This window comes from Maritimibacter alexandrii (assembly GCF_005871115.1).
Lineage (GTDB): Bacteria > Pseudomonadota > Alphaproteobacteria > Rhodobacterales > Rhodobacteraceae > Maritimibacter > Maritimibacter alkaliphilus.
The window spans coordinates 56,435-169,730 of the sequence record NZ_SWKQ01000015.1; the positions used below are offsets into that span (position 1 = coordinate 56,435).

General features: G+C 59.8%; 107 protein-coding genes, 4 pseudogenes and 2 other annotated features (2 of these 113 cut by a window edge). Of the genes and pseudogenes, 61 read left to right on the top strand and 50 right to left on the bottom strand.

Translation table 11 applies throughout. The features are described from left to right. From FCT00_RS18940 to FCT00_RS18975, 8 genes are all read right to left on the bottom strand, one after another. Nucleotides 1-370 carry the 5' portion of a biotin transporter BioY gene (locus FCT00_RS18940; RefSeq protein ID WP_043753595.1) on the bottom strand. It extends 197 nt beyond the left edge of the window, so only the first 370 of its 567 coding nucleotides appear in the window; its start codon is at nt 368-370; its stop codon lies off the left edge, out of view. A 48-nt stretch (nt 371-418) separates the two neighbouring features. Beyond that, complete coding sequence (locus tag FCT00_RS18945) at nt 419-1,585, bottom strand: acyl-CoA dehydrogenase family protein (protein ID WP_138424253.1); 1,167 nt, start codon at nt 1,583-1,585, stop codon at nt 419-421. Further along, nucleotides 1,582-3,597 (bottom strand): acetyl/propionyl/methylcrotonyl-CoA carboxylase subunit alpha, encoded by a 2,016-nt coding sequence (locus FCT00_RS18950; protein ID WP_138424254.1) that lies wholly within the window; start codon nt 3,595-3,597, stop codon nt 1,582-1,584. The genes FCT00_RS18945 and FCT00_RS18950 overlap by 4 nt, the downstream gene beginning before the upstream one ends. After that, complete coding sequence (locus FCT00_RS18955) at nt 3,582-4,376, bottom strand: crotonase/enoyl-CoA hydratase family protein (protein WP_138424255.1); 795 nt, start codon at nt 4,374-4,376, stop codon at nt 3,582-3,584. The genes FCT00_RS18950 and FCT00_RS18955 overlap by 16 nt, the downstream gene beginning before the upstream one ends. A 9-nt stretch (nt 4,377-4,385) precedes the next feature. Continuing rightward, nucleotides 4,386-5,984, bottom strand: a complete 1,599-nt coding sequence (locus FCT00_RS18960) for an acyl-CoA carboxylase subunit beta (protein ID WP_138424256.1) — start codon at nt 5,982-5,984, stop codon at nt 4,386-4,388. Nucleotides 5,985-5,988: 4 nt separating this feature from the next. Further along, nucleotides 5,989-6,618, bottom strand: coding sequence for a TetR/AcrR family transcriptional regulator (locus FCT00_RS18965; protein ID WP_057817049.1), 630 nt, complete (start codon nt 6,616-6,618; stop codon nt 5,989-5,991). A gap of 179 nt (nt 6,619-6,797) precedes the next feature. Further along, nucleotides 6,798-7,628 (bottom strand): SDR family NAD(P)-dependent oxidoreductase, encoded by an 831-nt coding sequence (locus tag FCT00_RS18970; protein WP_027264429.1) that lies wholly within the window; start codon nt 7,626-7,628, stop codon nt 6,798-6,800. A gap of 24 nt (nt 7,629-7,652) precedes the next feature. Beyond that, the gene (locus FCT00_RS18975; RefSeq protein ID WP_138424257.1) at nt 7,653-8,837 is read right to left on the bottom strand and encodes a lipid-transfer protein; all 1,185 of its coding nucleotides are present in this window, start codon (nt 8,835-8,837) and stop codon (nt 7,653-7,655) included. 253 nt (nt 8,838-9,090) lie between these two features. Here FCT00_RS18975 and FCT00_RS18980 point away from each other — a divergent pair, with 253 nt between their 5' ends. Next, nucleotides 9,091-9,702 (top strand): acyltransferase, encoded by a 612-nt coding sequence (locus tag FCT00_RS18980; RefSeq protein ID WP_138424258.1) that lies wholly within the window; start codon nt 9,091-9,093, stop codon nt 9,700-9,702. Nucleotides 9,703-9,813: 111 nt separating this feature from the next. On the opposite strand, the gene FCT00_RS18985 is transcribed toward FCT00_RS18980, so the two are convergent. The 5 genes from FCT00_RS18985 to FCT00_RS19005 are packed head-to-tail and all read right to left on the bottom strand — an operon-like array spanning nt 9,814 to nt 16,015. Beyond that, nucleotides 9,814-11,421 (bottom strand): acyl-CoA carboxylase subunit beta, encoded by a 1,608-nt coding sequence (locus FCT00_RS18985; RefSeq protein WP_138424259.1) that lies wholly within the window; start codon nt 11,419-11,421, stop codon nt 9,814-9,816. A gap of 2 nt (nt 11,422-11,423) precedes the next feature. Then, the gene (locus tag FCT00_RS18990) at nt 11,424-11,927 is read right to left on the bottom strand and encodes an acetyl-CoA carboxylase biotin carboxyl carrier protein subunit (protein ID WP_235889200.1); all 504 of its coding nucleotides are present in this window, start codon (nt 11,925-11,927) and stop codon (nt 11,424-11,426) included. After that, a complete protein-coding gene (locus FCT00_RS18995; protein WP_138424261.1) occupies nt 11,927-13,396 on the bottom strand; it encodes an acetyl-CoA carboxylase biotin carboxylase subunit in 1,470 nt (489 codons plus the stop codon). The genes FCT00_RS18990 and FCT00_RS18995 overlap by 1 nt, the downstream gene beginning before the upstream one ends. A gap of 12 nt (nt 13,397-13,408) precedes the next feature. Beyond that, nucleotides 13,409-15,208, bottom strand: a complete 1,800-nt coding sequence (locus FCT00_RS19000; RefSeq protein WP_138424262.1) for an acyclic terpene utilization AtuA family protein — start codon at nt 15,206-15,208, stop codon at nt 13,409-13,411. A 21-nt stretch (nt 15,209-15,229) separates the two neighbouring features. Then, on the bottom strand, nt 15,230-16,015 hold the full coding sequence (locus FCT00_RS19005; protein ID WP_100160956.1) for an enoyl-CoA hydratase-related protein: 786 nt from the start codon (nt 16,013-16,015) through the stop codon (nt 15,230-15,232). Nucleotides 16,016-16,046: 31 nt separating this feature from the next. Between FCT00_RS19005 and FCT00_RS19010 the strand changes: the two genes are divergently transcribed. Genes FCT00_RS19010 through FCT00_RS19035 form a run of 6 tightly spaced genes read left to right on the top strand, consistent with a single transcriptional unit; the run spans nt 16,047 to nt 21,132 of the window. Beyond that, nucleotides 16,047-17,363, top strand: a complete 1,317-nt coding sequence (locus tag FCT00_RS19010; RefSeq protein ID WP_235889202.1) for an acyl-CoA dehydrogenase family protein — start codon at nt 16,047-16,049, stop codon at nt 17,361-17,363. Nucleotides 17,364-17,376: 13 nt separating this feature from the next. Then, a complete protein-coding gene (locus FCT00_RS19015) occupies nt 17,377-18,576 on the top strand; it encodes an acyl-CoA dehydrogenase family protein (RefSeq protein ID WP_100160957.1) in 1,200 nt (399 codons plus the stop codon). A 48-nt stretch (nt 18,577-18,624) separates the two neighbouring features. Then, nucleotides 18,625-19,440 carry an SDR family NAD(P)-dependent oxidoreductase gene (locus FCT00_RS19020; RefSeq protein WP_268920936.1) on the top strand — a complete coding sequence of 272 codons (816 nt, stop codon included), beginning with the start codon at nt 18,625-18,627 and terminating at the stop codon, nt 19,438-19,440. Further along, on the top strand, nt 19,433-20,236 hold the full coding sequence (locus FCT00_RS19025; RefSeq protein WP_100160959.1) for an enoyl-CoA hydratase-related protein: 804 nt from the start codon (nt 19,433-19,435) through the stop codon (nt 20,234-20,236). Before FCT00_RS19020 ends, FCT00_RS19025 begins: the two co-directional genes overlap by 8 nt. Nucleotides 20,237-20,248: 12 nt before the next feature. Continuing rightward, nucleotides 20,249-20,731 carry a PaaI family thioesterase gene (locus FCT00_RS19030; protein WP_027264417.1) on the top strand — a complete coding sequence of 161 codons (483 nt, stop codon included), beginning with the start codon at nt 20,249-20,251 and terminating at the stop codon, nt 20,729-20,731. Then, a complete protein-coding gene (locus tag FCT00_RS19035) occupies nt 20,731-21,132 on the top strand; it encodes a PaaI family thioesterase (RefSeq protein WP_028093915.1) in 402 nt (133 codons plus the stop codon). The genes FCT00_RS19030 and FCT00_RS19035 overlap by 1 nt, the downstream gene beginning before the upstream one ends. On the opposite strand, the gene FCT00_RS19040 is transcribed toward FCT00_RS19035, so the two are convergent. Further along, a complete protein-coding gene (locus FCT00_RS19040; RefSeq protein ID WP_268920931.1) occupies nt 21,114-22,514 on the bottom strand; it encodes a TetR/AcrR family transcriptional regulator in 1,401 nt (466 codons plus the stop codon). The genes FCT00_RS19035 and FCT00_RS19040 overlap by 19 nt on opposite strands. A 64-nt stretch (nt 22,515-22,578) precedes the next feature. Here FCT00_RS19040 and FCT00_RS19045 point away from each other — a divergent pair, with 64 nt between their 5' ends. From FCT00_RS19045 to FCT00_RS19070, 6 genes and pseudogenes are all read left to right on the top strand, one after another. Further along, nucleotides 22,579-23,367, top strand: coding sequence for a glucose 1-dehydrogenase (locus FCT00_RS19045; RefSeq protein WP_235889206.1), 789 nt, complete (start codon nt 22,579-22,581; stop codon nt 23,365-23,367). 113 nt (nt 23,368-23,480) lie between these two features. After that, nucleotides 23,481-25,418 carry an AMP-binding protein gene (locus FCT00_RS19050; RefSeq protein WP_138424263.1) on the top strand — a complete coding sequence of 646 codons (1,938 nt, stop codon included), beginning with the start codon at nt 23,481-23,483 and terminating at the stop codon, nt 25,416-25,418. Continuing rightward, a complete protein-coding gene (locus tag FCT00_RS19055) occupies nt 25,415-26,269 on the top strand; it encodes an SDR family oxidoreductase (protein WP_138424264.1) in 855 nt (284 codons plus the stop codon). The genes FCT00_RS19050 and FCT00_RS19055 overlap by 4 nt, the downstream gene beginning before the upstream one ends. 4 nt (nt 26,270-26,273) lie before the next feature. After that, entirely contained in the window at nt 26,274-26,978 is a 705-nt protein-coding gene (locus tag FCT00_RS19060; protein WP_235889208.1) for an AraC family transcriptional regulator, read from the top strand. 21 nt (nt 26,979-26,999) lie between these two features. Continuing rightward, complete coding sequence (locus tag FCT00_RS19065; protein ID WP_138424266.1) at nt 27,000-27,455, top strand: PaaI family thioesterase; 456 nt, start codon at nt 27,000-27,002, stop codon at nt 27,453-27,455. Nucleotides 27,456-27,760: 305 nt separating this feature from the next. After that, nucleotides 27,761-28,030: pseudogene (locus tag FCT00_RS19070) on the top strand (DNA-3-methyladenine glycosylase I); the annotation flags it as partial. A 67-nt stretch (nt 28,031-28,097) separates the two neighbouring features. Here the strand turns inward: FCT00_RS19070 and FCT00_RS19075 are convergent. Then, nucleotides 28,098-29,299: pseudogene (locus FCT00_RS19075) on the bottom strand (IS256 family transposase). Nucleotides 29,300-29,440: 141 nt separating this feature from the next. Between FCT00_RS19075 and FCT00_RS19080 the strand changes: the two are divergent. After that, nucleotides 29,441-29,638 (top strand): DNA-3-methyladenine glycosylase I, encoded by a 198-nt coding sequence (locus FCT00_RS19080; protein ID WP_258095275.1) that lies wholly within the window; start codon nt 29,441-29,443, stop codon nt 29,636-29,638. Between the two features lie 107 nt (nt 29,639-29,745). Then, a protein-coding gene (locus FCT00_RS19085) for an IS3 family transposase (RefSeq protein ID WP_138424267.1) occupies nt 29,746-30,968 on the top strand; the annotation gives its coding sequence in 2 pieces (ribosomal slippage) (nt 29,746-30,034 and nt 30,034-30,968; 1,224 coding nt in all). Continuing rightward, nucleotides 30,027-30,143 (top strand) — a sequence feature (AL1L pseudoknot). Its footprint overlaps the gene before it by 117 nt. A gap of 77 nt (nt 30,969-31,045) precedes the next feature. Here the strand turns inward: FCT00_RS19085 and FCT00_RS19090 are convergent. Further along, nucleotides 31,046-31,474: a MarR family winged helix-turn-helix transcriptional regulator gene (locus FCT00_RS19090; RefSeq protein WP_043753647.1), complete on the bottom strand. Its 429-nt coding sequence runs from the start codon at nt 31,472-31,474 to the stop codon at nt 31,046-31,048. Between the two features lie 157 nt (nt 31,475-31,631). Between FCT00_RS19090 and FCT00_RS19095 the strand changes: the two genes are divergently transcribed. Further along, nucleotides 31,632-32,006, top strand: a complete 375-nt coding sequence (locus tag FCT00_RS19095) for a DoxX family protein (RefSeq protein ID WP_138424268.1) — start codon at nt 31,632-31,634, stop codon at nt 32,004-32,006. Beyond that, nucleotides 32,003-32,596 (top strand): glutathione S-transferase family protein, encoded by a 594-nt coding sequence (locus FCT00_RS19100; RefSeq protein WP_212748027.1) that lies wholly within the window; start codon nt 32,003-32,005, stop codon nt 32,594-32,596. The genes FCT00_RS19095 and FCT00_RS19100 overlap by 4 nt, the downstream gene beginning before the upstream one ends. A 573-nt stretch (nt 32,597-33,169) precedes the next feature. On the opposite strand, the gene FCT00_RS19105 is transcribed toward FCT00_RS19100, so the two are convergent. Both FCT00_RS19105 and FCT00_RS19110 read right to left on the bottom strand, forming a co-directional pair. Then, entirely contained in the window at nt 33,170-34,690 is a 1,521-nt protein-coding gene (locus FCT00_RS19105) for a class I adenylate-forming enzyme family protein (protein WP_138424269.1), read from the bottom strand. A gap of 25 nt (nt 34,691-34,715) precedes the next feature. Beyond that, complete coding sequence (locus tag FCT00_RS19110; protein ID WP_138424334.1) at nt 34,716-36,716, bottom strand: NADPH-dependent 2,4-dienoyl-CoA reductase; 2,001 nt, start codon at nt 36,714-36,716, stop codon at nt 34,716-34,718. A 59-nt stretch (nt 36,717-36,775) separates the two neighbouring features. On the opposite strand from FCT00_RS19110, the gene FCT00_RS19115 reads away from it, so the two are divergent. From FCT00_RS19115 to FCT00_RS19200, 18 genes are all read left to right on the top strand, one after another. After that, on the top strand, nt 36,776-38,026 hold the full coding sequence (locus FCT00_RS19115; RefSeq protein WP_306372742.1) for an acyl-CoA dehydrogenase family protein: 1,251 nt from the start codon (nt 36,776-36,778) through the stop codon (nt 38,024-38,026). Further along, a complete protein-coding gene (locus FCT00_RS19120) occupies nt 38,023-38,802 on the top strand; it encodes an enoyl-CoA hydratase/isomerase family protein (protein ID WP_100160964.1) in 780 nt (259 codons plus the stop codon). The genes FCT00_RS19115 and FCT00_RS19120 overlap by 4 nt, the downstream gene beginning before the upstream one ends. Nucleotides 38,803-38,811: 9 nt before the next feature. Then, nucleotides 38,812-39,972, top strand: coding sequence for an acyl-CoA dehydrogenase family protein (locus FCT00_RS19125; protein ID WP_027264402.1), 1,161 nt, complete (start codon nt 38,812-38,814; stop codon nt 39,970-39,972). Between the two features lie 27 nt (nt 39,973-39,999). Further along, nucleotides 40,000-41,391 (top strand): phenylacetate--CoA ligase family protein, encoded by a 1,392-nt coding sequence (locus tag FCT00_RS19130; RefSeq protein WP_138424270.1) that lies wholly within the window; start codon nt 40,000-40,002, stop codon nt 41,389-41,391. Continuing rightward, nucleotides 41,388-42,995 (top strand): acyl-CoA carboxylase subunit beta, encoded by a 1,608-nt coding sequence (locus tag FCT00_RS19135; RefSeq protein WP_138424271.1) that lies wholly within the window; start codon nt 41,388-41,390, stop codon nt 42,993-42,995. Before FCT00_RS19130 ends, FCT00_RS19135 begins: the two co-directional genes overlap by 4 nt. A gap of 10 nt (nt 42,996-43,005) precedes the next feature. After that, entirely contained in the window at nt 43,006-45,012 is a 2,007-nt protein-coding gene (locus FCT00_RS19140; RefSeq protein ID WP_138424272.1) for an acetyl/propionyl/methylcrotonyl-CoA carboxylase subunit alpha, read from the top strand. Between the two features lie 4 nt (nt 45,013-45,016). After that, the gene (locus FCT00_RS19145) at nt 45,017-45,976 is read left to right on the top strand and encodes a hydroxymethylglutaryl-CoA lyase (RefSeq protein WP_027264398.1); all 960 of its coding nucleotides are present in this window, start codon (nt 45,017-45,019) and stop codon (nt 45,974-45,976) included. A 12-nt stretch (nt 45,977-45,988) separates the two neighbouring features. Continuing rightward, on the top strand, nt 45,989-46,903 hold the full coding sequence (locus tag FCT00_RS19150) for an SDR family NAD(P)-dependent oxidoreductase (RefSeq protein ID WP_028288580.1): 915 nt from the start codon (nt 45,989-45,991) through the stop codon (nt 46,901-46,903). Further along, entirely contained in the window at nt 46,903-47,697 is a 795-nt protein-coding gene (locus FCT00_RS19155) for a citryl-CoA lyase (RefSeq protein ID WP_100160969.1), read from the top strand. Before FCT00_RS19150 ends, FCT00_RS19155 begins: the two co-directional genes overlap by 1 nt. Before the next feature lie 3 nt (nt 47,698-47,700). Beyond that, the gene (locus FCT00_RS19160) at nt 47,701-48,864 is read left to right on the top strand and encodes an acyl-CoA dehydrogenase family protein (RefSeq protein ID WP_138424273.1); all 1,164 of its coding nucleotides are present in this window, start codon (nt 47,701-47,703) and stop codon (nt 48,862-48,864) included. Nucleotides 48,865-48,875: 11 nt separating this feature from the next. Beyond that, complete coding sequence (locus FCT00_RS19165) at nt 48,876-49,715, top strand: FAS1-like dehydratase domain-containing protein (protein WP_100160971.1); 840 nt, start codon at nt 48,876-48,878, stop codon at nt 49,713-49,715. 211 nt (nt 49,716-49,926) lie between these two features. Further along, nucleotides 49,927-50,706, top strand: a complete 780-nt coding sequence (locus FCT00_RS19170) for an ABC transporter ATP-binding protein (protein WP_028288584.1) — start codon at nt 49,927-49,929, stop codon at nt 50,704-50,706. A gap of 4 nt (nt 50,707-50,710) precedes the next feature. After that, nucleotides 50,711-52,708, top strand: a complete 1,998-nt coding sequence (locus FCT00_RS19175) for an AMP-binding protein (RefSeq protein ID WP_235889210.1) — start codon at nt 50,711-50,713, stop codon at nt 52,706-52,708. 15 nt (nt 52,709-52,723) lie between these two features. After that, nucleotides 52,724-53,608: a branched-chain amino acid ABC transporter permease gene (locus tag FCT00_RS19180; RefSeq protein ID WP_028288586.1), complete on the top strand. Its 885-nt coding sequence runs from the start codon at nt 52,724-52,726 to the stop codon at nt 53,606-53,608. 3 nt (nt 53,609-53,611) lie between these two features. Beyond that, complete coding sequence (locus FCT00_RS19185) at nt 53,612-54,664, top strand: branched-chain amino acid ABC transporter permease (RefSeq protein ID WP_138424274.1); 1,053 nt, start codon at nt 53,612-53,614, stop codon at nt 54,662-54,664. A 34-nt stretch (nt 54,665-54,698) separates the two neighbouring features. Continuing rightward, on the top strand, nt 54,699-55,937 hold the full coding sequence (locus tag FCT00_RS19190; protein ID WP_138424275.1) for an ABC transporter substrate-binding protein: 1,239 nt from the start codon (nt 54,699-54,701) through the stop codon (nt 55,935-55,937). Nucleotides 55,938-55,998: 61 nt separating this feature from the next. Further along, nucleotides 55,999-56,790: an ABC transporter ATP-binding protein gene (locus FCT00_RS19195; RefSeq protein WP_138424336.1), complete on the top strand. Its 792-nt coding sequence runs from the start codon at nt 55,999-56,001 to the stop codon at nt 56,788-56,790. Between the two features lie 12 nt (nt 56,791-56,802). Then, nucleotides 56,803-57,591: an SDR family NAD(P)-dependent oxidoreductase gene (locus FCT00_RS19200; protein ID WP_138424276.1), complete on the top strand. Its 789-nt coding sequence runs from the start codon at nt 56,803-56,805 to the stop codon at nt 57,589-57,591. A 25-nt stretch (nt 57,592-57,616) separates the two neighbouring features. Here the strand turns inward: FCT00_RS19200 and FCT00_RS19205 are convergent, their stop codons facing one another. Next, on the bottom strand, nt 57,617-58,720 hold the full coding sequence (locus FCT00_RS19205) for a CaiB/BaiF CoA transferase family protein (protein ID WP_036540260.1): 1,104 nt from the start codon (nt 58,718-58,720) through the stop codon (nt 57,617-57,619). A 111-nt stretch (nt 58,721-58,831) separates the two neighbouring features. Here FCT00_RS19205 and FCT00_RS19210 point away from each other — a divergent pair, with 111 nt between their 5' ends. From FCT00_RS19210 to FCT00_RS19220, 3 genes are read left to right on the top strand one after another with little or no spacing between them, the layout of a single operon-like run. Further along, a complete protein-coding gene (locus tag FCT00_RS19210; RefSeq protein WP_028288592.1) occupies nt 58,832-59,620 on the top strand; it encodes an enoyl-CoA hydratase/isomerase family protein in 789 nt (262 codons plus the stop codon). 16 nt (nt 59,621-59,636) lie between these two features. Further along, a complete protein-coding gene (locus FCT00_RS19215; RefSeq protein ID WP_138424277.1) occupies nt 59,637-60,875 on the top strand; it encodes a thiolase family protein in 1,239 nt (412 codons plus the stop codon). Between the two features lie 16 nt (nt 60,876-60,891). Further along, the gene (locus FCT00_RS19220) at nt 60,892-62,058 is read left to right on the top strand and encodes an acyl-CoA dehydrogenase family protein (protein ID WP_036051588.1); all 1,167 of its coding nucleotides are present in this window, start codon (nt 60,892-60,894) and stop codon (nt 62,056-62,058) included. Nucleotides 62,059-62,068: 10 nt separating this feature from the next. Here the strand turns inward: FCT00_RS19220 and FCT00_RS19225 are convergent, their stop codons facing one another. After that, nucleotides 62,069-62,725 carry an SDR family NAD(P)-dependent oxidoreductase gene (locus tag FCT00_RS19225; protein WP_138424278.1) on the bottom strand — a complete coding sequence of 219 codons (657 nt, stop codon included), beginning with the start codon at nt 62,723-62,725 and terminating at the stop codon, nt 62,069-62,071. Here FCT00_RS19225 and FCT00_RS19230 point away from each other — a divergent pair. Beyond that, nucleotides 62,676-63,653, top strand: coding sequence for an FAD-binding oxidoreductase (locus FCT00_RS19230; RefSeq protein ID WP_171043049.1), 978 nt, complete (start codon nt 62,676-62,678; stop codon nt 63,651-63,653). The genes FCT00_RS19225 and FCT00_RS19230 overlap by 50 nt on opposite strands. A gap of 225 nt (nt 63,654-63,878) precedes the next feature. Here FCT00_RS19230 and FCT00_RS19235 read toward each other — a convergent pair whose 3' ends face one another. From FCT00_RS19235 to FCT00_RS19280, 10 genes are all read right to left on the bottom strand, one after another. Next, nucleotides 63,879-65,075, bottom strand: a complete 1,197-nt coding sequence (locus FCT00_RS19235) for a phenylacetate--CoA ligase family protein (protein ID WP_235889212.1) — start codon at nt 65,073-65,075, stop codon at nt 63,879-63,881. 27 nt (nt 65,076-65,102) lie between these two features. Next, a complete protein-coding gene (locus FCT00_RS19240) occupies nt 65,103-65,912 on the bottom strand; it encodes an enoyl-CoA hydratase/isomerase family protein (protein WP_028095226.1) in 810 nt (269 codons plus the stop codon). A gap of 29 nt (nt 65,913-65,941) precedes the next feature. Further along, on the bottom strand, nt 65,942-67,093 hold the full coding sequence (locus FCT00_RS19245; RefSeq protein WP_138424281.1) for an acyl-CoA dehydrogenase family protein: 1,152 nt from the start codon (nt 67,091-67,093) through the stop codon (nt 65,942-65,944). Next, nucleotides 67,090-68,214: an acyl-CoA dehydrogenase family protein gene (locus FCT00_RS19250; RefSeq protein WP_138424282.1), complete on the bottom strand. Its 1,125-nt coding sequence runs from the start codon at nt 68,212-68,214 to the stop codon at nt 67,090-67,092. The genes FCT00_RS19245 and FCT00_RS19250 overlap by 4 nt, the downstream gene beginning before the upstream one ends. Then, a complete protein-coding gene (locus FCT00_RS19255) occupies nt 68,201-68,650 on the bottom strand; it encodes a MaoC family dehydratase (RefSeq protein ID WP_138424283.1) in 450 nt (149 codons plus the stop codon). Before FCT00_RS19255 ends, FCT00_RS19250 begins: the two co-directional genes overlap by 14 nt. Continuing rightward, nucleotides 68,647-69,366: a transglutaminase-like domain-containing protein gene (locus tag FCT00_RS19260; RefSeq protein ID WP_138424284.1), complete on the bottom strand. Its 720-nt coding sequence runs from the start codon at nt 69,364-69,366 to the stop codon at nt 68,647-68,649. Before FCT00_RS19260 ends, FCT00_RS19255 begins: the two co-directional genes overlap by 4 nt. A 63-nt stretch (nt 69,367-69,429) precedes the next feature. After that, nucleotides 69,430-70,572, bottom strand: coding sequence for a CaiB/BaiF CoA transferase family protein (locus tag FCT00_RS19265; protein WP_235889216.1), 1,143 nt, complete (start codon nt 70,570-70,572; stop codon nt 69,430-69,432). A gap of 4 nt (nt 70,573-70,576) precedes the next feature. Continuing rightward, complete coding sequence (locus tag FCT00_RS19270) at nt 70,577-71,434, bottom strand: MaoC/PaaZ C-terminal domain-containing protein (RefSeq protein WP_171043050.1); 858 nt, start codon at nt 71,432-71,434, stop codon at nt 70,577-70,579. A gap of 23 nt (nt 71,435-71,457) precedes the next feature. Beyond that, nucleotides 71,458-72,609 carry a thiolase gene (locus tag FCT00_RS19275; protein ID WP_043753083.1) on the bottom strand — a complete coding sequence of 384 codons (1,152 nt, stop codon included), beginning with the start codon at nt 72,607-72,609 and terminating at the stop codon, nt 71,458-71,460. A gap of 3 nt (nt 72,610-72,612) precedes the next feature. After that, nucleotides 72,613-72,990 (bottom strand): Zn-ribbon domain-containing OB-fold protein, encoded by a 378-nt coding sequence (locus FCT00_RS19280; RefSeq protein ID WP_100160982.1) that lies wholly within the window; start codon nt 72,988-72,990, stop codon nt 72,613-72,615. A gap of 104 nt (nt 72,991-73,094) precedes the next feature. Here FCT00_RS19280 and FCT00_RS19285 point away from each other — a divergent pair, with 104 nt between their 5' ends. Beyond that, on the top strand, nt 73,095-74,240 hold the full coding sequence (locus FCT00_RS19285; protein ID WP_138424285.1) for a CaiB/BaiF CoA transferase family protein: 1,146 nt from the start codon (nt 73,095-73,097) through the stop codon (nt 74,238-74,240). Between the two features lie 33 nt (nt 74,241-74,273). Next, complete coding sequence (locus tag FCT00_RS19290; RefSeq protein ID WP_138424286.1) at nt 74,274-75,440, top strand: CaiB/BaiF CoA transferase family protein; 1,167 nt, start codon at nt 74,274-74,276, stop codon at nt 75,438-75,440. A 21-nt stretch (nt 75,441-75,461) separates the two neighbouring features. Here FCT00_RS19290 and FCT00_RS19295 read toward each other — a convergent pair whose 3' ends face one another. Continuing rightward, nucleotides 75,462-76,619: an acyl-CoA dehydrogenase family protein gene (locus FCT00_RS19295; RefSeq protein WP_138424287.1), complete on the bottom strand. Its 1,158-nt coding sequence runs from the start codon at nt 76,617-76,619 to the stop codon at nt 75,462-75,464. Nucleotides 76,620-76,727: 108 nt separating this feature from the next. Further along, on the bottom strand, nt 76,728-77,027 hold the full coding sequence (locus FCT00_RS19300) for an IS4 family transposase (RefSeq protein ID WP_268920934.1): 300 nt from the start codon (nt 77,025-77,027) through the stop codon (nt 76,728-76,730). Nucleotides 77,028-77,134: 107 nt separating this feature from the next. Here FCT00_RS19300 and FCT00_RS19305 point away from each other — a divergent pair. Continuing rightward, nucleotides 77,135-78,357 (top strand): IS3 family transposase gene (locus FCT00_RS19305; protein ID WP_138424267.1). Its coding sequence is split into 2 segments (ribosomal slippage): nt 77,135-77,423 and nt 77,423-78,357, totalling 1,224 coding nucleotides; the frame shifts between segments, so codons are not numbered across the junction. Next, nucleotides 77,416-77,532: a sequence feature (AL1L pseudoknot), on the top strand. It overlaps the preceding gene by 117 nt. A 42-nt stretch (nt 78,358-78,399) precedes the next feature. Here FCT00_RS19305 and FCT00_RS19310 read toward each other — a convergent pair. After that, nucleotides 78,400-78,615: pseudogene (locus FCT00_RS19310) on the bottom strand (integrase core domain-containing protein); the annotation flags it as partial. Between the two features lie 137 nt (nt 78,616-78,752). On the opposite strand from FCT00_RS19310, the gene FCT00_RS19315 reads away from it, so the two are divergent. Then, nucleotides 78,753-80,009, top strand: coding sequence for an IS110 family RNA-guided transposase (locus tag FCT00_RS19315; RefSeq protein ID WP_138424288.1), 1,257 nt, complete (start codon nt 78,753-78,755; stop codon nt 80,007-80,009). Nucleotides 80,010-80,245: 236 nt separating this feature from the next. Here FCT00_RS19315 and FCT00_RS21700 read toward each other — a convergent pair. From FCT00_RS21700 to FCT00_RS19335, 3 genes and pseudogenes are all read right to left on the bottom strand, one after another. Further along, nucleotides 80,246-81,057, bottom strand: a pseudogene (locus tag FCT00_RS21700) (IS3 family transposase); the annotation flags it as partial. Nucleotides 81,058-81,301: 244 nt separating this feature from the next. Then, nucleotides 81,302-81,688, bottom strand: coding sequence for a hypothetical protein (locus FCT00_RS21545; protein WP_171043051.1), 387 nt, complete (start codon nt 81,686-81,688; stop codon nt 81,302-81,304). A gap of 455 nt (nt 81,689-82,143) precedes the next feature. Beyond that, nucleotides 82,144-82,662 (bottom strand): hypothetical protein, encoded by a 519-nt coding sequence (locus tag FCT00_RS19335; RefSeq protein WP_133119827.1) that lies wholly within the window; start codon nt 82,660-82,662, stop codon nt 82,144-82,146. 168 nt (nt 82,663-82,830) lie between these two features. On the opposite strand from FCT00_RS19335, the gene FCT00_RS19340 reads away from it, so the two are divergent. From FCT00_RS19340 to FCT00_RS19425, 18 genes are all read left to right on the top strand, one after another. Then, on the top strand, nt 82,831-84,033 hold the full coding sequence (locus FCT00_RS19340; RefSeq protein WP_138424291.1) for an NAD(P)/FAD-dependent oxidoreductase: 1,203 nt from the start codon (nt 82,831-82,833) through the stop codon (nt 84,031-84,033). Nucleotides 84,034-84,063: 30 nt separating this feature from the next. After that, entirely contained in the window at nt 84,064-85,350 is a 1,287-nt protein-coding gene (locus FCT00_RS19345; RefSeq protein ID WP_138424292.1) for an aromatic ring-hydroxylating oxygenase subunit alpha, read from the top strand. Next, nucleotides 85,347-85,862, top strand: a complete 516-nt coding sequence (locus tag FCT00_RS19350) for an aromatic-ring-hydroxylating dioxygenase subunit beta (protein WP_138424293.1) — start codon at nt 85,347-85,349, stop codon at nt 85,860-85,862. The genes FCT00_RS19345 and FCT00_RS19350 overlap by 4 nt, the downstream gene beginning before the upstream one ends. A gap of 62 nt (nt 85,863-85,924) precedes the next feature. After that, on the top strand, nt 85,925-86,692 hold the full coding sequence (locus tag FCT00_RS19355; protein WP_171043052.1) for an SDR family NAD(P)-dependent oxidoreductase: 768 nt from the start codon (nt 85,925-85,927) through the stop codon (nt 86,690-86,692). Next, the gene (locus tag FCT00_RS19360; protein ID WP_138424294.1) at nt 86,689-87,015 is read left to right on the top strand and encodes a non-heme iron oxygenase ferredoxin subunit; all 327 of its coding nucleotides are present in this window, start codon (nt 86,689-86,691) and stop codon (nt 87,013-87,015) included. The genes FCT00_RS19355 and FCT00_RS19360 overlap by 4 nt, the downstream gene beginning before the upstream one ends. Next, nucleotides 86,990-87,712 (top strand): TetR/AcrR family transcriptional regulator, encoded by a 723-nt coding sequence (locus tag FCT00_RS19365; protein WP_171043053.1) that lies wholly within the window; start codon nt 86,990-86,992, stop codon nt 87,710-87,712. Before FCT00_RS19360 ends, FCT00_RS19365 begins: the two co-directional genes overlap by 26 nt. A 33-nt stretch (nt 87,713-87,745) precedes the next feature. Then, the gene (locus tag FCT00_RS19370) at nt 87,746-88,915 is read left to right on the top strand and encodes an ABC transporter substrate-binding protein (RefSeq protein ID WP_138424296.1); all 1,170 of its coding nucleotides are present in this window, start codon (nt 87,746-87,748) and stop codon (nt 88,913-88,915) included. A gap of 25 nt (nt 88,916-88,940) precedes the next feature. Then, a complete protein-coding gene (locus FCT00_RS19375) occupies nt 88,941-89,813 on the top strand; it encodes a branched-chain amino acid ABC transporter permease (protein WP_138424297.1) in 873 nt (290 codons plus the stop codon). After that, nucleotides 89,806-90,861, top strand: coding sequence for a branched-chain amino acid ABC transporter permease (locus FCT00_RS19380; protein WP_171043054.1), 1,056 nt, complete (start codon nt 89,806-89,808; stop codon nt 90,859-90,861). Before FCT00_RS19375 ends, FCT00_RS19380 begins: the two co-directional genes overlap by 8 nt. Then, entirely contained in the window at nt 90,858-91,658 is an 801-nt protein-coding gene (locus FCT00_RS19385) for an ABC transporter ATP-binding protein (RefSeq protein ID WP_171043055.1), read from the top strand. Before FCT00_RS19380 ends, FCT00_RS19385 begins: the two co-directional genes overlap by 4 nt. After that, on the top strand, nt 91,651-92,469 hold the full coding sequence (locus FCT00_RS19390; RefSeq protein WP_171043056.1) for an ABC transporter ATP-binding protein: 819 nt from the start codon (nt 91,651-91,653) through the stop codon (nt 92,467-92,469). Before FCT00_RS19385 ends, FCT00_RS19390 begins: the two co-directional genes overlap by 8 nt. Next, nucleotides 92,466-93,356: a VOC family protein gene (locus FCT00_RS19395; RefSeq protein WP_138424301.1), complete on the top strand. Its 891-nt coding sequence runs from the start codon at nt 92,466-92,468 to the stop codon at nt 93,354-93,356. Before FCT00_RS19390 ends, FCT00_RS19395 begins: the two co-directional genes overlap by 4 nt. After that, complete coding sequence (locus tag FCT00_RS19400) at nt 93,353-94,207, top strand: VOC family protein (RefSeq protein WP_088626321.1); 855 nt, start codon at nt 93,353-93,355, stop codon at nt 94,205-94,207. The genes FCT00_RS19395 and FCT00_RS19400 overlap by 4 nt, the downstream gene beginning before the upstream one ends. Nucleotides 94,208-94,288: 81 nt before the next feature. Further along, the gene (locus tag FCT00_RS19405; RefSeq protein WP_138424302.1) at nt 94,289-95,350 is read left to right on the top strand and encodes an amidohydrolase family protein; all 1,062 of its coding nucleotides are present in this window, start codon (nt 94,289-94,291) and stop codon (nt 95,348-95,350) included. Then, the gene (locus FCT00_RS19410) at nt 95,347-96,135 is read left to right on the top strand and encodes a 2-keto-4-pentenoate hydratase (RefSeq protein ID WP_138424303.1); all 789 of its coding nucleotides are present in this window, start codon (nt 95,347-95,349) and stop codon (nt 96,133-96,135) included. Before FCT00_RS19405 ends, FCT00_RS19410 begins: the two co-directional genes overlap by 4 nt. Nucleotides 96,136-96,139: 4 nt before the next feature. Then, on the top strand, nt 96,140-97,075 hold the full coding sequence (locus FCT00_RS19415; protein ID WP_138424304.1) for an acetaldehyde dehydrogenase (acetylating): 936 nt from the start codon (nt 96,140-96,142) through the stop codon (nt 97,073-97,075). Next, nucleotides 97,072-98,106, top strand: coding sequence for a 4-hydroxy-2-oxovalerate aldolase (gene dmpG, locus FCT00_RS19420; RefSeq protein ID WP_138424305.1), 1,035 nt, complete (start codon nt 97,072-97,074; stop codon nt 98,104-98,106). The genes FCT00_RS19415 and dmpG overlap by 4 nt, the downstream gene beginning before the upstream one ends. Nucleotides 98,107-98,108: 2 nt before the next feature. Further along, entirely contained in the window at nt 98,109-98,930 is an 822-nt protein-coding gene (locus tag FCT00_RS19425; protein ID WP_100162544.1) for an alpha/beta fold hydrolase, read from the top strand. Between the two features lie 200 nt (nt 98,931-99,130). On the opposite strand, the gene FCT00_RS19430 is transcribed toward FCT00_RS19425, so the two are convergent. The 14 genes from FCT00_RS19430 to FCT00_RS19495 all read right to left on the bottom strand — a co-directional run. Beyond that, nucleotides 99,131-100,057, bottom strand: a complete 927-nt coding sequence (locus FCT00_RS19430; RefSeq protein WP_100162543.1) for an electron transfer flavoprotein subunit alpha/FixB family protein — start codon at nt 100,055-100,057, stop codon at nt 99,131-99,133. Beyond that, nucleotides 100,057-100,815: an electron transfer flavoprotein subunit beta/FixA family protein gene (locus FCT00_RS19435; RefSeq protein WP_138424306.1), complete on the bottom strand. Its 759-nt coding sequence runs from the start codon at nt 100,813-100,815 to the stop codon at nt 100,057-100,059. Before FCT00_RS19435 ends, FCT00_RS19430 begins: the two co-directional genes overlap by 1 nt. Before the next feature lie 42 nt (nt 100,816-100,857). Continuing rightward, nucleotides 100,858-101,640, bottom strand: a complete 783-nt coding sequence (locus tag FCT00_RS19440; protein WP_028284926.1) for an enoyl-CoA hydratase/isomerase family protein — start codon at nt 101,638-101,640, stop codon at nt 100,858-100,860. Between the two features lie 11 nt (nt 101,641-101,651). Beyond that, nucleotides 101,652-102,413, bottom strand: a complete 762-nt coding sequence (locus FCT00_RS19445; RefSeq protein ID WP_235889217.1) for an enoyl-CoA hydratase/isomerase family protein — start codon at nt 102,411-102,413, stop codon at nt 101,652-101,654. Between the two features lie 94 nt (nt 102,414-102,507). Further along, entirely contained in the window at nt 102,508-103,758 is a 1,251-nt protein-coding gene (locus FCT00_RS19450; RefSeq protein ID WP_138424307.1) for an ABC transporter substrate-binding protein, read from the bottom strand. A 97-nt stretch (nt 103,759-103,855) separates the two neighbouring features. Next, nucleotides 103,856-105,094, bottom strand: coding sequence for an ABC transporter substrate-binding protein (locus FCT00_RS19455; protein WP_300424033.1), 1,239 nt, complete (start codon nt 105,092-105,094; stop codon nt 103,856-103,858). 33 nt (nt 105,095-105,127) lie between these two features. Continuing rightward, nucleotides 105,128-105,937 (bottom strand): ABC transporter ATP-binding protein, encoded by an 810-nt coding sequence (locus tag FCT00_RS19460; protein WP_088626190.1) that lies wholly within the window; start codon nt 105,935-105,937, stop codon nt 105,128-105,130. 11 nt (nt 105,938-105,948) lie between these two features. Beyond that, nucleotides 105,949-107,022: a branched-chain amino acid ABC transporter permease gene (locus FCT00_RS19465; RefSeq protein WP_138424308.1), complete on the bottom strand. Its 1,074-nt coding sequence runs from the start codon at nt 107,020-107,022 to the stop codon at nt 105,949-105,951. A 3-nt stretch (nt 107,023-107,025) separates the two neighbouring features. Further along, complete coding sequence (locus tag FCT00_RS19470; RefSeq protein ID WP_028284932.1) at nt 107,026-107,913, bottom strand: branched-chain amino acid ABC transporter permease; 888 nt, start codon at nt 107,911-107,913, stop codon at nt 107,026-107,028. Beyond that, nucleotides 107,914-109,833: an AMP-dependent synthetase/ligase gene (locus FCT00_RS19475; RefSeq protein WP_138424309.1), complete on the bottom strand. Its 1,920-nt coding sequence runs from the start codon at nt 109,831-109,833 to the stop codon at nt 107,914-107,916. Beyond that, the gene (locus tag FCT00_RS19480) at nt 109,826-110,632 is read right to left on the bottom strand and encodes an ABC transporter ATP-binding protein (RefSeq protein WP_036538081.1); all 807 of its coding nucleotides are present in this window, start codon (nt 110,630-110,632) and stop codon (nt 109,826-109,828) included. Before FCT00_RS19480 ends, FCT00_RS19475 begins: the two co-directional genes overlap by 8 nt. Nucleotides 110,633-110,669: 37 nt before the next feature. Beyond that, complete coding sequence (locus FCT00_RS19485) at nt 110,670-111,524, bottom strand: SDR family oxidoreductase (protein WP_138424310.1); 855 nt, start codon at nt 111,522-111,524, stop codon at nt 110,670-110,672. Nucleotides 111,525-111,629: 105 nt separating this feature from the next. After that, the gene (locus FCT00_RS19490; protein ID WP_171043057.1) at nt 111,630-112,796 is read right to left on the bottom strand and encodes an acyl-CoA dehydrogenase family protein; all 1,167 of its coding nucleotides are present in this window, start codon (nt 112,794-112,796) and stop codon (nt 111,630-111,632) included. After that, nucleotides 112,793-113,296: the end of a CaiB/BaiF CoA transferase family protein gene (locus tag FCT00_RS19495; protein WP_235889219.1), read on the bottom strand. 729 nt of this gene lie beyond the right edge of the window; only the last 504 of its 1,233 coding nucleotides appear in the window; the start codon falls outside the window, past its right edge — the gene reads right to left on this strand; it ends in the stop codon at nt 112,793-112,795. Before FCT00_RS19495 ends, FCT00_RS19490 begins: the two co-directional genes overlap by 4 nt.

Here is a 113,296-nt window from a genome sequence, read left to right on the forward strand (position 1 = left end):
CAGGCCGAAGTCCTTGCAGTGCTTGAACAATCCACCCGGCGGCGGCCGCCGCAAGTGCGAAGCCTACCAAGTATCCGCCTGTGGGACCCGCAATATACGCCGGTCCGGCCAGAGCCGGAGGCGTGCCTGCGAAGACCGGCAGGCCAAGCAGACCTTCAAAAAGGTATGTCACAACAACAAGACTACTGCGCACCGGCCCCAGGAAAAGGCCCAGACCCAAGACAACCAGGGTTTGTGTAGACATGGGAACCGGGTAGAACGGCACCACGATTTTGGCGGATAGTGTCAGAAGAATTGTGCCGACGAGAATTATCGAGATCTCTTGGGTAAGTTTTGCGAGTGTTTGGCTTTGAGTGGTTTCCAGATTCATCTTTTTCGTCCTTGTTTCTGTAGATTGTTAATTTTTTGGATAGTAAGCTCACATGCGCTTGGCGACTTCTTCCAACATGACTTCGCTCGCCCCGCCGCCGATGGCCTGCACACGGGCATCGCGTGACATGCGTTCCACCGGTGTTTCGCGCATATAACCCATACCGCCGTGAAACTGGACGCAGTCATAAAGCACGCTGTTCACCAGTTCGCCGCAATAGGCTTTGACCATCGAGACCTCTTTCACGCAGTCACCGCCCGCGGCATCCAGACCGGCGGCGTGATAGACCAGCTGACGTCCTGCAGCGATCCGCGTCTGACAGTCGGCCAGCCGTTGGCGCACGGCCTGCTTGTCCCACAGAACGCCGCCAAAGGCCCTGCGCTGCTTGACATAATCCACGGTCATGTCCAGCGCGGTTTGCGCTTCGGCACAGGCCATCGCACCCAGCACAATGCGTTCGTTCTGGAAGTTCTTCATTACCGAATAGAAACCGCGGTTGACCTCGCCCAAGACGTTTTCGGCCGGGATACGGACATCTTCGAAGATCAGTTCGGCAGTGTCCGAGCACAGCCAGCCGGTCTTGTTCAACGCCCGTCCGACCGAAAAGCCCGGCGTGCCTTTTTCGACCGCAAATATGGTGGTCCCGCGCGACCCCTTGGCATCGGGATCGGTCTTGGCACCGACAAAGTAGAGATCGCCATGCACGCCGTTGGTGATGAACATCTTGGTGCCGTTCAGCACCCAATCCGACCCGTCCCGCACCGCGCGGGAGCGCATGCCCGCCACGTCCGAGCCCGCGCCCGGTTCGGTCACAGCAACGGCGGTGATCATTTCGCCCGAGACGATCGACGGCATCCAGCGCGCCTTCTGTTCGGGCGTGCCGGCGTTTTCCAGATGCGGCGAGGCCATGTCGGTGTGGACCAGAACGGTGGCCGAGAACCCGCCGAAAGTGGATCGCCCGACCTCTTCGGCCAAAACCACGCTGGACATCACGTCCAGCCCCGCGCCGCCATACTGTTCGTCATAGCGCATCCCCAGCACGCCGAGATCACCCATTCGGCGCAGCACGTCGCGGGGTACCTTGCCCTCCTCCTCCCAAGGCTCGGCCTTGGCGGTCACCTCGGCTTCAATGAACCGGCGCAACTGGTTGCGGATCATCTCGAGGTCTTCGTTGAACGGGCCGGTGACCTGAGTAATGCTGTCTTGTCTGGTCATGTGTTTTCCTCTGGATCGAGTTTGATAAGTGGGGCGTGCCCGGCGACCGTATCGCCGGGTGCACAATAGATTTCAGTCACCACGCCCGCGACCGGCGCGGGCAGGCTTTGCAACAGCTTCATGGCCTCAAGCACCACCAGCGTGTCACCGGCTTTGACGCGGTCGCCGAGTGCGACGCGCACCTCGGCCACGGCGCCGGGCATGGGTGCGGACAACAGGTCAGCGACGCCAGACCCGCCGGTGGCACGTTGCAGATGCTGGTCTTCCAGCGTACGCAGGTCTGTCGCGGTCATTCCAGCAGGGGTTTGCAGGTGCACTCGCCAGTGACTCGGCGCGCGCACGACGTAAGCGATGCGCGAAAACGGAACCCCGTCGATGCGTCCGCTCAGACGGCATCCTGTTAAAGCGGCACTCTCGACCGTGATGGTCTGGCCGTCCGGTTGAATGGCAGTCAACCCCGACCCGGAGCCGTACATGCGGATCGGTTCGTCTTTGGTTGTGTCCCAATAGAAGGCCGCGCCGGACTGTCCCGCAGGGGCTGTGAGTCGCCATGACCCTAGGCTTTCCCAGGGCGACGCGCCCGCCGGCACGAGACGCAGATGCAGCGCCATCGCGGCAAAGGCCATGTCCCGGGGATCAGCGGACGGTTCAGTCCAGCCGCCTGGAAACATCTCGGGCAGGCCCGAGGTATGGTGACGGAACGCCGCAAAATCCGGGTGTGCCAGTAACGCGCGTTGATAGGCCAGGTTCAGGCCGACGCCGCCGACGGCAAAAGCATCGATCGCGGTGATCGCCCGGCGGATCGCCCCGGTCCGATCCGGCGCGTGGACGATCAGCTTGGCAATCATGGAATCGTAGTGGTGGCCGACGACCGAACCGCACTCTACCCCAGTGTCCAGCCGCACATCCGCAGGCGGCGCCCAAAGGGTGATCTCGCCCGTTTCGGGGTGAAAATTCTCGGCCGGGTTTTCGGCGGCGATGCGGATTTCAATGGCGTGCCCGTCAAACTGCACATCGCCTTGCGTCAGCGCCAGCGGCTCGCCCCGCGCGATGCGCAACTGCCATTCGACCAGATCGATGCCGGTGATCGCCTCGGTCACGGGGTGTTCCACCTGCAACCGGGTATTCATTTCCAGAAAGTAGTATTCACCGCGCCCGGGGTCATAGAGGTATTCCACCGTTCCGGCGGAGCGATAGCCGATCGCCTGCGCCAACCGCACCGCTGCCGCACGCATGCGGTCGCGCACAGCCTCGGGAAGATCGGCGGCGGGGGCTTCTTCGATCAGCTTTTGGTGGTTGCGTTGCAGCGAACAATCGCGGTCGCCCAGATGCAGCACGGTGCCGTGAGTGTCGCCCAGAACCTGCACTTCGACGTGGCGGGCACGGGGCGCATAGCGTTCGAGGAACACCGCCGGATCGCCGAAGGCGCTCTGCGCTTCGGCCCGGGCAGATGCAATCGCTTCGGGTGCGTCGCCCAGATCGGAGACAAGCCGCATCCCGCGTCCGCCGCCGCCGGCGCTGGCCTTGACCAGAAAGGGGGTGCCAAGCGCCTCGGCCTCTTGTAGCAGGCGCGCGTCGGACTGATCCTCGCCGCGATAGCCGGGCAGGACGGGCACGCCTGCGGCTTCGGCGGCAGCCTTGGCCTCGATCTTGGAGCCCATCCGCGCGATAGCGTCGGGTTCCGGCCCGATGAACACAAGGCCCGCCGCCTCGACCGCCGCCGCGAAACCGGCATTCTCAGACAGAAAACCATATCCCGGGTGCACCGCACCCGCGCCCGTCGCCCGCGCGGCCTCAAGGATGGCCTCGACGTTCAAATAACTGTCTGACGGGGCGGCCCCACCGATGCAGACGGCATGATCGGCCTCGGCCACGAAGGGCGCGTCGCGGTCCGCGTCCGAAAACACCGCTACGCTTTCCAGCCCCAGTTTGCGGCACCCCCGCTGGATGCGCCGGGCAATCTCGCCCCGGTTGGCGATCAGAACGCGGGTGAAGCTCATTTCACCCGCCATGACGGAACGCCCTTGTTGATGAAGCTGTTGATGCCTTCGATACCTTCCTCCGTCTCCCACGCATCGGCCAGCCGGTCGGCGGTGTAGATCATGTTGGTCTCCAGATCGTGGGACGCGACATAGGCGATCAGCGCCTTGGTATCGGCCACGGCACCCGGCGCGGCCTGAAGGTGATCATGCACCACCCGGTTCACCGTGGCGTCCAAGTCGCCCGGCGCGACAACCTCGGTCAACAGACCGATCCGCTCGGCGCGGGCCGTGTCGAACAACGCCCCCGACAGCATGGTTTCACGCGAATGCACCTTGCCGATGCGGGCCACCACATAAGGCGATATATTCGCGGGCAGAAGGCCCAGTTTGACCTCGGTCAGACCGAAGCGCGCGCCTTCGGCGCCGATGGTGTAGTCGCAGACGGAGATCATGCCGACACCGCCACCGTAGGCCGGGCCGTTGATCCGCCCGATCAAGGGCTTGGGCAGCGTGTCAAGGCGGCGCAACAGCCGCGCCAGCGTGGCGCTTTGTGCGACCCTTTCACTACGGGTTTTCTCGACATTAGAGGCGAACCAGTTGAAATCGCCGCCCGCGCAGAAGCTCTTGCCCGCGCCGGTCAGGACCACAATACGCACATCGTCATCTGCAGCCAGCTTTTCGGCGGCATCGTATAGCTCTGCGATCAATTCGCCATTCAGCGCATTGTGTTTGTCGGGGCGGTTGAGCGTCAGCCTGGCGACGCCACGCGCATCGGTTTCGATAAGGATCGTGTTGTAGGTATTGGTCAACTTGAAGCCTCACATTCTGAATACAGGCGTATGGCGACCGGCTTCGGGCACCGATGTCACGATGGCCAGACACAGGCCAAGGATATCGCGGGTTTGCGCGGGTTCGATCAGCCCGTCATCCCAAAGCCGCGAGGTGGCATAATAGGGATCGGACTGTTCACCGTACTGGGCCCGAACCTGCTCCTCGATTAGCTTCATGTCGGCCTCCATCTTGCCCGGGTCGCCCCCTTTCTGGCGGCGCAGTTCCAGCATCACATTTGTGGCGATGTCGGCAGACATGGTGGCCAGTTCCGCCGTGGGCCAGGCGAAGAGAAAATTCGGGGCGAAACCACGTCCGCACATGCCGTAGTTGCCTGCCCCGTATGAGCCGCCCAAGAGGACCGACAGGCGCGGCACCTTGGCAACCGACATGGCATAGACCAGCTTGGCGCTGTCTTTGGCAATGCCGCCGCGCTCGGCTTCGGTGCCGACCATGAAGCCCGAGATGTTGTGGAGGAACAAAAGCGGGATGTTGCGTTGATCGCACATCGACACGAATTGCGCGCCCTTGAGCGAACTGTCGGACACAAGCGCCCCATTATTTGCGAGAATGCCCACTCGATAGCCGTGAATCCGCGCGGTGCCGCAGACCAGCGTCTCACCCCATCCGGGCTTGAATTCGCGGAATTCGCCGGCGTCGATCATGCGCAGCAGAACCTCGCGCATGTCATAGGGCTGTTTGCGATCGGCGCTGATGACGCCAAGCAGTTCCTCTGGGTTGCGCGCCGGCGGCGCGCAGGTTGCATCGGGACCCATCGGGCGCGACAGGCCCAGTTCGGATACGATGTCGCGCATCAGAGCAAGCGCATGATACTCGTCCTCGGCCAGATGGTCAGACACACCGGAGACGCGCGAATGCATCTCGGCCCCCCCCAATGTTTCTCCATCAACCTCTTCGTTGATCGCCACCTTGACGATCGAGGGGCCGCCCAGATGGATGCGTGCGTTGCCGCGTACCATGATGACTTCGTCCGACAGGGCCGGGATATAGGCCCCACCGGCCGTGCAGCCTCCAAAGACCGCCGAGATCTGCGGCAGGCCGCTCGCGGACATGTTGGTTTGACGATAAAAGGAATTGCCGAAATGGCGGGCATCGGGGAAAACCCGGTCCTGCTCTGGCAGATAGGCACCGCCGCAATCCACCAGATAGAGGCAGGGCAGCCGGTTCTCGGCTGCGATTTCCTGGGCGCGGATGTGTTTCTGCACGGTTTCGTGATAGAAAGACCCACCCTTCACTGTCGCATCGTTGGCGATCACAACGCAGGGCAGCCCGTGGACGATCCCGATACCGGTCACGATCCCCGCACCGGGCACCTCGCCCCCGTATTGACCGTAGGCGGCAAGCGACGACAGCTCAAGAAACGCAGTGCCCGGATCCACCAGCAGGTCGATCCGTTCGCGGACCAACAGCTTGCTGCGCTTGCGATGCCGCGCGACCATATCGGGGCGGCCGCCAGCCGTTGCTTCGGCGATCCGCGCGCGCAGCGTTTCGACGCGCTCGCTTAGTGCGGCGTGGTTGCGGGTGTAGGTCTCTGATGCGGTCGGCACCGCTGTTTCAAGACGTGCCATGAAGTCAGGTATCCTGTCTTTGGAGTATCCCGTTGAGGAACACATCGGCATAGGTGCGTGACAACGCATCGGCGCTACCGCGGTCCGGGTCGAACCAATCGAGCGTGGCGTTCAATGTACCGATCAGCATCAGGCGCAGGCGACGGATATCGACGTCTTGCTTCAGCGTGCCGTCTTTCTTAAGCTGGGACAGAAGACTGTCCCACTCTGCCTCATAGGCCCTTCGCGTAGGCAAGTTGGCATCCCGGACGGATTGCGGCACCTGCCCGAAAATACGCACATTCGCCGATGTATAATCGCTCACATCAAGAAGTGCGCGCAGATGCGCCCGGATCGCGGCGCGCAGTACCGTTTCGCCGTCGGTATCGGCCCGCAGGTCGGTGATGGCGTCTCTCATGCTCGCGTGAACGACTCGAATCCCTGCATCAAGAACGGCCGCGACGATCTCGTCCTTGGAACCGAAATGATAGTATATGCTACCCGCCTTGATCCCGGCGGCCTCGGCAATTTTTCGGAGCGAAACGGACCCGTAGCCTTGTTCGCGGAAAAGCCGCGCGGCAATGTCCAGCACCCCGTCCCGTCCAACCGCGCTGCGCGATGTCTCGTTGACTTTGATTGCCGTGTTTTGTGCCATAGACTTTCGTATCCCCCAACGCCTAACTAACGCCTGTTAGGTTAATAACTCAAGTGAGTCAATCGTCGTGATCGTGCCAGACTAGAGTTTGCGGAAAATTCCGCATTGGCGACCGCCAAGAGGCCGCCCAGACATTAATGTGCTTGCCCGGACCACGTCATCGGGTCCGAGCAACTGCCTTAGATCACGAAACCGCCACCGCAGATGACGTGCTGGCCTGAAATGAAGTTCGATTCCGGCGCACAGAACAGATAGACGGCACCGGCAGCTTCTTCCGGAGTGCCGACCCGGCCCAGCGGGATCATGCGCTCCATCTGGGACAGGAGATCGGGATTCACGCCGACCTTGATCTCTTTTTCTTCGACCTTGATCGTGCTGTCGCCATCCGCGCTGCCTTCGGTCAAGCGGGTGCGAATCGGGCCGAAGGCGACGGCGTTGACGTTGACCTTATAGCGGCCCCATTCCTTGGCCATCGTCCGGGTGACCCCTAGGATACCGGCCTTAGCGGCGGAATAGTTGATCTGGCCAGCATTGCCGCCGGTCCCTGCGATGGACGAGATGTTGACTACCTTGCGGAACACCTCTTGCCCGGCGGCGGCCTCTTCCTTGGCCTTGGCGCTGATCACCGGCTGGGCAGCGCGCAGGATCTTGAAAGGTGCCGTCAGGTGGACGTCGATGATCGCCTGCCACTGTTCGTCGGACATCTTCTGAACGACGCTATCCCAAGTGTAGCCTGCGTTGTTCACGATGATGTCTAACCCGCCAAAGCTGTCCACGCCGGTCTTGATGAACCGTTCGGCAAAACCGTCTTCGGTAACGCTGCCGGCACAGACCACGGCCTCAGCTCCCATTGCGCGCACCGCCTCGGCGGTTTCATTGGCCGGATCCGCATCCAGATCGTTGATCACCAGCCGGGCCCCTTCCGAGGCCAGTTTGAGAGCGATTTCGCGGCCAATGCCCCGGCCCGAGCCCGAGACCAGCGCCACGCGCCCGTCGAGTTTTCCAGTCATATTGATTCCTCCCGAAAGGCGCTATCAGGCTTTTTCATAAAGCGTGGTGACGCAGGCCCCGCCGAGGCCCAGATTGTGCTGAAGCGCCAGACGTGCGCCATCAACCTGGCGCGCATCTGCCTGGCCGCGAAGCTGCTGAACGAGCTCGGTACATTGCGCTAGGCCGGTCGCCCCAAGCGGATGGCCTTTGGACAAAAGACCGCCCGACGGGTTGGTCACGTATTTTCCGCCGTAGGTGTTGTCGCCATCATCAACGAATTTCGCCGCTTCGCCGCGACCGCAAAGGCCAAGCGCCTCATAGGTGATAAGCTCGTTGTGGGCGAAACAGTCGTGCAGTTCGACCACATCCACGTCCTCGGGCCCGATGCCCGCGTCCTCGTAAACCTGATCGGCGGCGCGCTTGGCCATCGAAAAGCCGACCACTTCGCGCATGTCATGGGCTTCGAAAGTTTCCGGGCCGTCCGTCGTCATGGCCTGCGCCGCGATCCGAACCGAACTGTCCAGTCCGTGCTTGTCGGCGAATTCCTTGGAACAAATGATCGCGGCGGCCGCGCCACAGGTTGGCGGACAGGCCATGAGCTTGGTCATGACGCCGGGCCAGACGACCTGGGCGGCCATGACGTCTTCCGCCGTCACCTCCTGCCGGAACAGGGCAACCGGATTCTTCGCAGCATGTCGGCTGGCCTTGGCGCGGATTTTTGCGAAGGTTTCTAGGGGGGTGCCGAACTCGTCCATATGCGCCTTGCCCGCACCGCCGAAGTACCGCAGCGCCAGCGGGATCTCGGCACTGCCAACCAGTTCGTCGGTTTCATTGTCGAATGCCGCAAACGGGCTGACCCGGTCATGGAACATCGCACCGATTGCGCCAGGCTGCATCTGTTCGAACCCAAGTGCCAGAGCACATTCGACCGCGCCGCTTTCAACTGCCTGCCTGGCCAGGAACAGGGCGGACGATCCGGTCGAGCAGTTGTTGTTCACATTCAGAACCGGGATGCCTGTCATTCCGACATGGTACAAGGCGCGCTGACCGCAGGTGCTGTCGCCATAGACATAGCCCACATAGGCCTGTTGGACTTTATCATAATCCAACCCCGCGTCTGCCAGAGCGGACCGGGTCGCAGCGGTCGCCATCACATCGTAGCTTTCGGATTTTCCCGGCTTCTGGAACGGGACCATCCCAACGCCTGCAACATAGGCTTTGTCTGTCATTTCTCTCTCTCCCTAGTTCGGTCAGGCCACCCTAATCGGTCCGCCAGCCTATTTTCTACCATTTGTTAGATTTTAAATCCCAACCTTGGGAAGTGTCAATATCGCCAAGCTGTGACGTAGGGAGCTTGCGCTATTTTCTAACTTGTGTTTGTTTTCGGGCCACACGCCCTGATCGGCGGCACAATTGAGGGATTCTGGTCCCGGCGCAACCGCTGACAAGCGTTTAGCACTCAGCTTACGAAAGGTGGTCGGAATGGCATACTGTTATGAGTTAAAGGGTTTTATACCCGTCGTGCCCGAGGGTACATATGTCCACCCCCAGGCCGTTCTGATCGGAAATGTCATCTTGGGTCATGGATGCTACATCGGCCCCGGAGCAAGCTTGCGGGGCGATTTCGGCAGGATCGTGATCGGGGATGGAGCCAATGTTCAGGACAATTGCATCATCCATTCCTTTCCCGGCCGCGACGCCGTGGTGGACAGCGACGGCCACATCGGCCATGGCGCGATCCTGCACGGTTGCACAGTGGGCCGGAACGCTCTGGTCGGAATGAATTCCGTCATTATGGATGGTGTAGAGCTTGGGGCGGAATCGATTGTCGGCGCGCAGGCGTTTGTGCGTGGCGAAACCGTGATTCCGCCGCGTTCGATGGTGGTGGGATCGCCGGCAAAGGTGATCCGCGAGGTCAGCGAGAAAGAAATCGCGTGGAAAACGCGCGGCACCGCGGAATACCAGCAACTTGCGCGCGATTGTCTGGCCGGATTGAGGCCGGTCGAGCCGCTGAAGGCGGTCGAGGCAGACCGGCCCGGCATGGCGGCCTCTGACGTCGTCTCCATTCAGGAGGCGCGGCGGACATCGTCCTGACCTGTCCGGGAACCGGACCGGTCAGGACTACTTCAGATTCCGAAAGCGCCAGATGCAAGCGCCTTGACGCGGAACGGCACCCCCCGACCCGGTGTGCCGTCCCTCAAGCCTTTACAGACGGAAGATCCCGTAGTGCGGATCGTCGATCGGTGCATTGAGCGAGGCAGAAATCGACATGCCAAGCGCGTTGCGTGTGTCCGCCGGGTCGAGGATGCCGTCGTCCCACAATTCCGAGGTCGAGGTATAAGCCTCGACATCGCGCTTGTATTTTTCCAGCACCGGTTCGCGGATCGCGGCGATTTCTTCTTCGGTCAGCTCTTTGCCTTCGCGCTGAAGCTGCCGAATCTTGACGTCCGCCATGGTATTTGCGGCCTGATCCGCCCCCATCACGCCGATCTCGGCCTGGGGCCACATGAACAGCGTGCGCGCGTCCCAGGCCCGTCCGCACATCCCGTAGTTGCCGGCCCCGTAAGACGCATTGGCGATTACTGTGAACTTCGGCACGACCGAGCCGCCCTGCGCCATCAGCATCTTGGCGCCATCCTTGGCGATGCCTCGTTCTTCGTATTCGCGGCCCACCATATAGCCGGTGATGTTCTGGAAAAAGACCAGAGGCGTGCGGTTCTGGTTGCACAACTGCATGAAATGCGCTGCCTTGAGCGAACTGTCGTTGAACAGCACCCCGTTGTTGGCAAGGATGCCGACCTTGTAACCCCAGATATGGGCAAAGCCGCACACCATCGTGGTGCCATAGTCTGGCTGGTATTCGTGAAAGCGTGAGCCGTCCACGATCCGGGCCAGAACCTCGCGCATGTCGAACTGGGTTTTCCGGTCTTTTGGAATGATCCCGTAGAGTTCTTTGGGGTCATAGTAAGGCTCTTCATAGGCCGCGGTTTCGATGATCGTTTTCGGCGTGCGCTTCCACTGGCCGACAATCTCGCGGGCCAGTGAAAAGGCGTGTTTTTCGGTCGCGGCGCGATAGTCGCCGGTGCCCGATACCGAGGTGTGCATGACCGCGCCGCCAAGCTCCTGAACACCGACCTCTTCGCCGGTAGCCGCCTTGACCAGCGGGGGACCGCCAAGGAAAATCGCCCCTGTGCCTTCGATGATGATGTTGTAGTCGCTCAGCGTCGGCACATAGGCGCCGCCAGCCGTGCAGTGACCGCCGACCACGGCAATCTGCGGGATATTGGCCTGGCTCAGCTTGACCTGGTTGCGGAACACCCGCCCGCCCAGATACCGGTCGGGAAACACCCCGTGCTGCAGCGGCAGGAAACCGCCCGCGCTGTCACAGATATGGATGACCGGCAGGCGGTTTTCCAGCGCGACATCCAGAAGACGGACGACCTTTTTGACCGTATGTGGATACCAAGCCCCGCCCTTGACGCTAGCGTCGTTGGCGTGGATGGCGACCTCCCGACCCTGCACAATACCGATGCCCGTCACCACAGCGGCGCCAGGCACGGTGCCATCGTATTCGCGACAGGCGGCAAGTGTGGAAAACTCCAAAAACGGAGTGCCGGGGTCCAGCAGCAGTTTCAACCGCTCGCGCACGCCCAGTTTGTTCTGGCGGGCAAGGCGGTCGATATCGCGTTGCGGGCGTTCGAAACGCGCCGCGTGCTGGCGGGCGTGGAATTCCTTCAGCCGTTCAGACATGGCGGCATAGTTTGCCTTGTAGTCGGCGGCATTGGTGTCGATCAGACTTTCAATCCTGCGCATTGTCACTCCTCCTCCGGGGCCAATTGGGCCAGGATGTCTTTCAGACCAAAACTGTCGCCTTCGGCGAATGGCATTTCGGCAACGACCCCGTCGCGCGGGGCCGTCAGTGTGGTTTCCAACTTCATGCTTTCGATCACCAGAAGCTGCTGGCCTTCTTCAACCGCATCGCCGGGTTTAACCGCAACCGACACCACGACACCCGGCATGGGCGCCACCAATCGGTCGTCGCTCGCGCCACCGTCGCTTCCGGCCAGGCGTTCGGCGGGATCAACCCGCCCGACTTCGTAGGTTCGCCCGTCCATGTGCACAAAAGTTGCTTCCGGCCCCACGGCCAGTCGCAATTCGCGCACAACACCCTTGGCCCTCAGCTTGTAACCGCCCGGCAGACCCGTCGGGTCCAATTGGCAGGCAACAGCGCCAGTGGGGGTATTGAGCACGAACCGGCTGCCATCATGACCCAGCCAGCAATCAGTCTCTTCTCCGTCCATCTGAAAAATCCGTTGCATCAGTTTCTCCACCCACCCATCTTGCGGTACATTTCCGGTATCTGCATTACGTCACTCACCAGGCGCTCGTCCGATAGGGCCGCCGCCGCCATCAGCAAGTCAGAGACATCTTCGCCCGGCGCGGTCAGCGTTTCGGATTGTTCAGCCAGGAAGCCAGTTGAAACGTCACCAGAGGCGAAATCCGGATGTGCAAGGATTGCATCCAGGTAACCGGTGTTGGTCGTTAGCCCGAGAATCACATAGTTTTGCACCGCGCTCCGGGCACGGGCGATGGCCTGCGCGCGATTCGGGCCATGCACGATCAGCTTGGACAACATTGGGTCGAAGTCGGTCGTTACCTTGCCGCCATCCAGAATGCCGCTGTCTACGCGGACCCCCTCGCCCTGGGGTTCGTCCAGCAGCAGGATATTGCCGATCGCGGGGCGAAAATCGGCCGTCGCATCCTCGGCACAGATGCGCAGTTCGATCGAGTGTCCGGTTTGGGGAATATCCGCCTGCACGGCGCTCAGCCCGTCGCCCGCCGCGACACGCAGCTGCTCGGCAACCAGATCGAAGCCGGTCACCAGTTCGGTCACCGGATGTTCGACCTGAAGGCGGGTGTTCATTTCCAGGAAATAAAAGGCCCCATCCTGCGCATAGATGAATTCGACCGTCCCCGCCCCGCGGTATTTGACGGCGCGGGCAATTCCGGCAGCGGTCTCGCAGATCTCATCTCGTTGCTCGGGGGTCAGCGCTGGTGAGGGCGTTTCCTCGATAATCTTCTGGAACCGGCGCTGGATCGAACATTCGCGTTCCCAGAAATGGACCACGTTGCCCTGCCCGTCGCCCATCACCTGCACCTCGATATGGCGCGGGCGTTCGATATAGCGTTCGACAAACAGACGACCGTCACCGAAATACCGTTCGCCTTCGCGGCGCGCGGTTTCGATTTCGGTTTCCAGCGTGCTGTCCTCGCGCACAACGCGCATGCCCTTACCGCCACCGCCGGCTGACGGTTTGATCAGCAGCGGATAGCCAACAGCGCGGGCGCGTTCTACAAAGCTCGCCGGATCGTCATCCTCGATCGCCGAGGGGGCGACGGGAAACCCGCGTTCCTCCACAAAGGCGCGGGCTCGGACCTTGTCCCCCATCAGGTCGATGACCTCGGGCGTCGGGCCGACGAAGGTCACACCGGCTTTTTCCAGGGCCGCGACAAAACCGGCATTCTCTGACAGAAAGCCATAGCCGGGATGCACCGCGTCCGCGCTGATCCTTTTGGCGGCTTCGACGATCTGCGAAATATCGAGATAGGCTGCCACCGGTGTCGGGCCGTCGATGGTAACAACCTCATCCGCGATCAGATGGGCAGGCCCCTCTTGTTCCGTGGCGTGGCGCAACACGGCCGTCGCAAGCCCGCGGGCCTTGGCGGTGCGCAACACGCGCGCCGCGATCTCGCCCCTATTTGCGACCAGAAGTTTCGAAATGGTCATGGAGTCGTCCTCTTAGTTCGGGTTCGCGGCATTCAGTCCGTCACGTGCGGCCAGATCGGCGGGAACGGGAATTTCGATATCAAGAAGCATCTGCGCGAACCCTTTGCCCTGCGGGTCTATGCGGACCGAAGCGATGCCCCCCCCGCCCAGCGATTCATGCAGCAGGAAATTCAGCGAATGGCTTCCGGGCAGGTCGAACCGTTCGACCTTGCCTTCGCAGACATGGGCGAAATAGTCCTTCACCACCTCTTCGCTGAGAGCCGAGCGGATATATGGCAGGTAGTCCGGCTTGCGCGCGAGGATGCCGATATTGGCGATGTCCCCCTTGTCGCCCGAGCGGCCCCAGGCCAGATCGACGAGGCGGACCTTGACAACGTCCGGACCGGGCTCGCGGCTATCTGCGGGCGGTGCGGCAGGCGGATCAAGGTGGACTGGCGTGGCGGCCACGCTCACGGGCACATCCTTGCCGTCGACCTCGACCGCGACGGGGGTCTCGGCCTTGCTCTGAAGGAAGGAAAATAGACGGACCACCGGCTGCACCTTGGGCCGTCCGGCGAAGAACCCGGTCAGACCCTGCGCGGTCGAAATCGCCATCGGTGCGATTTCGCCGGCAAAGATGTTCAGCGCAGCGCGATCGTCATGGACCGCGCCGATCTTGAGCACCACCTCGCGGGTCCGGGCGCGCGCATTTGCGCCATAGGCCGCCTCGGCACCCAGCACCTCGACGCTGACCTGCCGAAAATCGCCCATGTTGCGGTCGCGGAAAATCCGGCAACAGCGGGTCAGGATCGCCTCGGCCACACGTTCGGCCTTGGCGGGTGCATCAATCGCGGCCAGTGTCAGGGTAGAGACCGCGCGCCAGCCATCGGCATGGGTCGCCGACACCTTGTAGCTGTCGGTGCGCCCAAGCCCCCTGCCGCCCTTGACCAGCACCTGATCGGGTCCGACCTGCTCCAGGGTGACCCCGGACCAGTCGCAGATCACGTCGGGCAACAGGTAGGCGCGCGGATCCCCGATTTCATAGAGCATCTGCTCTCCGACTGACCCGGGTACGACCAGCCCGCCTGTGTCCGGTGTCTTGGTCATGACGAAACTGCCGTCTTCCGACACTTCGACAATAGGCATTCCCATATCATCCCAGCCCGGCACGTCCCGCCAATCGGTGAAATTACCACCCGTTCCCTGGGGACCGCACTCGATCAGATGGCCGGCCAGCGATCCCTGACTGAGCTTGTCCCAGTCGTCATCGCCCCAGCCGAATTCGTGCATCAAGGGGCCAAGCGCCACCGCGCTGTCGGCGCAGCGCCCCGTGATCACGATGTCGGCCCCGGCATCCAGCGCGGTCGCGATGGGCCGGGCACCCAGATAGGCATTCATGCTCCAGATATCGTCTGGAAATTCGACAGCCGAGAACATTTCCGTCTGACCGTTTTTGCGAATTTCATCGGCCCTGGGCAACAGGTCATCGCCTAGCACGACTCCGATGGACAGATCGATCCCGGCCTGGGCGGCGGCTTTGGCAAGCGCATCGCTGCAGCCACGCGGGTTCACGCCCCCTGCATTGGCAACGACCTTGGTCCCTTTTGCCTTGATATCCGGCAACCAGGGTGCCAGCGCCTTGACGAAGTCCGGCGCATAGCCCGACTCGGGCGCTTTGGCGCGGGCCCGCGCCATCAGCGACATTGTCACCTCTGCCAGATAGTCAAACACCAGATAGTCGATCTCGCCCTTTGAAACCAGTTGACCGATCGCTTCCGGCGTATCGCCCCAGAAGCCCGACGCGCATCCGATGCGCAGCTTTCGTTCCGACATATTCCTCTCCTCCCCGCTTGATCAGCGGCCCGTCCATTCAGGTTTGCGCTTCGCAATGAAGGCATCAAAGCCTTCGCGCGCGTCTTCGGTCTGCGCCACACGCGGTAAAAGTGTTTCTGCAAACCGCATTTGCTGCGGATAGGTCATATCCTCCATCGCGTGACAGGCGTATTTTCCCAGCCGGATCGCGCTCGGCGACTGCGCGGCAATCTGGGCAACCAGTTCTCCAACCTTGTCGTCCAACCCCGCGGCATCGGTCACGTAGTTGACCAGATTGAATTGCAGGGCTTCTTCGGCCGTCAGAGGAACGCCAGTGATGAACATCTCCATCAGCCTCCGCCGAGGCAAAACACGCATCATCGGTGGCACGATCGTCATGGGAAACAGGCCCACTTTTACTTCCGGCGTTCCGATGCGGGCATGATCGGCCATCACCGCAAGGTCGCATGCACAGATGATGCCCGCCCCCGCACCCATCGCGACGCCGTTGATGCGCGCGATCGTTGGCTTTCGACACGCCTGTATCGTTTCGAATAACTTTCCGGCAAAATGATCCGGGTCCGAGGGATCCTGAACAAACGGGCCGCCATCCGCACCCGCCTTGATGTCGCCTCCGGCGCAGAAGGCGCGATCGCCCTCGCCGGTCAGAACGATCACGCGGCAATCGCTGTTCTTCTCGGCAGCATATATGGCGGCCATGATCCCGTCTGCGACTTCACGGTTTAGGGCATTTCGATTCTCAGGTCGTCGAATCGTGATACGCACTTCTTTGCCGAGCGCCTGCGATTGAACAATGCTCTCAGTCATTTCCGAAGTCCCCCCCTGTATTCAGAACACCATGCTTTCTTACGTCAGGTCGTTAAAAGCTTGGCTTGATCTATTTTCTAACATGTGTTTGATTTTGGTCAACAACGCAAACAACATTTTTCGGGAGGACGATATGACCACTCAAAGTGAGGCCATCTCGGCTGATCTGGAAGCCATCAGGGCGAACTATTCTTTGACTGATGAGCAACGCCAGATTGTCGATCACGTGGATCGGGTGTCGCGCGAGGTGCTACACCCGCTGCAAGCGCGTATGAATGACGAGGAATGGTGGCCCGATGATCTGTTCAAGCAGATGGGCGAGCTGGGCCTGCTGGGGATTACCGCACCCGAAGAGCTGGGCGGATCGGGACAGAACGAGTTCACCCAGGCGCTGGTGTCCGAGGTGATTTCGAAGTGGAATCCGGCTGTGGGCCTCTCACACGGGGCGCATGACAACCTGTGCCTGAATAACCTGCTGCGCAATGGATCCGAAGAGCATGTGAAGAAATACGTGCCGGGTCTTTGCTCGGGCGAGCTGGTTGGTGCTTTGGGCCTGACCGAACCGGGCGCGGGGTCCGATGCGCTTGGGTCCATGGCAACCACCGCCCGCCGCGACGGCGATGACTACGTCATCAACGGCTCGAAGATCTACATCACCAACGGGCCGATTGCCGATGTGATCCTGCTTTATGCCAAAACCGACAAATCGAAGGGCGCCAAGGGCATTTCCGCTTTCATAATCGAGACGGACAATCCCGGTTTCAAGGTGGCGCAAAAGCTTGACAAGATGGGCTTTCGCGGCTCGCCAACCGGAGAACTGGTGTTTGAGGATTGCCGCGTACCCGCATCCGCCATGGTTGGACCGGAAAACACCGGCGTTTCGGTGGTAATGAGCGGGCTGGACCTGGAGCGTGCTATGGTTGCCTCAGTCTGCGTTGGCATGGCCGAACGCGCGCTGGAACTAGGGCTGGAATACGCCAAGATTCGCGAACAGTTCGGCAAGCCGATTGCAAGTTTCCAGATGATGCAGTCGAAACTGGCCGAGATCTACACCGAGGTCGAAACCGCGCGTGCCTTCAGTTATCGGGCGCTGGCCGCCTGTACCGGGTTGCCGAAAGGGGCCGGTGGCCGCGGCGAAATCCACAAACTGACAGCGGCGGCCTGCCTGTACGCAGGCGAGGCATTCAACAAGGCGGTAACCGAAGCCTGCCATATCCATGGCGGTTCGGGTTACATGCAGGACACCGAAATCAACCGGCTGTTCCGCGCCAACAAGTTGTTGGAAATCGGCGCGGGCACCAGCGAGGTGCGCAAGATCATCATCGCCGAAGAACTGCTGCGCGCCTGAGGGGGACGAAACCATGAACACGCAACTTCGCAACGACACCGCTCTGCCGACCCATTTCATGACGGACGAACAGCAGGCGCTGGCCGATCAGGCCGGCAAGTTCTTCATGTCCGAGTTCCACCATCTGAACGCGGAAATGGACGATACTGATGACCTGCCGTCTTCGGTTTTCCCCAAGCTGGGCGAAATGGGCTACCTGGGACTGAACGTGCCGACGGAATTCGGCGGTGCCGGGCTCGATTTTACCTCGGCCTGTATCATCACCGAGGAAATGTCGCGCGCCTCGGCGGCCATCGGACTGACCCATGTGGCGCACGACAACCTCTGCGTCAATAATATCTATCGCAACGCCAATGACGAGTTGCGCCGAAAATACCTGCCAGGTCTGTGCGACGGCACGCTGGTGGGTGCCCTGGGTCTGACCGAACCCGGCGCGGGGTCTGATGCGCTTGGCTCGATGCGGACCACGGCCAAAAAGGATGGCGACGACTACATCCTGAACGGCGCCAAGATCTACATCACCAATGGGCCGATTGCCGATCTGGTGCTGGTCTATGCCAAGACATCGCCCGAAAAAGGGGCCAAGGGCATTTCCGCTTTTATCGTGGAAACCGACACGCCCGGTTTCAAGGTGGCGCAGAAGCTGAACAAGATGGGATTCCGGGGCTCGCCGACGGGCGAACTGGTATTCGAGGACTGCCGCGTTCCGGCCAGAAACATGGTCGGCAAGCTGGATGGCGGGGTTGCCGTGACCATGTCCGGACTTGATCTGGAACGTGCCATCGTCTGTTTCAACGCTCTGGGCATTGCGCAGCGGGCGCTGGATATTTCCATCGACTACGCCAAGACACGCCAGCAATTCGGCAAACCGATCGCCAGTTTCCAGATGGTTCAGGCGATGCTGGCCGACATGTATACGCAGATCGAGGCCGCGCGCAGCCTGTCCTTGCGCACCGCTGCCATGTGTGAAGGCCTCGAAGAGGGCGAAGGCGGGCGCGGCGAAATCCACAAGCTCACCGCTGCGGCGATCTACAAGGCCGCTGAGGCGACATCCTTCGTGCTGGACAAAGCTGTCCAGATTCATGGCGGCTCGGGTTACATGCGTGATACAGAAGTGAACCGGCTGTACCGGACCGGTCGCGTGCTTGAGGTCGGCGCAGGCACCCAGGAGGTTCGCAAACTCATCATCTCTGGCGAATTGCTGAAGAACTAGGGGCGGAACATGAGCGAAGCGAAATCAAGGTGTTACGCGTCGGATCTCATGGCGGGCCAGGTTGCCCTGGTCACGGGGTCCGGATCTGGAATGGGCCGGGCGACGGCGATCGAAATGGCCGCTTGCGGGGCCAGGCTTGCGCTGTTCGCGCGCCGCGAAGAGCCGCTGGAAGAGACCGCCGAAATGATCCGGGCGGCGGGGGGCGAGGCCTTTGTCGTGCCCGGAGACACCCGCGACGAAGACAGTATCGAAGCTGCGATGGGGCGGATCAAGGACCACTATGGGCAGTTGGATGTTTTGGTGAACAATGCCGGCGGCCAGTATATCGCGGCCGCCCGCGATATCACCAACAAGGGCTTCGAAGCCGTGATCCGCAACAACCTGATCGGGTCTTGGCAGATGACCCGGGCAGCGGCGGATCACTTCATGTACGACAATGGCGGATCGGTCGTGTTTGTCACCGCCATCTCGGCGCGCACCGCGCTGACCGGTTTCACCCACACTGTCGCCGCCCGCGCCGGTGTGACGGGCATGATGAAAACGCTGGCCGCCGAATGGGGCGAGTACGGCATCCGGCTGAACTGTGTCGCGCCGGGCACGATCAAGACCGATGCGCTTGGCCGCTATCCGATTCCGCCGGAACAGTGGAAAAAGCTGAACCGCTCGGTGCTAAACCGGATGGGGGCGGCCGAGGACATCGCAGGCACGATCATTTTCCTGGCCTCGAAACTTGGCGGTTTCATCACCGGAGAAGACATTTATGTAGACGGCGGTGAGACCTTGCATATGGGTCATGACGCGCGGGACATGATCAACCCCGCGATGTTCGAGAAACGCGAACGGGGAGATGGCAAGAATGAGTAAACACCCAGTCCTTCTGGAGATTTCCGACAGGATCGCCACGGTTACGCTGAACGATCCCCAGCGGCGCAACCCGGTCACCGGAAACGACATGATCGCTGCTCTTCTGGAGACCTTCGCCAAGGTGCAGGCCGATCCTCAGGTCAGCGTGATGATCCTGACCGGCGCCGACCCGGCCTTTTGTGCCGGCGGCGACATCAAGGAAATGAACGATCCCGACAGCGTGTTCCGCAAGGAGCCGCTGGCGGCGGCGCAGAGCTATGTTGATGGGGTGCAGCGGCTGCCGCTTGCGCTCTACAACATGGATATTCCGACCATCGCCGCAGTCAACGGCCCGGCGGTGGGCGCGGGGTGCGACCTGACCATGATGTGCGACATGCGCATCGCGTCGGCAAAAGCAAGGTTCGGCGAGGTGTTTCTGAATCTCGGAATCATTCCGGGCGATGCGGGCAGCTGGTTCCTGTTGCGTCGTCTGGGCCACCAGAAGGCCGCCGATCTGACCTTCTCAGGGCGCATGGTCGAGGCCAAGGAAGCGCTGGAGCTTGGTATGGTGCTTGAACTTGTGCCTCATGAAAAATTGATGGAACGGGCCCGCGAACGGGCCGCTGTCATTGCCGCGAAACCGCCGCGCGCGGTGCGGGTCGCCAAGCGTCTGATGCGCAATGCCGAACGGATGGACCTGCCGGATTTCCTGAATTCCGCGGCGGCCTATCAGGCGCTCATGCATCAGACCGAAGACCACCACGAGGCGGTTGCTGCGTTCGTCGAAAAACGAAAACCCAATTTCACGGGGCGTTAAAGGAAAGATCGCATGTCAGACATCACCCAAAAGAAGATGGAGCAAATCGCGCAGATGTGGAATGCGCGCGGCAAGGGTCTGATAACGCATATGGCGCTTGAGATCGAAGAGGTCTCGACCGAAGGTGTTCGGGTTCGGATGCCGTTCAATCCGGACTTTTGCGTCGATGCGGAACAATCGCTGCTCCACGGTGGTATCCTGACGGCACTTCTGGACAGTGTCTTTGGACTGGCGAACTTTGTTGCCATCGAAGGCGTCAGTACCATGGCCACTCTTGACCTCAGAGTTGATTACCTGCGCCCGGCCCGTTCGCGCGCGGATGTCATCGTTCAAGCGCATTGTTTTCGCAAGACCCGCCACATCGCCTTCAATTCCGGTAGCGTCTGGTTCGCGGGCCATGAGGATGCTGAAATAGCTAGGGGAACCGCCTCGTTTGCATTGACGCGCGGCGAAACCAGCCTGTTTGACGCAATGACAAAAGGAAAAACCTCGTGATGGACGTGCAAACTGTCAATGCCAATGTATCCCGGGTGCCGTTCTTCCGATTTCTCAACTTTGAGGTCAGAAGTCTAGACAGTCTCCATGCTGAGGCGGAAATGACCTTTGATGACCGCCATATCGGTAACCCGATCATGGAGTACTACCATGGCGGCATAATCGCGAGTTTTATGGAGGCCACTGCCGCCATCGCGGTACAGCCCGATTTCGCCGACGTTCCGGCCAAGCCGATCAACCTGACCGTCGATTACCTCAGACCCGGTGTGAAGGGACCGCTTTTTGCGCGCGCTAACGTCACGCGCAAAGGCAAGCGGATGGCAAGCGTCAGCGTGCTCAGCTGGCAGACGGATCGGGAAAAGGCGGTTGCCGAAGGGCTGTATCACTTCCTTCTGGTCTGACCGGGGCAACCGCTTTCAGGCCTACCTTGTCCTGTGGACGGGGTCGCTTCCCGGTTACAAATGCCTTCCAATAGCAGATTGATGAGCATGCTGGAGAATTCAGGCAGTGATAGATATCCTTCCACTCCTGCCTTGTTCGGGTCGAACCATTCCACCGTCCAGTTTAAGGCACCCAACATCACTTGGCGCAAGGGGACGATCTTGATATCCGACCGTATGGCACCGTCGTCCTGAGCTTCACGGAGTATCCGATCCCAGAGTTTTCCATACTCATGGCGAATACCCCTGTGCCTCTCCCTGAAATGATTGGGGAGCATTCCATAGCTTCTGATATTCGCCGAGGTGAATTCGCTTGCCTTGAAGAGGAAATCCAGGTGCGCCCAGATTGCAGTCGCTATCCTGGCGTGATGATCGTACGGGGCATCGAATTTCCGTACGGCGCCTTCGACACCTGCTAGCAAGTCCCTCAGTCCGGCGTTTAGAACTTCGTCAACGATCGCTTCCTTGGAGTTGAAATGGTAATAGACGCTTCCCGCTTTCATGTCCGCTTCTTCCGCGATCTTTCTCAGCGTGGTCGCCTTGTAGCCATTGTCCCTCAGAACGCGCGCTGCGGCCTTTAGAATTTCTGCACGGGTCTTAGCCGCCTTGCCGTCGGGATCCGGGGTTTTGGCGGGACTGGCGGGGCACAGCTTCAAGCCTCCGGTACCCGCCTTGCGATGTGGACACATTCCGTCAAGTATCAGCTTACTCATTCGTTCCGCGAGGATGCGCACCGGATACTTGTCGACATCGTACCATTCTACGGTCCAGTTCATGGCACTTAGGATGAACTGGCGGATCACAGCAGTGGATATGTCGCTTCGAAGGTGGCCGGCGCGTTTGGCGTCATTCAGGAATTTGCCCCAGGCCCCTGCATATGATGCACGCAATTCGCGATGCGGGGCGCGTGTTTCGTCCGACAACATCGGATAGTTCCGAATATTGGCTGACGTGAAGTCGCTGTCGGTCAATAGGTAGGTAAGGTGTGTTTCAATCAGCAGTCTGAAAGTCTTGCGAAAATCCTCCGAACTTGTCGGTGCCGACCGAACGATTTCACTGACCGCCTGATATAGTTGACGGACGCCAAGATCGAGAACATCGCTCAGAATCTGGTCCTTGGATTGAAAATGATAATAAATGCTGCCGGCCTCAATGCCAGCTTCCTGCGCGATGTCGCGCATAGTCGTTGCGTGATAGCCTTCATACCGAAAAAGTCGCGCAGCCGCCGAAAGGATACCCTCACGTGTCCTCTCAGACTTGCTCAAGTCTTCGCTCAGTGTCCTGGGTGGGTCAGTCTTGTGTACCATTCCATTTCGATACTTGCGGGACACGAGACTGTCCATTGCATTAAATCTAACAAATGTTAGAATAACGCAAGGAACGTTCCGAATCAAGTTCTTTGCCAAGATGATAGCGGAAGAGGAGGACCTCCATATGCGAGGGTTGAGTGGAAAACGCGTGATCGTGACCGGCGGCGGCAGCGGCATCGGGCGCGCGGTGTGCGAACGGTTCGGCGAAGAAGGTGCCGAGATTGCGATCTTTGACATGAGCGAAGACGGGGCGAAGGAAACGGTTCGCCTGATCACCGAGGCCGGCGGTAAGGCGCAGGCCTTCAAGGTGGACATCACCGACCGTGCCCAGGTCGACAAGGCTGTAGCCGAGTTCGAGGCCGGGGGTCCGGTCGATGTGCTGGTGAACAATGCCGGCTGGGACGTGATCAAACCGTTCCTCGACACCGATCCCGACCTTTGGAAAAAGGTCATCGACATAAATCTTTACGGTCCGCTGAATATGCATCACGCGGTGCTTCCGGGCATGGTCAAGAACGGCGGCGGCCGTGTGGTCAACATCGCGTCCGACGCCGGACGCGTCGGATCATCCGGCGAAGCCGTGTATTCGGCCTGCAAGGGTGGCATCATCTCGTTCACCAAAACCGTAGCGCGCGAACTGGCGCGTAAAGGTATTCAATTGAATGCGGTCGCCCCCGGCCCGACCGATACGCCGCTGTTCGCTCAGGTTGCCGAGGGCGAGGCCGGTCAAAAGATCGCCGAAGGTCTCAAGCGGGCGATTCCGATGAAGCGTCTTGCGCAGCCGACGGATTACCCTGGCATCATCTGCTTCCTGTCGTCGGACGACGCAGGGTTCATTACCGGCCAGGTGATTTCGGTTTCGGGCGGCCTGTCCATGCACGGTTAAAACGCTGGCAGCAGCGCCGGACTCAAGGCGCTGCTGCCATACCGTGCCAAGAGTTACCTCCCCGACTGGCCGCGCCTTATGTGCGGCCCTTTTTCATTCTAGAAAGGTTGCGAATGTTTCAGCCAGGCTCTGACATCCAGCGGACAAGCACGCTGACCTCATTTCTGAAGGGCTGCGGCATTGACAGTTACGAGGAACTCGTCCGCCGTTCGAATGAAGACCCAGACTGGTTCTGGGGCCAGATCATTGACCATGCCGGGATACGGTTCGCGCGGCCCTACAGCCGGTTGCGAGATATCTCCGAAGGGCCCGAATCGATCCGGTGGGCCGTCGGGAGTACTTTGAATCTGACGGAAACCTGTCTTGACGCCCGAATTGCCGATGGCTTGGGCGACAAGGTCGCAATCGACTGGGTCGGCGAAGACGGAAGCCGCCGCCGCTGGACCTATTCCGACCTTACCGCCGAAGCCTCCCGCGTCGCCTCGGCCCTTGCCACGCGCGGTGTAAGGCCCGGTCAGGCGGTGGGCATCTATATGCCGATGATCCCCGAAATCGAGGCCGCGCTTCTGGGTATTGCCCGGCTGGGCGCGGTTGCGGTGCCGCTGTTTTCCGGTTTTGCGCCCCATGCCATCGTATCGCGCCTGAACGACGCGGATGCCGTGGCGGTGTTGACGGCGGATGCCACACCCCGGCGAGGCAAGCCGGTCTGGATGGAAGCGACCCTTGCCCAGGCTTTGACCGACGTACCATCGGTTCATACCGTGATCAGCCTGCGACGGTTCGGCGATGCGGTGGCCGATCCGGCCCGCGATCTGGACTGGACCGAATCAGTGGGCCGCGCCAGTCCGGAGTTTGCCGCCGTTCCCGTCAGTGCCGATGACACCTTTCTCATCGCCTATACATCGGGCACCACCGGGCGGCCCAAGGGTGTCGTGCATACCCATTTGGGCGTGCAGGCCAAGGCCACGGCCGATTTCCTGCTTTGCCTCGACATGAAACGGGATGACCGGCACCTCTGGATGACCGACATGGGGTGGGTCATGGGACCGCTCACCCTTTTATCGGTGCTCTTGTCCGGTTCGACTCTGGTGCTGGCCGAGGGCGCACCATCAATGCCCGGCGATCCCTTCAGGCTGCTGCGTCTTGCGTCCGAGATGGAGGTCACGCATCTCGGCGTGGCCCCGACCCTGGTACGGCAGTTCATGACGCAGGATACTGAATCTTTGTCGGGCTACGACTTGTCGTCCCTGCGCATCGTCGCCTCGACCGGCGAGCCCTGGACCGAGGATGCCTGGCTCTGGCAGCTCGATCATATCTGTCGCCGCCGCGCCGTGCCGCTGAACATCTCGGGCGGGACCGAGCTTTTTGGCGCGATCCTGACCTCGACCGTGCTGCACGAGCTCAAGCCCGGCGGATTTTCGGCCCAGGCCCTGGGTGTCGGGGCCAAGGTTCTGCGCCAGGACGGCAGCGAAGCCGCACCGGGCGAGGTCGGCGAACTGGTCGTGACCCAGCCGCCTCTGGGTCTGACCCCGGCCATCAGGGGGGACCGCGATCGCTACCTTGACACCTACTGGTCCACCTTCCCCGGCCTCTGGCGGCACGGCGACTGGGTGCGCTGCGATCCGGACGGGACATGGTATATCCTGGGCCGGTCGGACGACACGCTGAACATCGCCGGCAAACGCATCGGCCCGCCCGAGATCGAGGCGGCCCTGACCGAAACCGGAGAGGTGGTGGACGCCGCGGCCATCGCGGCACCTGATGACATCAAGGGCGTGGCTGTCGTCTGCGTCTGCGTGGCGGCACCAAATGTGTCGCCGGACGCGGAGCTCGTGAACCGGCTCAAGGATCGTGTCGGGGAGATCGTCTCGAAACCCTTCCGCCCGCGCGAGATCCACTTTGTCGAAGCGCTGCCCAAGACCCGCAGCATGAAAACCATGCGCCGTGTCGTGCGCGCCGCCTTTCTCGGTGAAGATCCAGGCGATCTGTCGTCGATCAGCAACCCGGAAACCATTCAGCCCATCGCAGACCTGCAAAAGGAAAAGTCATGATCACTGTTTTCGGAGCCACGGGCACGACTGGTGCGCCCCTCGTCGACACGCTTCTGGCAAAAGGCGCGACCGTGCGCGCTGTCACCAGCGACCTCTCAAAGTTAGACGCGCTAAAGGCCAAAGGATGCGAGGCGGTCGTCGCGGATTTCACGGACCCTGCCGCGCTGGCGCGGGCCTGTGACGGGGCAGAAAAGATATACCTGGTCACGCCTGCCCATCTGAACATGCGCCAGTGGAAGGCGAACGTGATCGAGGCGGCCAAGGCCGCGGGCGTGCGCCATATCGTTGTGGCCACGGGGCTTGGCGCGTCGCCCAAGGCGGGGCTGACCTTTGGAAAGTGGCATTCCGAAACCCAGGAGCTGCTGAAGCAAAGCGGCCTTGACTGGACCTTTGTCCAGCCGACCTATTTCATGCAGAACCTGCTGTGGCAGGCCGGTAACATTGCAAAGGGCGCCGTGTACTATGACGATCTGGGCGGCCCCGTGGCCTGGATCGACGCCCGCGACATCGCGGATGTCGCCGCCGAGGCGCTGACCGCTCCGGGTTACGAAGGCAAGGCTCTTGGTCTGACCGGGCCCGAAGCTCTTACCGGAGAAGATATCGCCGCCCTCCTGTCCAGGGTGACCGGGCGCACTGTCACCTGCGCACCCCTGTCGGCCGAAAATGCCAAGGCGGGCATGGTGGCTGGCGGAATGCAGGACGAGGTCGCCAGAGCCATGGTCGAATTGGCTTCCATCGCGCCCAAGGGCTACCTTGCCGGCATCGAGACCACGGTCAGCGATGTGATGGGACGCCCGGCGCGCCGATTTGCCGATTTCGTCGCCGAGAACCGGGATGCTTTCGTCAAGTAACCTGATGGCGGCGCCGCTTTATCTCGAACTGGCGCCGCCTGAGGAAGCGGCCAAACAGATCGACCATTTGTTCGTGTTCCGCGATACCGGTGCGCTGAGCGGTGGTGGACGCGGGCGGTTCGCAACCGACCTCTTTACCCTTTCGGTAACGCGCGACGACAGCGGCGGCGGGCGCGTATCGCTGGCAGAACCGCGCCCCTATTTTTCGCCCCGCCCAAGGCCATTCCAGGGTGTCGTGGCCGGGCTGCGACTGTCGTCACGACCGCAGCGATTTCCCGACTCCAAAGGGCTGGACATGCTGGCCTCAGAACTGGCCCGGGTTCAGACCGGGGACGATGACCTGCCTGCGCTCATCGCGGTGCTTGACGGCCTTGCGAGAGACCTGCGCTTTGCCGCACCACCCGGAGCTTACAGCGACCGGACCAAACGTCGAAAGGTGCGGGCGGAAACCGGCGTGTCGCGGCGGCGGCTTGCGACCTTGCGACGCTTTCGCCGGGCTCTCGGGCAGCTTGCGTCAAAGACCCTGCCGCTGAGAGATCTGGCGCTGGACGCCGGATATTACGATCAATCTCACTTGTCCGCCGCTTGCCGGATCTTCGCCGGCAAACCGCCCGGCGCGTTGCGCGCTCTGTCTATTCCGCGTCGTTTTGACCTTTCGCTACAAGATACGCGCCTCAAAGACCGCCTAAGATTGGTCATTGACGAATGAAATCGAAGAGGAAGACCCGCCATGACACAATTCAAACCGAAAAACCCCGACTATGACGCACGCGTGCGCAACAGTTTCGATCGCCAGAAGGTGATGAACACGTTGGGGATCAGCATTGCCGAGTTGTTACCCGGCCGCATCGTTCTGGAAATGGCACATCAGGTTGCACTGACCCAGCAGCATGGGTTTTTGGCTGCCGGAATCGTGTCGACAGCGCTGGACAGCGCCTGCGGATACGCGGCCTTTTCGCTGATGCCAGCGGACGCGGCAGTGTTGACGGCCGAATTCAAGATCAACCTACTCAACCCGGCGGACGGCGAACGGTTTCGCTTCGTCGCTGACGTGGTGAAACCAGGCAGGACGCTGACCATATGCGAGGCGCGTGCCTATGCCGTGAAGGGCCAGGATGAAAAGCTCGTCGCAACGATGACCGGAACGCTCATGGCGCTGATCGGGCGGGCGGGGGTCGCGGACTGAGCGCAACCCGGCCGCAGCACATCCGATCCGGGCGGCCGGGCCGATTATTCAGACAGCTGGATCAGCTGTTCCAGCGGCTCGCGACCTCGGCCAACCGTTTCCCGTAGGCGCGCGCGGTATCCAGATCGCCGCCAGCAGGTTCAGACCTGTCAAGCGGTAATGTTAGCTTTTAGCAGTGCGGTCGCCGATTGTCCGTCGTCAGGGTTTTTCGGAGAGCTGAGACTGTATCGTAACGGAGGATCTGGTTCGGTTTCTGTTCAAGTTTATGCGGCAGCGGCCTGATGCTGCAACCGTAATTGGAACGGATGGACGCCCACGGTGCCGATGGGCTGCCGTCACGCCGGAGTTTCCAGTCAGGGCTGAGCTGGCGCACCATTCTGGCCAAGCGCGAGGACTTTCGTGCTGCCTTCGCCGGGTTCGACTTTCGGGGAGTTGCGAACTTTGACGACAACGACATTGAGCGCCTACTTGCCGATGAAGGAATTGTTCGCTATCGAGGCAAGATCGAAGCCGTGATCAACAACGCTCGCCGTACTTTCGAGGTCGTCCAAGAGGAAGGCTCCTTCGCCGCATTCATCGATCACGTCCCAATTGGTGGTGTAGCTCAAGGCTGGCCAGCTGGTTTTCGGCGCGCCGAGCTGGTCAGTCCGTCTGCGCGGCAGGCAGGCTGACGATGGGATCATCGCAGACGGGCCCAAGGTTTCCAGTGTCATGTAGCGAGAGCGCTGGACGGCCCATTCCTCAGTCTGCTCCATCAGGATCGCGCCGACGAGACGCCGGATCGAGGCTTCATTGGGAAAGATCCCGACGACATCGGTGCGCCGCTTGATCTCGCCGTTCAGACGTTCGATCGGATTGGTCGAGTGTAACTTCGCCCGGTGTTGCTGGGGGAAGGTCATGTAGGCCAGCACGTCCTCCTCGGCGCCATCCATGAGGGTCGCGAGCTTGGGCAGCTTGCCCCGCATCTGGTCGGCGACGTTTCGCCATTGGGTCTTGGCCGCCGCATGGTCCGGCTGGGCGAAGGCGGTGGCGATGAAGGCTGATATGACGCGACGGCTGCTCTTGCCGGCATGGGCGAGCGCATTTCGCTGGAAATGCACGCGGCAGCGCTGCCAGGTGGTGGACAGGACACGCGCCGTGGCAGCCTTGATCCCCTCGTGTGCGTCGCTGATCACCAGCTTCACCCCGTTCAGTCCGCGGCGCACTAGGTCGCGCAGGAAATCGGTCCAGAACGTCTCGGCCTCGGACGGCCCGATGGACATGCCCAGCACCTCGCGGCGCCCGTCCGTGTTGACGCCGACGGCAATGGTCACGGCGACGGAGACGATACGACCGCCCTGTCGGACCTTGAGATAGGTGGCGTCGATCCAGAGGTAGGGCCATTCGCCCTCGATCGGGCGGGTGAGAAAAGTATCGACGCGTTCGTCGATTTCCTCGCACAGGCGGCTGACCTGGCTCTTCGAGATGCCGGTCCCGCCCATCGCCTGGACCAGATCGTCCATGGATCGGGTCGAGACGCCGTGGACATAGGCCTCCTGAATGACCGCCGTCAGGGCCTTCTCGGTGGCCCGGCGCGGCTCGAGAAAGGACGGGAAATAGCTGCCGCTGCGCAGCTTTGGGATGCGCAACTCCACGTTCCCGGCCCGCGTCTGCCAGTCCCGATCTCGGTAACCGTTCCGCTGCACAAGCCGTGCCGGATTCTTCTCGCCATAGTCGGCGCCTGTCTTCGCGCCAACCTCGAGTTCCATCAGCCGCTCGGCGGCAAAACCGATCATATCTCGAAGAAGATCGGCGTCTGCGCTCTTCTCCACAAGCTCTCGCAGGTCCATCATGGGTTTGGTCATCGGGGTCTTCCTTCGGTTCAGGTTGGTTCAGCAACCCGACCCTACCGAAAATTTTCCGATGACCACCGCGCCCTTGAGTTACACCTCTCCAAGGGACGTGACCCATTCATCTGGCTATATGAACCTGCCAAGGACGACGCACTGCCACAAATGCGGTCCAAATCACCAGCGTCCGAGACCCTTTCCAAAGACCTACGAAAGCTTGGCTTCAAATTCGTGGGACCGACCACCGTATATGCATTCATGCAGGCCATGGGATTTATCAACGATCACGCAGAAGTCTGTTGGATGCGAAAGGACGTCGAAACAGCCCGAAACACCCTTCGCACACCGACATAGGCAACTGTCGGCCAATTAACGTGAAAAAAAATTCAGGGCCACTTAGCGTGGAAATGAACCGCACCGGGTTTGCCGGAGGCTGCAACTCCTGAGTAGGATGGAGCATCATGAGCAAGACGACGAACAAGTTTTCCCCCGAAGTGCGCGAGCGTGCCGTTCGCCTGGTTCTGGACAATCCCGGGCGGCATGAGAGCCGGTGGCAGGCGATCGTGTCGGTGGCCGCGAAGATCGGCTGTTCGGCGAACACGCTGAACGACTGGGTCAAGAAGGCAGAGGTCGACGGCGGCAAGCGGGCCGGCGTCACCACCGAGATGGCGGAGCGGTTGAAGGCGCTGGAGCGCGAGAACCGCGAACTGCGCCAGGCCAACGAGATCCTTCGCAAGGCATCGGCTTATTTTGCTCAGGCGGAGCTCGACCGCCGACCGAAGTCATGATCGCCTTCATTGAAGAGCACCGAACGGAGATTGGGGTCGAGCCGATTTGCAGGGAACTGCCAATTGCCCCGTCGACGTTCTACGATCACCTCGCCAAGCGGGCCGACCCTGAGCGGCTCTCGGACCGGGCCAAGCGGGATGCGGAGCTGTGCCTCGAGATCCAGCGCGTGTTCGAGGCGAACTGGCGGGTCTACGGGGTGCGCAAGGTCTGGCGGCAACTGGGCCGGAAGGGTGTCGACGTCGCCCGCTGCACGGTGGCCCGGCTGATGAAGGACATGGGATTGCAGGGTGCCATTCGCGGCAAGCCGCACAGAACGACGATCCCGGACAGGAAGGCGCCATGCCCGTTGGACAGGGTGAACCGTCAGTTCTGCGTGGCTGCGCCGGACAGGCTGTGGCTCTCGGATTTCACCTATGTCGCCACCTGGCAGGGGTTCGTCTACGTGGCCTTCGTAGTCGACGCCTTCGCCCGCCGCATCGTCGGCTGGCGAGTGAGCCGCACGGCCAACGCCGGCTTCGTTCTCGACGCCCTGGAACAGGCGGTTCATCAGCGCCGACCAGCGGACGGCCTGGTGCACCACTCGGATCGCGGGTCGCAATACCTGTCAATCAGATACACCGAGCGGCTGGCCGAGGCTGGCATCGAGCCCTCGGTCGGCAGCGTCGGTGACAGCTACGACAACGCGCTCGCCGAGACGATCAACGGCCTCTACAAGGCCGAGGTCATCCACCGCCGTGGCCCCTGGCGCAGCTACGACGCCGTGGAATACGCCACCCTCGAATGGGTCGACTGGTTCAACACCCGCCGCCTGCTGGAACCCATCGGAAACGTCCCGCCAGCAGAGGCCGAAGCCAACTTCTACGCAGCTCTGGAAACTGAATCCATGGCCGCGTAGCTTAAACCAAACGGCCTCCGGCAAATCCGGGGCGGTTCAAAAGTCACAGACAGGTTTCGCGTCAGTCGACCGAGACTTCAGAGCCTTGAGAGTAGCGTGGCCAATTGAGCGGCGTCTTTGGGTTTCAGCTTTGCGCCGATCCTTTCCGACAGAACCCGTTCATAGATCGGCCACATCGCCCTCCTGACAGATTTACCCTTTTCAGAGATAGAAATGTTTTGACCTCGCCCATCTTCCGAGCAGTCCCGTCGGTCCACCAGCCCTGCTTTCACCATGCGGTCCAGCAACCGCGATGTACCGTATTGGGGTAACAATATCCGGTCTTTGAGTTCGAATGGACGGAGTCCGTCCGGGCCTGCCTTCTCGAGTTCGAGAAGCGCGTCATACCATGCAAGTGGCGGGTATCCTGCCGATTTCAGAGACGATTCGACAGCCTCAAGCAAAACGCGGCTTTTAGTCATGAGGGCTGTCCAGGCGGCCTCAGTAGCATGGTCAATCTCGTTCATATCCAGCACCTATCATGTGCATGCAAGTGCATCAACCTTGACGCCGCATGTAACGCGCTATATATAGATGCAAATGCATCGACATATGGGATCATATCATGTCAAAATCGCACCTCACAGAATTTGGGATATTCCTGCTCCGTATAGACTCGGTATCATGTTCCTGGCGCACAGCCTGTTTCTCAAGCTCTTCATTTTCACACTTCCCGGAACGGCGCAGTTCTTCATTTCGATCGGGCTGCCCGGCTGGTTTGCTTATATGGTCTTTGCAGTCGAGGCGATTGCCGGTGCCTTTTTGGTCCTCGGCATACAGGCGCGGTGGGTCGCGTCGGCGACCGTGCCCATCCTGGCCGGAGCGACCTGGGCTCACTCCGGAAACGGCTGGATGTTCGGATACGAGAACGGCGGGTGGGAATACCCGGCCTATCTGACGCTGCTTGCCATCGTGCAAGGGCTTCTGGGCGACGGCCGTTTCGCCCTCAGCCCTTCCTTCGGGCCCGGTAACGTGCAGATGGAGGGAGAGACAACATGAGCCTTCACCTCATTAGCCATGCGCTCTGCCCATATGTGCAGCGCGCGGCGATCTCGCTCACTGAGAAAGGTGTCACGTTCGAGAGAACTGACATCGATCTTTCGAACAAGCCCGACTGGTTTCTTGCCATATCTCCGCTGGGCAAGACGCCTGTCCTGGTTGTGGACGGGACGCCGATTTTCGAATCTGCGGTTATCCTCGAATATCTTAAGGATACACAACCCCACGCGCTTCATCCGCACGACGCTCTTGATCGCGCCCGCCACCGTGCCTGGATTGAATTTGGATCTGCTGTCTTGAACGACATTGCGGGGTTCTACTCGGCGCCGAACGAGAAAGCGTTGGAAGAAAAAGTGGCGGCGCTCCGCGCAAAGTTCCTTCGGCTGGACGCGGAGCTTGGGGAGGGACCATGGTTCGATGGCCACCGGTTCAGCCTCGTCGATGTTGTATTCGGCCCGGTCTTCCGCTATTTCGACGTTTTTGACACCATCGGAGAGTTTGGCGTCTTCACAGGGCTTGCCCGTGTAAGGGCCTGGCGACATGAACTGGAGCGTCGGGTTTCTGTGAAGAATGCCGTCAGTGAAGATTAACCGACCCTTCTGCGTGACTTCATCAGACGGCGCAATTCTTACCTGTCCCAGATCATGCAGACAGGAGGGCCGAAGAAGACAGTTACACAGGTGCGATCGGCTGACCGCTGATCACTTGATATCGTTTTGTCGGGCCGCAGTACAGAACCGGACGTTTGAGGTCGCTTGGCGAATGTCCGCTTTGTCCCGCACATCGGATAGTCGCCGACTTTCCCTTGAAGGCCCGCAGCAGCCCCAACCGGCAATTGCCGGCAGTCCATGCCCGTCCGTGCGATGCGCAGGGTTACTGCTGCCCCCACAGCGAAACCGGGAACAAACCACCGATCGCATTGATGAATGGCTCAGGGATCTACGAATCCTCCTGAGCTCAATCCCCCGGAATACCCGCAGCCGTGTAGTCCGACAGAGGGCTGCGCTTCAATCGCGGGTCAATCTATCCCAGATAGTGGACCACTTTCAGGGGGTTACTCCAAAGGGCGGGGATAAGAAGCTCGTGGCAACGAGGATAAGAACGCTTTTATCGCTATTGGGGCGAACCGGCGTGGCTGGCTGACGATCGGGTCAGAACGAAAATTAATCTGCGAGCCGGGCTTCGAGGATATGCCGCTGGATCTTGCCGCTGGTCGATCTGGGAAAATCCTCGAACGCGATGAAGTGAATTTCGCGTGGTCGCTTATAGCCAGCCAGGCTTTCGCGGCACAAGTTCAGCAGCGCCTCGGCATCCGGCCCGTCATCGCCACAGGCAACAAAGGCCACCGGGCTTTCCCCCCATTTCGCGTCGCAGGCCCTTACCACGGCGGCATCGATCACATCGGGATGAGAAAGAAGCACACGTTCGATTTCCGCCGGATAGACGTTTTCACCTCCGGTCTTGATCAGGTATTTCGCTCGATCCACAAAGTCGACGGTGCCGTCCGCATTGCGCCGGAGCAGATCGCCCATGTGGAAAAGGCCGTTGCGAAAGTCACGGGCATTGGTGTCGTCGGCGTTCCAGTACCCGGAAAACAGCGTCGGACCCCGAAGCGCCATTTCGCCCGGCGTTCCATCGGGGACTTCGCGGTCGTCGGGATCGACCAGCCGCACCTCGCAAAAGGCGCTGATGCGCTTGGACAGCCGGTCCGGGGTCACACCCGGCGCGATCAGATCGGCGGTTCCCGGCGGCAGGCCGGTTTCGGTCGCCCCGAAGGAATTCAGATAGGGCGTGTCCAGAAGACCGGTCAGTTCCGCGATCTGATGCGGCGGCACCAGATCAGCCATTGCGCCGCAAACCTTGATCCCCTTCAGCGGCAAAGGGTTGGCGTGCCGTTCGTTAATAAAAGCCTCCAGTGCCCCGGGCATCATCACGAACCAGCCGATCCTGTGGCGTGACAGCGCCTCGTTGATGACGGCGGGCAGCAGCCCGTCCACCATCACCACGGTCCCGCCCCGCAGGATCGTTGCCAGCGCATGATCGGTGGAGGCCATGTGGAACATCGGCGCCCAGGCGATGAACCCGTCGCCGGGATCCAGCGCCAGCTGGGCCGCAAAAACCATGGATCGGGCGATATGCGCGCGGTGGCTGATAAGCGCCCCCTTGGGCAGGCCCGTGGTCCCCGAGGTATAGAGGATCGTCAGACCGGCCTCGGGGTCGTCAACCATGGTTCCGGTGCGCGGGTCCGGCTCGACCCCGGCAATGGCCGTTTCCAGGTCTGGCCCGACGGTTAGACAGGGTGTCGACGCGACGGCGCGGTAAGCTTCTGAAAGTTCCGGTTCGACAACCGCGAGAACCGGCTCGACCAGATCGATGCAGTGCCGCAGTTCATCGGGGGCAAGCCGCCAGTTCAGACAGGCGACGATCGCGCCGATTCCCGCTGCTGCAAGTTCGACCTCCAGGTATTCTGAGCGGTTATGCGACAGGATCGCGATCCTGTCTCCGGGCGCCACGCCTCGTGCCAGAAAGACAGCCGCCAGACGATCGACCCGCTCCAGCAGTTCTGCATAGGTCAGTTTCCTGCTGCCGTCCTCGATGGCGAGGGCGCGGGCGCAGTCATGTGCGCGGGTTCGAAAGATCGAATACAGATCAGCGCGCCCCGCGCGGATGACGTCGGTCAGCATAGTTTCCCCTTGCCCGAGCCTCGGTTCAGAGATCCTGCGCCAGACGCACGCCCTCATCAATGGCGCGCAGCGCATCCAGTTCGGCGGCCTCCTTTGCCCCGCCGATCATCGTAACCGGGACGCCGCGCGCTACAACCTCTTTGGCCAGGGCCCGTTCCGGTTCCTGACCGGTGCACAGCACAATTGTATCGGCTGCGATGACCGTCGGGTTTCCGTCCGCGACGATGTGCAGCCCCGCATCGTCGATATGTTCATAAGTCACCCCGCCCATTGCCTCGACCCCATGTTTGCGCAGCGCGTTGCGCAGGATCCACCCTGTCGAAACACCAAGCCCCGCGCCCGGTTTAGCGGTCTTGCGCTGCAGCATGACGACCTTGCGGCGCGACGGCTTCGGTGCCAGAGGGTCGCCCGCCAGGGCACCCGAGGAGACAAATTCGGGGTCCACACCCCAGGTTTCGCAAAAGACGTCGGAATTCGCGGTCTCGGCGGGTTTGGTCACTAGGAACTCGGCCACATCATGACCGATGCCCCCCGCCCCCATCACCACGACACGGTCGCCCGCCTCGCGGTCACCGGACAGAATTTCGGCGTAGGTCGCGACGCTGGGATGGTCGATACCCGGCAGGTCGGGAATGCGCGGCGTGACCCCGGTGGCGATGACCACATGGTCAAATCCCTCAAGATCGCTCGCCTCTGCCCGCTGTCCCAGACGCTGCGTGACCCCGTGTTTCTGCATCTGACCGGCATAATACCGCAGGGTTTCGTCGAATTCGTCCTTGCCTGGTGCGGCGCGGGCCAGATTCAGCTGACCGCCCAGTTTGTCCTGCGCTTCGAACAGGGTGACATCGTGGCCCAGCCGCGCCGCCTCGGCGGCTGTGGCCACGCCCGCGGCACCGCCGCCAACGACGGCCACTTTCTTTGGCGTGTCGGTTGGCGTATCCCGGAATTCCGATTCACGCCCGGCCCTTGGATTGACCAGACATCCGACCGGCCGGTCCGAAAAAATGAAATCCAGGCAGGCCTGGTTGCAGGCAATGCAGGTGTTGATCTCGTCTGCGCGGCCTTCGCGCGTCTTTTTCACGAAATGCGGATCGGCCAGAAACGGGCGCGCCATCGAGATCATGTCCGCATCGCCAGAGTCAAGTATGTCTTCTGCAAGCTGGGGTGTGTTGATCCGGTTCGAGGCGACTACCGGGATCGACACCGCCGCTTTGACGTTGGCTGCCGCCTTGCGCCAGGCACCGCGCGGCACCGGGTAGGCGATCGTCGGCACGCGGGCCTCATGCCAGCCGATGCCGGTGTTCAGGATATCCGCACCCGCAGCCTCGATCTTGCGGGCCAGTGCGGCAATTTCATCGGCGGGCGCGCCGCCCTCGACCAGATCGGCCGCCGAAATCCGGTAGATGACCAGAAAGTCGGGGCCGCAACGTTCGCGCACCGCGCGCACGATCTCGACCGGGAATCGGTGGCGGTTCGCGGCGCTGCCGCCCCAGTCGTCTTGGCGCTTGTTGGTGTGGGTGACGGTGAATTCGTTGATCAGGTATCCTTCGGACCCCATGATCTCGACGCCATCAAAGCCTGCGGCCTGCGCATTGGCGGCCGCCACGGCAAAATCCTCGATGGTACGGAGAATGTCGGCTTCGGTCATTTCACGCGGGATGAAACGGTTGATCGGAGCGCGGATCGGCGACGGGGCCACACACCCTTCGATCTTGGCATAGCGCCCGGCGTGGAGGAGTTGTGCGCAGATCAGGCTGCCTTCGGCCTGCACCGCCTCGCAGATCGGGCGCAGGTAAAGCGCTTCTTCCGGGTCATCGATTCTCGGACCTTCTGGATCGAATATGCCCTCGGCATTGGGCGAAAACCCGCCGGTGACCAGAATCGCCGCCTCCCCCCGCGCACGCTCGGCGTAAAATGCGATCTGTTTGGCTATGCCGTCGGGCTCGGTTTCCAACCGCGTGTGCATCGACCCCATGATGACACGATTTCGCAACGTATGCTGGCCTGCGCGGATGGGCGAGAGCATGGTTTCAAAGCTTCCATCTGGTCTATTTTTCACTTTGGTTCTCCTCCTCAAAACTGCACTTGATCTACATTCTAACATTTGTTAGATTTTTTTGGAAAGAAGATTTTCGCTCATGGGGAGGAGCACCGATGCAATTCCAGCCTACAGACGATCAGAAGGCGTTTCGCGAGACCGCAAAGCGCTTCGCAACTGAAAGGCTTGCGCCCACATATCAAGAACGCGCCAGCGGCCATACATTCGACCGTGCGCTGATCAAGGAGATGGGCGCACTGGGGCTGATCGGGGCCGATCTGCCCGAGGAATTCGGGGGACTCGGCGAAAGCTCTGTCACGTCAGGGCTGATCGTCGAAGAGATCGCCTATGCCGATTTCAACGCAAGTTACGTGCAGCTTCTGGGCTCTCTCATGGGCGGAATGGTTGCCAAACATGCCTCCAAGGACATCGCGTCGGAATGGGTGCCCAAGGTTGTTTCGGGTGATGCGGTCATTGGCTTGGGCCTGACAGAGCCGCGCGGCGGTTCGGATGCGGCGAACCTGATTCTGAGAGCCGAGAAATCCGGCAACGGTTGGCGGCTGAACGGTGAAAAGACATCCATGAGTTTTGCCAGTCAGGCGGATGCGGCGGTCGTCTTTGCCCGTACCGGCGATCCTGACGGCGGCTCACGCGGGGTCAGCGCCTTTTTCGTCGATCTGAACCAGGGCGGCATCAAGCGCACCCATTTTGACGACATCGGCACCAAGCCTGTCGGGCGCGGGTCGGTGTTCTTTGACGATGTTTTCGTGCCGGCCGAAAATATGATGGCGGAACAGGACCGTGCCTTTGGCACGATCATGGCAGGCTTCGACTATTCCCGCGCACTGATCGGGCTGGAGTGCCTGGGGGCCGCGCAAGCGTCGGTGGATGAAACCTGGGCCTACGTTCAGGAGCGCGAGGCATTCGGAGCTCCGATCGTGCAGTATCAGGGTGTCAGCTTTCCCCTGGCCGAGGCCGAGACCCAACTGACCATGATGCGCCAGCTTTGCTATTACACGCTGGACCTGCGCGACCGTGGCCTGCCCCACACCTCTCAGGCCGCCATGTGCAAATGGTACCTGCCCAAAACCGCCTGCGAGATCCTGCACCAGTGCCTGATCCTGCACGGACATTACGGCTACACCACCGACCTGCCCCACCACCAGCGCTACAACGATGTGCTCGGCCTGCAGATCGGTGACGGCACCGCGCAGATCCAGAAGCTGGTGATCGCCCGCGAGAAGGTCGGTCGCATGGCGCTGCAGTATGACAAGAAGGCGAAGGGAGCCTCGAAATGAGCGACGCCATCCTCGTCACTTCCGAGGGCAACACCGGCATCATCGAACTGGCCCGCCCCGAGAAATTCAATTGCCTGTCACTTGACGTGCATGAGCGCATTTCTGCTGCGCGGTCGGAATTCGAGGCGAACCCGGATATTCGGGCGATCCTGATCCGGGCGCAAGGCAAGAACTTTTGCACCGGCGCCGATCTGGTGGAAGTGAAAGGTAAATTGAACGATCCCGCCGCGCTGGACCATTTCATCGCCTTTGGCATGAAAAACCTGCGTGCGCTCGAAACCTCCTCCCTCCCTGTCGTAGTCGCAGTGCAGGGGTTGTGTCTGGCCGGCGGGATCGAACTGATGCTGGCCTGCGACGTGTGCTTTGCGGCCGAAAGCGCCCAGTTTGGCGATCAGCATGCGCAATTCGGGCTGATTCCCGGTTGGGGTGGCTCGCAGCGGCTGACGCGGTTGATGGGGCAGCGCAGGGCGCTCGACCTGATGTTCTCGGCCCGCTGGCTCAAGTCGGACGAGGCCAAAGAGTCCGGCCTGGTCAACTACATCGTGCCGGATGCGGACCTGCACAAGTCTGCGCTGGAATACTGCGAGAAAATCGCCACCCGTTCACGTCCCGGCATCGCCGAGATGAAGCGGTTGGCGCGCGAAGGCGCGGACCTTGGTATCGACCAGCAGATGCGGCTTGAGCGCGATGCCGCCGTGCGCGCACTGCCCAGCGATGACGTGGCGGAGGGCCTCGATGCATTCGAGAACCGGCGCGCCCCCGAATTCAAGGCTTGAGGACGAAACATGGATTTCATTTTGAACGACGAACAACGCCAGATTTACGACTATGGCGGCCAGCTGGCGCAGAAGTTCGACAACGATTACTGGCTGAGACACGCACGCAAGCACGAGTTTCCGCACGAAATGTTCCGCCAGATCGCCGATGACGGCTTCCTCGGCATCATGGTGCCCGAGGAATATGGCGGCGCGGGCCTTGGTATGACCGAAATGGCCCTGTTCATGGAGGGCACCGCCAATCACGGCATTCCGCTTTTGATGATGGTGGTCGGGCCGACCATGTCGCTGGCCCATATCGCCAGCCACGGGAGCGAGTTCCACAAGAAAGAACTGCTGCCGGCTGCCTGCCGCGGTGATATCCAGTTCTGTTTCGCGATCACCGAACCGGGGGCCGGGTCGAACACGATGAAGGCCACTACGCTGGCCAAGCGTCGAGGCAACCGGTTCAGCCTGTCGGGCGAAAAGACCTTCATCACCGGGGCCGAAGTGGCCGACTACTGCCTCGTGGTGGCGCGGACCAAACCGCATACCGAGGTCAGCCGCAAGACCGACGGCTTTACCCTGTTCGCCGTGGATCTGAAGAAAAAAGGCGTCGACAAGCAGCGGGTGAAGATCTCGATCCCCCTGCCCGAGGAGCAGTGGACACTGTTCTTCGACGATGTGGATCTCGGCCCCGAGGATGTGGTCGGCGAGGTGGACGAAGGGTTCTCGATCCTGTTCGACAGCCTCAACCCCGAGCGTATTATCCTGGCCGCCTTGTGCTGCGGCATCGGCCGGTTCGCCCTGAACAAGGGCGTGGCCTATGCCTCCGAGCGCAATGTGTTCGGCCAACCCATCGGTGCGCACCAGGGCGTGCAGCATCCGATGGCCAAGGCGCACACAGCGGTCGAGATGGCCAGTCTGATGACCCGGCGCGCGGCATGGGAGTTCGACAACAAGCTGCCTGCCGGTGCGTCGTCGAACATGGCGAAATATGCCGCCGCCGAAGCCGGGATCGAAGCGGTCGACGCGGCGCTTCAGGCGCATGGTGGATCGGGCTTTACCGAGGATACGGGACTTTACGAAATGTACCCGCTGGTCCGCCTGCTGCGCACAGCGCCGGTGAACCGCGAACTGTGCCTGAGCTTTATCGGCGAAAAGGTCATGGGCCTACCACGATCCTATTGATCGCCACGGCTTGGAACGGAGAACGACATGCAATTTGGAATGCGCTTCCGGCGGGAGGATGCCGCCGACAAGGTAAATGATCGCTTCTGGCACGCGATCGAGGGCACGCCGCTCGACGAGGTGCGCCGTATTCAGGAAGAGCGGCTGCGTGATCAGATGGCCTACCTCAAGGCAAACTCGACCTTTTATCAGGAAAAGTTCGCCGAGGCCGGTATGGAATTCGACGATATACGCACCATCGAAGACCTGCAGAAGCTACCCTACACTTACAAGACCGAGATCCGCGAAAGCCTGTCCGCCGCGCCGCCGTTCGGCAAGCACCGCGCCGCGCCGATGGCCGACATCGTCCAGATGCAGGCCTCGTCGGGCACGACCGGCAGCCCCTCATATGTTGCCCTCACCGAAGCCGACGCCGAGATGTGGCACGAGATGACAGCGCGTTGTTTCTTTGCCAATGGCGTGCGCCCCGGCGACATGGTGCTGCATGCATTTTCGCTGGCCAAGGGCTTTGTCGGCGGCATTCCGGTGATGCAGGGCCTGCAGTACATGGGCACGATCGATGTGCCAGTGGGAGCGGACGGCGGTGTCGAGCGGCTGCTGCGCGCCTGCGCCGATACGCGCCCGCGTTGTATCGTCGGCGCTCCGAATTTCGTTCTGCACCTGGCTGAAAAGGCACCAGAAGTGCTGGGATGCAAGGCCAGTGAATTGGGCATGGAACAAGTGGTCGTCGGCGGAGAGCCCGGCGGTGGCATCCCTGCAATTCGCGCAAAGATCGAAGAGGCATGGGGTGCAAAATGCTCTGAAATGCTGGGCGGCACCGACTTGGGCGTGACCTATTGGGCCGAATGCGACGCCCAGACGGGGATGCATATGGTCAACATGGATTATGTCATCACCGAATTGCTCGACCCCGAAAGCGGCGCAATCATACCTTGGGAAAAAGGTGCCGAAGGCGAGATGATCTATACCGCCATCGGCCGGCAGGCGAGCCCTCTGGTGCGGTTCCGGTCAGGTGATTATATCGAGGTCATCGATACCGAATGCTCCTGCGGCCGCACCGGACCGAAGATCCGCTGCACCGGCCGCACCGACGACATGCTGATCGTGCGCGGGGCCAATGTCTTCCCGTCGGCGATCAACAGCATCATTACCGAAATGGTGCCGGACACCAACGGCGTCATGCGCATCGTGGCCGATTTCGAGGGCCATACCACGCAGGGCGCGCTGACGGTGATTGTCGAACGGGGCCCCGATCGCGATCCGGCCGATGACGTCACCCTCAAAAAGCAAATTGAGCAGCGGCTTCGCGACTCCTTGGTCTTCAAGGCCGACGTTCACCTGGTTGCGGCCGACACTTTCGAAAAACCTGGCGCCGCTAAGGTCGCCTTCGTTCTCAGGAAATATCCAGACCTGCCATGACTAGAATGAAATCCCTTCTCGACAGCGGATCGGACGACTTCCGCGCCAACGACGTGTCTTACCGCGAAAAGGTCGATGAACTACATGCCCTCCGGCTCTCACAGCGCGTCGGCGGCCCCGAAATGGCGCGCAAACGTCATGTGGACAAAGGCAAAATCCTGCCGCGCGAACGGATCGAACGGCTGATCGACCCGGGCACACCATTTCTGGAACTCGGCGAGTTGGCCGGATTGCACATGCACAAGGGAGTTCCACCCGGCGCCGGCATCATTACCGGTATTGGCGTGATCGAAGGCCGTCAGTGCATGATCATCGCCAATGATGCCACCGTAAAGGGCGGCACCTATTTCGGGATCACCTGCCGCAAACACGTCCGGGCACAGAAAATTGCCTGGAAAAACCGCCTGCCCGTCATCACCCTCGTGGACTCCGGCGGTGCCTTCCTGCCCGACCAGGCCAACCTTTTCCCCGACGAAGGCCAGTTCGGCTCCATCTTTCACCAACAGATCGGCATGTCTGGCGATGGTGTGCCGCAAATCGCCGTGGTCATGGGGCCCTGCACCGCGGGTGGTGCCTATATCCCCGCGCTCTGTGACGAAGTGGTGATCGTGCGCGGTCAGGGCTTTATGTATCTGGGCGGACCGGAATTGACCTTTGCCGCAACCGGCGAAAAGGTCGAAGCCGAAGAACTGGGTGGCGGCAAGATGCATTCGTCCGTCTCCGGTGTGACAGACCATTTGGCCGAAGATGACGCCCACGCTCTGGCCATCACGCGCGAAATTGTCAGCCATCTTGGCGAAAAACCCCAACCCCGCAAGACGCCCGAAGCGCCCCGTGCGCCCGCCTACCCGGTCGAAGAGATTTATGGACTCATCAGCCGCGACCCCAAGGTGCCGACCGACAACCGCGAAATCGTGGCTCGGTTGGTCGATGAGAGCGATTTTCACGAATTCAAGCCGCTTTATGGCGACACGATCATGACCGGCTGGGGGCGCATCCACGGCCACGAGGTCGGGATCATCGCCAATACAGGCGTGCTTTTCGTCGAAGCCGCGCTGAAGGCGACGCATTTCATCAATCTCTGCGTCCAGCGTGATATTCCGCTGCTGTTCCTGGCCGATGTGAACGGCTTCATGGTGGGCCGCGAGGTCGAGCAGATGGGCATTGCCAAGGCCGGTGCTAAAATGATCACGGCCATGTCTTCGGCCCGGGTGCCGAAATTCACAATCATCACCGGTGGCTCTTACGGCGCGGGATACCTGGCGATGCTGGGCCGCCCGTTCCAGCCGGACGCAATGTTCGCCTGGCCGACGGGACGGTCGGCAATCATGGGGCCGGAACAGGCCGCCAGCGTGCTGGCTCAGGTCCGCGCGCAGATCAACGAACGCGAAGGCAAAAGCTGGACCCCCGAGGAGGAGGAAGCCTTCAAGGCACCGATCCGCAAGGAATACGAAGATTTTCAGGGGGCCTATAATTTTGCTTCCAACCTTTGGATCGACAGCGTGATCGAGCCCTGTGAGACCCGTGACGTCATGGCGCTGATGCTGGATGTAACATCGCGCAGACCCAAGGTCGAAACCAACTTCGGCGTGTTCAGGATGTGAGGAGCGAACCGTGAAAATCAAGACGCTTCTGATCGCCAACCGCGGCGAAATTGCCTGCCGGATCGCGCGCACTGCGCGGGCAAGCGGTATCATTCCTGTCGGCGTGCATTCGCAGGCCGACGCCAATGCCCTGCATGTCCGCGAGATTGGCAAATCTGTCTGTATCGGCGCCGGACCTGCATCCGAGAGCTATCTGAAAATCGACGCGGTGATTGCCGCTGCGCAATCAGTGGGCGCGGATGCGATCCATCCCGGTTATGGCTTTCTGGCCGAAAACCCCGATTTTGCTCGTTCGGTCGAAGCCGCCGGCATGATCTTCATGGGGCCGACGCCGGAAACGCTTGAACGTTTCGGCGACAAGGCCAGCGCCAAAGAGGCCGCCGTGGCGGCCAGCGTCCCGGTGATTTCGGGCGCCGAAGGTGCGCGGTCCGAACCCGAGCAGATTGCCGAGGAGGTGCGCCAAATGGGCCTGCCGGTGCTGCTCAAGGCGGTCGGCGGCGGTGGTGGGCGCGGACAACGGCTCGTCACTGACGAGACCACGCTGGTCGAGGACATCGAAGGCGCGCTGCGCGAAGCAAAATCCACCTTCGGCTCCGAAGGGCTGCTGTTGGAGCGTTTCCTGCCCGAGGCGCGCCATGTTGAAGTGCAGATCGCAGGTGACGGCAAGGGCCATGTGGTGCATCTGTTCGAACGCGATTGCACGCTTCAGCGCCGCCACCAGAAGGTCATCGAGGAAGCCCCGGCCTGGGGTCTGCCCCGAACGCTTCTGGACGACATCGCACGCGACGCGGTGCGCTTGGGCGAAACGCTGGACTATCGCGGGCTGGGCACGGTCGAATTTCTGGTCGCGGGTGGCGAGTATTTCTTCCTTGAGGTGAACCCGCGCATTCAGGTGGAACATCCCGTCACCGAAGCGATCACCGGGCTGGACCTTGTCGCGCTTCACCTGCGGATTGCCGAAGGCGCGGGCCTTGGACTGGTGCAGGACGATCTGACGATCAACGGCCACGCGGTCGAGGCGCGGCTTTACGCCGAAGATCCGGCGATGCAATTCGCCCCGTCGACGGGCACGCTCTCCACGCTCAGCCTGCCATCGGGCCTGCGCATCGACAGCGGCGTCGAAGAAGGCGATGCCGTCACGCCCTACTACGACCCGATGATCGCCAAGCTGATCGTGCACGCGCCCGACCGGGAAACCGCATTGGCACGTCTGGCCACGGCGCTTGATCATGTCGCGGTCGAAGGTGTCGAGACCAATCGCGCCTTTCTAACGGCGCTGGCGCGAAACCATGAATTCGAACGGATGCAGGTGCATACCCGCTGGATCGACGGCAGGCTGGATGAGCTGACACAGGCACCCGGCCTGACCCGCCCAGATCTGTGGAAGGCGACCGCTGCCATTCTCTTCGTGACCCAGTCGCGCAGCGACACAGACGCCAATCCCTGGACCAACCGTGATGCCTTTACCGGCTGGCGGCTTGGACTGGGCGGCGATGCGATTGAAGCGGGGCAGCGCGTGACGCTTACCGATTCTGACGAGGTATCCGAAGAACTGCGCGTCAGTCCTGCCAAACCGGGTGCCAAGTACACCATCCATTCGGAGAAAGGCGAGGCGCTGATACTGTCGGCACGTGAACTGACCCCGGGCCGTTGGCGTGTCGGCGAAGGCGACACCGTCCATCTGATCGACGCGCGCCTGCACGCGGGCGTGATCGAACTGGATACGCCCGAAGGCCGCCTGGTCTTTCGGCCCGCCGCGCCCCTTGCCTTTGCCGGCGGCGATGCCGCGGCGGATCGCGCCGTGACCTCTCCGCTGACCGGCATGATTGTCGAAATCAAGGTCTCCGATGGTCAGAGCGTGGCCGAAGGCGACGTGGTCGCGGTCATGGAATCCATGAAACTCGAAATCTCGATCCGGGCGGCCGCGGCCGGGATCGCCAGCAATATATCCGTCTCGAATGGGGACATGGTCGATCGCGGCCAGGTCATCGCCGAGATCCTGCCATCCGAGGAGTGATGAAATGAGCGACTTTCCCAAATTCGTAGAATTTCGTGAAGAAGGCCCGCGTGAGGGTTTTCAGATCGAAAAGAAGATTTACCCGATCGAAGAGCGGATCGAACTGATCGACATGCTCAGCGAAACCGGCTTGAAACGCATTCAGGTCGGCAGCTTTGTCAGCCCGAAATACGTTCCTCAGATGGCGGACACCGGCGAGTTGTTCCAGCGTATCAAGCGCAAACCGGGCGTGAACTACACATCGCTGTGGCTGAACGACAAAGGGTTTCGCAAGGCCCTGACCGCGCATGAGGTCGATATCGACCCGCGTCTGCTGTTCTATCCTTCCGAAGCATTCGCCCAATCGAACAACAATTGTTCCTCGGCCGAGATGCGGGAAAAACAACGTGACTGGGTCCGTCTTTACAAGGAAGAGGGATATACCGTCGACGCGGCCTATGTGATGACCGCTTTCGGCTGCAACCTCGAGGGCCCCATCCCCCAAGAACGCATCTTGGACGATTTCCGCTTTATCCTTCAGCTATGCGAAGAAGAGAACATCCCCGTGCCGATCCTCGTGGTCGCCGACACCATGGGTTGGGGAAACCCCGAGGCGGTCAAACGGATGATCGGCGCCCTGCGCGAATTGGCGCCCGAGGCGCGCATCGGTATGCACATCCATGACACACGTGGGCTGGGGATCGCCAACGTTTATGCGGCCCTGTCGATGGGCGTGGACATGTTCGAAAGCTCCGTCGCCGGTCTTGGCGGCTGTCCTTTCGCGGGCCACGGCCACGCGCGCGCCGCAGGAAATGTCTGCACCGAGGATGCAGTGTTCCTGTGTCACGAGCTCGGCATCGAAACCGGCATTGATCTGGACAAGCTGATCGCAGCGGCGGTCAAAGCAGAAGAGATCATCGGTGTGCCGCTCATGGGCCGGGTCATGCACACCGGCGGGTTGGACAAATACCGCAAGTCACGCTGAGGGAGCAAGAAGATGACAAAAGCACTTGACGGAAAGGTCGTTCTGGTCACCGGGGCTGGCGGTGGGATCGGGCGTGATATCGCCTTGATGGCAGCTACCGAAGGCGCCGCCGTGGTGGTCAATGATCTGGGCGCATCCCTGAAAGGCACCGGTCAGACAGAAACTGCGGCGCAGAAAGTCGTCGAAGAGATCAGGGCCGCTGGGGGCGATGCCATTGCCGATGGCGGCTCTGTCACCGATCCCGATGCCGCGCGCGCGATGATCGAAGCCGGGGTCAAGGAATTCGGTCGCATCGACGCGGTGGTAAACAACGCCGGCATTCTGCGCGACGGTTACTTCCACAAGATGACCTATGAGGATTTCGACGCGGTGGTGAAGGTCCATCTTTATGGTGCCTTCAATACCAGCCGCGCGGCCGCCGACTATTTCCGCGAACAGGAAAGCGGCGCGCTCGTGCACATGACCTCGACCTCGGGGCTGATCGGCAATTTTGCCCAGGCGAACTACTCTGCCGCGAAGCTGGGCATCGCGGCCTTCTCAAAATCTGTTGCGCTTGATCTCAAGCGCTGGAACGTGCGGTCAAACTGCATCGCGCCCTTCGCCTGGAGCCGGATGATCTCGTCGATCAAGACAGACACCCCGGAACAGGTGGCACGGGTCGAAAAGATCAAGGAGATGACACCGGCCAAGGTTGCACCGATGGCCTGTTTCCTGATGAGCGACCGCGCGGCTGACGTGTCAGGACAGATCTTTGCGGTTCGCAAGAACGAGATCTTCCTGTTCAACCAGCCCCGCCCGGTGCGGTCGGTTCATTCCGGTGATGGCTGGACCGCCGATGAAATCGCCGATCGCGCCATTCCCGCGCTCAAATCGCAGTTCACGCCGCTCGAAGTTTCGGCGGATGTCTTTTCATGGGATCCGGTCTAATGGGAAAACGCAAAGAAAAAATCAGCTCCAGCATTGCCTGGAGCACCCCTGACAAGATCAGCGTGCGTGGCCTCGACCTGCCCAACGAGATCCTGGGCCACATGAACCTCGGCGATCTGGCGTTCCTGCAACTGACGGGCCGCAAGGCCACACCCGAGGAAAGCCGGGTGTTCAACGCCATCGTCATTACCCTGGTCGAACATGGTATCACGCCCTCGGCCCTGGCGGCGCGGATGACCTATATGGGGGCGCCGGAATCGCTTCAGGCGGCTGTGGCGGCTGGCTTGTGTGGGCTGGGCACCGTCTTTGTCGGTTCTATGGAAGGTGCCTCGAAAATGCTTTACGAGGCACTGCCACAGGACAAGTTGGGCACCGGTGTCGATCTGGATGCGCTGGCCGTCGAGACGGTAGAAAAATTCCGCGCCCGCAAGATGATCGTGCCGGGGCTCGGACATCCGGTGCACAAACCGGTCGATCCGCGCACCCCGCGCCTGTTCCAGATCGCTGCCGAGAACGGCAAGTCCGGTGAATACATCGAGTTGATCCAGAAAATTCAGGCCGTTGCCGAAGAAAAATCGGGTAAGATGCTGCCGATTAACGCCACTGGTGCGATCGGAGCGATCTGCTGTGAATTCGGCTTTCCCTGGAAGATCGTGCGGGGCTTTGGCGTCATGGCGCGCGCCATCGGCCTGGTCGGTCATATCCTCGAAGAGAGCGAAAACCCGATCTCCTATGAATTGTGGCAGCGCGCCGAAGAGGAAATCCTCGAAACCTCCGGCCCGGGAGCGGCTTGAACGATGCAGACGTCAGCCCCAGACACTCACACCGATCTGCGCGATGCCTTGCGCGCAATTTGCGCGCAGTTTCCGCCAGAGTATCATCGCAAGTTCGGCGACGACGAAACCTACCCCGAGGAATTCGTCGATGCGCTGACCCGCGAGGGCTGGCTTGCCGCAATGATCCCCGAGGAATACGGCGGCTCGGGTCTGGGCCTGACGGAAGCCTCGATCATCATGGAGGAGGTGAACCGCTGCGGCGGAAACGCGGGCCATTGCCACGGGCAGATGTATAACATGGGCACGCTTCTGCGACATGGTTCGGATGAGCAAAAGCAGACATACCTGCCCGGCATCGCCAGCGGCGCGTTGCGCCTGCAATCCATGGCCGTGACCGAACCGACAACCGGGACCGACACCACCAAACTGAAGACCACCGCGGTCAAGAAGGGTGACCGGTATGAGATCAATGGCCAGAAGGTCTGGATCAGCCGTATCCAGCATTCTGACCTGATGATCCTGCTGGCGCGCACCACGCCGCTGAAAGAGGTCAAGAAGAAATCCCAGGGACTGTCGATCTTCATGGTCGATCTTAAAGAGGCCATCGGCAATGGCATGGAGGTCCGCCCCATCGCCAACATGCCCGGCCACGAAACCAATGAAGTGTTCTTCGACAACCTCGAAATCCCCGCCGAGAACCTGATTGGCACCGAGGGGCGTGGCTTCTATCATATCCTAGACGGTCTGAACGCGGAGCGGACCCTGATCGCGGCGGAATGCATCGGTGATGGATACTGGTTCGTTGACAAGGCCCGCGCCTATGCCGGCGACCGCGTGGTCTTTGACCGTCCCATCGGCCAGAACCAAGGTGTGCAATTCCCTATCGCCAGGTCCTATGTGAACATCGAGGCCGCCAATCTGATGCGCTTTGAAGCCTGCAGGCGGTTCGATGCCGGACTGGATTGTGGTGCACAGGCGAACATGGCCAAGCTGCTGGCTTCGGAAGCCAGCTGGGAAGCGGCCAATGCCTGCATCCAGACCCACGGCGGCTTCGGTTTCGCACGGGAGTACGATGTTGAGCGCAAGTTTCGCGAGGCGCGCCTCTATCAGGTCGCCCCGATCTCGACCAACCTGATCCTGTCATATGTCGGAGAACATATCCTCGGCATGCCAAGATCGTTCTGAAGGCTAGGACTATGGGTGAGATCGACCTTGACGCGCTGGCGCCCTGGCTGGGACGCACCGAGACCAAGGAAGATGTTCTGACGCACGGGCTGATCGACAAATTCCGCGCCACGCTCGGTCCGCATCTTTGGGACGGAGCGGGCGATGTCCCGCTGGGAATTCATTGGTGCCTTGCCCTTGATACCGTGCCAGCGACCGCCCTGTCAGAAGACGGCCATGCCGCGAGGGGTGGATTTCTGCCCCCTGTTCCGCTGCCCGCCCGGATGTGGGCCGGCGGCGATGTTACGCATATCGCGCCGCTGAAAATCGGCGAAACCATCACCCGACGCTCTTCGATCAGGAATATTGTGGCCAAGCAGGGCCGTAGTGGACCATTGGTCTTTGTGACCGTCGAACATGAGTATCTGAGTGGCAACCGGCTTTGTATCCGGGAGCAGCAAACGATCGTTTATCGTGAGATTTCCACCCCCCGCACGGGCGAGAGCGCAGCTGACGCGGGTGACCCCAACACGCTTAGATCGACGCTGACACCGGATCCTGTTCTTCTGTTTCGCTATTCGGCGCTGACGTTCAATGCCCATCGCATTCACTATGATTACGTCTACGCCACCGAAACCGAAGCCTATTCCGGACTTGTTGTGCATGGCCCATTGCAGGCCACGCTGCTTCTGAATCTGGCGGCGGGTGCGTTGAAAACATCGCCCCACCGGTTTTCGTTCCGTGGCCTCGCGCCACTCACCCTGCCCTGCGAATTGCAACTGCACAATGAAGGGACCGGCACCTCCGGGACAGTCTGGTGTCAGGATCAAAAAGGTCTTCGAAGCTTTTCCGCAGAGTACGCGGCCGTCTGATCGGTCTTCTTCGGTAGCGAATTCAGTTGTTGACCAATTTTTCTAACATCTGTTAGGCTTCGCGGAGAGACTTGGTAAATAAACCAGGCAAACCTCTGAATTTAGAGGTGGGAGGAGGAACAATGCGAGGAAAACTCGTAACCAACGAAAAACCGTGCGGTCAGGCTATGCGCGCCTCCATGAGGTGTGGGGCAAAAGCACGGGCCGCAACATGACCACGAATAACGGGCACGTATCCTCACCGCTTGCGGTGCGTGGTGCAACTTTGAAATTTGGCGGTGTGACGGCGCTCGACGATGTGAGCATTTCTGTGGCCGACGATGAATTGCTTGCAATTATCGGACCGAACGGAGCCGGAAAAACATCACTTCTGAACGTGACTGCGGGCTTCTACCGTCCGCAGAAGGGCCGTGTCGAATTGTCCGGGCAGGACGTGACCGGCCTGCGTGTTGACCAGATCGCCCGGCGCGGTCTGGCGCGGACGTTTCAGGGCACCCATCTTTTTGCCGGGCAGACGGTGGTGGAAAACATTATGATCGGCCGCCACATGCTGATGAAATCGAATGTAGTCCAGGCCTTTTTCCAGTTCGGTCCCGTGATGCGCGAGGAATCGGAACATCGTGAAGCCGCAGAGGAGATCATCGATTTTCTCGAGATCGAGGCAATCCGCAACCGGCCCGTGGGCACGTTGGGGTATGGGTTGCGCAAGCGTGTCGATCTGGGCCGTGCATTGGCGCAGGAACCGTCGATCCTGCTGATGGATGAACCGATGGCCGGCATGAACTCGGAGGAAAAAGAAGACTTGGCGCGCTTCATTCTTGATGTGCGCGAGGCGCGCAAGATTCCGGTAGTTCTGGTGGAGCACGACATGGGCGTCGTGATGGACCTTGCCGACCGGATCGTGGTGCTGGATTTCGGGCGGGTCATCGCCGAAGGCACCCCGGAAGAAATCCAGAAGGACCCGGCTGTGATCAAGGCATATCTGGGGTAGCGGCATGGTCAAACAACGGACAGCAATGGTCTTTTCGGACCCGGCAGTGACACATAGCGAAACCCTGCCGCAGGTTTTGCTCGCGCGAGCGACATCCACACCGACCAACCTCGCCGAAAGGCACAAGCGCCTGGGCATCTGGCGTGAATTCACCTGGGCCGATGTTCTTGACAGGGTTCGTGCCCTGGCTCTCGGGTTGGAGAACCTGGGCTTGTCGGCTGGCGAATCGGTCATGATGATCGGCGAAAACGAACCCGAACATTTCTGGGCTGAATACGCCGTCCAGTCGTTAGGCGGCAAAGTCCTGTCTGTCTATCCGGATCAAAACGCTGAAGAGATTCTGTATCTGGCCGAAGACTCGCAAACGCGGATTTTTCTGGCGCAGGATCAGGAGCAGGTCGATAAATGCATCGAGATTGCGGGCAAGTACTCGGGCGCCCTGGCGGTCGTTTACTGGGACGATTCCGGTCTGTGGGGCTATGATCATCCCCTGTTGCATTCGTTTGAAAGTGTGAGCGCGGCAGGGCGTCAGATCCACGCCAAGGAACCCGCCAGATTTGAAGAACACGTAAAACGTGGACGGGCGGACGATACCGCCTTGCTGTCCTATACCTCGGGTACCACGGGAAAACCCAAGGGCGTTGTCATCAGCCATCGCTACCTGTTCGACAATTGCTCGCGGGTGATGGGGGCAATCGAAATCGCGCCGGGCACCGAATACCTGACCTACATTTCGCCGGCCTGGGTCACGGAACAGATTTTCGGCCTGTCGATCGGTTTGATCGCGCCCATGGTCGTCAACTTCCCCGAAGGCCCTGAAGACGTACTGACCAACATTCGCGAACTGGCGGTCGACGCACTGGTGTTCAGCCCGCGCCAGTGGGAAAATCTCGCCTCCATCGTTCAGGCCCGGATGCTGGGGGCGGGTAAAATCCGCAATGCGATGTACAACTGGGGCATGAAGGTCGGCCACGACGTTTATGTGGAACGGCTGGAGGGGCGTAGCCCCAGCCTTGCCGCACGCCTGCAGCTTCCCTTTGCCGAAGCTCTGGTGCTGCATCACCTGCGCGACAATCTTGGCCTTGGTAAGGCCAAAAACGCAATGAGCGGCGGCGCCCTGATGGCACCTGACGTCTTTCGTATGTTCCACGCGATGGGGGTTAAGCTGCGCAACGTGTATGGCGCGACCGAAATCGGCCTTCTGACCGCGCATGTCGGCGAAAGCTATCAGCTGGAAACCAGCGGCAGCTGGATGCAAAGCAACACGAGCTACGGCGAACCGCTGGAATACAGGGTCTCGGACGAAGGGGAGCTTCAGGTGCGTGGCGGATCGGGCTTCGGTGGCTATCACGGCAAGCCCGAAAAGACCGCAGAGGAATTGACCGAAAACGGTTGGTACAAGACCGGTGACGCGGTGTCGATGACCGACGACGGCGAGCTTTTGTTCTTTGACCGTGTCAAGGATATGCGCCGCCTGGCAAATGGGCACAGCTATCCGCCGCAATTCATCGAAACGCGGTTGCGGTATAGCCCCTTCATCAAGGATCTCATGACCTTAGGCGACGAAACCCGGAGCTTCGTCAGCGCGCTTATCAATATCGATATGGAAGTTCTCGGGCGTTGGGCGGAAGAGAACAAGATCAGCTTTTCGACCTACACCGATCTCTCGCAGAAACCCGAAGTTCTGGACCTTATCAAAGGCGAAGTGGCGCGCATCAATGCGCTCCTGCCCGAAGGCTCGCGCGTGGCACGTTTTGCGAATTTTCCCAAGGAACTCGACCCGGATGAAGGCGAGTTGACCCGCAGCCGAAAGCTTCGCCGGGCCTTTCTGGAGGAACGGTATGCCAAGCTCGTCGAGGCGATCTATGCTGGCGATGACGAGACAGATCTCGAAATCGCTGTGACCTATCAGGACGGCCGTCAAGGCGTTCTCAAGACCACGGTTCGCGTGTCGGATGTTGAAAACGCATCGAAGGCTGCCAAGCGGCAGTCCAAATCTTAAAGGAGGTCGGCGACAATGGTCTATTTCATCAATGACATCATTACCGGGGCTTTGATCGGCCTTCTGTATTCGCTGGTGGCCATGGGCTTTGTTGTGATTTACCGCGCCAGCAAGGTGTTCAACTTCGCGCAGGGCGAACTGGTGATCATCGGCGGGTTCATCGTCTGGTTCACAACGATGCAAGCGGGGCTTAGCCTTTGGTTGTCGATACCCCTTTCGCTGGTTCTGGCCGGGCTGGTCGGGTACGCAATCGAACGGATTTTCCTGACAAAGCTGATCGGTGAATCGGTTTTCTCGATGGTCATGGTCACCGTCGGCCTTTTGATCCTGCTGCGCGGTTTGGTGCTGCTTGTGTTCGGTCCCGCGGTAAGACCCTTCCCGATCATTTTTCCGCTGAAACCCTTGTTCCTCGGCGATATGTTGATCCCGATGAACCTCCTGATAGGTGGGATCATCACCATTGTCGCGGCCGTCGGCCTGTCGTGGTTCTTCAACCGGACCCGGTCCGGCCTCCGTATGACCGCTGTGGCGGAGGACCACGTCGTGGCCTCCTCGATGGGCATTTCGGTGAAAGGCTCGATTGCCGTTGCCTGGGTTCTCGGGGCAATCCTGTCCACAATTGGTGCGATGATCTTTCTCAGCGGCAAATCGCTGACCTTCCTGGCCTCGGATATCGGGTTCGCGGCCCTGCCAGTGGCGCTCTTTGCCGGGCTGGAATCCATCGGCGGGCTTATCCTGGCAGGAATAATCATCGGCATCGCGCAGAGCTTGACCACCAACTACCTTGATCCGTTGATCGGTGGCTCGCTCGGCAGTGTCGTTCCATATATCATAATGCTTGCCATTCTGCTGATCCGGCCGACCGGCCTGTTCGGCTGGCGCACAATCGAACGGGTGTAATCCATGGATCCTTCTGGCGTATTCCCGACAAGCTATCGCAGTGACAGACGTTTGATCCGAACGCGCTGGCAGTTTCTGGCCCTCGTCGTATTCGTGGCTCTACTGCTGTTGGCGCCTTACCTGGTGAGCAGCCGTATCATCGCTATCCTGAATATGATGATGATCAGCGCCGTCATCGCCGTCGGGCTTCAGATCTGCACCGGCTATGCGGGCCAGATCAACCTGGGTCAGGCGGCGTTCATGGGGGTCGGCGCCTATACGGCCTCGATACTGGCCTCGAAGACCGGCCTTACGTTTCTGCTGACCATTCCTCTGGCCGGGCTCTCGGCTGCGCTGTTCGGCTTTCTCTTTGGCTTGACCGCGGCGCGGATCAAGGGGTTCTATCTGGCACTGACCACGATTGCAGCTCAGTTCCTGTTCCACTTTGCCGTATTGAACCTGCCGTCTACCTGGCTGGGTGGATCGAACGGTATCACCGTGCCCCCGGCCGAGCTTTTCGGGCTGCGATTTGTCAGCGAATCTTCGCAGTTCTATCTGAATTTCGCGGTCACCGCGATCATGGTGGCGGGCGCGTTCGGGATCGTTCGGTCACGCTTCGGCCGTGCCTTCGTGGCGGTCAGGGATGATGACGTGGCCGCGGGTATAATGGGGATCAATGTCGCGGCCACAAAGGCAAATGCCTTCCTGATCGGCGCTTTCTATGCGGGCGTCGGCGGGGCGCTTTGGGCCTATCTGATCCGCTTCGTGGGGGTAGACCAGTTCACCCTGTTTCACTCTATCTTCTTCGTCGCGATGATCATCGTCGGCGGGATGGGTTCAATCGTGGGGGCCCTGATCGGCGTCTTCATTATCCGCATCATCCAGGAAATTATCGCGACGGTCGGCCCCAATATCGCCGACTCGGTATCATTCCTTGGCGGTGACATCGTGTTCGCTGGCATGAATGTCGTTCTTGGCGGCGTGATCGCATTGTTTATGATCCTCGAACCCAAGGGGCTGATGCACCGCTGGAACATCCTGAAGTCGTCATACCGTATCTGGCCGTTTCCTTACTGAGAAATAGAGCGGCTCTAAACCTGGGAGGAAGAATATGACTTACCAATCGAATCGAGGTCTTCGCGGCTTTCTGGCTGCGGCTGCCTTGGCGGCCGCGGCGACCATGCCTTTGAAGGCGCAGGCCGAAGAGACCTATAATCTGGCCCTGCTGTCGGACTTTTCCGGCCCTTATGCTGACATCATGCCCATCCTGGCAGGCGGACGCGAAGCTGTGTTCACCTGGTGGAATGAAACCCGCGGCAAGGAACTTGGCGTCACGCTGAACTACAAAAACTACGAAACCCGCTATGACGCGGCACAGGTGGCAAGTCTCTGGCCCGGGATCAAATCGGAACTGGACCCGATTGCGGTTGTCGGCCTCGGCGGGCCCGACGTCGCGGCCCTTTCCGAACGCCTGCCGGAAGACAAAATCCCGATGTTCATGGCCACAGCGGCCTACGGTTTTGCCTGGCAACCGGATGCCTGGATTTTCAACCCACGCCCGACCTATTCGCACGAAAGTGTCGGCTTTCTGAACTGGATGCGTGAACAGCGCGGCGGAGACGAACCGCTCAAGGTTGCGATCCTCGCCTCAGAAGCATCGCCTGCCTATGTCGACATGGCAAAGGGCATCGAACTCTATGCCGAAGAGCACCCCGAGGAGATCGACCTCGTCGAGGTCATCTATACCGAAGTTCAACCCACCGATCTGACGGGGCAAATGCGCCGCGTTGTACGAGCCGGGGCCGAGGTGCTGGTAATCCAAACGAACACCTCTATCGTGGTTGCCGCGAAACGTGGGCTGCAGGCCAACGGGGCGAACATCCCGATCATGATGAGTTCGCATAACGGGCTTCCAGCCTCGGGTGGCGCGCTTGGCGGGCTTGAACAAATGGAGGGGGACTTTGAAGCCTACGGCATGGTGATTGCGGCCGATGAGGACACTCCCGCGCGACAATTCTACGAGACATTGGTTGCCGATTACGGACTCGAAGCACCTTGGAACGTCGTGACCGCAATGGGCGTATCTCAGGGTCTCTATACCGTGACCGTGATCGATCACGCGATCGAGGCGAACGGCGCCGAGGGCCTGACCGGAGAGATGGTACGTGAGGCGCTTTTTGCCAAACCGATCACCACCGAAGAAACCCATGGGTTCCTGCCGACCTTGTCCTTTACGCCAGAAGCACCGTTCCCATTGGAAGGCCTCAAAGTGAATGTGGGCACCGTCAAAGATGGGAAAATCACCATCGCGGCAACGGGTGTCGACGTTCCGCAAGTTGAGAAATGGTGAATTAATCCGGGCGCCGCAGTCGCGGCGCCCGTTCTGATCCTTAGCCCCGGGCAATATGACCATGCTGGAACTCAACAACGTAGAGGTGACATATTCCGACGTCATCCTGGCGCTCAAAGGCGTGTCCATGACAGTCCGTGCGGGACAATGTGTTGCTCTGCTCGGTGGCAATGGCGCAGGAAAAAGCACGACGCTTAAAGCCATCTCGGGAACGCTCAAATCCGAGGATGGAACCGTTTCGGCGGGGTCCATCGTTCTGGACGGAACTCCCATTCAGAACATGGAAGCCTCGGAAGTCGTGAAGAACGGTCTCATCCATGTGATGGAAGGGCGGCGCGTTTTGCGGCATCTGACGTCAGAGCAAAACCTGATCGTCGGCGGGCACATGGTGCCCAACTCCGCCGAGCTGAAAAAGCGCCTGGACCATGTTTACACCTTGATCCCCCGGCTTGCGGACCTGCGCAACCGCACCTCTGGCTTCATGTCTGGTGGCGAACAACAACTGCTGCTGATCGGCCGGGCCATGATGGCCAGCCCCAAGATCATCGCGATCGACGAACCGTCGTTGGGATTGGCCCCGATGATGGTCCGGGATGTTTATGAAGTGCTCAAGCAGCTCAAGTCAGAAGGCACGACCTTCTTCCTGGTCGAACAAAACAGCGCCGCGGCGCTATCGATCGCCGACTATGCCTATGTGATGGAGAACGGCCGGATCGTGATGGACGGCCCTGCCGACAAGCTCGCTGACAACGAGGACATCAAGGAATTCTATCTCGGCGTAACCGCATCGGGCGAGCGCAAAAGCTATCGAGATATCAAACACTATCGCCGCCGGAAGAGATGGCTGGGATAGAAAGGAGCGAAGATGAGTAACCTGCTTTCCATCAAAGGTCGTACCGCATTTGTAACCGGAGCGGGGCAAGGCGTTGGTCGGCAAGTCGCGATTTATCTGGCGGAACACGGAGCCGGTGCCATCGTTGTCAACGATTTTCACGCCGAACGGGCCGAAAGCGTTGCCGCGGAAGTGGAGGCAGCGGGTGCAAAGGCTCTGCCGCTCGCCTTCGACGTCTCGGATTTCGACGCGGTTGGCGCGGCGTTTGCCGAAACGCAGACCACATTTGGCGGCGTGGATATCCTGGTCAACAATGCGGGCAACGCCGGGCCGACATCGCGGCTCGACGATCTGGTCCCTTTTTGGGAATCCGATCCCGATGAATGGCGCCGCTGGATGGCCACCAATTTCGACGGCGTGTTGAACTGCACCCGTCACGCCATGCCGTTGATGGTTAACAGTGGCTATGGGCGCATTGTGACCGTCATTTCCGACGCCGGCCGTGTTGGTGAACCGCATCTGGCGGTCTACTCCGGCGCCAAGGCCGGCGCGGCCGGCTTCATGCGGGCAATTGCAAAAGCCGGTGGTCGGTTCGGGATCACCGCGAATTGCGTCGCCTTGGGGGGCACAAGAACTCCGGCTGTCGCCGACCTGATCCCGGATGCAGAGACCGAGAAGCGGGCATTGTCGCAATACGTGATCCGCCGTCTGGGCGAGCCGGAAGACCCCGCCGGAATGATCCTGTTCCTCTGCTCGGATGCTGCCAGCTGGATCACCGGTCAAACTTATCCGGTGAATGGCGGGTATTCTTTTGCCTGCTAGAGCCGCCATCGGACGGCTGCCGCGTCTAGTTGGAGCTGTCCGAAAAAACGCTGTCATTATCTGCCCCGAGCTCGGGGGGCAGATCCGGTATCGCGGTTTCGAAACCATCGAATTTCAACGGCTGGACAATAAAAGTCTCGGCCTTGCCGCCGTCATGCGTAATCTTGCGCAGCAGCTGGCGCGCACGCACATGGGGGTCGTCCAACGTTTCGACCAGGGAATTGACCGGACCCCATGGCACCCCCGCCTTATCCAGAAGGTCGCCCCATTCGGCGCGCGTCTTGTTGACCAAAATCGCCGCGATTTCTTCGCGCAGCGCGGCCTTGCGGGCGACACGGTCGCGGCCTGTCAACGGCGCAAGATCCGCCCTGTTGATCACATCGCAGAACGGTTTCCAGAACCAGTCCTCATGCGCGATGGACAAGGTCAAGAGCTTGCCGTCTTTGCAGGTGAACACGCCATAGCCCGGCTCGGCGATAAATTCGCCCAGCGGTGTTCCATTGGCGGCGGGAACGAGGAATGCGGTCAACATCGAAACCACCGCATCCGACATGGACACGTCCACGTAACGCCCCTGCCCTGTGCGCTGGCTCGACACCACCGCCGACAGGATTGCGATCGCCGCGAACAACGCCGCGCCAACATCCGCAAGGGGGATCGGCGGCACAGGGCCGGGCTGCTTTGCATCGGCCTGATCGGCCAGCAAACCGCCAACCCCTTCATAGCTCAGGTCATGGCCAGCCCTGTCACGATAGGGGCCGTCCTGCCCGTAACCCGAAATCGATACATAAACCAGCCGCGAGTTGACACTACGCATGTCCTCGAAACCGGCACCCAAGGCCGCAAGCTTGCCAGGGCGGAACCCTTCGACGATGACATCCGATTCCTTGGCCAGTTCGCGAAACCGTGCCAGCCCCTCGGCCGATTTCAGATCCAACGCAACGCTGCGCTTGCCTCGGTTCAGTGCCCGGAACAAGGGCGGAAATTGCCGGGCCGGATCGCCGACACCCGGTCGTTCGATCATGATCACCTCGGCTCCCATGTCGGACAACAGCATTGTGGCATAGGGACCGGGAAACTGTTCGGCAAGGCTGAGAATTTTCAGGCCGGCCAGGGGTGCAGTGCTCATATCAATCTCCAGCTCTTTTTTTCCACGTGCGGGTCCGCCCGAGTGCAGCGCAAATCGCCGCAAAAGACAAGGCGAAAAACCAATAATACGTATAATTATCAGGGGCTTAGCATGAGTGAAGCAAAGCAGACGCTATTCGTTGAGCGGGTCGCAAAAACTGAATGGATTACCTTCCAGCGCACCGAACAGCTCAACGCAATGTCAACGCAGATGCTGCGCGAGATGGCGGCAGCACTGGAATCGGCGCTGGCCGACGATGGGGTGCGTACAATTGTCCTGACCGGCTCTGGCCGGGCATTCTGCGCCGGTGCCGATCTGAAAGAAGTTGCTGGCGCCAAACATGCACCAGGCGAGCCGGATCTTCTGGATCTTGTCGATCACACGTTTGGGCTGATGCGACATGGCCCGAAACCGGTGATCGCCGCAGTGAACGGGCTGGCGATGGCGGGCGGTTTGGAAATGGTGATGGCCTGCGATCTGGTCTTTGCCGCCGAAAGCGCGCAACTGGGCGACGCACATTCCAACTTTGGCGTCTTTCCCGGGGCCGGCGGTGCGGCGATCCTGCCGCGTAGGATTGGCCTGAACCGCGCGAAATACCTGCTGTTCTCGGGCGAGAACGTTTCGGCACGGGACATGATGGACTGGGGACTGGTGAACAAGGTCATCGCGGACGAAGACCTGCGACAAGCGGTGCAGGCCTTTACCGACAGGCTGGCAGAAAAAAGCCCGGCGGTCTTACGCCGCATGAAGACGGTTGCCAATCGGTCGCTGGACGTGGACGAAACCGCCGCGCTTTCCGAAGAGATGCTGAACCTGCGCGCGCACATGCGATCCTGGGACATGCACGAGGGTCTGTCGGCGTTCAATGAAAAACGAAAACCGCAGTTTCGCGGATACTAGGTCAGGAGGACAAACGATGCAGGACATTTACATCGTTGGCGTCGGGATGACGCCGTTCGGAAAGTTCCGGGACAAAACCATCAAGGACATGACCGGCGAGGCCGTCGCCGCCGCGCTTTCCGATGCCCGAGTGACGGCAGATCGTATCGACGGCGCATTCTTCTCGAACGCGGTGCAGGGCCACATGGAGGGCCAGCACATGATCCGCGGCGAAATCGCGCTGCGTGAAATGGGCATTCAGGGCATTCCGGTGGTGAATGTCGAAAACGCCTGCGCCAGCGCCTCGACCGGGTTCAAACTGGCAGTCGATTTCCTCAAGGCCGGCAATGGCGACTGCTGTCTCGCCGTGGGCGCCGAAAAGATGTATTCTGACGACCGTGCGTTGATGTTTTCGGCCTTCGACAGCGGCTGGGACGTCAGCAACAGCGAAGAGGTCGCGCAACGGCTGGCCGATCTGGGTGCAGGGGTCGAGGAACCCGAAGGATCGAAATCGCCCAAGCCCTACAGCGTGTTCATGGATGTCTACGCAGGCTTCGCCCGGCTGCACATGAAGACCTTTGGCACAACTCAGGAACAGTTCGCCGCCGTCGCCGCCAAGAACCATGCGCATTCCGCGCATAATCCACTGGCGCAATACCGAGAAGCCATGAGCGTCGATCGGGTATTGGCCGCGCCGCCGATCACCTATCCGCTGACCCTGCCGATGTGCGCCCCGATCTCGGACGGGGCCGCTGCGGCCGTTTTATGCACCGGCGAGGGGATAAAACGTCTGGGCCTAGATCCCGCGCGCGCGATCAAGGTCAAGGCCGCGATCCTGCGCTCGGGCACCGATCGTCCGCCGGAAGATTACAAGAACCACCTGACCCGGCTTGCCGCGCTTGAGGCCTATGAACAGGCCGGGATCGGCCCCGAGGATATATCGGTGGCCGAAGTGCATGACGCCACGGCCGTGGGCGAAGTGATCCAGATCGAGAACCTCGGATTTGTCGAATTCGGCGAGGGCGGTCCCGCCAGTCTGCGCGGCGAGACAAAGATCGGTGGACGCATTCCGGTGAACCCCTCGGGCGGGTTGGAATCCAAGGGCCACCCGGTCGGTGCCACAGGGATAGGGCAGGTTTTCGAACTGGTCACGCAACTGCGCGGCGAAGCTGGCGCGCGTCAGGTCGAAGGGGCAAAGAACGCCATCGCCGAAAACGGCGGGGGGTTGCACGGGGTAGAAGAAGCGGCCGCCTGCGTCACCATTCTGGGCCGTTGAAACAAGGACACGAACCATGGAAAACGTGATCGCCGCCGCTCAGGCAATCTATACAGATGAGCAACGCATGTTGCTGGAAAACTTCCGCAAGATGGCCGAGGCAGAGTTCGCGCCGCTGGCCGAGAAATACGAGAACCTCGGCCACCCCCCCGATGCGAAAACCCTGAAGTCCCTGTTCGCCAAGGTCGAGGAATTCGGGCTGATCAGCGGCCTGATCCCCGAAGAGGACGGCGGTGCCGGAATCGACCGCATGACCTATGGCATCCTATACGAGGAACTGGCCCGGATATGGGCCGATCTGGCAATCGCGGTGCTGATTCAGGGTCATGCCGTGTTCGCGGTCAACCTCTTGGGAAATGTGGCGCAGAAAGAGGCCTATCTGAAGCCGCTCCTGCGCAGCGAACGGATCTGTGCCACCTGTATTTCCGAACCAGAGGTCGGTTCGAACGTACGCGAGGTCAAGACACGTGCGGACCGCGAGGGCGATAAGATTTTCGTCACTGGCCAGAAGCTCTGGATTTCCAATGGGGCCCAGTCGGATTTCGCCATCGTTGTCTGCAATCTGGACGACGGTATTTCCATGGTCATCGTCGACCGCGATACCGGCAACTACGAGAGCCGCGAATTGCGCAAGCTGGGGCTTGTCGGTGCATCGACCTGCGAATTGTTTTTCGACCGTGCCGAAACCAGCGCTGACCATGTTCTGGGTAATGCAGGCGGCGGCCTGTTCCAGACATTGAAACTGTTTGAGAGCGCTCGCGTGTTTGTCGGCCTGACGAGCATTGGCATAGCGCAGGCGGCGTTGGAATGTGCCGTCAAATATGCGCAGGATCGCCAACAACATGGTAAGCCGATCGGCGGGCACCAGTTGATTCAAGGCTACCTGGCCGACATGGCCACGCACCTGGATGCCGCGCGCCTGTTGTGCCAGCGCGGGCTGCAACTTCTGGACCTGGGCGTGCGCTGTGACACCCAGACCTCGATGGCGAAATGGTATGCAACCGAAATGGCCGTCGAAATCGCCGGCAAAGCGGTGCAGATCCACGGCGGCAACGGCATCACCAAAGAGTTCCCCGTTGAACGGCACTTCCGCAATGCAAAGGTCATGCCGATTCCCGATGGCACCACCGAAATCCAAAAACTGGTCATCGGGCGCAACCTGACCGGGCTTAACGCGTTCTGAAATCGTGACTCTAAGAATTGCGGCCGGGGATTCCCGGTCGCCTTATCGTAGGCCCCCGGTCCGGGGGGGCGGCCAACGGATCATGCCCCAACCGGCGCTGCGGGACGCGTTTGATCAATGCCTGTCCCGCGTCAGTGGCAAAAAACTCACGGTTCAGGTCGGTTTCGATATAACCGGGGCAGATGGCATTCACCCGGATGCCATGCCGCGCCCATTCAAGCGCCAGAGACCGGGTCAGTTGAATCAGCCCTTCCTTGGACGCGGCATAGGCGGACACATGGCTGGCCACCCGTGTGCCCAGAATCGAGGCGACATTGACGATACAGCCCCCGCGTCCGGCATCAATCATCGCTTTGGCGGCGATACGTGCGACATGAAATGCGCCCTTGAGATTTGTGTCTATGATCGCGTCGATTTCGGCCGGCCCGTGTTCCAATGCGGGAAGAGATGCCGTCGTTCCGGCATTGTTGATGACAGTGTCAAAGACCCGTCCCTTCAGCGCGGCTTCCACCGACTCCGGGTCCGCCACGTCCATCTCTATCACATCGGCCTGCCCCCCTTCCGCCGCCATCTTTGCGGAAAGCTCAGACAAGCGGGCGACGCGGCGGGCGGCCAATGTGACGTCGACATCCTGCCCCGCCAGCAGTTCGGCGAAATGCTCGCCCAATCCCGAAGATCTGGCGGACGACTATCAATTCATCCCGGGCCAGTACGTCACGCTGCGCCGTGCCGGTGATATCGATGGTGTGCGGCGATGCTATTCGGTCAGCTCCGGCCGAGACGCTGGCGAGTTGCGCGTTCTGGTCAAGCTGCTGGAAGGCGGAGCGTTTTCCTCTTTCGTTCATAGCGAACTGCCACCGGGCACCGAACTTGATGTCATGACGCCCGAAGGCACATTCGGATCAAAGATACGACAAGGCGGACCACGCACCTATCTCGCCCTGGCCCCGGGCAGTGGAACTACTCCAATCATTTCGATCATCCGCTCGGTGCTTGCCACCGAGGCCGGGGCCAACTTCATCCTTTTTTACGGCAGTCGAACGCTAAGTTCCATCATCTTCCGCGGCGAATTGAACGATCTCAAGGATACCTATCCCGGACGGTTCTCTCTTTTTCATACACTGACGCGCGAAGGCACTGATTCCCCACTATTCTCGGGCCGGCTTGATGCGGAAAAGCTGCGCAAGTTCTCCGGTGCCCTGTTCGCTCCGGCAGAAATAGAAGATGCTTTTCTTTGCGGCCCCGCCGAGATGATTCAGGAACTCAAGACCGCGTTCTGCGACCTCGGCGTTGAAGAGAACCGTTTCCATGACGAGCTGTTCGCTCCCGCCGATGCTGACAATACCGCCACCGTCACGCTTGCGCCGCTTACGGCGGAAGCCGCCACTGGAGAAGGAGTTCAGGTCACGGCGATCCTTGATGGCACCGCCCGCAGCTTTGTGATGACACCTGATCAGGAAAGCGTGGTCTCCGCCGCCGCAGCAGGTATCGAACTGCCCTATTGCTGCAAGGGCGCAATGTGTTCCACCTGCCGCGCCAAAGTTATCGAAGGCGAGGCAGAGATGACGCTGAACTATGCTTTGGAGCCTCGGTAGTTGAAGGAGAACTTTGTCCTGACCTGCCAGGCCCGTCCGAAAACCAAAAAACTGACAGTCGATTTCGACCACGTTTGACCTGTGCCGCTTTCCGCGACACCCCACGGGCGCGCGGGGCCGGGATCCCCAAGACCTTCGCCAAGTTGAAAGTCTTGGGTCCACGAAAACCCGCGTGCCAGTGTCGGCTAAAAGGTCGGATTCAGGCAATGCGCACAGAACCCGATCTCAGCGGTCTTTTTGGTTGACGATCAGTTCTGCATTTTCGGGTAGTTCCGAAACAATGTTCACCTCGTCAGCACGAATTCGTGCATGCAGTTTGAAGGTATCAGCGGCGGCTGCTTCTGCGGCGGAAGCGTCGGCACCGTCTTCCAGCACAAGCGAGAGGCGGATCATGTCGCGATCGTTCTCGCGCGTTACCACGGCCTGCGCGGCCTTTGCGCCCGGCGTGCCGATGACAACTTCTTCAACCACGCGCGGATAAACGAAAATCTCGCGCACTTTGACCGCTGCCCCGACCCGTCCCTGCAATGCTGAAATCCGGCTGACGGTGCCATCCGCGTTGCTTTCCAGGGCAAAGGCGCTGTCGCCGGTGCCGAACCGGATCATCGGCCAGGTGGCATCGCGCGCGGTCACGACAACCTCGCCAGGATCGCCATGAGCGACCTGTTCGCCGCTGACCGGATCGCAGATCTGCACCACGCGGTCGGGATGAACCAGGTAGCCTTCGCCGCCACCCTCATAGGCGACAAGGCCCAGATCGGCGGTGGCATAGGCGGCCCAGGTGGACACGCCGTATTCGGCCTCGATCCGGCGGCGCTTGGCCATCCAGTCGCCCATCTCACCGCCGAGGAAGGCTGTCTTCACCTTCCATGCGTCGCGGCCATAGGTTTCGATCACCTTGTCCGCCAGCGTCAGGAAAAACGCGGTCGAAGCGCAGATCGAAGTCACGCCGGTTTCGGCGATGATCTGTGCCTGAAGCTCCGTATTGCCGACGCCTCCGGGGATCACCGTGGCGCCTGCGGCCTGTGCCGCTTCGTCGAACAAAAGACCCGCGGGCACCAGATGATACATCCAGGTGTTCAGGATGATATCCCCCGGCCCCACGCCTGCCGCCTTGAACAGCCGGTCAAGGCCGTGGCCGCCACCGTCCGAAAGGGCCGGTTCGAAAATCGGGCCGGGGGACACGTAGATCCGCCCGACATCCTTCAGATCCGAGGCCAGGAACCCACCAAAGGGCGGGTTCTCGCGCTGGATCTTCAGAAGCTCTTCTTTTTTCATCACTGGAAGACGCGAGAGGTCCGCCACCGATGTGACAGCTGCCGGATCGAATCCGGCAGCCGTAAATCGCGATTTCAGGCCAGGAGCTTTTTCGGCCGCAGCGGCATAGGCTTGAGCTATATCTTTGTAGATATCATCAGACATTTCCATGCCTCCTCGTCCAATCGGGTGTTAAAGCGGGCAGTCCTTACGGAAGTTCGGCGCGCGCTTCTCGCGGTGCGACAACACACCTTCCTTGACGTCCTCGCTCATGAAGCCAAGCATCTCCAGCGCGGTCGACGCATCAAAGATCGGCCCGGCCTGGCGCAGCCAGTTGTTCAGCGAATACTTGGTCCAGCGAATCGCGCTTTGCGAGCCGTTGGCCAGTTCGACGGCTGTATCCAGCGCGATCTGCTGCAGCTCGTCATCCTCGACGCACATTGATACCAGACCGATACGCTCGGCCTCTTCGCCCGACACCGGCTTGCAGGTCATCAGATAGTATTTCGCCTTGGCCATCGAGGTCAGCAGTGGCCAGATAATCGCCGCGACGTCACCGGCGGCAACACCAAGGCGGGGATGACCATCGACAATCTTGGCCTTCTTTCCGGCGATCGAGATGTCGGCCAGGATGGCAACCACAAGGCCTGCGCCGGCCGCAGGGCCATTGATCGCGGAAATGATCGGCTTGTTGCAGTTGATGATGTTATAGACGAGATCCTTGGCTTCTTTCCACGTCTTCATGATCTCGTGCGAATTGCCAATCATGTTTTCGATCAGGCTGAAATCACCCCCGGCGGAAAATGCCTTGCCCGCACCGGTCACGATGACCGAATTGATGTCTGGGTCACGGTCGATATCGATCCACATGTCCGTCATCTGGGTGTGGGTTTCGGCATCGACCGAGTTGAATGTCTCGGGCCGGTCGAACGTGATGCGCAGGACGCGATCCGCCGGGTAGTCAAATTTTAGTTTATCGTATTTTGCATAACGATCCGACATGGTTCTATTTCCTCCGTGGGGGTATTGAGTCAGGCAGGCAGTCCCAGGACGGCCTTGGACAGGATGTTTCTTTGGATTTCGTTCGATCCACCGTAGATCGTGGTAGGTCTGGCCTTGTAGAAACTCGCCAGAACATCGACACTTACGTTGCCGACCTGAAGCGGCCCGATGGAGCCGCCATCGGGACCGGCTGCTTCGATCATCAGTTCGGTGATGCGCTGGAAGCATTCAGTCACCCAAATCTTCAGCATGGACACATCCGCACCGAGCGTCTCGCCACGTTTGAGCTGATCTGCAAAACGGGCATAAAGCGCGGCATGATCTTCCACATCCAGTGCCGCCTGGGCAAAGCGGTCACGGAACACCGGATCGTCAAACGCGCCACGGCCACGGGCAAAGCTTTCAAGCTGTCCCAGAGCGTTCTGGGCCAGACTTGGCGAACCGATGAAAATGCGTTCGAAGCTCAAGAGAGCCTTGGCCATCGTCCAACCCTTGTTCAGCTCGCCCACGCGGTTCTCGCGGGGCGTCCGTGCATTGTCAAAGAAGACCTCGCAAAACTCGGTCTCGCCCGACAGGGTCGTGATGGTGCGCACCTCGACCCCGGGTTGATCCATCGGAGCGAGCAGGAAACTGATGCCCTGCTGTTTCTTCGGCGCATCGGGATCGGTGCGCACCAGCATGAAAATATGCGTGGCGTCATGCGCCATCGTGGTCCAGATCTTCTGTCCGTTGATGACAAAGTCGTCGCCGTCAATCTCTGCGCGTGTGCGCAGGTTCGCCAGATCGGACCCGGCGCCGGGTTCCGAATAGCCCTGACACCAGATATCTTCGCAACTCAGGATACGCGGCAGCCAGTAATCTTTTTGTTCCTGGGTGCCGAATTTGATGATCAGCGGCCCGACCATCTGCACGCCCATGTCGCGGCCGCGATTGACGCCCCAGCGCTGCTGCTCTTCGTAAAAGATCAGCAACTTGGCGGCGTTCAGCCCCATACCGCCGAATTCAGCGGGCCAGGCTGGCGCGACCCAGCCCTTGGCGTGAAGCTTGCGGTGCCAATGTTCGATCTCGGCGAACTTCGGTCGGTGCGGCAGGTGACGCAGCTCCTCGGGATATTCCGCCTCGAAGAACTGGCGCACTTCTTTGCGGAACTCTGCATCGGTCATAGCGTTCCAGTCGGTCATTGTGCTGCCCCCTCTGCTTCGCGTGCCTCGAACCATATCCGCCTGTGATAGGCATCGTCGCCCAACCAGGCCGACAGCACCAGCGCCCGGTTCAGGTAGAGCCCGATATCGAACTCATCCGTGTACCCGACGGCCCCGTGCAGCTGGATGGCGTCGCGGGTGATTTTCTTGGCGGCCGTGACGGCGCGCGCTTTGGCGCGGCTGGCAATCGGGGCCCGAACCTTCGGATCGGTTTCGCTGTCCATCTGCGCAAGCGCCTCCCGCACTCCGGCCTGCGCGACCTCGCACATCACGTTGAGGTCGACGGCACGGTGCTGGATGACCTGGAATGATCCGATCGGCTTGTCGAACTGCTCCCGCGTCTTGATGTAGTCGAGCGTGATCTCGAAGGCGCGCTCGCTCAGGCCGACAAGCTCGGCCGCGGCAAGCGCCGTTGCATCGGCGACAGCCTCGGCCAGTGCAGTGAGAACCGCACCGCTGCTGGCCAATTCCGCGGCCGGAGTTCCCGAAAACGAAAGCTCGCCCAGAGAGCTGCCATCCGCCTGCGTCCGCTTGTCGATGACAAGCCCCTGCGCGTCTGCCTCAGCCAGAACCAGAACCGGACCATCATCCTGTTCGGCCACGACAAGGAACCCGTGCGAACCGATCGCACCGACGACCCAGGCCTTGCCACCGGTCAGCTTTCCGTCCGCGTATCGGCAGGTCGCATCGGCAGGCGCCCCGTCGGGGCCGCGTTCCTGCCAGGCAACCGCCAATGAAATTTCGCCGCCGATGAGCTGTGCCATCTTCGGATGATCCGGACAAAGGCGGCGCAGAAGGCCGAGGCTCAGACCGATCGTCGACACGACCGGTTCCGGGGCAATCACACGGCCGACTTCCTCGGCGATGACACCCCCGGCAGCTAGGCCCATGCCAAGCCCGCCCTGATCTTCGGGCACCGCCACGCCGAAAACACCGGCCTCGGCGAGTTCCCGGACCATCTCCGCATCGAAACCGCCCCCGGCATCACGAAGTTTTCGGGCTCTGTCACTTCCGCCCGCCCGTTCAAACAACGTGCGCGCGCTCTCGCGCAACAGGCGAAGGTCTTCTTGTTCGCTGGAAAGGATATCAGTCTGTGTCATTTTGTTTTCGCTGGATCATCACGGGGGTGTCGGTCGAAAAAACGACCTCGCCCGCAGGGTTTTTGGCGCTGAGCGTATAGTGCAAAACACCTCTGTCGGGCTTGCTTTTTGACGGCGTGACCGCGTTGACCGTCAGTTCGACATCAAGGGGTTCGTTCGGGCGCACCGGCCGCAGCCAGCGCAGATTGTCAAAGCCCATGCCACCGATATTGGCGACATCGACCATCATTTCAGACATGACCGGCCTGAACACTTCCAGCATCGTCTGAAAGCCCGAGGCGATCAGGCTGCCATGTATGGCGGTTGCATAGTCTTCGTCGGTGTGCAGCCGCTGCGGATCCCATTCCTTGGCAAACGACTTTATTGAATCCGCGCTCATCGGAGCGCTGCGAAAGCGATAGACTTGGCCCGGCGAGAAGTCTTCCAGATACCTCAAGAGGCACCCTCCTTTGCGAAACCGTCATCATATCCGCTCGCATCCTTGGATATCCGGATGCGGTTGAATTCTTCCAGCTTCGGATAGGTTTCCTTGAACGCCAACAGGAACTCACCCATCGGCGCGTCGAAATAGAGACCACGGTCGTTCACATATTCCATGTGCCGGTGATTCTGTTCGTCGAACTCATGAAAGAGCGCGTCGTTATAGCCGTCGAAGACCAGGGGTTTGACCCCAAATCTTTCACACAGTTCCATGTTGAATGCAGGTGTCACCTTGTAGGCCTCATTCCCCAACCACAACTGAACATAGCCGTGGTAGATAAAGAGATCGGTCCCCATCAACTCCTGCAACTTGGGTGTATTCAGGTGGTTGCGCACATCCGCGAACCCCAGAGCGGCGGGGATACCCACAGCACGCAAACAAGCCGCCAGAAGAATTGCCTTGGGAACGCAAAACGCCGCTTCCGCCCCAGCGATACGGCTGGCACGGTAAGAGTCCTCATCCAGCGCAAAACAATAGGGATCATAGCGAATATCGTCGCGCACCGCTTCGAACAGGCGGATCGCCTTATCTCGATTGGTTGCGCCCACAGGAAGATCACGCAAAGCCGATGTCACGAAACCCTGCACTTCCAAGCTATCGCTTTCCACAAAGCGCGATGGCATGACATAACGCTCAGCTTCAGTCGGCAGGTCATCGTCAGACTTGTCCATTGGCCCCTCCTTTTTTCTAACAAATGTTAGAATACCGATTCAAAACCTGCCCGTCAACGGGATTTACTCTGTCTTTGGTTGGTCCAAGCCATAACGCGTATTGTCTTCGCCCAGAGTGGCTGCAACTCCGACCGAATTTCCGGAAGAACGGAACTCCGGGGCAATTGGCAGCGGCAAAGCGGGCGCGTCCCGGCCGGAGATTTTTACGGTCCGCCCGAACACGTCACGCGCTTTGAAATGCGGGCCACGCGCCGCCTCGGCGGGCGTCTTCACGACCGAACAGCAGCAATCTGCCGCAGCCAGCAAAGGCTCCCAATGGGTCGAGGGGTGTTCCCTCAGACGACGTGCAACCTCTGCGGCACAGGCATTTGGATCGGACCAGTCATCGCGAAGGGCCACCGGCAAACCAATGACATCGCAGAACGACTGCCAGAACTTTTCTTCCAACGCGCCGACGGCGATCTGACGCCCGTCCGCAGCCGTATAAAGCCGATAACGGGCCAGGCCACCCGTCAGACGGCTGCAACCGCTTTCGATGTTCTGCCCGGCAATCACACCTTCGGCATGGGCCCAATAGGCAAAGGCGAACGCCCCCTCGGCCATTGCGATATCCAGATGCGTCCCCTGCCCGCTTGCCTGCCGCGCAATCAGGGCCAGCAGGATATTCATCACCGCAGGATAGGTTCCGCCTCCGATATCGGCGACCAGCCCGAACGGGGCTGTTGGCTGGTCATCCGGTCCGCGACTGAGCGACAGGATACCCGCATCACCGACGTAGTTGAGATCGTGGCCGGCGGCGCTGGCCTTTGGTCCGGTCTGGCCATAGCCGGTGATCGAACAATAGATGAGACCGGGATTGATCTTTCGCAACGCTTCATAACCAAGCCCCAGCCGGTCCATCACGCCGGGACGAAACTGCTCTACCAGAACATCGGCCCTCTCGATCAAGGGGCGCAGTCGTTCCACTGCGCCCTTTGACTTGAGGTCGATGGCCACCGATCGCTTGCCGTGGTTCAATACGGCAAACCCGATGCTCTCTCCGTCGATCCTGGGCTCCGTGTGGCGCGCGTCCTCGCCGACTCCGGGCCGTTCGAACTTGATCACTTCGGCGCCGGTCTCAGACAGCATGAGCGTCGCCATAGGACCGGGAAGAAGGGTGCTGAAATCCAGCACCAGGATATTCTTGAGAGGTTGAGCCATCTTCATTGCCTCAGGCGAAGCGCGCCGCGCCGTTGTTCAGAACAACCACGTCGCGTGCCGGAACAGACGCTCGAAACCGGGCCTCGCCGTCCTCTTCCCAGATTTCGAACCGCACGGTTTCGCCGGGATAGACCGGCGCCGAGAACCGAACATCCAGACCGACAAGCCGGGCAGAATCATAGTCCAGCAACGTCTTGAGAATCGCCCGGGCCGCCAGCCCATAGGTCGCCAGACCATGCAGGATCGGGCGGTCGAACCCGACAGAACGGGCAACATCCGGGTCAGCATGAAGCGGATTGAAATCACCGCTGAGACGATAAATAAGGGCTTGGCGCGGCAGGGTATCGATATCACATATATGATCAGGCGCCCGATCAGGCAGCACTGCGGGTGCCGGACCCGCCTGGTTTTCACCGCCAAACCCCCCATCACCGCGACAGAAAGCCGACATCGCCACGCGCGCTAGTTTTTCGCCGCTGTCCGCGTCGATAATATCGCGGCTTTGGTAAATGACGGCTCCCTTGCCCTCGCCCTTGTCGGCGATGAAATCGATCTTGCTACGGCCGACAAGCCGGGCATGTGTCGGCAGCGGCTTGTAGATGTCGAGCCACTGTTCGCCGTGCAGCACTTTCTGCCAGTTTACGCCGGTCTTGGGATCGCGCAGCCAGAAGCCGGGATACCCCAAAATAACCGCCATCGAGGGAACTGCCTTGAGCCCGTCCTCATAGACATAGGCCAGCTCCTTTTTGTCGGTCGGATCCTCACCGAACCCAAGGCCGAGTGCATACAGGATGGTATCCCGCTCGGTTAGCGTCTGTTCGATTTCCTCAAAGTCCCAGTTCGACAGTGCATCGAAATCCAATGGCATTTGCTTTCCTCCCTTAGTTGCCGTCAGAGCGTGTTTTGAGATCCAAGTATGGCCGTGACCTGACTGGACAGCACACCGCCGTTGCCATGCGCCAGCGCCAGATCAATATCCTTCAACTGAATGCCTGGCGCGTCGCCACGGATCTGGCGGGCAGCCTCGATCACTGTGAAGATGCCGTACATCCCGGGGTGCACACAGGACAGGCCGCCGCCATTCGTGTTCACCGGCAAGACGCCGCCAGGCGCGATGCGTCCGCCCTCGACAAAGGCCCCTCCCTCGCCCTTGGCGCAGAACCCCAGATCTTCAAGAAACAGGATGGTATTGATGGTGAAGGCATCATAAAGCTCGACCGCCTGGATGTCCGCAGGGGTCACGCCGGCCGCCGCAAAAGCGCGCGCGCCCGAGGCGCGGGCGGCGGTCACGGTGAAATCCTTCATTTGCGAAATCTGCCGGTGCGAGCTTTCCGCAGCACTGCCCAGCACATAGACAGGCGCCTTCGGGAAATCCCGGGCGCGGTCCGCGTGGACCATTACGATCGCGCCGCCACCGTCGGTGACAAGACAACAGTCGCGCACGGTCAATGGATCGCCCACCATGCGCGCACCCAGCACGTCCTCGCGGGTCAGCGGGCCGCGCTCGAACGCTTCGGGGTTGCGCTGCGCCCAGGCCCGCGCGGCAACGGCCACGTCGGCCAGCTGTTCGCGGGTGGTGCCGTATTCATGCATGTGCCGCGCCGCGGCCATCGCGTAGGCCGAGATCGGATAGCGCGGATTATACGGCGCCTCGTAGGCCGGCGGACGTGAAGCGGTCACCAGTCTGCCCGATGCGGTGCGCTGGTTGGAGCCATAAACAATCAGCGCGACATCACACAGACCGGCATCAAGGGCCATGGTCGCGGACGTCAGGTAGTTTACGAAGGACGAACCGCCCGACATTGTGCCATCAATGAAACGGGGCTGGATGCCCAGATACTCCGCCGCCATAAGCGCCGGCATGCTGTCTTCCATCATGGTGCAAAACAGCCCGTCGACGTCGGACAGGTTCAGCCCGGCATCGCCAAGCGCCGCAAGCGCGGATTGCGCCATGACATCATAGGCCGTCAGGCCATGGGCTTCTCCGAAACCGGCATGACCGGTTCCCACGATGGCGGATTTTCCCCGAAGTTCAGTGGTCATGGCCTATCCCTCCGACGGTTTGAAAAGCACGGCCGGAACACCCTCAGCCTCGCCCACGAATGCGGTTACAGGCATGTCGATGACGACCTCACCTGGGGCAATGCCCTCGACCCGGCTCATCATCCGGACACCCTCGTCCAGCTCGACGACGCATACGTTGTAATCGCCGCCCCGTTCGGGCTTTCGGCGCACAACTGTTGTGGTGTGGACCCGTCCCTTGCCGCTAGCCTTCTTCCAAGAAATCGCGCTGCCATGACAATGGGGACACAGGACTCTCGGGAAAAAGTGATATGCCCCGCAGTCATCGCACTTGGGCAGCAGGATCTCTCCCTCTGCCAGCGCGCGTTGGAAAAACTGGTCTGGTCGTTTGGCGTCCTGCACCGGCGTTCTCCTTCAAGCGATCCAGTCTTTGTCTAATCGTATTGATTATGTTTCTAACAATTGTTAGATTTAGTCAACCTTTCAGGATCAATTGAGAGAAACTCATGTCAGGTTCAGACTTAGCCCCCCTTTCCGGCAAACTCGTCGTTGCGTTGGAACAGGCAGTCGCCGCGCCTTTTTGCTCCTCGCGGCTGGCCGATGCCGGCGCGCGTGTGATTAAGATCGAACGCAAGGGAGCCGGCGATTTCGCCCGCGCCTACGATACCGCCGCCAACGGCGAAAGCGCCTATTTCACATGGTTGAACCGGGGAAAGGAATCGGTGGCGCTGGACATTAAAGCCGACGAAGACCGTGAAATCCTGCTCAGGATGCTGGAAAACGCGGATGTGTTTATTCAGAACCTGCTGCCGGGCGCGCTGGCCAAGCTCGGGCTCGATTCCGCAAGTCTGCGAGAGAGGTTCCCGCGTCTCGTGACCTGCGACATCACCGGATATGGCGAAGACGGCCCGATGCGCAACGCCAAGGCCTATGACCTTCTGGTGCAATGCGAGAGCGGTCTGGCATCAGTGACCGGCACTGCGGACGGACCGGGACGGGTTGGAGTGTCGGTCTGCGATATCGCAACCGGTATGACAGCCCATGCCGGAATCTGCGAAGCACTGGTCGGGCGAGATCGCACCGGCAAGGGCAGCGGCGTTTCCGTGGCAATGTTTGATGTGATGGCCGACTGGATGTCGGTTCCGCTGCTATATCACGATTACCTTGGCAAGCCGACACCCCGTGTCGGACTGAACCACACGGTCATCTGCCCGTACGGGGCCTATGAATGCAAGGACGGTCAGCTTGTCGTCATTACCGTGCAGCACAGCGGCGAATGGCAAAGGTTCTGTGAACACATACTGGGCGACGCGGCTCTGGCAACCGACCCCCGTTTTCACGACAACACATCGCGCATCAACAACAAACCCGCGCTCGAAGTGCTCATCAAGGCCGTGTTCGCCTCGCATGACCGCGCCGAGATACTGAAGCGGCTTGACGCTGCGGGCATTGCCTCGGGCGCGGTGAACGACGTGGCGACCCTGTCCGGTCACCCCCAGCTTGACCGATCCGTGATAGGCACACCCTCGGGCGAGATCAACGTCCCGACACCCCCGATCCGGCGCAGCGTCGGCGAAACGACACTGCGCCCCTGCCCGGCCTTCGATGCGCAAGGTAAAGCCATTCGCGCCGAATTCGGACCCCGTTCATGAAAACGGTGGACAACCAAAAGGGTGGACAATCAAATGACCGCTGAGAACAAACCGGCGATCCTTCAAGGCGTGAAGATCGTCGATCTGACTTCTGTAGTTTTCGGACCTTTGGCGACGCAGATGCTGGGCGATCTGGGGGCCGATGTGATCAAGGTGGAAGGCCCCGAGGGCGATCTTCTTCGCCAGGTCCAGCCATCGCGCAACAAGCTGATGGGGGCCGCTTTTCTGGGGACCAACCGTAACAAGCGCAGTGTCGTACTCGACCTCAAAACACAAACCGGTCTCGATCAGTTGCGCAAACTGCTCATCGATGCCGATGTGATGATTTCGAGCATCCGGCCTGCGGCGCTTGCCAGATTGTCTTTGGATCCCGAAACCCTGCGCCAGGAAAACCCGAACCTGATCACGGTATCCGCCACCGGTTTCGGACAGGACGGGCCCTATGCCGCCAAGCCAGCATTCGACGATTCCGTCCAGTCGGTGTCGGGATTGGCCAGCCTGGCAACCTTGCGCGACCCCGAGGCACCGCCCGCTTATGCCCCGACAATTCTGGCCGACAAGCTTGGCGGCGTGACCGCCGCCTATGCCGTGATGGGCGCCCTGTTCCACCGCGAACGTACTGGAGAGGCCCAGCATGTCGAGGTTCCGATGTTTGAGACGCTGGCCGCCTTCCTGTTGGCCGAACATATGGATGGTGCCACCTTTGAAGAGCTTCCGCAGGATTTCGGCTATGCCCGCATGCTGGTTCCGCACCGGCGTCCAGTTCAGACCGCTGATGGCTACATCACAATTCTGCCTTACACCAACGTACAATGGGCGCGGTTCTTCAAGACGGTTGGGCGCAATGACATGATCGACCATGCCTGGGTCACGGACATGGATGCCCGAAGCCGCAACATCGGCGCAGTATACGATATGGTGGCGCAGATTGCGCTGACCCGGACCACAGATGAGTGGCTTGACCTCATGGAGCAGGCCGACATACCCGCCATGCCAGTGCGCAACCTGTCAGATTTGCCGAACGATCCCCATCTTGCCGCAACCGGGTTCTTTCAACGGATTGATCACCCGACCGAAGGTGCGATCTGGACGACACGCCCGCCGTTTCGCTTTTCGGCGACCCCTGCGCGACATGATCATCGCCCGGCCCCGCGACTTGGGGAACACAGCGACGAAATTCTGGGGCCGGGCAGGGAATAGCCCCGCCCGGCACCGGACGGATCAAACATCCATCGAGCGTGCGATCAGTTCCTTCATGATCTCGTTGGTGCCGCCGTAGATCATCTGGACCCTGCTGTCGGCATAAAGTCGCGCGATGGGGTATTCCATCATGAAACCGTAACCGCCGTGCAGTTGCAGGCATTCATGCATGACCTCGTTCTGCGTCTGGCTGCCCCACCATTTCGCCATCGAAGCCGTGGCCGCATCAAGTTCGCCCGCTTCAAGACGCGCGAGCCCGTCATTTACGAAGGAACGTAGCAATTCGGCCTTGGTTTTGCATTCTGCCAGTTTGAAGCGTGTATTCTGGAAGTCCATGATCCGGCTTCCAAATGCCTTGCGATCCTGAACATATTTCACCGTTTCATCGATCGCAAAATCAATAAAACCGAGCGCGGTAATGCCGATCATCAGCCGCTCCCAAGGCAGCTGCTTCATCAGCTGGTAGAACCCCTGCCCCTCTTCCGGACCAAGCAGGTTCGCCGTAGGCACGCGCACATCCTCGAAGAACAGCTCAGCAGTATCCGAACCTTTCATACCCAGTTTCTTCAGGTTCCGTCCCCGGCGAAAGCCCTCGGCGCCCTCGGTTTCCAGAACGATCAACGAAACGCCCTTGGCGCCGGCGATGCGGTCGGTCTTTGCCACGATCACAACGAGATCCGCCGTGTGCCCGTTTGTGATAAAGATCTTCGAACCGTTGATCTTGTAGTGGTTGCCATCCTTTTCCGCATAGGTTTGTACGTTCTGGAGGTCAGAGCCCGTTCCAGGCTCGGTCATGGCAATCGCCGCAACGCTGTCGCCGCTGACCAGTTTCGGCAACCACTTTTTCTTCTGTTCCTCACTGCCATATGCGTTGAGATAATGGATTACGATGGACTGGATCCCATAGCCCCAACCCGTATCACCGGTGCGCCCCTGCTCGTAGACGGTAATCGCGTCGAACCCGATGCCGCCACCGAACCCACCATATTCTTGGGCAATCGAGCCACCCATGACACCCTGCTGACCGACTGTTTTCCAGAAGTCGCGGTCAACAATGCCCTGCTCCACCCATTTCTCAATGTTCGGAGCCATCTCTGCATTGAAAAGCCTGCGCGTACTATCCGCGAACATCTTGTGTTCATCCACTACCCAGCTAGGGGAGTTCTTGATCAGAGACATGTTTTATTCCTATCGAGTCATCCTTGCATTAAAAAAATCTAACAACTGTTTAATTTCCTGACAATGAACCCAAGCCTTTCTGACGTATGGTTCCGGTTGTTCTTACGGTTACCCACAAGTGTCCGGCGGCGGTGTTGCGAGCCAGGAGCCTTTGACGAGGTCGGCGAGACGGGAAAAGCCACGCCAGATGACCGTCGTCCCGGGCGGTGCGTCGGAAGCGCGGTCGAGGTCGCCTCCGAGACGCGCGACGGCCCTGACATAGAATTGGAGGTCGCGCAGTACCTGGCGCTTCCTGTCGGGCGTCGCCTGATCGAGCAGGTGAAGCTTGTCCTCCGTGAAAACGGCGGCAGGGTCCGCCGCCGGTGCATCTCGGCTGAGCATTGCCAGCCATGACACGCGCCAGGCCACGACGCAGCACAACGCGATGCAGTTGGCTAAGCGCTCGGCAGTCGCGAGGCACAGTGAACCGCACCGGGTTTGCCGGAGGCTGCAACTCCTGAGTAGGATGGAGCATCATGAGCAAGACGACGAACAAGTTTTCCCCCGAAGTGCGCGAGCGTGCCGTTCGCCTGGTTCTGGACAATCCCGGGCGGCATGAGAGCCGGTGGCAGGCGATCGTGTCGGTGGCCGCGAAGATCGGCTGTTCGGCGAACACGCTGAACGACTGGGTCAAGAAGGCAGAGGTCGACGGCGGCAAGCGGGCCGGCGTCACCACCGAGATGGCGGAGCGGTTGAAGGCGCTGGAGCGCGAGAACCGCGAACTGCGCCAGGCCAACGAGATCCTTCGCAAGGCATCGGCTTATTTTGCTCAGGCGGAGCTCGACCGCCGACCGAAGTCATGATCGCCTTCATTGAAGAGCACCGAACGGAGATTGGGGTCGAGCCGATTTGCAGGGAACTGCCAATTGCCCCGTCGACGTTCTACGATCACCTCGCCAAGCGGGCCGACCCTGAGCGGCTCTCGGACCGGGCCAAGCGGGATGCGGAGCTGTGCCTCGAGATCCAGCGCGTGTTCGAGGCGAACTGGCGGGTCTACGGGGTGCGCAAGGTCTGGCGGCAACTGGGCCGGAAGGGTGTCGACGTCGCCCGCTGCACGGTGGCCCGGCTGATGAAGGACATGGGATTGCAGGGTGCCATTCGCGGCAAGCCGCACAGAACGACGATCCCGGACAGGAAGGCGCCATGCCCGTTGGACAGGGTGAACCGTCAGTTCTGCGTGGCTGCGCCGGACAGGCTGTGGCTCTCGGATTTCACCTATGTCGCCACCTGGCAGGGGTTCGTCTACGTGGCCTTCGTAGTCGACGCCTTCGCCCGCCGCATCGTCGGCTGGCGAGTGAGCCGCACGGCCAACGCCGGCTTCGTTCTCGACGCCCTGGAACAGGCGGTTCATCAGCGCCGACCAGCGGACGGCCTGGTGCACCACTCGGATCGCGGGTCGCAATACCTGTCAATCAGATACACCGAGCGGCTGGCCGAGGCTGGCATCGAGCCCTCGGTCGGCAGCGTCGGTGACAGCTACGACAACGCGCTCGCCGAGACGATCAACGGCCTCTACAAGGCCGAGGTCATCCACCGCCGTGGCCCCTGGCGCAGCTACGACGCCGTGGAATACGCCACCCTCGAATGGGTCGACTGGTTCAACACCCGCCGCCTGCTGGAACCCATCGGAAACGTCCCGCCAGCAGAGGCCGAAGCCAACTTCTACGCAGCTCTGGAAACTGAATCCATGGCCGCGTAGCTTAAACCAAACGGCCTCCGGCAAATCCGGGGCGGTTCACCGCCTGGTTTCGTTGTAGTCAGTTCTCCAGTTGTTGATCCGGGTTCGGGCATCGTCCATCGACAGGAACCATGATGCGTTCAAGCACTCTTGGCGAAGCCGACCGTTGAATGCTTCGATATAGGCGTTGTCCGTTGGTTTTCCGGGCCGGGAGAAGTCCAATTCCACCTTGTTCAAGTAGGCCCATTGTTCGAGCAGCCGACCGGCAAATTCCGGGCCGTAGCACCTCGGGAAGAAGCGCTTGTTTAAGGTTATGGCCACGCGCGCAGCCCTCAGATAGCGCAGCGGGTGGCCATAACCGGGTCGCAGGTCTCAACAGTGGTTTTGCATGAACCACACCGCTGAGGAGACCGGCTATGACCGCCACTCATTTTATCGCGCCGACCCTGTTGGCCGCCATCGACATTTCCAAATACCGCCATGAGGTGCTGATTGGCATTCCAGGTAAGAAGCGCCGTCGCCGCCTTACGATCACAAACACTCTGGAGGATTTCCAGCGACTGGCCGCCGCTCTTGCCAGCTACGACCTGCCGGTAAGGATCGGCTTTGAGGCGACTGGCAACTACCATCGGCCACTTGCGCACCACCTCGGCCAGGCCGGTTTTGACCTGAAGCTGGTCTCCTCAGTAGGTCTGGCGCGGACGCGGGAGGCACTGCACAACAGCTGGGACAAGAACGATCCGAAGGACGCCCAAGTCATCCTGCATATGACGGAGATCGGCGCCGTGCAGTTTTTCCACGATCCACTGGTGACTGGCATAGCGGACATCCAGGAACTGTCAAAGACCCACGAGATCGTTTCGCGCTCGAAGACTGAGCTCTGGCACCGCATCCTGACGCATTACCTGCCGCTGTACTTTCCCGAGGCGGAGCGCTTTCACCGCAGTTCGCGTACTGACTGGTTTTTGGCATTCCTCGAGAAGTACCCGACGCCGCATATGATCACGGCCAGGAGCCGTGAGGCCTTCGTTGCAGATGCGTGGCAGGTGGTCGGTCGGAAGGTCTCAAAAGAACGCCTGCTTTCAGATATTTACGCAACGGCGGTTGGCTCGGTGGGTCTGCCCGTTCACCCGGAGTCCGACGCCGTTCGCATGTTTCGCCTTGTGCTGGCCGAAGGCCGAAGCCTGGTTCGCCAGCGCAACGAGATCGAGGCGCGGGCCATCGAGCTACTTTCTGATCATCCCGACTACCAGTTGCTGACCACGATCCCCGGGATCGGCCCGATCAACGCCCTGACCATCCTGGCCGAAGCTGGCGATCTGCGCCGTTTCCGCCATCACCGCCAGTTCCTGAAGTTCTGCGGCATGGACCTGGCGACTGCGCAGTCCGGCATGTTCCGCGGTCAGAGCCGCATCTCGAAGTATGGCAATGCACGGCTTCGCAGAACTCTCTGGATGGCAGGCCAGGTTGCTGTGCTCAAACGCACGAACAGCTTCCGCGACAAGTTCGAACGCTACATCTCGCGGGATCGACACAATGCCCATCTGCGTCGCAAAGCCTACACCGCGATCGCCGCCAAGATGGCGCGCACCGTAAACGCCGTGGTCAAACACGGCGAACCCTATCGCCCCTTCTTCGAGGGGGCGAGCCCAGGCGGAAGGACCCTTGTCTGACAAGAGCCGTGGAGGCAGTTAGCTGACCTCGTAGATAATGTTCAGGTCTTCCGCTTGGGATTTTGGATCTCGTCTTAAGGACGGTGAGGGCCGCCAACGCGCGTACCCTGTGTTTGCTATGGGAGAGACCGCTTCTTGACGGCGGAGACCGCTTGGGCAATCATACCAGGGCATCCGAGACACCGGATGCCCCATGACCTGCTGACCTAAGCAGCAAAATTTTCCCGATATAGGACGTTGTCGACTCGAATGCTTCGAGGCTTGCCTCTGGTCCGCGCCAATCGATCCAGTTCGTCGATGACCTGGTAGGCGCGGAAGTTCGCCCTCGCAGCGGTCGCGAGAGCCTCTCTCGTGAAGCAGTCCACGATCGTCAGGATCCGGAACGGTTTCTTGTCGAACAAGCGGTCCGACATGAAGTCCATGGCCCAGACGTCGTTCATGCCGTCGGCCTCCGATCGACCGGATCGATACCGGCAGGCGCGACGCCGCTTCGGGCTGCGGGTCCTTATCGACAGGCCTTCTTCGCAGTATAGCCGGTACAGGCGCTTGTGGTTCACGTGCCAACCCTCGCGCTACAGCAGAATGTGCAAACGGCGATATCCATACCGCACCCGGCTCTCAGCCAATTCTTTCAGCCTCATACGAAGTTCTACTTCAGGATCCCGCCTGGATTGGTATCTGTGGGAAGCCCGTCCGAAGCCCATGGCCCGGCAGGTCCGGCGTTCCGACACCTCAAACACATCCTGATAGTGCCGGATGACTGCACGGCGACGGACAGGCTTCACCACTTTTTTCGCAGTGCATCCTGAAGCATGGTCTTGTCCAACGTCAGACCCGCGACCAGACGTTTCAGCTTCCCGTTCTCGTCTTCGAGCTGCTTCAGTCGCCGGATCTCGGATACGCCCATCCCGGCATAGACCTTCTTCCAGCGATAGAACGTCGCTTCCGAAATCCCCATCTTTCGGCAAATCTCGCCGACCGTCGTTCCCGTTTCCGCCTGCCTCAAGGCAAAGGCAATCTGTTCGTCGCTGAATCGTTTCTTCGGCATCAGTACACTCCTCTCTTGCCAGAAATGTACCCAAAATTTCGCACTCAGTTCGGACCAGTTTCAGGGGTCAAGACCATCCTCCGTTTTCCTAAACATAACGGCGGACCACTTCAGTGGGGGCGGATCAACTTCAAGCCGGTGAGGATCGTCTGCTCAGATAGAGTAAATAGTCGTAAGGCATTGCAAGAGGTGGCCTGGATTTTCGACCAGTTTGCAGCCCTCAATCCCGCACCTGACGCGATCTTCATTGCATCGTTGTCTGCGGCGGCATGGGAGATCCCGTTTGCCAGAGGCCGAAGGTGAAGAGCCGAAGCGGCAGAATTTCAAACGCGACCCGATTGGCTATTTTCCTATCGACATCGCCGAAGTCAAGACAGCGTAAGGAAAGCTTTATCTCTTTGAGGCCACTAACCGAATTAGCAAGTTTGCTTTCGCGCAACTGGTCGCGCATGTCAATCGCAAGTCGGATTGCGAGTTTCTTGAACACCCTCTCGAATCCGTTCCGTACAAGATCCACACCAAACCGACGGATAACGGCATCCAGTTCGCTGAACAGGCTCGGAGCCGTGACAGCGTGACGTTCCGCAAGATGCGGTTTGATCTGATCTGCGAGGCAAATGATATCAAGCATCGACTAGCGAAACCCAACCACCCGTGGAGTGAGGAGGGTCAGGCAATGTTCCGAGGGACCATTGCCCCGACGAACGGCCAGGTCGAAGGTTTGAACCGCACATTTTGGACGCCACGGTCACACGGTATCATGACGAGAGCCACGATCAGCTTCGTAGCCACCTCAGTGACGCCCTGGACGCTTACAACTTCGCGCGCCGCCTCAAGACGCTGAAATGCCTAACGCCGCCCTACGAATACATCAGCAAAATCTGGACTGCAGAACCAAATCATTTATCCTAAATCCGATCCACCAGATGCTGCGATGAACCCCTTGGGTCAGGCCGTTCGACATCAGCAGCGCGAAACGCCGACCTGCACTACTGTCTTGACTGGCTCAACACCGCAAGGCCACACTCGGCGCTTTAAGGCCTTTCCCCCGCGCTCGGCGTTGAGCAACCCGATGGGATCCAACACCTAGGTGCCGAGCGGCATTGCGCAAGTGCATACAGTCCCTTTTGTCGAGGGAATCACCCCCAGTTCAATTGATTCGAATTCCTCGCTGGCGAGCAGGATGTCTTCTTTGTGTGTCAGCGCCTCGACATGCCCGCAAAGAATACGCGAATAAGACCATTTCGATTCGGCGACCACCGTTCCGTCCCTGCGGCACAACTGAATGATCAATGGTGCGTCCTGACCATTGGCCGAGCAGGATTGAAAGCCATCGCCGATACCAAATGCCTCGACGCGGCAATGCCCCTCGGAAAGGCATTGAATGCTGAGTTCAATCTCAACCATCCCGACAGCGGCGTCGAAATTTTGGTCATAGAAATAGACGCTCCCGATCCGGCCATAGCGGACTTTGCCGAGGGATGCATCATGGGGAACCTGCGGATCTGCGCGATCCGGCATCCGCGGTGGAAGCATGCCAAGACTGCAGCTTTGATACCCGCTAACAACCTGTATTTTATCACTATCTTCTGCTTTTTGCGACATAACTGTGCGCCTCCCTGATTTTCGTGCATTGACAAACAGTCTAACCTGTTTGTAAATTCTTGGCAAGAAAGTTGACCGGCCGGGAGGTGGCCGGAGAAGGGGGGAGAGAATGCAGACCGACAATTACAGAAATGCTCCGGGCGTGGCCTGCAGGTTCGTTGGCCGCCCATGACCGAACGAGTCGTTGTCGTTGGCGCCGGTCAGGCCGGGGCCCGAGTCGCGCTGGAACTCCGTTCGGCGGGATTCTCCGGTTCGGTCGTTCTGGTCGGGGCGGAGCCGCATCTGCCCTATGAGCGACCCCAGCTATCCAAGGAAATGCTGACAGATCCGGCTTGGTCGACTCGTTTCATGAAGGCGCAGAGCGACTGGAGCGCCGCCGAAATAGATTTGCGGCTGGGCAGCCCCGTCGTCGACGCCGATCCCAACGCTCGGGTCGTGGCGCTCGCCGGGGGCGAGGAGCTTTCCTATGATCATCTGGTTTTGGCGACGGGTACCAGCGCCCGGCAATGTGATCAGCTTGCCGGGTTGACCGTGCCGATCCATGTCCTGCGCACGATCGAGGACGCTGCTGCCATCCGCGAACGGATGGCTATGGGTGGAAAGATCTTGATCGTGGGCGGCGGGATCATCGGACTGGAAGTTGCCGCAGCGGCAGCGGGGACCTGCGACGTGACTGTGGTCGAGGCCGGCTCACGTCTATTTGAACGGGGACTGCCCGCGGAGGCGTCCGAACATCTGGAACGGCTACACGCCGGGAACGGCGTTCGTTTCCGGTATGATGTAAGGCCGGTCTCGGCGTCGGGGTGCGACACCACGCTGAGCGATGGATCGGTGGAAAGCGCCGATCTTGTAGTAGTCGGCATCGGGGTGGAGCCGCCGCGCGGGATTGCCGCCATGATCGGTTTGCCAGAGGGCGCGCAGGGGCTTCGGGTCGACGACAGGGCCGTCACCGAACGCAGCGGTGTGCTGGCGGTCGGGGATGCGACCGAACAGTTCAGCCGGTGTCACAATCGCTGGATGCGGATCGAGACCTGGGCGAATGCCAACCAGCAGGCCGCCATCGCCGCGGCGTCCATAACAGGCACGGCGCAGCCGGCAAAGGCTGCGCCGTGGTTTTGGTCCGATCAGTATAGCATGAACATTCAGGTGGCGGGCGACAGCATCGGTGAAGAGACCGTCTTGCGCGGTGATCCTGCCAGCGGTCGCTTCGCCGTCATCGCCTTGCGGGGCGGTGAAATCGTCGGGGGCACCACAATCAATGTTCCCAAGGACATGGCCGCAATACGTAAACTGGTCGGAAACGGCATCCGGCTGGAGCGGGCCGCCATCGAGGACCCCGCTTACAAACTCAGACAGGCAATTCCCGCCTGAAACCCATCAACCGGAGGAGGATAAGACGCAATGAAGCCCAACGGAAACGATCCCTTGGTGATGATCGACAACGATCGGCATCTCTTCAAGGTTTCCAGAAACAACTTTACTGACCCGGATGTGTTCGTAAAAGAGCGCGAGCGTATCTTTTCCACTTGCTGGCTTTATCTCGGCCACGAATCGGAACTAAAGAAACCGGGTGACTTTGTGACCCGAGTGGTCGGCGGCCGCAGCATTCTGTTCAACAAGGACCGCCAGGGCAACATCCGGGCGCTGTTCAATTCCTGTCCCCACCGGGGTTCCCAAGTCTGCCGTGAACGCAAAGGCAACGCCAAGTCCTTTCAGTGTTTCTATCATGGCTGGGTCTTCGGCCAGGACGGCGCGCTGAGAAATCAGCCGGGCGAAGAAAGCTATGGGCACGACTTCAAGAACGACCCTGATTCCAACATGCGTCAGGTGCCCCGGCTGGAAAGTTATCGCGGGCTGTATTTCTTGTGCTACGACCCTGAAGCAATCCCGCTTGTTGATTACCTTGGCAACGCCAAGGAATATCTGGATGTGATCTTCGATCAATCGGTGGACGGTATGGAGATCATTGGCGGCACGCAGGAATACGCGATGAACGCCAATTGGAAGCTTCTGGTTGAAAACAGCATCGACGGCTATCACGCGACAAGCACCCATGCGACTTATCTGGACTATCTCAAGTCCATGGAAGGCGGTCTCACGGACGTCGCATTGCGCGGAGTCGGAAAGGACCTTGGTAAAGGCCACGGAGTAATCGAATACACCGCGCCCTGGGGGCGTCCGGCCGGTCAGTGGGTGTCGCTCTGGGGCGAGGAAGGCAAGCAAGAGATCGATGCTCTTAACGCTCGGAACGAAAAACTGTACGGCAAGGAGAAAGCAGACCGGATCGCTTACAAGAATCGCAACCTGCTGATCTTCCCCAATTTGATCATCAATGACATCATGTCGTTGACAATCCGCACCTTCTTCCCGCAATCCCCAAACCTGCTTCACGTCAATGCATGGGCGGCCGGACCGCAGGAAGAGAGCGCGGCAGCTCGCAAGTTCCGCTTGTCGAACTTCTTGGAATTCCTCGGGCCCGGCGGCTTTGCCACGCCGGACGATATAGAGGCGCTGGAACATTGCCAGCTGGGCTATCGCAACAGTGAGGACGTGCGGTGGAACGACATATCAAAGGGCATGGGGCTGGAACAACCGGCCATGGACGACGAAGCGCAGATGCGGGCGTTCTGGCGCGAATGGAGCCGCCGCCTTACCGGCTCGGAAGAAACCCAGGGAGAACGGGCATGAGCGTTACAATAAAGAAGGGATCTGCCGCCGGGACGCTTACGCGGCCGGAAGTTGAGGACTTTCTCTACGCCGAAGCCGAGCTTCTTGACGAATGGCGGCTGCCGGAATGGCTGGACCTGTTCACCGACGATGCGACCTATCAGATTCCGCCGACAGACATTCCCGCCGACGCGTCGCCTGAAAACAATCTTTTCTATATCGCGGATGACAGGTATCGGCTGGGCGAACGGGTCAAACGGTTGATGAAGCGGACTGCGCATGCGGAGTACCCACATTCGAAGACCCGCCATCAAGTGTCGAATGTCCGCATCCTTTCACAAGATGCCGATCAGGTTGAAGTCGCGTGCAATTTTTTCACGTTTCGGACCAAGGATGACTTCAACAACATCTTCTTTGGCAAGCTCCTATACCTGCTGACGGTTTCAGACGGCACAATAAGGATAAGGTCCAAGCGTGTTGTTCTCGATACCAACGGTCTCCGCAATCAGGGCCGGATCAGCATAATCTTGTGACGCAAATGGGTGGCACCCGGGGCAGACCGGGGTACGACCGCCTAAGAATAATGGGACGGAATATGGGTAGAAAACTGTCAGGAAAGGTTGCCCTCGTAACGGGAGCGGGGCGCGGCATTGGTCTGGTCATCGCCGAACGTCTGATGGCAGACGGTGCACGGCTGGTGATTGCCAATTTCGACGAGGCCGAAGCGAGCAAGGCGGCCGAGGAAATGTCGTCGCGCCATTTTCGTGGAAAGCCTCCGGTTGTCGTTCCTGGAAACCTCTCGGAAGAAGCCGTTGCCAAGGCGGCTGTCGAAGCGGCTATTGACGCATACGGACGGCTCGACATCCTGATCAATAATGCAGGTGGCGGCATCATCAAAGCATTTGCCGAACATACGCCCGACACACTTCGCGAGACCATTGACCGAAATCTCTGGACGGCGATCTGGTGCAGCTGGCACGCGTTGCCTGTCATGCGCGAACAGGGTGGCGGCCGGATCGTAAACATCGGCGCCGATTCAGTGCGAAACGGCCTGTGGGATCACGCCGCCTATAATGCGGCAAAGGGGGGCATGCACGGCATGACCACCGGGTTGGCCCGGGAGTACGCCCTTGACGGGATTACCGTAAATACGGTGGCCCCTTGCGCGACCAACACACCGCAAATGGCCGAGATTACCGAGCGCAATCCGGAATTGGCGGAGAAGTTTCTGAGTGTGATTCCGATGAGGCGACCGGCGGAAATGGCCGAGATCGCTTCCATGGTAAGTTACCTCGCCTCGGACGAAGCGAGTTTCGTGACAGGGCAGGTGATTTCGGTAAATGGCGGGAGCACGATGTTATGAGTGATGATAAAATAGAAACGGTGCCTCTATTCCCCGCCGAGGATTTGCCGGAGGGCGAAATTCGTGCTGAAACCCTTCCGAATGGAGACGCCATCGCCGTCTACAATGTCGATGGCTCCTTCTTTGCCACACAGGACCAATGCACACATGGCGAGGCGTCTTTGTCCGAAGAGGGAGAGTTGTGCGGCAAGTTTGTCGAATGTTCATGGCACTTCGGAACCTTCGATGTGACCACGGGCGAACCCGGGCTCATGCCCTGTGAAATTCCGTTGAAGACCTACAATGTTTTCGTCGCGGATGGAAAGGTATGCATTGAATACTGAAGCTTCTTCCAAAAGACAGAATGGCAAAGCAAGAGCTAACGCCAAAACCGATGCGACCAATTCTTCACGGTCGCAGGACGAACGCAGCGAGGAAATGCGATCGCGCCTCATAACTGCTTCGATCGGAGTGTTGCGCGAACGTGGGTTTGCCGGGTTCAACACCGAGGCCGTGGTTCAAAACGCCGGGGTATCGCGGGGCGCTCTGCTGCATCATTACCGTCGCAAGCGGGATCTCATCCTGGCGGTACACGAGCACGTCTACCAGATTGCCGTTGAAAAAAGCATCGAGAGTGCAGAGGCGGTAACCGACCAGAGCATGATTTTCGACGAGATGCTGAAGGATGCAGAAAGCTTTTTTCTGGGGGAGCACTTCTTCAGCGTTCTGGGCATTGTCTTGTCCGCGAACACCGATCCCGATCTCAAGACCGAGATCCTGGAGGCGTCGCAGAAAGCGCGTCTGCCGATCGAGGCGGCTTGGGTCAAAGTCATGTCGGAATACATGCCGCGGCCACTTGCCGAGAACCTCGTCTATATGACGTACAACATGGTCCGGGGCTACGCGATGCGGACGCTCTGGGAAGACGATGCCAAAAAATATGCTGAAGTCACCACCATCTGGAAATCCATGATGATTGATGCGTTGAAACGCGAAAACATCGAATGGCCCGTTGATCAGGCAAAGCTGCAACGGCTCTGAAATAAGCTTATTCACAAACCGGAGGATAAAGAAATGAAAATGAAGCAGATTGCCAAGAATTTGGCCGTGGCGGCCACATTTGCCGCAGGACCAGCGTTGGCTGCGGACGACGAGGTCGTGATTGGGATGAGCGCCGCTTTGAGCGGGGGGGCCGCCGGCACATACGCCGCGCCGGCCGAAGGATTGAAGCTCTATATCGACCGGCTGAACGACGCCGGTGGCGTTAATGGAAGAACCGTGTCGCTGGTGATTTATGACGATCAGGGGGATGCATCTAGGGCGGCTAGCAACGCCAAAAGGTTCCTAACCCAGGATGATGTGCAGATGATCATCTCGGTCAGCACATCGGCAACTTTTGCCCCAATCATAAGCCAGGCAACTCGCCGAGAAGTGCCGGTATTGTTCGCCGGTTCGGTCTGCCCCGCTGAGACGATGCCGCCGGCCAAGCCGCTTTTGTACTGTTCGACCGGTTTTTCCGCGGTGCATGATAGCATCGCGATGGTCGACTACCTGCGCGAACGAGAGAGCGGCGACATCACCATCGGGTTTTCCGCCATGGGCATTCCAATCTCGCGGGCGGGGATGGAAGAAGCTGAGCGGATGGTCTTGGAAGCTGGCATGAAATCGGCCGGCGTTGAAATCGCGCCGCCCGGCACAGCTGACTACACATCCTTCGCGACGAAACTTATTCAAAACGAAGCCGAGGCCGTTCTTTCCTGGGCGCCGTGGTCTGTACAAATCCGTTTCGTCGATGCGCTGCGCAAGCAGGGTTGGGAAGGGAACGCTTACGTCGGTCACCTCGCCGAGGCGGAACTTGAGATGTTGAAAATAAAAGATCCGGGCCTAATCGCCGTGGGCAGCAACGTGATGCTGTTCGAAAATAGTGAAGCCACGCGAACCCTTGTCGACGCGGTGACGGAATCCGGTTCCAGCCTAAATCCAGAGGCCATTCTTGACGGATGGGTCGGTGGAATCGTCGTCGAAGGTGTCCTTGAAGAGCTTGGCGAAGACACAAGCGCCGAGGCGATCAATGCCGTCATGAGCAACATCGAGATCGATACGAAGGGATTGCGCGGCGGCCCGATCAAATGGACCGACAACAATCATTTCCGCGAAACTATCTATTACCGCGCCTACCGCTGGAGCGACGAAAAGGGCGCGATGGAGATCGCACGGGACTGGAAGGCCTACGAGGTCGAATGAGGCCTGAGCGCGACGGGAGCTTATCATGCAAATTCTAGCAAATATCGTTGTTTTGACGTCGTTGTACGCTCTTGTCGCGAGCGGCTATGTCTTGGTGTACAAAGTCAGCCGTGTCCTGAATCTGGCACATGGCGAACTCATGATCCTGGGAGCTTACCTGTTGGTTGCCACATCGGCAGGTATAGCCTCGGATCCTCTCGCTGCGATTGCCATCACCGCGATGTTTTCGATCGTCGTCGGGTTGTCCGTCTACCTGCTGTTGATGCGCAAGATGACGGGACAACCGGTGTTGGCCGCCGTTCTGACAACCGTAGCGTTAGGCATTCTTTTGCGCGGCGCAATGGTCCTGATCTGGGGACCACAACAACTGAACGCTGCGGCAATGATCAGCTTCGACAATGCCTCGATCGCGCTTACCGACTCAGTCCGGGTTTCCACCGCCGCGCTGTGGCTCGTTGTTTGCACGTTCCTGGTCTACCTAGGGCTTCTGGCATTTCTTCACATGTCACGCTGGGGCATGCGGATGCGAGCTTCTGGACAGAATGCGTTGCTGGCGGCGCAACGCGGGATCAACCTACATACCGTCTATGCCTTGGCTTGGACCCTGTCGACCTTTTCGGGGTCGCTGGCGGGAGTACTTGTCACCCTCGATTCCCGTATCGACGTGAACATGGCGGTGATCGGGCTCAAAGCCTTTCCGGCGGCACTTGTTGGCGGGTTGGACAGCCTGCCCGGTGCCCTGATCGGCGCAGGTGTCATCGCTGCCCTGGAGGTTCTTCTGATCCATTACGTTAATCCGCTTCTGTCCGATGTCGTGCCGTTCCTTGTACTGATCGCAATTCTGATCGTCCGGCCCTGGGGCCTGTATGGCACCAAGGAGGAACTCAATCGTGTCTAATATAGAAACCGGCATCGGAAAAACGGCCCTTGCCACAGAAAGTAGAAAGCGACTAAGCAAGAATCAGGTGGCCTGGATCGGTTTGATCGTTCTGCTTGTTCTTTTGCCAACCTCGGCCACGCCTTTTCATCTCGACATCGCGTCGCAGATCTTTATCGCGGGCATCGGAGCGCTGGCGCTCATGGTTCTGACCGGTTTTGCGGGACAGATCTCTCTGGGTCACAGCGGCCTGATGGCGGCTGGCGCGTTTACCACCGGGATCCTTTACAAGGAAACGGGTGCGGGTATCTGGATAACCCTTCCGGCTTCGGTCGTGGCGGGCGCGGTGATTGGCCTAATCTTCGGCCTGCCGTCCTTACGGCTGCGTGGCATCTATTTGGCGATGAGCACTTTGGCGCTGCATTTTCTCGTTATCTACCTCGGAGGCGAGTACGAATTCGCTAGCGGCGCTTCGACTGGCATCTATCTCGATCCACCAGTGATCTTCGGGTACGAGATTTATGATGGATATGCTTGGTACTACGTACTTTTGGCGCTGGCCGCGGGTACCTATTGGGGGTGCCGAAACCTACTGAATTCCAAAACGGGCCGCGCTTGGGAAGCCCTTCATGCGAATGAAACGGCGGCCGAAGCTCTTGGTGTGCAGGTCGCCAACTACAAGCTGCTGGCCTTCGTCATCACATCGGGAATCGCCTCTTTCTCGGGCGCATTGTTCGCCTATTATCAGAACTTCGTGGCGGTCGAAGCCTTTACCTTGTTCCTGAGCATCCAGTATATCGCGATGATCATCATTGGTGGGATGGGCAGCTTGCCGGGAGCACTGCTGGGCGCCGTTTTCGTCACACTGGTTCCTTATTGCGTGGAATGGCTAATGGAAGCGGTGCCCCACGTAGGACTCGACATCACGACGGTTTCATCGGCCTCGCATGCAGCCTTCGGTCTTCTGATGATCCTGTTTCTAGTCTTCGAACCCAACGGCCTGATCGGCATCTGGAAACGCATTGTCAGTCAATTCGCATCGCCGTCGAAACGGGAGGACACGCAATGACAGACATTCTGGAAGTCACGGACCTTGAAGTCACCTATCAACGTTCGATCCGGGCATTGCACGGTGTCAACCTGCGGGTTGAGAAAGGTCAGATTGCCGCGCTCTTGGGGGCCAACGGTGCTGGAAAATCGACCACGCTCAGGGCGATCTCGGGGTTCATCGGGTTGGACAATGCACGGGTGACCGCCGGCAACGTGCGGTATTTCGGTGAAGACATCACCGGGCTTCAGCTTCCGAAAACGATCCACAAGGGTATCGTTCTGGTGCCCGAGCGGGACAAGGTTTTTACCAACCTGACCGTTGCCGAGAACCTGGAAGTCGTCTCGACCACGCGGGCCGAAGGCAGCAACTGGCGGCAGATCGAAGACGAAATCTTTGTCTATTTTCCCAGATTGGCAAAACTCAGGACCAAACCGGCTGGCTTGCTGTCAGGGGGCGAGCGTCAGATGCTGGCGATTGGGAGCGCGCTTGTCTGCAAGCCGAACCTATTGCTGATCGACGAGCTGTCGCTGGGGCTGGCTCCGGTGATCGTCGATGAGATCATCGAGCGGTTGCGCGACATTCACGCCCGGACCGAACTATCCATACTTTTGGTCGAGCAAAGCGCCGCGGTGGCTTTTGCGCTGGCAAGCTACGGCTTCGTTTTGGAAAACGGCAAAGTCGAACTTGAAGGTGCGACCCAAGACCTGCGGACCAACCAGAAGATCCTCGAACTTTACCTTGGGAGCGGAAGCGCGGGCCGTGCCGACTACCTGGCCAATGCGCGGCGCCGACGCGAGGAGCGAGCAAATGTATGATCTTGAACTCAAGGATGTAGAACTGCATTTTGGAGGTCTCGTCGTTCTCAACCGAGTTTCGCTTGGGGTTCAGTCGGGCGAATTGCTGGCACTGATCGGCCCGAATGGGGCCGGCAAGACCAGCATCTTTAACTGTATCAGCGGACTTTATCGACCCTCGGGCCAAATCGACTTCCTCGGCACGTCCCTAGTCGGCAAGAAACCCAGTGCCATTGCGGAAATGGGAATCGGGCGCACCTTTCAACATGCCGAACTGATCCCCCGGATGAACGCACGTGAAAACTTGCTTGTGGCCCGGCACAACCATCTCAAGGCGACACTTGCGGAACAATGGTTCCGACTGCCGTCGGCGCGGCGCGAAGAGGCCGAGCATCTCGCTGTGGTCAACGACGTGCTCGAGATGTTGTCGCTGACCCATCTGGCGCATTTGCCTGTCAGCGGTCTGCCTTTCGGAATTCAGAAGATCATCGGCTTTGGGCGGGCGCTGGTGGCCGAACCGAAAGTTCTTTTGATGGACGAACCTTCCGCGGGACTGACCCAGGAAGAACGCGAGGAACTTGCCTACCATATCGACGCCGCAAAGAAGCAACTGGGAATTCCGATGCTCTGGATCGAACACGACATGGAAATGGTCGCCGCGATTGCGGACCGTATCCATGTGTTGGATTACGGTCGGTCGATCGGAGACGGACCTCCTGATGAGGTGCTGGATAACCCCGAAGTGGTACGGGCCTATCTTGGCACGACTCAACTGACGCAAGGAGGCGCGGATGTGGCCGCGCCGCGGGAAGAAGGGGTGACCCCGGTATGATTGAAGAACTTCGGTTTGTTCGGTATCCAGCGAAAGAATTGGATGATTTCAAACGGTTCCTTGGAGGCGCGGTCGGGCTTCAGTCGGCGGACGGCAGTGACGACATCGCCCGTTTCCGGTCCGACGAGCGATCGTATTCAGTAGAATGCGACGCCACCGGCGCGACCGGCAAGCCGGTTGTCGGGTTCAGTGTCCGTTACCAGAGCGATCTTGATGACATCACAGGGAAGCTCACCGCCTGCGGACTTGAGCCCGCGCGGCTGTCCGCAGAGGTTTGTGCCGGAAAGCTCTACCGCGATGCGGTGGCCTTTGAAGATTTCGCCGGCAACCGGTTCGAGATCGTTGTGCGCCACGAAAACAAGAGCCAGCGGTTTTTCCCCGCCCGCGATGCCGGCATCAAAGCGATTTCGTCGGTTGATCTGCGCAGCCCTGACCCCGAGCGCGACATGGCGATCTGGACCGAGGTTTTCGGCGCCAGGGTGCGGGACTTTGCCGGAGAAAGCGGTCAGCTGGGTTTTGATGAACGACACCACCGCATCGCTTACTACCCAAGCCAGCGGAGTGGGCTGCTATCCGTCAATTTCGAGGTAGGCGACCTGAACGATATCATGCGCAGCAAGTATTTGCTTGCCAATCAACAGGTGCGAATCCTCGATGGTCCCGGGCGCGATCCCGCAAGTGGCGAAGTTTTTCTGTACTTTCAGGGGCCCGAGGACCTGATCGTGTCTTACGGCACCGGAATGAAAACTGTTGAGCCTGACTGGACCGCGCGACAATTCAGAAACGCGCGCGACTCGTTTTGCATGTGGAACTCCGATGGTCTGCTTCCCGAACGCTGGGGAGCCGATTGGGAAACCCAAGATAACAGAAAGGTGGGCACAAGATGATTGAACTGCTTGATGTATGCTATGTTCGGATGGGTACAAAAGATATTCAAACCAGCACCGACTTCGCAACGAGAATTCTGGGCCTGGAGGTTTCCGAAAGCAGCCGCAATTCGCGACACCTCAGATCAGATGAACGGGGACATACCCTATACTACCACGAAGGGGACCCCAACGACCACGTCGTCGGTTTCGAAGTCCGCGATAGTCAGACACTTGAAATCGCGGCTGCGACTCTCGAAGATCTTGGACACGATCTGCATAGGGGCACCCGCGACGAATGCGATTCTCGTCATGTAAGAGATTTCGTTGCTTTCCGAGAGCCCAGTGGCCTGAAAATCGAGCTGGTAGTTCAGCCAGAGATTATGGGCAAGCGTCATTTTCCGAGCCGGGACGCCGGAATCTCCGGCTTCAGCCATGTCGGCATTTTCAGCCAGGACTGCAAGCGGGATGAAGCATTCTGGACCCAGGTTTGCAACGCCCGCGTCAGTGATCGTATCGGAGACGTTCCGCTTTTGCGCGTGAATGAGATTCATCATACGCTCGCTCTTGTCCCGGCAGGGCGCGGCGGACTCCAGCATATCAACCACCAGGTTGAATCGACCGATGACATCATGCGTTCGTACAATCTGCTGAAACAACATAACGTTCCGATTACCTTCGGTCCGGGACGTCACCCGACGTCCGGTGCCCGGTTTGTTTATTTCCAGGGCCCTGACGGGATGACATTCGAATACTCTGTTGGTGTCAACAAGGTGGACGAAGAAACGTATAGGGAACGCCAGTTCGGTTTCGAACCTTTCAGCCTTTGCATGTGGGGCGCGAAATCGAATCTGAACGGCCTCGAGAACTGATATGGCTTTCGGAGGCGCATGTAAGCGCGTCTGTGCAGATTTCCGGTTGATGGATGGAAAGCTGTTTGGCCGGATGTTAACATGGAAGGCACCGCGGTGAAGAATTTGCGCACATCTGGGGCTATAGATGTCCATAGCCACGTGGTGCCCGACCGGTTTCCGGACGGAACAGAACGCGATGCGCGCTGGCCCTCCATTGTGCATGAACAGGACGGCTCGGCCAGGATCGTGATCGGTGGAAAGCCTTTTCGCCAGATCGATTTACGATCCTGGAACGCCGATGCCAGGTTGGCCGACATGGAGGCCAAGGGGATCGGCCATCAGGTGTTGTCGCCGATGCCCGAGCTTTTGTCCTATTGGTTCGGCGCCGGCGATGCAGAGGCGATCTGCGATTGCGTCAATACCTTTCTCGCAGATCTGGTCGCCACCTATCCGAAGCGGTTTTCAGCTTTCGGGATGGTGCCGCTGCAAACACCGGAAAAGGCCACTCACAGCCTGAGCGGGTTGCGGGACATGGGGCTGACAGGGATCGAGATCGGCACGCATGTTCAGGGTACGCCCCTGGGCGATCCGTCGCTTGCCCCCGTCTTTGCCGAAGCGGAACGGCTGAACATGACGGTTATGGTCCATGCGCTGCACCCGGCCGGGGTCGAGCGGATCGGCGATGTACCGGCAATGGCCGCGATTGCGGCGTTTCCGCTTGAGACAGCTCTCGCCGCCACGTCGCTGATGACAGCCGGGGTTCTGGAAAATCACCCCAATCTTCGCATTGTCCTTTCGCATGGCGGCGGTGCATTGCCCGCCATCCTGCCCCGGCTGGATCATGCGTACCGCTTGGGAATGCCGATCCGGAACAGCATGTCCGTGCCGCCCAGCAAACTGGCGCGCCGGTTCTATTTTGACAGCATCGTTTACGACGATGTCGCCCTGCAGTTTCTGGAAACAACCGTCGGACATGACAGGATACTGGCCGGTACCGACTATCCATTTCTGATTATGGAAAACGATCCGGTAGGGTTCATCCGGCGCGCACTGTCCGAAACGGCCGCCGATACTGTTCTGTACCGGTCGCCGGCCGTTTTGCTCGGGTTGCGGCAAACCGCATCCGGTCCATCACAAACCGAAGAACAGAGGGACGTATGACATTGGATAATAACCTGGCAGTCGCGGCCGAAGCATTGTGGCAGGCAGAGAAAAAAGCAACGCCGTGCGCTCCGATCCAAGAACATCTCAAGGACTACGGTCTTGATGCCGCATATGCCGTGCAGCAGGCCAATATCGAACGGCGTCTGGCCGGCGGCAGCCGGTTGATCGGGCATAAGATCGGACTGACCGCCAAGGCCGTTCAGGCTCAGATGGGCGTGGATCAGCCGGACTACGGCACCTTGCTGTCGGACATGATTGTCGGCGATGGGGGTATCATTTCATCGGACCGCGTGCTGCAACCAAAGATCGAAGCGGAGATCGCGTTTATTCTAGGCGACGATCTGGATATTGCCCAGCCGAATGCTGCGGATGTTTTGCGCGCAACCGTCTTTATTGCCCCGGCAATAGAGATCGTGGACAGCCGCATAGCCGATTGGAACATCACCCTGCTCGATACGATCGCCGACAATGCCTCGTCCGGATTGTTGGTCCTGGGCGCGCCGGTCATCTCGCCCCTGGGCTTCGATTTTTCCAACTGCGCAATGGAGATGACCCTGAATGGGCAGACCGTTTCCGCCGGAACCGGTGCGGCCTGCATGGGCAGCCCTGTCAACGCCGTCGCTTGGTTGGCTGAAAAGATGCGTGCAAACGGAACGCCCCTCAGGGCGGGGCAGATCATCCTGTCCGGAGCGTTGGGGCCGATGGCTCCGGTCACGGGCAAAGCAGTGGTTCAGGCCTCGATTGGCGGCCTGGGCCATGTCAGCGTTTCATTCACGGAGTGATAGAATGTCAAAAGTAAAGGCGGCCATAATCGGCACCGGCAATATCGGCACCGATCTCATGATCAAGCTGATGCGGAACAGCGACCTGTTGGAACTGGCTGCATTTGTCGGCATTGACCCTGCCTCGGACGGGTTGAAGCGGGCTGAAAAGCTGGGCGTTCCGGTGACGGCCAAGGGTATAGATGGATTGCGGCAGATGCCCGGCTATGGCGACATTGCTGTGGTGTTCGACGCGACGTCCGCCAAGGCCCACGCCCGGCACAGCGAGTTGCTGACAGCCGATGGCAAGCGGGTCGTCGATCTGACGCCTGCCGCCATCGGGCCCTATGTGGTGCCAACGGTCAACATTTCCGCCCATTTGGACGCGGCCAATGTCAACATGGTTACCTGCGGCGGCCAGGCCACCATTCCGATCGTGGCCGCGGTTTCGCGGGTGGCCCCGGTGCGCTATGCGGAAATTGTCGCCTCCATCTCTTCCAGGTCGGCCGGGCCGGGAACGCGCGCGAATATCGACGAATTTACCGAGACCACCTCGCGCGCCATATGTGAGGTCGGTGGCGCCGAGGAAGGCAAAGCCATCATTATCCTCAATCCGGCAGAGCCGCCTTTGGTGATGCGGGACACGGTGTATTGCCTGGCCCAGACAGACGACGCGGAAGCTATTCGCGCATCGGTCGAGGATATGGTCGAATCCGTACGGGCTTATGTCCCTGGATACAGTCTCAAACAGGAAGTTCAGTTCGAAAGGATCGGACCGAACGCGGCGGCCGGGCTGCCCGGCGACCCTGCCGAAGGCGCGCTGAAGGTTTCGGTGTTTCTCGAAGTAGAGGGCGCCGGACACTACCTGCCGAAATACGCCGGAAATCTGGACATCATGACATCGGCGGCGCTGGCAACCGGCGAACAGATCGCACGCACGAAAGAAAAGGCCGCGCAATGACCAGGAACCTCTATATCCAAGACGTGACACTGCGCGACGGGATGCATGCGGTGCGCCACCAGTTCACTGTCGGCCAGGTGCAAGATATCGCCGCTGCGCTGGACGCCGCAGGCGTTGATGCGATCGAGGTCAGCCACGGCGACGGTTTGAACGGGACAAGTTTCAACTATGGTTTCGGGCGCCACCGCGATCTGGATTGGATCGCCGCCGCGGCCGACGCGGTAAAGACCGCCAAACTGACCACGCTTCTGGTTCCGGGCATCGGCACAATCGCCGACCTCAAAGAGGCATACGCCGCCGGTGTCCGGTCGGTTCGCGTGGCCACCCATTGCACAGAGGCAGACATCGCCAGACAACATATCGGCACCGCACGCGACATTGGCATGGATGTGTCGGGCTTTCTGATGATGGCCCACATGAACGAACCCGGCGCCCTGGCCGAACAGGCCCTGCTTATGGAAAGCTACGGTGCACATTGCGTATATGTGACCGATAGCGCCGGTGCGTTGACCGTCAGTTCCGCGCGGGCGCGGGCGCGCGCTTTGCGCCAGGCGCTAAAGCCGGAAACGCAGGTCGGCATCCATGCGCATCACAACCTCACGCTTGGTGTTGCGATTTCGGTCGCCGCCGTCGAAGAGGGGGCGTATCGCGTCGACGGATCCCTGACGGGCCTGGGCGCGGGGGCCGGAAATGCGCCTCTCGAAGCTCTGATAGCGGTTCTTGAAAGGGAAGGCTACGATACGGGCACCAACCTCAACGCGATGATGGACGCGGCAGACGATCTGGTCCGCCCGCTACAGGAGCGCCCGGTCCGGGTCGACCGTGAAACGCTTTCTCTGGGCTATAGCGGTGTCTATTCGAGCTTTCTTTTGCACGCGGAACGCGCGGCCGCGCAATATGGCATAGATGCACGCACTATTCTGAACGAGCTGGGCCAGCGCCGCATGGTCGGCGGGCAGGAAGACATGATTGTCGATGTCGCACTGGACCTGGCGAACGGCAGCAACGCAACAGGGCAACAAGGGAATTAACAATGACCAATCCTGAAATCGGCAAGACAATCGAGGCCGCAGGGCGGAAGACCAACTATCTTGAAGAGGGGACCGGCCCTGCAGTTTTGTTGCTGCATGGCTCCGGCCCGGGCGTGACCGGCTATGCCAACTGGCGGCTGACAGTTCCCGATCTGGCCAGCGATTTCCGGGTTCTGGCGCCGGATGCAATGGGATTTGGCTACACCGAGCGGCACGAGAACGAGACCTACTCGCTGGACGGCTGGGTCGAACATACAATCGCATTTATGGACGCCACGGGTGTCGAAAAGGCCCATTTCGTCGGTAATTCCTTCGGCGGCGGGCTCACGCTGGCTATTGCCAGCCGGTATCCCGACCGGGTCGACCGGATGGTTCTGATGGGATCGGCCGGTCTTGATTTTGGTCTGACAGAGGGGCTGGACACCGTCTGGGGCTATGAGCCCAGCCTGGAAAACATGCGCAAGATCATGATGGAGTGCTTTGCCTATGACAAAAGCCTCATCACCGAGGATCTGATAAAATCGCGTTACGACGCCAGCAAACGCCCCGGCTATCAGGAAAGTTTCTCGGCCATGTTCCCGGCACCCCGCGGTCGCCATGTCGCCGCGCTGTCTACGCCTGAAGACAAGATTGCCGCGCTCCCCCATCGCGCGCTGATTGTGCACGGCCGCGAGGATGCGGTTATCCCCCTGGAGTCCTCTCATCGCCTTCACCAATTGCTGAAACGCTCGGAACTGCACACCTTCGGCGAATGCGGCCACTGGACGCAAATCGAAAAGAAGGACCGGTTCAACAGCCTGATTAAGGACTTCTTTCTGGCATAAGGATGAACTGGTGGGATGAATTGCCCGCCCAGCAACTCGCTTCTACCGCCATGGGCATAAACTGCCCCCATTTCGACCCGACACCTTGGGTCGAAGTGGTCCCAGAGTGCTCTTCCCCATGAAAAACGCCCGCCGTTTCCGGCGGGCGTCGTCTGTCCTGCGGTATGTGTAGGGTGGATTTCAAACCCACCGTTCACCGATCACAGTTTTTCGGTCAGTTCGGGGACGGCCTGGAAGAGGTCGGCCACCAGTCCGAAGTCGGCGACCTGGAAGATCGGGGCTTCTTCGTCCTTGTTGATGGCGACGATGATCTTCGAATCCTTCATGCCGGCGAGGTGCTGGATGGCGCCCGAGATGCCGACGGCGATGTAGAGTTCGGGGGCGACCACCTTGCCGGTCTGGCCCACCTGCCAGTCGTTCGGGGCGTAACCCGAATCGACGGCGGCGCGGGAGGCGCCGACGGCGGCGCCCAGCTTGTCGGCCAGCGCCTCGATGATCTTGAAGTCTTCCTCGGAGCCGACGCCACGGCCGCCCGACACGACCACGCCGGCCGAGGTCAGCTCGGGGCGGTCGCTTTCGGCCACCTTGTCCTCGACCCATTCGCTGAGGCCGGGGTTTTCGGCGGCGCCGATGGTTTCGACCGGGGCAGACCCGCCGTCGCCGGCGGCGTCGAAGGTCGAGGTGCGGAAGGTGATGACCTTCTTGGCATCCGACGATTTCACCGTCTGCACGGCGTTGCCGGCATAGATCGGGCGTTCGAAGGTCGCGCCATCAACCACGCCGGAGACATCCGACAGCACCATCACGTCCAGAAGCGCGGCAACGCGCGGCATGACGTTTTTCGCATCCGTCGTGGCCGGGGCAACGATATGTTCATAATCGCCTGCCAGGCTGACGATCAGCGCGGCGGTCGGTTCCGCCAGGCGGTGGCCCAGCGAGGCATCCTCGGCGACCAGCACCTTGGCGACACCGGCGATCTTGGCGGCGGCCTCGCCGGCGGCGGCGGCGGAGGCACCGGCGCACAGAACGGTCACGTCACCCAGCGCCGATGCGGCGGTCACGGCCTTGGCGGTGGCGTCCAGCGCCAGTTCGCCGTTGGTCACTTCACCAATCAGAAGAACAGCCATTACACAGCCCCCGCTTCTTTGAGTTTCGCAACCAGCTCGTCCACCGAGCCGACGATGATCCCGGCCGAGCGTTCGGCGGGCTCGGCCGTCTTGACGATTTCCAGCCGCGGGCTGACATCGACGCCATAGTCGGCGGCGGATTTCTCATCCAGCGGTTTTTTCTTTGCCTTCATGATGTTGGGCAGCGAGGCATAACGCGGCTCGTTCAGGCGCAGGTCCACGGTGACGATGGAGGGCATCTTCACGGCGATGGTCTGCAACCCGCCGTCGACCTCGCGGGTGACCCTGGCGGTGTCGCCGTCGATGTCCACTTCGGACGCAAAGGTCGCCTGGCTCCAGCCGAGCAGGGCGGACAGCATCTGGCCGGTGGCGTTCATGTCGTTGTCGATCGCCTGCTTGCCGCAGAGAATCAGACCAGGCTGTTCCTCTTCCACGACCTTGGCAAGGATTTTGGCCACTGCCAGCGGCTCGATATCATGGTGCACGTCATCCGCTGCAACGACCAGGATGGCGCGGTCGGCACCCATGGCCAGTGCGGTGCGCAGGGTTTCCTGCGCCTGTTTGACGCCGATGGATACCGCGACCACCTCTTCGGCCTTGCCGGCCTCTTTCAGGCGTATCGCCTCTTCGACGGCGATTTCGTCGAAAGGGTTCATCGACATCTTAACGTTGGCCAGATCGACACCGCTTCCGTCCGCTTTGACACGAACCTTCACGTTGTAGTCGATCACGCGTTTGACAGGCACGAGTACCTTCATTGGCGTGGTCTCCTTGAGTTTTGCGATAAGGTTTCAACCGAGCTAACGGTCTTTGAATTCTGGAGTTCTTTTTTCCGAAAACGCTTTCATGGCCTCGGGAAAGTCATGCGCGCACAGCAAAACGCTTTGGGCATCGCGCTCGATATCCAGCGCCTCGAGATAGCTGCACTCGGCTGCGGCGCGCATCACACGCTTGGCGGTCTGAACGCCAAACATCGGGTGCGTTGCAATCTCGCGGGCAATTTCCAGCGCCCGTACCTCGACCTGGTTGGCCGGCACGCATTCTTCGACAACGCGCAGGTCCCTGGCGGTGCGCCCGTCGATTTCACGGCCCGTGAGCACAAGCATCCGGGCAACGCCCGCACCGGCGCGCTGCTGAAGCAGCCAGCTTGATCCCGTGTCGGGACAACCGCCGACGCGTGCAAATACTTCGCACAGCCGGGCATCTTCGGCGGCAACGACAATGTCCGCCGACAAGGCCAGGCTGAGGCCCGCGCCAAAAGCCACGCCGCATACCGCGGAAATCAGAGGTTTGCGAAACAGATAGGCCGCGCGTCCGCCATCGTGAACCAGGTCCACCATTTCCGACGTCGCCCGCGCGCCTTTGGCGATCTCGGACTGAAACCCGACAAGATCGCCGCCGCTGCTGAAATGATTGCCACCGGTCATAACAACGACACGGATCGTAGCGTCCCGTTCGGCTTCGCGCAGAAGCGCCACCAGTTCTTCGACGAACCCGATGCTGTAAGGGTTGCGTTTTGTCGGCTGAAGAAAACGCAGGATTCCGACAGGGCCTTCCCTGTCCAGGCGAATAAGCTCAGTCATTCAAGTCTCCATCAGGTCCCGGTCCAGACGGGTGCCCGCTTTTCAGCAAAGGCCTTTGGGCCTTCAATCGCGTCGTTGCTGGCGTAAACCACCTCGTGAAGGCGCTTGCCCTCTTTCAGGCCACCCGCACAGCCCAGGTCCATGGTCGCGCGAACGCCGCCTTTCGCGGCAACAACCGACAGCGGGGCCGCGCTGGCAATGCGTTTGGCAAGGTCAAATGCCCTTGCGCGGACAGCATCGGGAGTGTCTTCGATATAGTTGGTGAACCCGTATTCGTGCAGGCGCTCGATCGGCATCAAGTCGCCGGTCAGAACGATTTCCATAAGGATGGGCTGCGGTAGCATGGACAGTGCCGGCGATGCCCAGGGCGATCCACGACCGATCTTTACTTCGGTGATACCGACCTTGGTCCCCTTGAGACCGACCCGCAGATCGCAATTCAAGGTCAGCATCATGCCGCCCGCCATCAGCGACCCTGTCATCGCCGCGATGATCGGTTTCTTGCAGGCGCGCATGGTCTCGTGAAACGGGTCGCGCATCTTGGTCAGAATATCGACACCCTCGTCGCGTGCGATTTGTGTGGCTTCCTTCAGATCCAGTCCGGCGCTGAAAACGCCGCAATCGGCAGAAGTCAGAATGGCCACACGAACGCTGTCATCCGCCTCGATCTTCTCCCAAGCGTCGGTCAGCCCGTTCGTCGCCGCCACGGAAAGCGCGTTTTTACGTTCTGGCCGGTTGATACAGACGGTCGCAATTCCGTCTTCGATCTTCACGTCAATGGGGCTCATGATACCTGCTTCGCTTTCTCGGGACAATCTAACTGCGGAAAGCTTCCCCGCGACATGTCTGCCGCGGGGAAGCTCTGTCTTATTCGACGGTGAACGTCGCGGAGCTGTGCTTGATGACATCCCAAACAACGTCAAGATAGTCGGCGCTCCAGTCGGTCAGCGGAACCCAGGTTTCGCCATTCCACTGCTCGACCCGGGTCTTGCCGCCACCACCGTGGTCTTTGTCGGTCAGTGTAACCGGGGCCATGATGCCGTTTCCATCGAAGTTCTCGATCGATTCATAGGCATTCTTCATGCTTTCCGGTGTGATCGGCCAACCGTTTTCGGTAATCGCGATACGCGCAGCTTCAAAACCGGCCGAGTAGATCGCCATGCCCGTGTTGTAGTACACGTCTCGCACCAGGTTCTCGGGTCCGCTGCCCTTGCCATTGGCATAGTAGGTGTCCAGCATCGTCTTTACGATCGGAACTTCCTGGCCACCGGCCACGTTGGTCCCGCGCAGGATGCCTTTCGCCTCTTCCGCGCCGATGTTGGCGATATCGACTTCGTTCAGCCAGTTTACCGAAAGATAGCGGTCGATCGGGAAACGGTTACGACGCATTTCTTTCGAGGCGACCACATGGCCACCCGCCAGAAGCCAGCTGATCACATAGTCAGGCTTGTCGCGGCGGATATTGCTCCATGCGCCGGCTTGATCCGACCCGGGAAGCGGTACGGGATACAGCTCCAACTCGAACCCTTCCTTTTCGGAAAGCGTTTTCAGGATCTCGATCGGTTCCTGGCCAAAGGGATAATCCAGATAGATGAACCCGATCTTCGTTTTGCTCAAGTCACCGCCCATCTGGCCCTTGATGAAGGCAACGTCATTTGCCGCCTGCTGCCAGTACGTCGGACCGACCGGGAAAACCCATTCGAACACTTCGCCGTCCACCGCGTCACCGCGGCCAACGAAAGACTGCATCAGTACGCTACCGTCCTTCATGGCACGCGGCAAAACCGCGTTCGTGACCGGCGTGGACAGAAAATTGAAAAGGAAAACGCCTTCACGCTTGAGCTGCTCATAGCATTCCACGCCACGCTGCGGTTCGTTGCCGTGATCGCGAATGATTACTTCAACCGGATGCCCTTCGATACCACCGTTTTCGTTTGTGTACATCGCGAGATCCTGAGCGGCCTGGGCCACCTGCGGCGAAATGAACGTGTAGGATTTACTGAGGTCGAAGCAGAGTCCGAAGCGGATCGGCTCCTTGTCCTGCGCTGAGGCCACAGTCGCGCTTGCTGCCAGCGCAGTAGCAAGGACCACTGCCTTAATGTGCTGTTTGACTTTCATGTTTTCTCTCTCCCGTTGCTTGGGTTTAGGGCGATGATACCGTTTCGTAAGCGCCGCTGCCGCCCTGCGTAGCGTCACCCTTCCTGCTACCTGTCTTTCACTGCTCGTATTTTGAGGAACTGTCCTTAACCACGTCCCACACGACGTCGGCGTATTCAGAGATCCAGTCGGTTTGTGGTACCCAAGCCGCCCCGTCCCACATCTCGATCCGGGTCTTGCCACCGCCGCCATGATCTTCGGCCGTCACCGTAATGGGTGCCATCAGCCCGTTCGCGTCGTATCCCTCAAGCGACTCCAGTCCCGCTTTGTAGGACTTTGCGGTAATCGGAAGGCCTTCGAGTTCTGCCGCCTTGCGCGCGGCTTCGAACATGATTGAATACATGGCCAGACCAGTGTTGTAGAAAACGTCCTGGGTCTTCTCAATCGGGCCGGCACCCTCGCCCTTGTCGTAGAGTTCGGCCATGATCTCTTGATACAAAGCGACATTCTGACCGCCAACAACATTGGTACCGCGCTTGATACCCTTGGCGGCCTCGTTGCCAATATTGGCGATATCGACTTCGTTCAGCCAGTTGACGGAAATGTATTTGTCCATCGGGATGCGATTGCGCTGCATTTCCTTCGACGCAACCACATGCGCACCGCCCAGCATCCAGACAATCACATGATCTGGGTTGTCCCGGCGCACCTTGGACCACACACCGGCCTGGTCACTGCCAGGCAGTTGCACAGGGTAAAGCTCAAGCTTGAAACCCTCTTTTTCGGACAAGGTTTTGAGAATCTCGATCGGCTCCTGTCCGAAAGGATAATCGAAATACACAAACCCCACCTTCACGTCAGACAAGTCGCCATCATGCAATTGCTTTATGTAGGCGACATCATTGGCCGCCTGTCCCCAATAGGTCGGTCCGACCGGATAGACCCATTCGAAAACGGTGCCGTCAACTGCATCGCCTCGGCCGACAAGCGACTGCATCAGGATACGCCCGTCTTCCATGGCCCGCGGCAGGATAGCCAGAGAGACCGGAGTGGACAGGGTATCGAAGACGAATACACCCTCGCGGCTGAGCTTGGAGTAGCACTCGATACCGCGCTGCGGTTCGTTCCCATGATCGCGCACGATAACCTCGACCGGCTCTCCTCCGATGCCTCCCTTCATGTTGACCAGTTTCGCGAGATCCTGTGCCGCTTGGGCAACCTGCGGCGTAGCAAAGGTATAGGCCTTGCTGAGATCGTAGCAGATGCCGATCTTGAATGGCTCGGCCAGCGTCTGAGTACCGAACATTGCTCCGCCGAACATTGATAATACGGCCAACGCTTTGGTAAGTTTCTTCATTTGTTCCTCCCTGAACAACTTCTGATTAGTACCTCAACTCAACCAACGTTTGCGTCGGCTGTAGTGCTTGACGTTGTGAAAATCGGTCTCTCCGCCGCCTAGATAGAACTCCTGAATGTCGGAGTTGGATTTGAGCGCCTCGGCCGTGCCGTGCATAACGACGCGGCCGTTTTCGATAAGATACCCTTGCGAAACGATCTCCAGAGCTGCCAGGGCGTTCTGTTCCACCAGCAGGACGGACAGGCCCTCATCCTTATTGATCTTTTGCAGGATGCCGAAGATTTCCTCGACCAGGAACGGAGCAAGCCCTAGACTTGGTTCATCAAGCATCAAAAGCTTCGGCTGGGTCACGAGGGCCCGCCCAATGGCAAGCATCTGTTGCTCACCACCCGACAAATAGCCTGCTTGCGAATTTTTGCGTTCGGCAAGCCGTGGAAAATAGGCGTAAATCTTGTCCTTTTCCGCATTCAGCGTCGATCGGGACATTCCGCGCGGCGCGGCGGCGGTCAGGTTCTCGTCGGGGGTCAGATGTTCAAAGACCCGCCGCCCTTCGATGACATGACAGATGCCCATCTCGACGCGTTTTTGCGCGAGCGCTTCGGTAATGTCCGTTCCTTGGAACGTTATCTCACCTCGGCTGATGCGTCCGCGCTCGGCTTTCAAAAGACCGCTGATCGCTTTCAACGTGGTGCTTTTTCCCGCTCCGTTCGACCCCAAAAGCGCGATCATCTCGCCTTTTGGAACCTGGACCGATACACCTTTGATCGCCAGCATTACATTGTCGTACAGCACCTCGACACTGTTCATGGACAGAATGTTCTGGGCTTCAACTTTTTCTTGCATCGGCATTTCCCTTATTTCTTGAACTGATCGAAGGGCCAGACCATCAGGTAGTCTCTGATGTTGCCGTAGAGTTTTCCCAAACCAAGCGGTTCGATCAGAAGGATAATGACGATCAGCGCGCCATAGACCGCGTTGGGGATGTGGGCGAGCGTTTCAACGTTGATCTGCATGCCAAGCCCGTCACTCAGCGTGACGACGAGACCGTTCACGATACCCGGAACAAGAAGGATCAGGGCAACACCGAAATAGGAACCGATAATGCTGCCAAGGCCGCCAACAATCACCATCGCAAGAACCTGGATCGAAACGGCAACCGAGAATTGCTCGGGTGCGGCGAGAAAGAAAAAGGTGGCAACAAGCAACGCACCGCTGACGCCTGCGATGAACGAAGAAGTCGCGAATGCGAGGATTTTGTAGTAGAAACTGTTCACACCCAGGATCGCGGCGGCAAAGTCTTTTTCCCGGACAGCGACCAAGGCGCGACCGAGTCCAGTACGCTTGAGATTAAGCATGAAGATCGTCACCAACACACACCAGCCGAAGGCGACATAGTAGAAGCCAGTATCAGTGGTAATCTCTTGCCCCAACAACGCCAGCGTCGGCGACTGGAGCGATGCGTGTGAGCCCCCCGAGATCGCCGGCGAGTGGGTCAGAACCCAGTCCATCACGAACTGCATCGCAAGAGTGGTAAGGGCGAGATAGAGGCCCTTGACCCGCAAAGCGGCAAAAGCGAACAGGCTGCCGATCACGGATGACGTCAACCCGCCAATGATCAGGGCAAATTCCCACGGCACCCCGAAACGCGCGGCATGGATAGACGAATACGCTCCGACGGCCATGACCGCAGCATAGCCCAAGTGCAGTTGGCCGGCCCAACCTGTCACCAGGTTCAGCCCCAAAGCGGCGGCCGTCCAGATCAGCCAGGGAAGCATGTAGCTGTTCAGATAAAGCGACGGGATGATGAATGGCGCGGCAAGGCCGATCAGAAAGATGAAAGCTGTCAGATTTCTGTCGGCAGGCACCTTGAAGATACGGCTGTCCGAAACGTAGTCGGCGTGATGGTCGCCGGAAAGTCTGTAAAACATGCCTTACACCCTTTCGATGTCGTGACGACCGAACAGCCCGTGCGGACGGATCATGACGGTAAGAATGAGCACGGCAGCGACGATAAGCTCACGGCTTCCGCCTCCGACAAGCGGATCGAGGAAATCAGCGCCAACGTTTTCGACGACGCCCAGGATGATGCCTGCGATCACGGCGCCAAGGATACTGTCGAGACCACCGAGAACGGCAACCGTCAGACCTTTGAGAAGCAACAGCGACAGCGCCTGATCGACACCCTGAATCTCACCCCAGATGACGCCAGCGGCGACAGCAACAACGGATGCCAATGCCCAGGATAACCCAACGCCGCGCTCAACCGAGATACCTACCGACCACGAAGCCATGTAATCATCCGCGATCGCCCGCAACTTGATCCCGGTCCGGGTTTGGAAGAACAGCATGAAGCCGACAAACAAGGCAAGCGCGACACCGGCACCGACCAGATGGATGCGGCTGATGAAGATGTCGCCCAGGAACAGCGGATCATAGCTGACGCCCAGTTCCATCGAACGCGACGTTCCGCCCCAGATGGCAAGTGTCGTACCCCGCAGGAATATGTCGAGGCCAAGTGTCAGCATCAGGATCATGACGACCGGGCGACCCGCGAGACGACGCAGGGCAACACGCTCGATGCCGAACCCAAGGCCGAACATGACAACCGCAGCCAGAGGAATGGCCAGCCACAAGGGCAAACCCACATCGCGCGCCAGCGCCAGGACCACATAGGCACCCACCATGGTCAGCCCGCCCTGCGCCAGATTGGGCACCGAGGACGCTTTGTAAATCAGCACGAGGCCGATGGCGAAAAGCGAATATAACAGACCCGTCAAGGCTCCGTTGATCGCAAGCTCTGATAGAAAGACCCAGTCCATTTATACCTCCCTGACGGGAAGGCTTCTTTCGACCTTCCCTACTTCCCCGGTCTCGTAAGTCACCTGCGCGCTTACGTGGACCTCTTTTGAACCGTCGTAGAGCGCCGCGATCACGTCAGCATAGCGTTCCTGAACGACCTTGCGCCGCAGTTTTCGTGTCCGTGTGATTTCACCATCGTCCGGGTCGAATTCTTTCGGCAGACTGACAAAGCGTTGCAGGCGCAATGGCTCGGTGACGGCCTTGTTGACCCGTTGGAACGCCTCGCGAAGCAACGTCGCGACCTCTTCACGCTGAGAAAGATCGGCATATGACACGTAAGGTACGCCGTTCACTTCGGCCCAGTGCCCCACGGCCTCGAAATCCACGCAGACCATCGCCGTCAGTTCCTTCAGCCCGGCGCCAATCACGGCCGCATCCTTGATATACGGGCTGAATTTCAACCGGTTCTCGATGTAGTTTGGAACGTAACGTTCACCGTCGGCGGTGTGCATGACCTCGGATACACGCCCCAGAACAACCAGGTGTCCGTCGTCCTCCAGATAGCCGGCATCACCTGTATGCAGCCACCCGCCGTCAAGGGCTTCGGCGGTCGCTTCGGGTTTGTTGAAGTACCCTTCAAACACGCTGTCCGAGCGCACCAGGATCTCACCGTCTTCGGCAATGCTGACCTCGACGCCAGGCGCGGGTTTGCCAACCGTATGAAGACGGACCTCGCCCGGAGCCTGAATCGCGTTGATCGCGCTGTTCTCGGTCTGGCCGTAGAGCTGACGCAACTTGATCCCCAGGGCGCGGTAGAACACAAAGGTGTCTTCCCCGATCGCTTCACCGCCGGTGAACGCATTCTTGAGGCGGCTCATCCCGAACTGGTCCTTGATCGGACCGAAAACAATCGCCTCGCCCAGAAGCCGGCCAAATGGCTCAAGAACACCGCCGCTTTTGCCATTCAGCTTGCGCGTTTCCGCCGCGATGGCCCGATCCATGAAAAAATGGTACAGCCATTTCTTTAAAGGGGTCGAATTTTCGATACCAACCTGGATTGTCGTCAGCATCTGGTCCCAGCTTCTTGGCGCCGCCAGATAGAATGTCGGAGCGATCTCGCGCATGTCGCGCACGACCGTTTCCTGGCGCTCAGGCACATTCACGGTGAAACGCCAAAGGAGTGCCGCGGCAACGGTTATGGCGTAGTCTCCCACCCAGGCCATCGGCAAGTACGCGAGGATCTCCTCATTTTCGCCGAAGGCACCCGCCGCATGTCCATTCCGAGCAGCAGCAAAAACGTTCTTCTGACTCAGTACGATGCCCTTCGGCGCGCCCGTCGTTCCGGAGGAGTGCAGAAAAATGGCCGGATCTTCCGGCTTCGCACGACTAAGCAGTTCCTCACGCAGGCCCGGGGTTTCGTTCAGATCGTGCTGACCAACTTCGATCAGGTGATCCCAGGACAACAGCCCTTCAACCTCGTAGAAGCCAAGACCGCGCGCTTCATCATAAATGATGTGGTCGATGCCCTCGGCGCCCGCGTCCTTCAGTTCCAGGATCTTGTCAACCTGTTCCTGATCTTCGGCGATGGCCGCGACGATTTCGACTTCGCCAAGAAAGTGCCGGAGTTCTTCGAGCGTCGCGCCGGGATAGGCAGGCATTGCATAGGCACCCAGCAACGAAATAGCCAGCATTCCGCCATACAGCCGCGCCCGGTTGTCGCCCAGGATAAGCACCGCCTTGCCCGGTGTTACGCCGATTTTCTCAAGCCCGGCCGCGCAGGCCAGCACCTCTTCGGCGTATTCCGCCCATGTGGTTTCCTTCCAGATCCCACGCTCTTTTTCGCGAAGCGCGATTTCCGAACCGTGTTTCGAGGCGTTCCGCGCCAGAATTGCGCCGATCGTGTCGCCGCCCGAAGACTGTTTCTTCGTCAAATCAGTCATGCGACCCTCCGATATATGCCTCGATGACCCGCGGGTCCTTCACAACCTCCTTGGGGATGCCACTGGCGATCATTTCACCATAATTCAGGGCCAGCATCCGATCACAAATGCCGGTGATGACATCCATATGGTGTTCGATCAGCAGAACGCTGACGCCGCGTTCGGCACGGGCATCCAGAATGAAACGGGACATATACCCTTTCTCTTCCTGGTTCATGCCGGCCATCGGTTCATCGAGAATCAGCATCTGTGGCTCGGCCACCAATGCCCGCGCCAGCTCGACCCGTTTTTTCAACCCGATCGGAAGGCCATCGACCAACTCATGCCGGATGCTCTCGAGTTGTAGAAACTCGATCACCTCTTCGACGATCTTGCGGTTTTCGATTTCTTCACGCTGTGCTGCCCACCAGTAAAGCGCGGTGCGCAGAACGCCCGGTTTCATGTGGATGTGCCGCCCCAGCAGGATGTTGTCCAGAACGCTCATCCCGTTGAACAAGGCAAGATTCTGGAACGTCCGGGCGACGCCGAGCTTGGCAACCTTGTGAGGTGCCGTACCCGTGATTTCCTTTCCTGCCAACCGGACAGTCCCCACATTCGGTGGGTAGAACCCGGTAATTGCGTTCGTCAGTGTTGTCTTGCCGCTGCCGTTCGGGCCGACAAGTCCAAAGATTTCCCCCTGCCGAATGACGAGGTCCACACCGGTGACAGCGACGATGCCGCCGAACCGTCGCTCGACCCCGCTGCACTCCAGTATCGCCCCATCATCGGCTCCGATTGCTGTTTTAATCTTAGTCGTCATCTAGATATCATTGTCCCCCTAAGGTTCACGGCCAACATCAGGTAATCCGGAAGTAGTCCGGCCGCCCCGTTGGCCATGGATCCCCCCACAATTGCTGCCCACCGTCGATGTTCAGAACTTCTCCGGTTACGAATTTCCCTGAATTCGCCGCCATATAGACAACCCCTTCAGCGACATCCCATTCGTCCCCGGCGTGCCGCATCGGGTTGGAGTCCTGAAAGGTCGCAGAACCCTCCGGAGGGTAGTTCCCGAAACCGTTGCTTTCGCAGCAACCCGGCGCCACGCAGTTCACTCGGATACCGTGCGGGGCCCACTCCACCGCAACCGACTTGGACAGGTAAACTACCCCTGCCCGGGCCGCACAGGTATGCGCGATGCCGGGCATGCCGCGCCAGATATCGGCCACGATGTTGACGATGGAGCCCGATTGCTTGTTGGCAACCCAGTGGCGCGCCGTGGATTGCATCATCCACCACGTACCGTTCAGGTTGGTGTCTATGACCGCATTCCAGCCCTTTGGACTAAACTCCAACGCTGCTTGCGGAAACTGACCCCCAGCATTGTTCACCAATACGTCAATCGCCCCGAACTCCTGGTTCGTCTTGGCGACAAAATCCTCGACCTGCTCAGGCTCCCGGATAGTCATAGGCACAGCGAAAACTTCGCCCCCGAAACTTTCAAGGAACTCCTTGGCCAAAGCCAGTTTCTCTTCGTTGCGTCCATTGATCGCCAGATTGGCCCCGAGCCTTGCGAACAAGGTCGCAATTGCCAGCCCCAATCCGCCTCCGGCCCCGGTCACCACAACGATTTTGCCGGTGAATAAACCGCTTGCGTAAACGGTTGCACGTTTTGATAGGTCCTCCCTCGAAGACCCAAACTGCGTCTTATTCATGACGCCTCCTCCCATTCCCCATTAGGGGCAGTTGCCAGTAATCTAACGTATGTTAGAAAATTGGTCAAGACACCTTTTCCCACCAGCCCCGCCCGTTATCTCCGATCAGTAAGACTTTGGAAGTCCAAGGGCTTTTTCTGCTATGAACGACAAAAGCATCTGCGGTGTCACCGGTACGATGCGGAACAGCAGAGCCTCCCGTACCAGTCGCTCCACGTGATATTCCTTGGCGTATCCGAAGCCGCCAAATGTAATTTGCGCGGCTTCGGTCGCCTCGACCGCGGCGTCGGCGGCCAAGAGCTTGGCAGCGTTCGCCTCGACGCCGCAGGGTTCTCCCGCATCGTAGAGGGCTGCAGCGTGCATCACCATGAGATTGGCAGATTCCACCCGCGCCCAGGCTTTGGCGAGCGGATGCTGAACACCCTGATTTTGGCCGATTGGGCGGTCAAAAATCACACGCTCGTTTGCATAATGCGCCGCTCGCGCCAGTGCGTTGCGCGCAATACCTATGCATTCTCCGGCCACCAAGATGCGTTCGGGATTCAACCCGTGCAGAATTTGCCTAAAGCCTTTGCCTTCCTTCCCGATAAGGTCCTCAGCCGGAATCGGCAACCCATCGATGAAAATTTCGTTCGAATCGACAGCCTTTCGACCCATCTTTTCGATCTCTCGCACATCGACGAAATTTCGGTCGAGATCTGTATAGAACAGGCTCAGCCCTTCGGTCGGGCTGCTCACATCCTCAAGCCGCGTTGTTCTCACCAGAAGCAACATCTTGTCTGCCACTTGCGCGGTAGAAATCCAGACTTTTTGCCCGTGCACGACATATCTGTCTCCCCGCCGCACCGCCATGGTCTTCAGCTTTGTGGTGTCCAACCCGGTCGTCGGTTCGGTCACTGCGAAACAGGCCTTTTCATCGCCTGCTATTAGAGGGCCAAGCATACGCGCGCGCTGCTCATCGGTCCCAAACTTCACCACCGGGTTGAGCCCGAAAATATTCATGTGGATGGCCGAGGCGCCGCTCGCGCCGGCCCCCGACTCGGCGATTGCCTGCATCATTATGGTCGCCTCGGTGATCCCCAGACCCGCGCCGCCGACAACTTCTGGCATGGCGATACCTAGCCAGCCGCCATCGGCCATTGCCCTGTGCAGATCATGGGGAAAACCACCGTTGCGATCCCGAACCAGCCAATAGTCGTCGTCGAACCTTGCGCAAATCCGCAGAATCTGGTCGCGAATCTCTTGTTGGTCGGCGGTCAATCGAAATGTCATAGCGCGCGCCCTCCTTCCAATCTTACGAGCCCCGCCTCACATAGGGCAGCGATCCGCTCATCGTTAAAACCAAGATCACGCAGAATGCTTTGGCTGTCTGCACCAGGCGGTCGTCCCAGCCAACGAAGCTGACCGGGCGTCGCGCTGAGATGAGGGACCGGACCAATGACCTGAGTCTGTTCGCCAGCGACCGACACGATATCCCCGCGATGGCGTATCTGCTCGTTCGTCGTGATTTCCTCGACACTCAACACACGCGAGGCAACGGCATCATGGCGGGCGAATACCGCCTCCACTTCCTTAACCGTGCGCTGCGTGACAAAATCATTGATCGCGTCAAAGACCACCGCCATGTGCTGCGACATCTCGCCGAGTGTCGCAAACCGCGGATCATCGGCTAGAGCGTCCCCGCCGACTGCCCGCAACAGCCGGTGCGCGGTTTCCGCGCTTCCTGCGGAAACGGTCAGCCACACCCCATCGGACGTTCGGAACATCCCCCC

Excerpts from the sequence above, each read along its gene's own strand:
- FCT00_RS18945 (WP_138424253.1), bottom strand. The coding sequence starts at position 1,585 with ATGACCAGACAAGACAGCATTACTCAGGTCACCGGCCCGTTCAACGAA.
- FCT00_RS18950 (WP_138424254.1), bottom strand. The coding sequence starts at position 3,597 with ATGGCGGGTGAAATGAGCTTCACCCGCGTTCTGATCGCCAACCGGGGC.
- FCT00_RS18960 (WP_138424256.1), bottom strand. The coding sequence starts at position 5,984 with ATGGCACGTCTTGAAACAGCGGTGCCGACCGCATCAGAGACCTACACC.
- FCT00_RS18965 (WP_057817049.1), bottom strand. The coding sequence starts at position 6,618 with ATGGCACAAAACACGGCAATCAAAGTCAACGAGACATCGCGCAGCGCG.
- FCT00_RS18970 (WP_027264429.1), bottom strand. The coding sequence starts at position 7,628 with ATGACTGGAAAACTCGACGGGCGCGTGGCGCTGGTCTCGGGCTCGGGC.
- FCT00_RS18975 (WP_138424257.1), bottom strand. The coding sequence starts at position 8,837 with ATGACAGACAAAGCCTATGTTGCAGGCGTTGGGATGGTCCCGTTCCAG.
- FCT00_RS18980 (WP_138424258.1), top strand. The coding sequence starts at position 9,091 with ATGGCATACTGTTATGAGTTAAAGGGTTTTATACCCGTCGTGCCCGAG.
- FCT00_RS18985 (WP_138424259.1), bottom strand. The coding sequence starts at position 11,421 with ATGCGCAGGATTGAAAGTCTGATCGACACCAATGCCGCCGACTACAAG.
- FCT00_RS18990 (WP_235889200.1), bottom strand. The coding sequence starts at position 11,927 with ATGCAACGGATTTTTCAGATGGACGGAGAAGAGACTGATTGCTGGCTG.
- FCT00_RS18995 (WP_138424261.1), bottom strand. The coding sequence starts at position 13,396 with ATGACCATTTCGAAACTTCTGGTCGCAAATAGGGGCGAGATCGCGGCG.
- FCT00_RS19000 (WP_138424262.1), bottom strand. The coding sequence starts at position 15,208 with ATGTCGGAACGAAAGCTGCGCATCGGATGCGCGTCGGGCTTCTGGGGC.
- FCT00_RS19005 (WP_100160956.1), bottom strand. The coding sequence starts at position 16,015 with ATGACTGAGAGCATTGTTCAATCGCAGGCGCTCGGCAAAGAAGTGCGT.
- FCT00_RS19010 (WP_235889202.1), top strand. The coding sequence starts at position 16,047 with ATGCTTTCTTACGTCAGGTCGTTAAAAGCTTGGCTTGATCTATTTTCT.
- FCT00_RS19015 (WP_100160957.1), top strand. The coding sequence starts at position 17,377 with ATGAACACGCAACTTCGCAACGACACCGCTCTGCCGACCCATTTCATG.
- FCT00_RS19020 (WP_268920936.1), top strand. The coding sequence starts at position 18,625 with ATGGCGGGCCAGGTTGCCCTGGTCACGGGGTCCGGATCTGGAATGGGC.
- FCT00_RS19025 (WP_100160959.1), top strand. The coding sequence starts at position 19,433 with ATGAGTAAACACCCAGTCCTTCTGGAGATTTCCGACAGGATCGCCACG.
- FCT00_RS19030 (WP_027264417.1), top strand. The coding sequence starts at position 20,249 with ATGTCAGACATCACCCAAAAGAAGATGGAGCAAATCGCGCAGATGTGG.
- FCT00_RS19035 (WP_028093915.1), top strand. The coding sequence starts at position 20,731 with ATGGACGTGCAAACTGTCAATGCCAATGTATCCCGGGTGCCGTTCTTC.
- FCT00_RS19040 (WP_268920931.1), bottom strand. The coding sequence starts at position 22,514 with ATGGACAGTCTCGTGTCCCGCAAGTATCGAAATGGAATGGTACACAAG.
- FCT00_RS19045 (WP_235889206.1), top strand. The coding sequence starts at position 22,579 with ATGATAGCGGAAGAGGAGGACCTCCATATGCGAGGGTTGAGTGGAAAA.
- FCT00_RS19050 (WP_138424263.1), top strand. The coding sequence starts at position 23,481 with ATGTTTCAGCCAGGCTCTGACATCCAGCGGACAAGCACGCTGACCTCA.
- FCT00_RS19055 (WP_138424264.1), top strand. The coding sequence starts at position 25,415 with ATGATCACTGTTTTCGGAGCCACGGGCACGACTGGTGCGCCCCTCGTC.
- FCT00_RS19060 (WP_235889208.1), top strand. The coding sequence starts at position 26,274 with ATGGCGGCGCCGCTTTATCTCGAACTGGCGCCGCCTGAGGAAGCGGCC.
- FCT00_RS19065 (WP_138424266.1), top strand. The coding sequence starts at position 27,000 with ATGACACAATTCAAACCGAAAAACCCCGACTATGACGCACGCGTGCGC.
- FCT00_RS19090 (WP_043753647.1), bottom strand. The coding sequence starts at position 31,474 with ATGAACGAGATTGACCATGCTACTGAGGCCGCCTGGACAGCCCTCATG.
- FCT00_RS19095 (WP_138424268.1), top strand. The coding sequence starts at position 31,632 with ATGTTCCTGGCGCACAGCCTGTTTCTCAAGCTCTTCATTTTCACACTT.
- FCT00_RS19100 (WP_212748027.1), top strand. The coding sequence starts at position 32,003 with ATGAGCCTTCACCTCATTAGCCATGCGCTCTGCCCATATGTGCAGCGC.
- FCT00_RS19105 (WP_138424269.1), bottom strand. The coding sequence starts at position 34,690 with ATGCTGACCGACGTCATCCGCGCGGGGCGCGCTGATCTGTATTCGATC.
- FCT00_RS19110 (WP_138424334.1), bottom strand. The coding sequence starts at position 36,716 with ATGCTCTCGCCCATCCGCGCAGGCCAGCATACGTTGCGAAATCGTGTC.
- FCT00_RS19120 (WP_100160964.1), top strand. The coding sequence starts at position 38,023 with ATGAGCGACGCCATCCTCGTCACTTCCGAGGGCAACACCGGCATCATC.
- FCT00_RS19125 (WP_027264402.1), top strand. The coding sequence starts at position 38,812 with ATGGATTTCATTTTGAACGACGAACAACGCCAGATTTACGACTATGGC.
- FCT00_RS19130 (WP_138424270.1), top strand. The coding sequence starts at position 40,000 with ATGCAATTTGGAATGCGCTTCCGGCGGGAGGATGCCGCCGACAAGGTA.
- FCT00_RS19135 (WP_138424271.1), top strand. The coding sequence starts at position 41,388 with ATGACTAGAATGAAATCCCTTCTCGACAGCGGATCGGACGACTTCCGC.
- FCT00_RS19145 (WP_027264398.1), top strand. The coding sequence starts at position 45,017 with ATGAGCGACTTTCCCAAATTCGTAGAATTTCGTGAAGAAGGCCCGCGT.
- FCT00_RS19150 (WP_028288580.1), top strand. The coding sequence starts at position 45,989 with ATGACAAAAGCACTTGACGGAAAGGTCGTTCTGGTCACCGGGGCTGGC.
- FCT00_RS19155 (WP_100160969.1), top strand. The coding sequence starts at position 46,903 with ATGGGAAAACGCAAAGAAAAAATCAGCTCCAGCATTGCCTGGAGCACC.
- FCT00_RS19160 (WP_138424273.1), top strand. The coding sequence starts at position 47,701 with ATGCAGACGTCAGCCCCAGACACTCACACCGATCTGCGCGATGCCTTG.
- FCT00_RS19165 (WP_100160971.1), top strand. The coding sequence starts at position 48,876 with ATGGGTGAGATCGACCTTGACGCGCTGGCGCCCTGGCTGGGACGCACC.
- FCT00_RS19170 (WP_028288584.1), top strand. The coding sequence starts at position 49,927 with ATGACCACGAATAACGGGCACGTATCCTCACCGCTTGCGGTGCGTGGT.
- FCT00_RS19175 (WP_235889210.1), top strand. The coding sequence starts at position 50,711 with ATGGTCAAACAACGGACAGCAATGGTCTTTTCGGACCCGGCAGTGACA.
- FCT00_RS19180 (WP_028288586.1), top strand. The coding sequence starts at position 52,724 with ATGGTCTATTTCATCAATGACATCATTACCGGGGCTTTGATCGGCCTT.
- FCT00_RS19185 (WP_138424274.1), top strand. The coding sequence starts at position 53,612 with ATGGATCCTTCTGGCGTATTCCCGACAAGCTATCGCAGTGACAGACGT.
- FCT00_RS19190 (WP_138424275.1), top strand. The coding sequence starts at position 54,699 with ATGACTTACCAATCGAATCGAGGTCTTCGCGGCTTTCTGGCTGCGGCT.
- FCT00_RS19195 (WP_138424336.1), top strand. The coding sequence starts at position 55,999 with ATGCTGGAACTCAACAACGTAGAGGTGACATATTCCGACGTCATCCTG.
- FCT00_RS19200 (WP_138424276.1), top strand. The coding sequence starts at position 56,803 with ATGAGTAACCTGCTTTCCATCAAAGGTCGTACCGCATTTGTAACCGGA.
- FCT00_RS19205 (WP_036540260.1), bottom strand. The coding sequence starts at position 58,720 with ATGAGCACTGCACCCCTGGCCGGCCTGAAAATTCTCAGCCTTGCCGAA.
- FCT00_RS19210 (WP_028288592.1), top strand. The coding sequence starts at position 58,832 with ATGAGTGAAGCAAAGCAGACGCTATTCGTTGAGCGGGTCGCAAAAACT.
- FCT00_RS19215 (WP_138424277.1), top strand. The coding sequence starts at position 59,637 with ATGCAGGACATTTACATCGTTGGCGTCGGGATGACGCCGTTCGGAAAG.
- FCT00_RS19220 (WP_036051588.1), top strand. The coding sequence starts at position 60,892 with ATGGAAAACGTGATCGCCGCCGCTCAGGCAATCTATACAGATGAGCAA.
- FCT00_RS19235 (WP_235889212.1), bottom strand. The coding sequence starts at position 65,075 with ATGTCTGATGATATCTACAAAGATATAGCTCAAGCCTATGCCGCTGCG.
- FCT00_RS19240 (WP_028095226.1), bottom strand. The coding sequence starts at position 65,912 with ATGTCGGATCGTTATGCAAAATACGATAAACTAAAATTTGACTACCCG.
- FCT00_RS19245 (WP_138424281.1), bottom strand. The coding sequence starts at position 67,093 with ATGACCGACTGGAACGCTATGACCGATGCAGAGTTCCGCAAAGAAGTG.
- FCT00_RS19250 (WP_138424282.1), bottom strand. The coding sequence starts at position 68,214 with ATGACACAGACTGATATCCTTTCCAGCGAACAAGAAGACCTTCGCCTG.
- FCT00_RS19260 (WP_138424284.1), bottom strand. The coding sequence starts at position 69,366 with ATGGACAAGTCTGACGATGACCTGCCGACTGAAGCTGAGCGTTATGTC.
- FCT00_RS19265 (WP_235889216.1), bottom strand. The coding sequence starts at position 70,572 with ATGAAGATGGCTCAACCTCTCAAGAATATCCTGGTGCTGGATTTCAGC.
- FCT00_RS19270 (WP_171043050.1), bottom strand. The coding sequence starts at position 71,434 with ATGCCATTGGATTTCGATGCACTGTCGAACTGGGACTTTGAGGAAATC.
- FCT00_RS19275 (WP_043753083.1), bottom strand. The coding sequence starts at position 72,609 with ATGACCACTGAACTTCGGGGAAAATCCGCCATCGTGGGAACCGGTCAT.
- FCT00_RS19285 (WP_138424285.1), top strand. The coding sequence starts at position 73,095 with ATGTCAGGTTCAGACTTAGCCCCCCTTTCCGGCAAACTCGTCGTTGCG.
- FCT00_RS19290 (WP_138424286.1), top strand. The coding sequence starts at position 74,274 with ATGACCGCTGAGAACAAACCGGCGATCCTTCAAGGCGTGAAGATCGTC.
- FCT00_RS19295 (WP_138424287.1), bottom strand. The coding sequence starts at position 76,619 with ATGTCTCTGATCAAGAACTCCCCTAGCTGGGTAGTGGATGAACACAAG.
- FCT00_RS19315 (WP_138424288.1), top strand. The coding sequence starts at position 78,753 with ATGACCGCCACTCATTTTATCGCGCCGACCCTGTTGGCCGCCATCGAC.
- FCT00_RS21545 (WP_171043051.1), bottom strand. The coding sequence starts at position 81,688 with ATGCTTGATATCATTTGCCTCGCAGATCAGATCAAACCGCATCTTGCG.
- FCT00_RS19335 (WP_133119827.1), bottom strand. The coding sequence starts at position 82,662 with ATGTCGCAAAAAGCAGAAGATAGTGATAAAATACAGGTTGTTAGCGGG.
- FCT00_RS19340 (WP_138424291.1), top strand. The coding sequence starts at position 82,831 with ATGACCGAACGAGTCGTTGTCGTTGGCGCCGGTCAGGCCGGGGCCCGA.
- FCT00_RS19345 (WP_138424292.1), top strand. The coding sequence starts at position 84,064 with ATGAAGCCCAACGGAAACGATCCCTTGGTGATGATCGACAACGATCGG.
- FCT00_RS19350 (WP_138424293.1), top strand. The coding sequence starts at position 85,347 with ATGAGCGTTACAATAAAGAAGGGATCTGCCGCCGGGACGCTTACGCGG.
- FCT00_RS19355 (WP_171043052.1), top strand. The coding sequence starts at position 85,925 with ATGGGTAGAAAACTGTCAGGAAAGGTTGCCCTCGTAACGGGAGCGGGG.
- FCT00_RS19360 (WP_138424294.1), top strand. The coding sequence starts at position 86,689 with ATGAGTGATGATAAAATAGAAACGGTGCCTCTATTCCCCGCCGAGGAT.
- FCT00_RS19365 (WP_171043053.1), top strand. The coding sequence starts at position 86,990 with ATGGAAAGGTATGCATTGAATACTGAAGCTTCTTCCAAAAGACAGAAT.
- FCT00_RS19370 (WP_138424296.1), top strand. The coding sequence starts at position 87,746 with ATGAAAATGAAGCAGATTGCCAAGAATTTGGCCGTGGCGGCCACATTT.
- FCT00_RS19375 (WP_138424297.1), top strand. The coding sequence starts at position 88,941 with ATGCAAATTCTAGCAAATATCGTTGTTTTGACGTCGTTGTACGCTCTT.
- FCT00_RS19385 (WP_171043055.1), top strand. The coding sequence starts at position 90,858 with ATGACAGACATTCTGGAAGTCACGGACCTTGAAGTCACCTATCAACGT.
- FCT00_RS19390 (WP_171043056.1), top strand. The coding sequence starts at position 91,651 with ATGTATGATCTTGAACTCAAGGATGTAGAACTGCATTTTGGAGGTCTC.
- FCT00_RS19395 (WP_138424301.1), top strand. The coding sequence starts at position 92,466 with ATGATTGAAGAACTTCGGTTTGTTCGGTATCCAGCGAAAGAATTGGAT.
- FCT00_RS19400 (WP_088626321.1), top strand. The coding sequence starts at position 93,353 with ATGATTGAACTGCTTGATGTATGCTATGTTCGGATGGGTACAAAAGAT.
- FCT00_RS19405 (WP_138424302.1), top strand. The coding sequence starts at position 94,289 with ATGGAAGGCACCGCGGTGAAGAATTTGCGCACATCTGGGGCTATAGAT.
- FCT00_RS19410 (WP_138424303.1), top strand. The coding sequence starts at position 95,347 with ATGACATTGGATAATAACCTGGCAGTCGCGGCCGAAGCATTGTGGCAG.
- FCT00_RS19415 (WP_138424304.1), top strand. The coding sequence starts at position 96,140 with ATGTCAAAAGTAAAGGCGGCCATAATCGGCACCGGCAATATCGGCACC.
- dmpG (WP_138424305.1), top strand. The coding sequence starts at position 97,072 with ATGACCAGGAACCTCTATATCCAAGACGTGACACTGCGCGACGGGATG.
- FCT00_RS19425 (WP_100162544.1), top strand. The coding sequence starts at position 98,109 with ATGACCAATCCTGAAATCGGCAAGACAATCGAGGCCGCAGGGCGGAAG.
- FCT00_RS19430 (WP_100162543.1), bottom strand. The coding sequence starts at position 100,057 with ATGGCTGTTCTTCTGATTGGTGAAGTGACCAACGGCGAACTGGCGCTG.
- FCT00_RS19435 (WP_138424306.1), bottom strand. The coding sequence starts at position 100,815 with ATGAAGGTACTCGTGCCTGTCAAACGCGTGATCGACTACAACGTGAAG.
- FCT00_RS19440 (WP_028284926.1), bottom strand. The coding sequence starts at position 101,640 with ATGACTGAGCTTATTCGCCTGGACAGGGAAGGCCCTGTCGGAATCCTG.
- FCT00_RS19450 (WP_138424307.1), bottom strand. The coding sequence starts at position 103,758 with ATGAAAGTCAAACAGCACATTAAGGCAGTGGTCCTTGCTACTGCGCTG.
- FCT00_RS19455 (WP_300424033.1), bottom strand. The coding sequence starts at position 105,094 with ATGAAGAAACTTACCAAAGCGTTGGCCGTATTATCAATGTTCGGCGGA.
- FCT00_RS19460 (WP_088626190.1), bottom strand. The coding sequence starts at position 105,937 with ATGCAAGAAAAAGTTGAAGCCCAGAACATTCTGTCCATGAACAGTGTC.
- FCT00_RS19465 (WP_138424308.1), bottom strand. The coding sequence starts at position 107,022 with ATGTTTTACAGACTTTCCGGCGACCATCACGCCGACTACGTTTCGGAC.
- FCT00_RS19470 (WP_028284932.1), bottom strand. The coding sequence starts at position 107,913 with ATGGACTGGGTCTTTCTATCAGAGCTTGCGATCAACGGAGCCTTGACG.
- FCT00_RS19475 (WP_138424309.1), bottom strand. The coding sequence starts at position 109,833 with ATGACTGATTTGACGAAGAAACAGTCTTCGGGCGGCGACACGATCGGC.
- FCT00_RS19480 (WP_036538081.1), bottom strand. The coding sequence starts at position 110,632 with ATGACGACTAAGATTAAAACAGCAATCGGAGCCGATGATGGGGCGATA.
- FCT00_RS19485 (WP_138424310.1), bottom strand. The coding sequence starts at position 111,524 with ATGAATAAGACGCAGTTTGGGTCTTCGAGGGAGGACCTATCAAAACGT.
- FCT00_RS19490 (WP_171043057.1), bottom strand. The coding sequence starts at position 112,796 with ATGACATTTCGATTGACCGCCGACCAACAAGAGATTCGCGACCAGATT.